The following is a 113314-nucleotide window of genomic DNA, read 5'->3' as shown; positions in this document are numbered from 1 at the left end:
CCTCGACGGGCTTCCCAGCGCGCACGACGTCGACGCACGGCCCCTCGTCGCGCTGGGCCTGATAGACCTCGAGCTCGTTCGTCCGGTGAGACGTCGCGCTCAACACCTCGAGCATGAGCGTCTCGTCCAGGACCAGGAGTCCGGCTGCGTCGGCCGGGACGAAGCGCGCACTGTCCTGCACGAGCTGGGCGAGCAGACCCGTGACGTCGTGGTCCTGCAGCAGGGCCGAGGTCACGGCGGCCAGCGCCTGGGCGGACGTGCGCGGGATCATGTCTCCTCGTTTCCGGGCGTCTCGTGCGAGACGATCCCGTCGGACCGGTCGTCACGGCGAGCGAAGTTCAGGTCGCCGGAGACTACGTCGTCGGCGACCTGGTCGAGCGTCTGTGAACGGGCGAAGGCCGTTGCCCGCAGCAAGGCCAGGGCATCTTCAGGAGCGACCTGGAGCTGAGCGATGACGATGCCGGTGGCTTGATGCACGCGGGCGCGCTCGGGCCAGGTGGGGAACGACAGGGCATTGACCGAGGCGGGGTCCCCCAGGAGTGCGGCACCCACGGCGTCGGCGAGGAACTGCGCGTCCTCGATACCGTGCGCCAACTGCCCGCGGGCCCGGTACAGGGTAAGGACGCCGATGGTCTGTCCCGCCGGGCGCATCGGTATAGCGAACAACGTGACGGGCCCTGTCACGTGCTCGGCGAGCTCGCTGAAGACCGGGAAACGAGCGCTGTCCACCCCGTCGATCACCTCGATCACGGTCCGTCCCTCGCTGTAGGCGACCTGGCCCGGTCCCTCTCCCAAGACCTCCTGCAGATCCTCGAACCGGGCGGAGACTCCGTCGGACGTGCTGACCGTCAGCCGCTCCGGGGTAGTCGACGACAGCGTCAGGGCGCCGCCGTCAGCAGCCAGGATCTCCACGCACGCCCGGCAGAGCCTGACCGCGAGCGGTGCTGTGGCATCGCCGCCCGCGAGCGAGCGGGCCAACAGGCCCAACATCGTCGATCGACCGTCCATCCCACCCGCCCTCCTGTCCTCTAGGTCCAGTCTGCCACCGAGTCGCGCGCGTATGATGGTCCGCTCCTTGACTGCCGTCGCACCCCGCGCGGGCCAACCCGCAGCGAGCCGACGTCGGCGCTCTCCACGCTGGGGGGATGAAGGGGACTTGCCACTCAGAAGACGCTCTGCACTGGAGAAGCGGGGCTCGTGGGTACGGTCGATGGCACGAACGAGTCAGGCAGGCGGCTCACCGGTCCTTGGAACGCCAGGAACTGGCCGGTGCCGCACTGGGTGGCGCGGCAGCTGCATCAGGACGTCCACCTCGCCGAAGGGGACCGATATGCCTGGGAGCTCACGGGCGTGGTCGTGGGCCGCGGGCCGGACTGCGAACCGCTGCTCGTGTCGGTCAGGCCGTTCGCACGCCTGACCGACCAGGTCGTCGACGTGGCTGCCCGCCTCTACCGACAGGCCTTCGTCGTCGGCGACGACGGTACCTGACCGTCAGCCAGGAGACCGTGGATGCCGTCGTGGGTGGTGGCGAGGGTGGGCGGCTCGTCCGCACAAGACGTCCCGCGCACCTGTCACGTTCGCTCTCGCGTCCTGGCTCTCGTCACCACCCCGACGGGTCCTGGGATCAGCCCCCGCTGCCCTGCTGGGGTGAGGTGGCCGAGGTGCCGTGCTGGGTGAGGTCGGCGAGGAACTCGTGGCAGCGCTGGGCGCGCTCGGAGTCCTGTGCCATCACGGACTCGAAGAAGTCCGCGATCTCGTCCTTGCCGGCGTTGCGGGCATCACGCACGTACTGGCCGTAGTCGTGGCCCGCCTTGAGCGAGTGGTACTGCACCGAGATCAGGTCGAACGTGACGTCGTCGAACCCGGTTTCTCCAGTCGCCATGCTTCGTCTCCCTTCAATGATCCGCCGCAGCGGCTTCTCAGTCGTCGAACCCCGTGGGGTCGTCGCCGACCTGCGGCTCGTCCTCGGCACCCTGGCTGCGGGGGTTGAGGCCCTCGGGGGCGGCGTCCTGGTCCTCGAAGTCCTCGAGGTCAGAGGTGCCCTCGTCGGTGCGGGGGTTGAGGCTGTCCGGGTCGACGTCGGGGTCGACCTCGGGGTCGTACGGTTCGGTGCTCATCGCGGCTCCTGTCGTCGCGTGCCCCGCAGAAGCTCGCCGCCTCCTGGACGAGCGGGTGCGGAGCATCTCCGACGCTAGGCGGGTCGGGCGGCACTCGCACGGGATGCGTACCACGGCCGAGGTTCGGGACAGACGCGCTTGCGTCGACCAGCGCTGATCTCGCCCGAGAAGCGACGATGCAGGCCAGGCGCCAACGCGCTGACCTGCATCTTGGGGTGCCCCGGGTGGGATTCGAACCCACACTGGATCGGGTTTGAGCCGAACGCCTCTGCCGGTTGGGCTACCGGGGCACGGGCCGTCAGGGGATCACGAGGAGTCCGCTGCGGTGCGTGGACCATCGAACCACAGAACCGGGACGAAACGAGAATCACACCCCAGGTGCAGGGCGATCGAGGGGTTCTCCCACTACGATGAGGGACGTGAGTGACGACAACGCGCAGCCCGATGCCACGGCACCGCTCGACCTGCCCCCCCTGATCCAGCCCGAACCGAGCGTTGAGCCCGAGGCCCCCGCTGCGCCGTCGGGCGGTCGCCCCGCCCGCCGTGCCGTCGTCGCGGAGGACGAGGCGCTGATCCGCATGGACGTCGTCGAGACGCTCCGCGAGGCGGGCTTCGACGTCGTCGGCGAGGCGGGCGACGGTGAGACCGCGGTCAAGCTCGCGCTGGAGCTCAAGCCCGACGTCGTCGTGATGGACGTCAAGATGCCCGAGCTCGACGGCATCTCGGCGGCCGAGCGGATCGGCAAGGCGCACGTCGCCCCCGTGGTGCTCCTGACGGCGTTCTCGCAGACCGAGCTGGTCGAGCGTGCCCGCGACGCCGGCGCGATGGCGTACGTCGTCAAGCCCTTCAGCCCCGCCGACCTGCTGCCGGCCGTGGAGATCGCGATCTCCCGCTACTCGCAGATCAGCGCGCTCGAGGCCGAGGTCGCGGACCTGGCCGAGCGGTTCGAGACCCGCAAGCGCGTCGACCGCGCCAAGGGCCTCCTCATGACCAAGATGGGCCTCTCCGAGCCCGAGTCCTTCCGCTGGATCCAGAAGACGTCTATGGACCGTCGCCTGACCATGCGAGAGGTCGCGGACGCCGTCATCGAGCAGGTCGGCGGCGCCTGATCCGGTGCGGCACGGCGTGAATCGGGTCGTGAACAGCCTCTTTGTTCGGGACGCTCAAGAAGGCTATCGTCATGGACAGGTGTCCAGGACGACGAGTTCGACGATCCGGACTCCCACGAAGCATCAGTCGATCGATGACCGGGGGCGCTCGTCGGTGGCAGATAGCTCTGCTGCCGCCGGGGTGCTCCGCGGTCGGAGGATCCTACGAGGAGGTTCCACGTGCGTGCAGCAGTAGTGGTCAGGCCTGCGGTCGGCGACGACCTCCCTGGTGTCGCTGCACTCTGTGCCGAGGCGCGCCGCGAGTCCGCGGCCGGCCCTCAGGTCTGCCTCTCGGACGAGTCCAAGCTGGTCCGCCAGCTCCGAGTCCTCCTGTCGGTCCCCGGCGGTACGGCGCTCGTCGCCTTCCACGACGACGTCCCGGTCGGCTTCCTCCTCGCCCGTGTGCTCGACCCGCACCTCTTCAACGACGAGCCGAGCCTGTACATCGAGGCGCTCTACGTGTCGCAGGACGCACGGCGCCGCGGGGTGGGGCACGCACTGCTCACGGCCACCGCCGACCTCGCGGCCGAGCACGGCGCGATCGACGTCTTCTCGGTACCGATCCCGGGCTCCCGGGGCGTGCAGCGCTTCCTCGCGCGGCTCGGCTTCGCGCCAGCCGCCGGGCACCGCGTCGTCTCGACGTCGGTGCTCCAGCGCCGTCTCGCCGCTGACTCGGGAACCCTGCGTCGGGGCGCCCGCAGCCTGGAGGACCTCATCGCGCGCCGCCGCAAGGCGCGGACCGACGGTCAGACGGGTCCCGTCGACCTCCGGGCCTTCCAGGACGACTACCGTCGCGAGGCTGCCGCCGGTCTCGACGTTCCGCTCGTGAGCGAGCCCGCGGTCCGCTGACCCCGATCCACGCGAAGGGCCCGGCTCGTCCTACGAGCCGGGCCCTTCGCCGTCGGGGCGTCGCCGGCGCAGGAGACCCCAGGCCGCTGAGCGTCCGTGAGGTGGCTCAGCGCCCGTCGAGCACCATGCACGTCAGGCGTGCGGTGCACACGCGGCGGTCCTCGTCGTCGACGACGACGATCTCGTAGCTCGCGGTGGTGCGCCCGAGATGGAGCGCGGTCGCGACGCCGTGCACCGCGCCCGAACGCACCCCGCGGTGGTGTGTGGCGTTGATCTCGATACCCACGGCCGCGCGGCCCTCGCCCGCATGGATCTGGGCCGCGATCGAGCCCAGCGTCTCGGCGAGCACGACCGACGCGCCGCCGTGCAGCAGCCCCGCGGGCTGGGTGTTCCCGGTGACCGGCATGCTGCCGGTCACGCGGTGGGGGGCGACGTCGTCGAGCGTGATGCCCATGCGCTCGATGAGGGTGCCCACGGTGCTCGCACGCAGCGCCTCGAGCGCCGCGTCGTCGGGGGAGGTGGTCGGGCTCTCGGCTCCGTACGTGTCAGTCATAGCGGATAGGTTTGCACTCGTGACCACCACTGCGCGACCTCGCCTCCTGCTGATCGACGGACACTCGATGGCCTACCGGGCCTACTTCGCCCTGCCGGTCGAGAAGTTCTCGACGACCACCGGTCAGTCGACGAACGCCGTCTACGGGTTCGTCTCGATGCTGACGAACCTGCTGCGCGACGAGAAGCCGACGCACGTCGCGGTCGCGTTCGACGCGGGGCGCGCGTCGTTCCGCACCGAGGTCCTGCCGACGTACAAGGGCACGCGCGACGCCAGCCCCGAGCCCTTCAAGGGCCAGGTCCCGCTCATCAAGGACATCCTCGAGACGCTCAACATCCCCGTCCTGCAGAAGGAGAACTTCGAGGCGGACGACATCTTCGCGACCCTCGCGACGCAGGCCGCGGCCGTGGGCATGGAGGTCCTGATCTGCTCGGGGGACCGCGACTCGTTCCAGCTCGTCCGGGACGACGTCACGGTGCTCTACCCGAAGGTCGGTGTCTCGACGCTCGCGCGCATGACGCCGGACGCGGTGCTCGACAAGTACGGCGTCCCGCCCGAGCGCTACCCGGACCTCGCGGCCCTGGTGGGGGAGACGAGCGACAACCTGCCGGGCATCCCGGGCGTGGGCCCCAAGACGGCCGCCAAGTGGATCAACGCGTACGACGGCCTGGACGGCGTGCTGGCCTCGGCCGACAAGATCACGGGCAAGGCGGGGGAGAACCTGCGGGCCAATCTCGACCAGGTGCGCCTGAACCGGCAGCTCAACGCCCTGCTGACGGACATGGAGCTCCCGCTCGGCCCGGACGACCTGCTGGCCCAGCCGTGGGACCGCGAGGCCATGCACCGTGTGTTCGACGCCCTGGAGTTCACGGCCCTGCGCGAGCGCTTGTTCGCGCTCGCCCCGGAGGGGGAGGAGGACGTCGAGGAGGGCTTCGACGTCTCGCTCGCGACGCTCGGGCAGGGCGAGCTCGGCGGCTGGCTCACGGCCCGCAAGGAGCGCCCCGTGGGCCTCGTGGTCGCGGGCAAGGCCGCCCCGGTCGGCGGTGACGCGTGGTCGCTCGCGGTGGCGGACGACGGCGCCGCGGCCGTCGCCGTGGACCTCGCCGACGTCGCGGTCGTCGACGAGCAGGCCTTGTCGGCGTGGCTCGCGGACGCCGACGCACCCAAGGTGGTCCACGGCGCCAAGGCGACCTGGCACGAGCTCGCCGCTCGCGGCTTCGACCTGCAGGGGGTCGTGTTCGACACCGAGCTAGCGGCCTACCTGTGCCACCCCGACCAGCGCGGCTACGACCTGGGGGACCTCGCGATCCGGCACCTCAAGCGTGAGCTGCGCGTCGAGGAGGTCGACGAGCCCCAGGGGGCGCTCGACCTGTCGCTCGACGGCTCGGGCGAGGACAAGCGGGACGCCGTGCGGGCCACCGGCGTCCTCGACCTCTCGGAGGTGCTGGTGGGGGAGCTGCGCGACCGGGGCGCGGCCCACCTGCTCAAGGACCTCGAGCTCCCGCTCGTCGACGTGCTCGCCCGCATGGAGGCGCGCGGCATCGCCGCGGACGTCGAGTACCTCACCGAGCTCGAGAAGCACTTCGGCGAGCTCGTGGCGGCCGCCGCCTCCGAGGCCTACGACGTGATCGGCCGCGAGGTGAACCTGGGCTCGCCCAAGCAGCTCCAGGAGGTCCTGTTCGACCAGCTGGGCATGCCCAAGACCAAGAAGATCAAGACCGGCTACACCACGGACGCCGCGGCCCTGGCGGACCTGTTCGCCAAGACCGGCCACCCGTTCCTCGAGCACCTGCTCGCGCACCGCGACGCCACGCGCCTGCGCCAGACGGTCGAGGGCCTGCTCAAGTCGGTCGCACCTGACGGACGCATCCACACGACGTTCCAGCAGACCATCGCGGCGACGGGGCGGCTGAGCTCGACCGACCCGAACCTCCAGAACATCCCCATCCGCACCGAGGCCGGCCGACGGATCCGCCGGGCGTTCGTGGTCGGCGAGGGCTACGAGACGCTGCTGACGGCGGACTACAGCCAGATCGAGATGCGCATCATGGCGCACCTGTCGGGCGACGAAGGGCTCATCGAGGCGTTCCGCTCGGGCGAGGACCTGCACAGCTACGTGGGCTCGCGCGTGTTCGACGTCCCGACGGACCAGGTCACCCCGGCCATGCGCTCCAAGATCAAGGCCATGTCCTACGGCCTGGCGTACGGCCTGTCCTCGTTCGGCCTCTCGCAGCAGCTCAACATCTCCGTCGGGGAGGCAGCGGGCCTCATGGAGGACTACTTCAAGCGTTTCGGCGGCGTGCGCGACTATCTCACGGGAGTCGTCGACGAGGCCAGGGTCACGGGCTACACCGCGACGATCCTGGGTCGTCGGCGCTACCTGCCCGACCTCACGAGCGACAACCGCCAGCGCCGCGACATGGCCGAGCGCATGGCGCTCAACGCCCCCATCCAGGGCAGCGCGGCCGACATCATCAAGGTCGCCATGCTGGGGGTCCAGCGCGCGCTCGACGAGCAGGACCTGCGCTCGCGCCTGCTCCTCCAGGTGCACGACGAGCTCGTGGTCGAGGTCGCCCCGGGAGAGCGGGACGCCGTCGAGGAGCTCCTGCGCCGTGAGATGGGCGCCGCAGCCGACCTCTACGTGCCCCTGGACGTCTCGGTGGGGGCAGGACGCACCTGGCACGACGCGGGCCACTGAGTCGCGGCCAGGTGCCGGGCGGGTGCGCGAGCCCCCGCCCGGCGCCCGGTCGATGCTCATGACCGGGCGAAGCGCGATCCGCCGTACTTCTTGTGGACGGCCTGGCGGCTGACCCCGAGGATCGTCGCGATCGCGGCCCAGGAGATGCCCCGGGAACGTGCGCGCCGGACCACGAGCGTCTCGCGCCGGTCGGCCTCGTGCCGCAGGTCGCGGAGGGCCGCGAGGGCGTGCAGCGGGTCGTCGTCGTCGGCCGCGCGGACGAGCGTCGTCATGTCGGGCTCCTTCATCGGGTGTCCTCCGGTCGGGTGGTACGCGCCACCCTGTCAACATACGTTGACGCCTCCACGAGTGTCAACCCATGGTGACATTCACCGTGCCGGGCGTGAGCAGCGCGCGCCGACGCCCGCCGCGGGCGTCCGCGCCGTCGACCAGGGACGGTCGGCCCGGTGGCCTCAGGACGCCCGGCGCGTCCGGAAGATCGCCGTGCCCGGCAGGTACGCGCCCCGGACCGGCCCCCATCCGCCCCAGACCTCCTGGTTGTCGACGGGCCACTCGGGCTCGACCACGTCCTCGACCACGAGACCGGCGCCCACGACCTCGCGCACATGGTCGCCGAACGTGCGGTGGTACTCGGCGTAGGTCACGCGTCCGGCCGTGTCGGTCTCGACGTAGGGGCGCCGGTCGAAGTACGAGCGGTTCGCCGTGAGCCCGTGCTCGCTCGGGTCGTCGGGGAACGCCCAGCGCGAGGGGTGCGTCACCGAGAACACCCATGCCCCGCCGGGGCGCAGGACGCGAGCGGCCTCCCGGTGGATCGCCGCGGCGTCGGGCACGAAGGGGATGGCGCCGAACGACGTGAACGCGACGTCGAAGCTCCCGTCGGCGAACGGGAGCCTGCGCGCGTCGGCCTGGACGAGCGGCACGGCGACGCCCGTCGCGGCGTTGAGCCGCGCCCCCGTGGCGAGCATGCCGCCCGACACGTCGGTCGCGACCACCTCGACGCCGCGCGACGCGAGCCAGCGCGAGCACTGTGCCGCGCCGGCGCCGACCTCGAGCACGCGGCGGCCGTCGAGGTCGCCCAGCAGGTGCGCCTCGGACTCGCGCAGCCCCTCGGGGCACCAGCAGAAGTCGACCGCGCCGAGGAAGTCCCCGTGCTCGTCGAGGTACTCCTCGGCGTTGGCGTCCCACCACGTGCGGCTCGCGGCCCCACCCTGCTCAGCGGGCACGTCGCGGTACCCGACCGACCCGATCGTCTCATCCGTCATGCATCCATCGTCTCGCGAGGAGGGTCGTTCCGCGGTATCGCCCCAGGTGATCGATAGGGTGGGGGCTGGTCGGTCGAGCGATGGCGCTGGTCCGCCTTCCGACGATCACTCATCACGAGACGAGGTTCGAGTTGCGCATCGGTCTGCTCACAGGTGGCGGGGACTGCCCCGGTTTGAACGCGGCCATCAGGGCCGTCGTCAAGCAGGGGATGGGCGAGTACGGACACACCATCATCGGGTTCCGCAACGGCTGGAAGGGCGTCGTCGACGGCGACATCCTCCCGCTCGGGCGCCAGGACATCCGTAACGTGCTGCCCGTCGGGGGAACGCTCCTGGGGACAGCCCGCTTCCACCCCCACGCCTCCGACGGCGGGATCGACGCGGTCCTCGCGACGGTCGAGGCCGAGCGTCTCGACGCCATGATCTGCATCGGTGGCGACGGCACGCTGCACGCTGCGAGCAAGGTCGCGGACGCGGGTGTCAACATCGTCGCGATCCCCAAGACGATCGACAACGACGTGGAGGGGACCGACCTGTCGATCGGCTTCCACACTGCCGTCAACATCGCGACCGAGGCGATCGACCGCGTCCACACGACCGCGGAGAGCCACAACCGCGTCATGGTCGTCGAGGTGATGGGGCGCCACGCGGGCTGGATCGCCGTGAACGCCGGCATCGCCGGTGGTGCCGAGGTCGTGCTCGCCCCCGAGGACCCGTTCGACATGGACGCCATCGAGAAGTTCCTGCGTCACCGCCACCGTGCGCACGCCAACTTCTCGATCGTGGTCGTCGCGGAGGGAGCCGTGCCGCGCGAGGGCAGCAGCATGAACTTCACGCAGGAGCTCGGCAAGTACGGCGAGATCATCGCGGGGTCGATCGGTGAGCGCGTCTCGGCCGAGATCGCCAGGCGCACCGGGTTCGACACACGCCTGACCGTCCTCGGGCACGTCCAGCGCGGCGGGGAGCCGACCCCCACGGACCGCATCCTCGGCAGCCGGTTCGGCGTGGCCGCGGTCGACGCGATCTCGCGGGGCGAGTCGAAGGTCATGACGGCGCTGCGCGGGGAGAGCGTCGTGCTCGTCCCGCTCGACGAGATCGCCGGCAAGGTCAAGCACGTTCCCGCCGAGCTGCTGCGGGTCGCGCACGCCCTGTCCTGACCCTCGTCGCCGCCTCGGCGGCGGATGTGCGACGGGGGCCCCGGGGGGGCCCCCGCGGGCCGCGCCCGGGCCCGCCCCCCCCCGCGGGGGGGGCCCGCGGGGGGTGGGCGGGGGGCGGGGGGGGGCCCCGGGGGGGCCCCGCCCCGCGTCCATGCTCCAGGCAGGGATCGGCACCGGGGGCGGCGGTCGGGCGGGCTTCGATGCGGCGAGCGGGTGAGAGCGCGTGCACCGGTCCGGCTCCCTTTGACCGCGTCGCCTTTCCGTCGATAAGATGTCTGACGGTGCAGTGCGCCTACCGCCCTACCCCCTGCCTGAGACGTGACGCGTCCGTCGTGTTCGTCGTGGCGGGGCCGTTCCGTGCTCGGAGCGGAGGTCACCGGTGGTGACCACCACAGCAGCATCCCTATCCGAACTACTTCCTGTCCGCATCGGAGCATCGAACTCAATGACCATCTCCACCCCCGCGAAGTCCGCACCTCAGGTTGCCATCAACGACATCGGCACCGAAGAGGACTTCCTTGCCGCCATCGACGCCACCATCAAGTACTTCAATGACGGTGACATCGTCGAAGGCACGATCGTCAAGGTCGACCGTGACGAGGTTCTCCTCGACATCGGCTACAAGACCGAGGGCGTCATCCCCTCCCGCGAGCTGTCCATCAAGCACGACGTGGACCCCGGGGACGTCGTCAAGGTCGGTGACGCAGTCGAGGCCCTCGTCCTCCAGAAGGAGGACAAGGAAGGTCGCCTGATCCTCTCCAAGAAGCGCGCTCAGTACGAGCGTGCCTGGGGCACGATCGAGAAGATCAAGGAAGAGGACGGCGTCGTCACCGGCACCGTCATCGAGGTCGTCAAGGGCGGCCTCATCCTCGACATCGGCCTGCGCGGCTTCCTGCCCGCGTCGCTGGTGGAGATGCGCCGCGTCCGCGACCTCCAGCCGTACGTCGGCAAGGAGATCGAGGCGAAGATCATCGAGCTCGACAAGAACCGCAACAACGTCGTCCTGTCGCGTCGTGCGTGGCTCGAGCAGACGCAGTCCGAGGTTCGCTCGACCTTCCTGCAGACCCTGCAGAAGGGCCAGGTGCGCCCCGGTGTCGTCTCCTCGATCGTCAACTTCGGTGCGTTCGTGGACCTCGGCGGCGTCGACGGTCTGGTGCACGTCTCCGAGCTGTCCTGGAAGCACATCGACCACCCCTCCGAGGTCGTCGAGGTGGGCCAGGAGGTCACGGTCGAGGTCCTGGACGTCGACTTCGACCGCGAGCGCGTCTCCCTGTCGCTGAAGGCGACGCAGGAGGACCCGTGGCAGACCTTCGCCCGTACGCACGCCATCGGTCAGGTCGTGCCGGGCAAGGTCACGAAGCTCGTTCCGTTCGGTGCGTTCGTTCGCGTCGAGGACGGCATCGAGGGTCTCGTGCACATCTCCGAGCTGGCTGTCCGCCACGTCGAGCTGCCCGAGCAGGTCGTCAACGTCGGTGACGAGGTCTTCGTCAAGGTCATCGACATCGACCTCGAGCGTCGCCGCATCTCGCTGTCGCTCAAGCAGGCCAACGAGGGCGTGGACCCGGAGTCGGACGACTTCGACCCCGCGCTGTACGGCATGGCTGCCGAGTACGACGAGCAGGGGAACTACAAGTACCCCGAGGGCTTCGACCCCGAGACCAACGAGTGGCTCGAGGGCTTCGAGTCGCAGCGCGAGACGTGGGAGTCGCAGTACGCGAAGGCTCACGAGCGCTGGGAGGCTCACCGCAAGCAGGTCGCCGAGGCTCTCAAGGCCGACGACGAGGCTGCCACCTCGGGCGAGTCCGCGAGCTCCGCTGCCACCTACTCCTCGACCCCGGTCCAGGAGGAGGCTGCCGGCACGCTGGCTTCCGACGAGGCGCTCGCCGCTCTGCGCGAGAAGCTCACCGGTAACTGATCTCCTCCTGGCCTCACGGCCAGGGTGATGTCATGACGAGGCCCGCCACCTTCGGGTGGCGGGCCTTCGTCGTCCCCGGGACCGGCTCCTACCCGTCGAGGGCAAGGGCGAGGAGTGCCGGGGCTGGCCCCTAGGCTGTGACGATGCAGTGGACCACCGAGAGCACCCGCACCGCCTACGAGAACCCGTGGATCAGGGTGCGGGAGGACCGCGTGACCCGGCCTGACGGTGCGCCGGGCATCTACGGGGTCGTCGAGCTGCGATGGCCCGCGGTCTTCGTCGTGGCCCTCACGGACGCCGACGAGGTGGTGCTCGTGACGCAGCACCGCTACACCACCGACACGCTCTCGATCGAGGTCCCGGCCGGGGCGAGCGACGGTGAGGAGCCCGTCGTCGCGGCCCAGCGGGAGCTCCTCGAGGAGACGGGGCTCCGCGCCCGGGAGTGGACACGGGTCGGTGGTATGGACGCTCTCATCGGAGTCGCAAACGCCCCCGAGCACGTGTTCGTGGCTCGGGGGCTGACGGGGACGCTGAACCGGCGGGGGGCCAGCGGGAGCGATGCGCCGGGCCGCGCGGTGCGGGGGCTGTCGTCGAGCCAGGCCGAGGAGGGCATCTCGCGTGTCGAGGCCGTGCCGTTCGCCGAGGCGTTGGCGATGATCTCGGCCGGGACCATCCGCGACGGGGAGACCATCGCGGCCCTCGCTCTCGCCGGGCTGTGGCTGGGCCGCTTCGCCTGACCAGGAGCGAGTCAGACCGCGACGCTCTCCTCGGCGTCCTGGGGCCCGCGCGCCTCGTCGGACGGGCTCGCCGTGTCGCCCGTCGCGAACTGCGTCCGGTAGAGCTCGGCGTAGAGACCACCGAGCCGCAGGAGGTCGGCGTGGGTGCCTGTCGCCACGACGCGCCCCTGGTCGAGCACGACGATCATGTCGGCCTGGCGGATCGTGGACAGCCGGTGGGCGATGACGAGGGACGTCCGACCGTCGAGAGCGGCGTCCAGCGCGAGCTGGACCGCCGCCTCCGACTCGGAGTCGAGGTGCGCGGTCGCCTCGTCGAGGACGACGAGGGCCGGCGCCTTGAGGAACAGGCGCGCGATCGCGAGCCGCTGACGTTCGCCTCCCGAGAGCCGATAGCCACGGTCGCCGACCACGGTCTCGAGGCCGGCGGGCAGGGACTCGACGAGATCGGCGACGTGCGCCTGGCGTAGCGCCGTCCAGAGCTCGGCGTCCGTGGCGTCCGGCCTCGCGTAGCGCAGGTTGCCGGCGATCGTGTCGTGGAAGAGATGGGCCTCCTGGGAGACGACGCCCACGGTGTCCTGCAGCGAGCGCTGGGTGACCTCGCGCAGGTCGCGCCCGGCGATGCGCACGGCGCCGCCCGTGGGGTCGTACATCCGCGTGACGAGCTGGGAGATCGTGGTCTTGCCCGCACCGGAGGGGCCCACGACCGCGACCATCGCACCAGCGGGGACGTCGAACGAGACGTCCGTCAGGGTGTCGCTGGTCGGGTCCGAGCTCACGGTCGCGACGGCCTCGAGCGAGGCGAGCGAGACGTCGGCGGCGCCGGGATAGCGGAAGGTGACGTGCTCGAGGGCGAGGGTCGCGCCGTGGCGAGCGACGTCGTCGGACAGGTCGCGCGCGTCCGGCGCGTCGGTGACCGACGGCTCGAGGTCGAGGACCTCGAGGACGCGCTCGAAGCTCACGAGCGCGGTCATGACGTCCACCTGGACGTTCGACAGCGCGGTGAGGGGCCCGTAGAGGCGGGCGAGGTAGGCCGTGAGGGCGACGACGACGCCGACCGTGAGCGTGCCGCGGATGGCCATGACGCCGCCGAGCCCGTAGACGATCGCGACGGCGACCGAGGCGACCGTCGTGAGCGCGACGCGGAACACGGTCGCGTACATGGCCGAGGTCACGCCGATGTCGCGCACACGGCCGGCCTGCTCGGCGTACGTCGCCGACTCCTGCTCGGGACGGCCGAAGATCTTGACCAGGTGCGCGCCCGCGACGTTGAAGCGCTCGTTCATCATCTGCGCGGCGTCGGCGTTGAGGGCGTAGCTCTCGCGCGTGATGCCGGCCAGCTTGCGGCCGACCCAGCGTGCGGGGAGCACGAACACGGGGAGCAGGGCGAGCGCGATGAGGGTCAGCTCCCAGGACATCGAGAGCATCGCGGCGAGCACGAACACGACCGTGAGCAGGTTCGAGAAGACGTTGGACAGCGTCGAGGTGAACGCCTGCTGGGCACCCAGGACGTCGCCGTTGAGGCGCTGGACGAGGGCACCCGTGCGCGTCCGGCTGAAGAAGGCGAGCGGCATGCGTTGCACGTGGTCGAAGACCGCGGTGCGCAGGTCGAAGATGAGTCCCTCGCCCACCCGGGCAGAGAACCAGCGCTCGCCGATGCTGAGCAGACCGGACACGAGCGCGATGCCGGCGACGACGAGCGAGATCTCGACGACGACGTCGACACGGCCGGCCGTGATGCCGTTGTCGATGAGCGACTTGAACAGGAGCGGGGTCACGGCGCCTGCCGCGGCGTTGAGGGCGATGAGCACGAGGAACACCGCGAGCTGCGCCTTGTAGGGGCGCGCGAAGGCGAGGATGCGTCGGACCGTGCCGCGGTGGAGCCGCTGCTTGGCCACGGACGAGTCCTGGCGGAAGGTGCGCATGCCGGAGCCGCCACCGAAGGACGAGGGGAAGGACATGGAGCCTCCTGGGGGTCGGAGGGGAGATCGGCGGAGGAGGGGCCTCGACGCCGTTAGTGAGCCTACCTCACCATGAGTTGGTTCACAAGAGGTCGTCGGACGGCTAGTCTCGTGCCTGTGACGACAGACTTCGACGCCGAGAACGCCGAGTTCCTCACCCTGCTGCACGCCGCGATGCGCGCCGTCCGGAGGGAGGCGGGGGAGCGGCTCGAGCGCGCCCGGACCACGCCCGGGCAGTACCGCATGCTGCGGGTGCTCGACCGCTGCGACGGCCCTCAGCGGCCCGGCGCGCTGGCCGGCATCCTCGACGTCGCCCCGCGGTCCGTGACGTCCAAGGTCGACGACGCCGAGGCTGCCGGGCTCGTGCGCAGGCTGCCGGACCCGACCGACCGGCGCGCGACCCTCGTCGAGCTGACCGACGAGGGGCGCGAGACCCTCGCTGCGGTCGCCGCCGAGCGTGAGACGAGCGCGGGCACCCTGCTCTCGCGCCTCGACGCCGACGACCGGCACGAGCTCCTGCGCCTGCTGCGCGTCGTGGCGGGGGAGGCCGGCGCCTCCTCGAGGCGTGCGCACGGGGCATGACTGGCAGGATGGACCCATGTTTCGCGTAGGCCTGACCGGCGGGATCGCAGCAGGAAAGTCCGTGGCCCTCGATCGGTTCGCCGAGCTCGGGGCCTGCGTCATCGACGCCGACGTGCTCGCCCGTGAGGCCGTCGCGCCCGGCACCGTGGGCCTCGAGGAGGTCGTCCAGGCCTTCGGCGACGGCGTCCTCGCACCCGACGGGTCGCTCGACCGTGCACGGCTCGGGACCATCGTGTTCGGCGACGACGAGGCGCGGCGCCGGCTCAACGGGATCGTCCACCCGGAGGTCCGTCGCCTGTCGGCCGAGCGCGAGGCCCTCGTCGCCGCGCGTGACCCGCGCGCCGTCGTCGTGCACGACATCCCGCTGCTCGTCGAGACCGGTCAGGCCGAGTCCTTCCACCTCGTCGCCGTGGTCGTCGCCCCCGAGGGCGTGCGGCTCGAGCGCCTCGTGACCTCGCGTGGCATGCGCGAGGACGAGGCCCGGGCCCGGATCGCCGCGCAGGCCACCGACGCCGAGCGGCTCGCGGTCGCCGACGTCACGCTGGACGGCAGCGGCACGCCCGAGGCGCTGCGTGCCGAGGTGGACGCCCTGTGGGAACGCGTCGTGCGCGAGACCGCGGAGGAGCTCGCATGACCGTCCTGCTCTCGGGCTTCGAGCCGTTCGACGGCGCCGCGACCAACGCCTCCTGGCAGGCCGTGAGCGCGCTGCGTGACGCGTGGGACGGGGCCGAGCCTCTCGTTGCTGTCGAGCTGCCGTGCACGTTCGCGGGAGCGTGGCCCGCCCTGGAGGCCGCGATCGAGGAGCACCGGCCCCGGGTCGTGGTGGCCGTGGGCCTCGCGGGCGGGACGAGCGCGGTCCGCCTCGAGCGGGTCGCGATCAACGTGGTCGACGCGCGCATCCCCGACAACGCGGGATCGGCGCCCGTCGACGTCCCCGTCGTGGAGGGCGGCCCGGCCGCCTACTTCACGACCCTGCCCCTCAAGCCGGCGCTGGTCGCGGTGCGCGAGGCCGGGGTGCCCGTCGCGGTGTCGAGCACCGCCGGGACGTACGTGTGCAACGCGACGTTCTACGACCTCGCGCGCTGGGCCGACGGGCGGGACGACGTGCGTGCGGGATTCGTGCACGTGCCCGCGGTGGGCGGCCCGGGAGGTTCGTCGCCCGACGGCGGGTCCCTGCCGCTCGCGGCTCACGTCCGGGCGTTGCGGGTCGTCGTGGAGACGGCGCTGGCCGACCTCGACCGTCGCCTCGCCCCCGAGGCGGCGCGCGCCGTCTCGGCAGGCGCCGAGCACTGACGGGACGGCGGCCGCGAGCAGGTCCGAGCGGGCACTGGCCACGCCGGGGACGGGGGGGGGGGCCCGCGGGGGGGGCGCCCGGGCGCGCGCCCGGCGGGGCCGCGGGCGGGGCCGGGGGGGGGGGGGGGGGGCCCCCGGGGGCCCCCCCCGGGGGGCCCTCGGCCGTTCGTCAGCGGGACGTCAGCTCGTGGTGCGCTTGCGTCGCGCCAGCAGGACGAGCCAGGTGCCGCCTGCGAGGAGAGCCGCGGCGACCACGACGATCAGCGCGGTCTGCGCGCCGGTGGCGGCGAGGCCGCCTTCCTCCTGGCCGCTCGCCGTCTGAGCGGGCTTCGCGGGCGCAGTGGCGCTCGGGGACGGCTGGGGGTCGGCGACCGGGGTGGCCTCGTCCAGCGGGACCGGAGGCGCGGTGGTGGCGAGAGGAGCCGGAGTCTCCTTCTCCACGGGCGTCTCGGGGGCCGGGGTCTCCTCCTCGGTGCCGGTCTCGGGCTCCTTCTCCTCGCCGCCCGTCCCCGGGTCCTTCGGGGTGGTGGGCTGCTCGCAGCCGAGCGTCGCCGAACCGGTCCACGGGAAGCTGTGGTGCTCGAGGCCGCCGCTGGCTCCCGCCCCGCCGAACGTCAGGTCCCCACCGATGTACAACCGACCGTTGGTGTGGGTCTTCTGTGCGACGTCGGCCTGTGGTGCCAGGATCGAGCCGACGGTCTGGCTGCTGCTCGTCATGGTGAGCTTCGTGGCGTCGGGGAAGTTCCACAGGATGCGGGGGGCCCACTTGCCGAGGGCCGCTCCCGCGTCGATCCGGTCGCTGCCCGCGGCGATGTAGTTCAGCGAGAGGTCCGGCGTCCTGCCCGAGACGTTCACGACGATCGGTGCGGACGCCCCGACGTTCTCGAACGTGACCTCACCGCGCAGGCTCGCCACCTGCTCGGCGGAGACGTCGAAGACCTGTACCGCGGACGAACCGTCGCCGGTCAGGACCTTCCCGGCGAGGCTCCCGGTCGCGGGCTTGCTCGCCAGGTCGGCCGAGACCTTGTCGAGCTCGGCCCCGAGGGCCTTGGCCTGGGGTGCGGGCACGGGCGAGTGCGGGGACTTCTTCCCGCCGTTGAGCTCGAAGGTCCCCTCGATGGCGCCGCCGGCGACGACGTTCCCGCCCTTGTCGAGCCGGTGGGCGACCTCGACACGTCCGGACTTGACGGTCACAGCCCCGGCGGCCAGGACCATGTCGCTGCCGCTCGGCGGCGTGAACTGGGACCCGGCGCCGACCACGCCGAGGTTCATCAGGTCGCCCGTGTCGATGGTCACCGACCCCTGGGAGACGAGGACGCCCTCGGACTCCTTGGCCCCGCCCAGCGCGGTGTAGTCGCCGCCGACGAAGACGGCCACACCCTTGTCGGTGAACAGCGGCGTGTTCGTGAGGCCACCGGTGAAGTCGGGGCAGTCGGTCCCGAGGGCTGTCGCGGGCAGCGGGGTGGTGGCGAGGGCGGGGGCCGCGCCGAGGCCCAGCAGGCCGGTGGTCAGGGCGCCGGCGGCGAGCGCGCCGAGGAGGGTGCGCTGGGGTGTCCTGCGCGTCGAGCTGAGGAACATCGATGTCTCCGGGGTCGAGGCCGAAAGTAAGGTCTACGTACTAATCCACGGCCCAGGATGGCCCGACGTCTGGTTTGTCAGGGGATATCAGGAGATGCGCGAGGATCACCGGCACAGTATTGGGCCCCGTCGCGACACGCCAAATCCCTCGCCGGGTGAAAGTCCCCGTTCAGGTCGCGCCTTCGTCGACCGTGGGCTAGCGGCGGTCGATAGTTCGCTTGTCGGTGGTTCGCCGTACCGTGGAACCATGCGTCCCGTCACCGATCTGCAGCGCACCGTCGCCCCGTTCGAGGTCATCTCCGACTACACGCCGTCAGGTGACCAGCCCACCGCGATCGCCGACCTCTCGCAGAGGCTACGGGCGGGTGAGAAGGACGTGGTGCTGCTCGGGGCGACGGGGACCGGGAAGTCCGCGACGACGGCCTGGCTCATCGAGGAGCTGCAGCGCCCCACGCTGGTCATGGCCCCCAACAAGACCCTCGCGGCCCAGCTGGCCACCGAGTTCCGGGAGCTGCTCCCCAACAACGCGGTCGAGTACTTCGTGTCCTACTACGACTACTACCAGCCCGAGGCGTACATCGCGCAGACGGACACCTACATCGAGAAGGACTCCTCGATCAACGACGAGGTCGAACGCCTCAGGCACTCGGCGACGTCCTCGCTCCTGACGCGGCGCGACGTCGTCGTCGTGGCCTCGGTGTCCTGCATCTACGGCCTCGGCACGCCGCAGGAGTACGTGGACCGCATGGTCCGTCTCGACGTCGGCGACCAGGTCGAGCGCGACGCGATGCTGCGGCAGTTCGTGACCATGCAGTACACCCGCAACGACCTGGCCTTCACGCGAGGTACCTTCCGGGTGCGCGGCGACACCGTGGAGATCATCCCGGTCTACGAGGAGCTCGCGATCCGGATCGAGTTCTTCGGCGACGAGATCGAGGCGATCCACCTGCTGCACCCGCTGACGGGTGACGTGGTCCGTTCGGAGACGAGCGTCAACCTGTTCCCGGCGACGCACTACGTCGCCGGTCCGGAGCGCATGGAACGCGCGATCACCTCGATCGAGTCCGAGCTGGAGCAGCGGCTCGCAGAGCTCGAGCGGCAGAACAAGCTCCTCGAGGCTCAGCGTCTGCGCATGCGGACCACGTACGACATCGAGATGATGCGCCAGATCGGGTCGTGCTCGGGCATCGAGAACTACTCGCGACACATCGACGGCCGAGAGGCCGGCACGGCCCCGCACACGTTGCTGGACTACTTCCCCGAGGACTTCCTCCTCGTGATCGACGAGTCCCACGTCACGGTCCCGCAGATCGGGGCGATGTTCGAGGGCGACATGTCGCGCAAGCGCAACCTGGTCGACCACGGTTTCCGCCTGCCGAGCGCCATGGACAACCGGCCGTTGCGCTGGGAGGAGTTCGTCGAGCGGATCGGGCAGACGGTCTACCTCTCGGCGACCCCGGGCAAGTACGAGCTCTCGATGTCGGACGGTGTGGTCGAGCAGATCATCCGGCCCACGGGCCTGGTCGACCCGGAGATCGTCGTCAAGCCGACGACGGGGCAGATCGACGACCTGCTCCACGAGATCCGCGAGCGGGTCGAGCGCAACGAGCGCGTGCTGGTCACGACCCTGACCAAGAAGATGTCCGAGGACCTCACGGACTACTTCCTGGAGCGCGACGTCCGCGTCCGGTACCTGCACTCCGAGGTCGACACCCTGCGGCGCGTCGAGCTGTTGCGCGAGCTGCGCATGGGCGAGTACGACGTCCTCGTGGGCATCAACCTGCTCCGTGAGGGGCTCGACCTGCCCGAGGTGTCCCTCGTCGCGATCCTCGACGCCGACAAGGAGGGCTTCCTGCGCTCCGGGACGTCCCTCATCCAGACGATCGGGCGTGCCGCCCGCAACGTGTCCGGCCAGGTCCACATGTACGCCGACAAGATCACACCGGCCATGGCACAGGCGATCGAGGAGACCACGCGGCGTCGCGAGAAGCAGGTCGCGTACAACCTGGAGCACGGCGTCGACCCCACGCCGCTGCGCAAGAAGATCGCCGACGTGACGGACATGCTCGCCCGTGAGGACATCGACACGCAGGAGCTCCTCGCCGGCGGCTACCGCCAGCCCGGCAAGGGGCGCGCGCCGGTCCCGGGGGGGCCCAAGGAGGGCGCGACGACGGCCAACCGGCTCGCGGGGGTCGCCGCGGGCGAGCTCGCGGACCTCATCCAGGAGCTCAGCGACCAGATGCACGCGGCGGCGGCCGAGCTCCAGTTCGAGCTCGCCGCGCGGCTGCGTGACGAGATCTCCGGGCTCAAGAAGGAGCTGCGGCAGATGCAGTCGGCCACTGCCTGAGCGCTGGTACGCCCGGGCCGACGTCGTCGGTCCGGTGACGGCGACGGAACGAGGGATGCCATGGCACGCACGGTCCAGATCACGTTCGACGCGGCCGACCCGAAAGGCCTCGGTGCCTTCTGGTGCGTCGCGCTGGGGTACGTCGAGCAGCCCCCGCCGGAGGGGTTCGCCGACTGGGAGTCCGCCATGGCCGCGTGGGGCATGAGCCCGGACCGGTACAACGCGTTCTACGCGGTCGTGGACCCGGACGGCGTGGGGCCACGGATCTTCATCCAGCAGGTCCCGGAGCCGAAGACGGCCAAGAACCGCATGCACATCGACGTGGGCGTCGAGGGTGAGGGGGCCGACCGCGTACGCAACGTCCGGGCGCACACCGAGCGCCTCGTCGCGTTGGGGGCGACGCTGCTCCAGGAGATGGACGAGAACGGCGAGTTCTGGATCGTCCTGCAGGACCCGGAGGGCAACGAGTTCTGCGTCCAGTGAGGGGGGAGCGCGCCACGGGGCTGCCTGCTCCGGGAAGGTTCGGCGGGCCCGGGCGGTTGTGGGAGGCGTGGGAGCTCGCCTCGTGCCATGCCCTATGCTTGCTCAGTTGAAGGGGAGTATTCCCGAAACGGTGATGTCGTCATCACGGCCGGCGCAGTCGTCGGCCCGGTGTCACCGGTCCTGCACGGTCACCTCTCGCGATCGCCTCCGGGCGCATCGGTGACCGCGAGGGCGGAAGAGACCTTCGGTACTCGACGCTACGTACCGGAGGTATGAGTGATGGATGTTCCTGTCTGGATGTGGGTCGCGACGATCGGCATGATCCTCGCGATGCTGGCCTTCGACTTCGTGGGTCACGTCCGCACCCCGCACGCTCCCACCCTCAGGGAAGCCTCGTGGTGGTCCGCCGGCTACGTCGGCATCGCGATCCTCTTCGGCGCCGGGATCTGGGCCTACTTCGGCTCGGTCTACGGCGGGGAGTACTTCGCCGGGTACATCACCGAGAAGAGCCTGTCGGTCGACAACCTCTTCGTGTTCGTCCTCATCATGACGAGCTTCCGGGTGCCCAGGCTGTACCAGCAGAAGGTCCTGCTGATCGGCATCACGATCGCCCTGGTCCTGCGCACGATCTTCATCTTCCTGGGTGCCGCGCTGATCGAGAACTTCAGCTGGGTCTTCTACATCTTCGGCGCCTTCCTCATCTACACCGCGTACACGCAGGTCAAGAGCGCGCGTGAGCACGACGACGAGGAGTACAAGGAGAACGGCGTCCTGCGCCTCACGCGTCGTCTCTTCCCGACGACGGACGCGTACGTCGAGGACAAGATGTTCACGAAGATCGACGGCAAGCGCTACATCACGCCGATGCTCATCGTGATGATCGCCATCGGCAGCGCCGACCTGCTGTTCGCGGTCGACTCGATCCCCGCGATCTTCGGGCTCACGCAGGAGACGTTCCTCGTCTTCGCGGCCAACGCGTTCTCGCTCCTGGGCCTGCGCCAGCTCTACTTCCTGATCGACGGTCTCCTCGACCGGCTCGTGTACCTCGCCTGGGGCCTGGCCGCGATCCTCGGCTTCATCGGGATCAAGCTCCTCATCCACGCGCTGCACAAGAACGAGATCCCGTTCATCAACGGTGGCGAGCACGTCACTGCCATCCCTGAGATCTCGACGGCCGTCTCGCTCAGCTTCATCCTGGTCACGCTCGCCATCACGACGATCGCGAGCCTGGCCAAGGACAAGAGCGACCGTCGTCGCCTGGAGAAGGAAACCTACTGATGCAGCACGAGCTGCCGTTCTGGTTCGAGGCGGCGTCCCTGACGACCCTCGTCGTCCTCCTGCTCGTCGACCTGGTGATCGTGGGCCGCCGCCCGCACGTGCCGTCGATGAAGGAGAGCGGCCTGTGGGTGGCGTTCTACGTCGCCCTGGCACTGGCCTTCGGCGGCCTCGTCGCCCTCGTGGGCGGCAGTGCTCCTGCGGTCGAGTTCTACGCGGGCTGGCTCACCGAGTACAGCCTCTCGGTCGACAACCTCTTCGTGTTCGTGATCATCATGACGAGGTTCGCCGTGCCGCGGGAGCACCAGCAGAAGGTGCTCATGGTGGGGATCATCGTGGCGCTCGTGCTGCGGGGGGCTTTCATCCTCGCGGGGGCCGCGATCATCGCCCAGTTCGTGTGGGTCTTCTACCTCTTCGGGGCGTTCCTGATCTACACCGCGATCAAGCTGGTCGTGGGCGGGGACGAGTCGGAGGAGTACCAGGAGAACCGGCTCATCCGGTCGCTGCGCCGGGTGCTGCCGCTGTCGCCCACGTACGACGGCGGCAGGCTGCGCACCGTGGTCGACGGCAAGCGGCTCTTCACGCCCATGCTGATCGTGTTCCTCGCGATCGGCAGCACGGACCTGCTGTTCGCGTTCGACTCGATCCCGGCGATCTTCGGGCTCACGCACGACCCGTTCATCGTGTTCACGACGAACGTCTTCGCCCTCATGGGGCTGCGTCAGCTCTACTTCCTGCTGGGCGGCCTGCTCGAGCGGCTCGTGTACCTGCCGATCGGCCTCGCCGTGATCCTGGGGTTCATCGGGATCAAGCTGATCCTCGAGGCCCTGCACGAGAACACGTTGCCGTTCATCAACGGCGGACAGCACATCGAGGCCGTCCCGACGGTGCCGATCTGGCTCTCGCTCGTGGTCATCCTGGGTGCGCTCGGGGTCACGACCGTGGCGAGCCTGCTGCGGACGCGTGGTCAGCAGCAGGACGAGTCCCTGCCCGACGACGTCGACGCGGCCTCGTAGGCCCGTCGTGGCGGGCACTGCTCGCCCAGTGACGCGAACGGCCCGTCTCCCTCCGGGGAGACGGGCCGTCGTACGTTCGCGGACGGTGGTGGCGGTCGCCCTCTCGGGGCTCCGGCGAGAGGTCAGGCGCGGTCGGCCCAGGGCCCGATCACAGGTGCCCACGGTCGGACCGTCCGACGCGTGATGACGTTCTCCCGGGCGAACGGGTCGGCGTCGAACGCGCGCGCGACCGCCGCCTCGTCCGGGGCGTCGACGAGCAGGAGGGCGCCGGCCGGGTTCGCCGCGTCCTGGGCGAGGGGCCCGGAGGCGAGCAGCGTGCCCTCGTCGAGCAGGCCGCGCAGGAAGGCGCGGTGCTCGGGGCGGAACTCGTCCAGGACGGCGGGCTTGTCGGCGTAGGTGTAGGTCACGGCGAAGATCGGCATGGCGACATTGAAGCACCATCGCGCGCGGGGCCGGTCGACGGGGTCGTACCTGGTACGGACGCGGCGCTCACCGGCCCTGACGAGGTCTGCGGAGGCAGCGCGGACGACGAGGGCTACCAGCCGCGCTCGCGCCACTCGTCGAGGTGGGGTCGTTCTGCCCCGAGCGTCGTGTCGGCGCCGTGGCCCGGGTACACCCACGTGGCGTCGTCGTACCTGTCGAAGAGCCTGCTCGTGACGTCCGCGTAGAGCAGGGCGAAGCGCTCCGGGTCGTTCGACGTGCTCCCCACGCCGCCCGGGAACAGCGAGTCCCCCGTGAACAGGTGCGCGCGGCCGGGCACCGCGCCCGGGGCGCTCGCGTGCTCGGGCTCTCGGTAGACGAGCGTGACCGACCCGGGGGTGTGACCGCGCAGGGCGACCACCTCGAGCGTGAGGTGGCCGAGGACGATCGTGTCGCCGTCGTGCAGGGGGCGCGAGACGGTGGCGCCGGTCGCCTCGGTGACGGCCTCCGCGTCGGGGGCCCCGGCCGCGAGCTGCGCGCCGGACGCGGCGGCGATCGAGGCGAGCGCCCCGACGTGGTCGAGGTGCCGGTGCGTCGTGACGACGAGGTCGAGGCGGGCGGTCGGGGAGCCCTCTCGGACGAGCTCCAGGAGCCGGTCGGGCTCGGCCGCCGCGTCGACGAGGAGCTGTGCGCCGCTCCTGCGGCACGTCAGGAGGTAGGCGTTGTTCTCGGACGGTCCGACGGCGAGCTTGCGGACCTCGACCTCGTCCAGGACCCGCAGGTCGCTCGGGCCTGCGACCATGACGTCTCCGGTGTATCCCACGCGGATCTCCTCGCTGCGCTGGTTGTCGTCCTCGTGGACGACCGGCCGCCGGTGTGACGAGCCTCTCGTGCCGAGTCTGGCACGCCACGGGAGGGGGTGACGCCGCTGCTCACGGGGACGCCGGGCGTACGCCCGTGGTCATCGGCGGGGTCCTCGGGGCGGTTGCCGGACGACCGGTGGTCGAACAGGTGTGCGAATGTCAGGGGCGAGGCATACGATGCTTCGGTGAGCAACCGCCTTGTCATCGCTGGTGCCCGTGAGCACAACCTTCGCAACGTCGACCTCGACCTGCCGAGGGACCAGCTCATCGTCTTCACAGGCCTCTCCGGGTCCGGAAAGTCCTCCCTCGCGTTCGACACGATCTTCGCCGAGGGGCAGCGCCGCTACGTCGAGTCGCTGTCCGCGTACGCCCGCCAGTTCCTCGGGCAGATGGACAAGCCGGACGTCGACTTCATCGAGGGGCTGTCGCCCGCGGTGTCGATCGACCAGAAGTCGACCAACCGCAACCCGCGGTCGACCGTGGGCACCATCACCGAGGTCTACGACTACCTGCGCCTGCTGTTCGCGCGCGCCGGGACCCAGCACTGCCCGGTCTGTGGCGAGAAGGTCCAGGCGCAGACGCCGCAGCAGATCGTGGACCGCCTCCTCGAGCTGCCCGAGGGGACCCGCTACCAGGTCCTCGCTCCCGTGGTGCGCGGTCGCAAGGGGGAGTACGGCGAGCTCTTCAAGGAGCTGCAGTCCAAGGGGTTCGCGCGCGCCCGCGTCGACGGTGAGGTCGTCCAGCTCACGGATCCTCCCGCGCTCGAGAAGAAGCTCAAGCACGACATCGAGGTCGTGATCGACCGCCTCGTCTCGCGCGAGGGCGTCCAGCGCCGGCTCACGGACTCGGTCGAGACCGCGCTCGGGCTCGCCGGTGGGCTCGTGGTCGTCGAGCTCGTCGACGCGGACGCGGACGACCCGCAGCGCGAACGACGCTTCTCGGAGAAGCGTGCGTGCCCCAACGACCACGAGCTCACGCTCGACGAGATCGAGCCCCGCACCTTCTCGTTCAACGCGCCCTACGGCGCGTGCCCCGAGTGCACGGGCATCGGCTTCCGTCTCGAGGTGGACCCGGACCTCGTCGTCCCGGACGACGAGAAGTCCCTCGCCGAGGGCGCGGTCGCGCCCTGGGCGCAGATCTCCTCGGAGTACTTCACCCGTGTCCTGACGGCCCTGGCCTCGGATCTGGGCTTCTCCATGGACGTGCCGTGGCGCGCGCTGCCTCAGCGCGCCCAGCAGGCCGTGCTGTACGGGCAGAACCACGAGGTGCACGTCCGGTACAAGAACCGTTGGGGGCGCGAGCGCCAGTACTCGACCGGATTCGAGGGAGTCGTGACGTTCCTGGAGCGTCGCCACGGCGAGACCGAGTCGGAGTGGTCCAAGGAGAAGTACGAGGCGTACATGCGCGAGACGCCGTGCCCGGTGTGCCAGGGCACGCGCCTCAAGCCCGAGGTCCTCGCCGTCAAGGTCGGCGACAAGTCGATCGCCGAGGTCTGCCGGCTCCCGCTGCGCGAGGCCGCGGCCTTCCTCGGCTCGCTCGAGCTGGGCACGCGCCAGAAGGCCATCGCGACCGAGGTCCTCAAGGAGATCGACGCGCGCCTCGGCTTCCTGCTCGACGTCGGGCTGGACTACCTCTCGCTCGAGCGTCCGGCCGGGACCCTCTCGGGTGGTGAGGCGCAGCGCATCCGTCTCGCGACGCAGATCGGCTCGGGGCTCGTCGGCGTCCTGTACGTCCTCGACGAGCCGAGCATCGGTCTGCACCAGCGGGACAACCGCCGGCTCATCGACACCCTCACGCGGCTGCGGGACCTCGGGAACACGCTCATCGTCGTCGAGCACGACGAGGACACCATCCGGGCCGCCGACTGGATCGTCGACATCGGCCCCGGCGCCGGCGAGCACGGTGGGCGCGTCATCCACTCGGGCGACTACGCAGGACTCCTGGAGGCCCCCGAGTCCGTCACGGGCGCCTACCTCGCCGGGCGCCGCAGCATCCCGCTGCCCGCCGCCCGCCGCCCCGTCGACAAGGACCGTCGGGTCACGGTCATCGGCGCCCGCGAGCACAACCTCGAGGGCATCGACGTGAGCTTCCCGCTCGGCACCCTGACCGCGGTCACCGGGGTCTCGGGGTCGGGCAAGTCCACGCTGGTCAACTCGATCCTCTACACCGTGCTCGCGAACGAGCTCAACGGCGCGCGCCAGGTCGCGGGTCGGCACCGCCGGATCACGGGGCTCGAGAACCTCGACAAGGTGGTCCACGTCGACCAGGGGCCCATCGGCCGCACCCCGCGGTCCAACCCCGCCACGTACACGGGGGTCTGGGACCACGTCCGCAAGCTCTTCGCCGAGACGAGCGAGGCCAAGGTCCGTGGCTACACACCCGGCCGGTTCTCGTTCAACGTCAAGGGTGGCCGCTGCGAGGCGTGCTCGGGCGACGGCACCATCAAGATCGAGATGAACTTCCTGCCGGACGTCTACGTCCCGTGCGAGGTGTGCCACGGTGCGCGGTACAACCGCGAGACGCTCGAGGTGCACTTCAAGGGAAAGACCGTCGCGGACGTGCTCGACATGCCGATCGAGGAGGCCTCGGAGTTCTTCGCCGCTGTCCCGACGATCTCGCGGCACCTCAAGACGCTCTCCGAGGTCGGCCTCGGCTACGTGCGCCTGGGGCAGCCCGCGCCCACGCTCTCGGGTGGCGAGGCCCAGCGCGTCAAGCTCGCGAGCGAGCTGCAGAAGCGCTCGACGGGGCGGACCATCTACGTGCTGGACGAGCCCACGACGGGGCTGCACTTCGAGGACATCCGCAAGCTCCTCGCAGTGCTCCAGTCGCTCGTCGACAAGGGCAACTCGGTGCTCGTGATCGAGCACAACCTGGACGTCATCAAGAACGCCGACTGGGTCATCGACATGGGTCCGGAAGGTGGGTCCGGCGGTGGTCGGGTCATCGCGGAGGGTACGCCCGAGCAGGTGGCAGCGGTCCCCGCGAGCCACACGGGGCGCTTCCTCGCCGAGGTCCTCACGGGTGACCCCATCCCGGTCGCCCCCTTGCCCAAGAAGTCGTCCGCCGCCAAGGCCGGGACGGGCAAGGCGACGGCGGCGAAGGCCCCGCGCAAGACCTCTGCGCGCAAGTCGTCCACGACGGCGGCGGCCACCGAGGGCGCCTCGTCGGTCACGGCCTCGGCCGCCCTGAAGAAGGCTGCGCCCGCGAGCGACTGAGACCGCCCACCGACCGCCCGGAGGGGCCAGGTCCTGCCGGCGCCCGGATCGCCGGGCGCCGGGGGCGCCTCAGGCCGCGTGCGTGCGCAGCGGCGCGGGTTCGAGGAGCACGGGGAAGTTCACCGAGCGCGCCAGGAAGCAGTGGTCGTGCGCGCGGCGGTGGATCTCGGCCACGGCGGACTCGGTGACCCCGGGCCCGTCGTCGACCACGACGTGCGGGTGCAGCGTGACGTCCGTGAACTGGCCGGCCCCCGCGGACTCGACCCGCATGGTGCCGGTCACCTCGTCCGTGTAGTCGCGCACGACGACCCCCGCGGCCGACGCGAGGTGCAGGAACCACAGCATGTGGCACTGCGACAGGCTCGCGACGAACAGCTCCTCGGGGCTGTACCGGCTCGGGTCGCCGCGGAACGCGGGATCGGCCGAGCCGGGGAGCGTCGGCCGACCGGCGAGGTCGACGTCGTGGTCCCGGCTGTACGCGGTGTAGGTGGTGGTTCCGGTCTGGCCTGCGCCGGTCCAGCGGACGGTCGCGGCGTAGGAGTGAAGGGCGCCCATGCGGTCACCCTAGCGGCGGTCGGGCGTTCGTGTGTGACGGGCGTCACGTGAAGCGCGCCGACGGGGGTCCTGACTGTGGGTGCGCTGTCCTAGGCTGGCGGACATGGCTGATCCGTCCTCGTACCGCCCCGCACCGGGGGAGATCCCCACGTCACCGGGCGTGTACCGCTTCCGCGACGAGCACGGCCGCGTCATCTACGTCGGCAAGGCGAAGAACCTGCGTGCGCGCCTCGGCAGCTACTTCCAGGACCTGTCGAACCTCCACTACCGCACCCAGACGATGGTCACGACGGCCGCGTCGGTCGAGTGGACGGTCGTGGGTACCGAGGTCGAGGCCCTCGCGCTCGAGTACTCGTGGATCAAGGAGTTCGACCCGCGGTTCAACGTCAAGTACCGCGACGACAAGTCCTACCCGTACCTCGCGGTGACCCTGGGGGAGCAGTTCCCGCGCGCGCAGGTCATGCGTGGCGCCAAGCGCCCGGGGACCCGCTACTTCGGTCCCTACGGGCACGCCTGGGCGATCCGCGAGACGCTCGACCTGCTGCTGCGGGTCTTCCCGGTCCGCACGTGCTCGGCGGGCGTCCTCAAGCGGGCCCAGCAGACGGGTCGCCCGTGCCTGCTCGGCTACATCGACAAGTGCTCGGCGCCCTGCGTCGGCCGCATCACGTCCGAGGCCCACCATGCGCTCGCCGAGGACTTCTGCGACTTCATGGCGGGTGACACCGCGAAGTTCATCCGCCGGGTCGAGGCGAAGATGAAGGAGGCGGCAGCGGCCATGGAGTACGAGCAGGCCGCCCGCCTGCGCGACGACATCCTGGCTCTCGAGCGGGCCATGGAGAAGAACGCCGTCGTGCTCGGCGACGCGACCGACGCGGACATCTTCGCGCTCGCGGGTGACGAGCTCGAGGCCGCGGTGCAGGTCTTCCACGTGCGCGGTGGCCGAATCCGTGGGCAGCGTGGCTGGATCGTCGAGAAGGTCGAGGACGTGACCGACGCCGAGCTCGTCGAGCACCTCCTGCAGCAGGTCTACGGCTCGGTCGACGAAGCCCTCGGCGACTCCTCGACCCCGTCGTCGAGCGTCGTCCCCCGGGAGGTCCTCGTCCCGGTCCTGCCGCCCGACACCGAGCAGGTCGTCGCGTGGCTCACGGGCCTGCGGGGCGCCAAGGTCGACGTGCGGGTGCCCCAGCGCGGGGACAAGCGCGAGCTCGCGGCGACCGTGCACAAGAACGCCGAGCACGCCCTCGCGCTGCACCGCACGCGCCGCGCGGGCGACCTGACCACGCGCAGCCAGGCGCTGCGCGAGATCCAGGAGGCGCTGGGCCTCGACACCGCGCCGCTGCGCATCGAGTGCTACGACGTGTCCACCACGCAGGGCACGCACCAGGTCGCGTCCATGGTCGTCTTCGAGGACGGGCTCGCGCGCAAGAGCGAGTACCGCCACTTCGCGATCCGCGGCCCCGAGGGACTGGGCGCGCGGGACGACACCGCGGCCATGCACGAGGTCATCACGCGTCGTTTCAAGCGCTACCTCGCGGACCGCTCCCAGGCCACGGACGTCGAGATGGACCTGGGGGCCGACGACGACACCGCGAGCGACGCGGACGCCGTCGCCGCGGGCTACGTCCCGCGCTCGGGCGAGGTGGGCGCGGACGCCCCTGCGGGTCGCGCCGCCCGCTTCGCCTACCCGCCCAACCTCGTCGTGGTCGACGGCGGGCCGCCCCAGGTCGCCGCGGCGGCCCGGGCGCTCGCTGAGCTCGGGATCGACGACGTCGCGCTCTGCGGGCTCGCGAAGCGGTTGGAGGAGGTCTGGCTGCCGGGGGAGGACTACCCCGTGATCCTGCAGAGAAGCTCCGAGGGGCTGTACCTGCTGCAGCGGGTCCGGGACGAGGCCCACCGGTTCGCGATCTCCTATCACCGCAAGAAGCGCGGCAAGGCCATGACCGTGTCGGTGCTGGACGACGTCCCGGGTCTCGGGCCCGCGCGCAAGAAGGCGCTCCTCACCCATTTCGGCTCGCTCAAGCGGTTGCGTGCGGCGTCTGCGGAAGAGATCGCGACCGTCCCCGGCATGGGAGCTGCGACCGCGGCAGCGGTCGTGGCGGCACTCGGGCCCGCGACGCCGCCACCCGCCCGTGGCGCGGCGCCCGACGACGCCCCGACCGGTTCGCCCGAGGACGCCGCACCCCTGACCGGCGCGTCCGAGGAGGGGGCGCCGGCGTGACGGCTCAGGGCGTGCGTCCGCCCGTGTGGACCGCTCCGCCCGAGGTGCGCGTCGTCGTCGGGCCGGGGGTCTGGGGCCGGACACGCCCGGGACGCGCGCAAGGGTCGTCCGGCCCGGCGCTCCGCGACCGGCTGGCATGCTGGTGACATGAGCACCGAACCCTCCCCGACGACCGTCCCGCAGGGCATCCCCGCGATCGAGGCGACCACGCACGCCCCCGAGCGGTCCGACGCCGAGGTCCTGGTGATCACCGGGATGTCGGGCGCCGGGCGCTCGCGGGCGGCCGCGGTGCTCGAGGACCTGGACTGGTACGTCGTCGACAACATGCCGCCGCGCATGCTCGTTCCCCTCGTCGACATGATGACCCGGGCAGGGTCGAGCGTGCAGCGGATCGCGGCCGTCGTCGACGTGCGCGGAGGCGGCTTCTTCACGGACCTCCTCGACGTCCTCAAGCACCTGCGCGACGCCGGGGTCTTCTACCGGATCCTGTTCCTCGACGCGTCCGACGAGGTCCTCGTGCGCCGCTACGAGCAGGTCCGGCGCCCGCACCCGCTGCAGGGCAACGGGCGGATCCTCGACGGGATCGCCGAGGAGAGGCGGCTGGTCGCGAGCGTCGAGGAGCGGGCCGACGTCGTGATCGACACCTCCGAGCTCAACGTCCACGACCTCGCCCGGGAGGTCCGCGCCGCCGTCGCCCAGGGGACCCCCGACACGCTGCGCATCAACGTGGTCTCCTTCGGGTTCAAGTACGGGATCCCGCTCGACGCGGACCACGTCGTCGACATGCGGTTCCTCGCGAACCCGTACTGGATCACCGAGCTGAGGCACCTCACCGGGCGCGACCAGGCCGTGCGGGACTACGTCCTCGCGCGCCCGGGGGCCCTCGAGTTCGTCGATAGGTACGTCAGTGCGCTCGAGCCCGTCCTGGCCGGATACCTGGCCGAGGAGAAGCGGTACGTGACCATCGCCGTGGGCTGCACGGGCGGCAAGCACCGGTCCGTCGCCATCTCCGAGGTGCTCGCCCAGCGGTTGCGCGCCGTGGGGCAGCGCGTCACGGTGACGGCCCGCGACCTCGGCAAGGAGTAGTCGTGACCCTCGCCAACCCGGCGGTCGTCGCGCTCGGCGGCGGGCACGGCCTGTCCGCGACGCTCTCGGCGCTGCGACTCATGTCCGATCGGATCACGGCCGTCGTGACGGTCGCCGACGACGGCGGGTCCTCCGGGCGCCTGCGCACCGAGCTCGGTGTGCTCCCGCCCGGGGACCTGCGCATGGCGCTCGCGGCCCTGTGCGACGACTCGGAGTGGGGCCGGACGTGGAGCTCGGTCCTGCAGCACCGGTTCTCCTCGAGCGGCGACCTCGACCAGCACGCGGTCGGGAACCTCCTGATCGTCGCGCTGTGGGAGCTGCTCGACGACCCGGTCGCGGGTCTCGACTGGGTCGGCAAGCTCCTGGGCGCCAGGGGGCGGGTCCTGCCCATGGCCGCGGTGCCTCTCGGCATCGAGGTCGACGTGCGGACGGCCGAAGGCCTCTCGACCATCGTCGGGCAGAGCCAGGTCGCGGTGACCCACGAACGCATCGAGCAGCTGCGGCTCGTGCCGCCCGACCCGCCGGCCTGCCCCGAGGCCGTGGACGCCGTCATGGGCGCCGACTGGGTGGTCCTCGGACCGGGCTCCTGGTACTCCTCGGTCATGCCGCACCTGCTCGTCCCCGAGCTCGCGCGAGCCCTGCACGAGACCACGGCGCGGCGCTGCGTCGTCCTCAACCTCTCGAACAGCTCGGGCGAGACCTACGGGCTGACGGCCACGGACCACCTCGAGGCCCTGCACAAGCACGCACCCAGCCTCCGCATCGACGCGGTGCTCGCGGACCCGAGCGCGGTCGACGACGTCGGTCTGCTCGCGGACGAGTCGGCCCGCACGGGCGCCCGGCTGCTGCTGCGCCAGGTGGGGCGGTCGGACGGTACGCCGCGGCACGATGCGCTGCGGCTCGCAGCCGCTCTGCGCGACGTCTTCGACGGGGCCCTGGGAGACGTGGGTACCGCGTCGGGCTGAGGTGTACCGGCCACGACGAACCCGTGCGAGCAGGCCGCTGTCGGCGACCGTCCGGCACCGGTCGACGACAGGGCCCCCAGCGCTCTATGCAGGAGCTCGAGGGGTTGGTCGCGCGGTCGCCGTGGCGCCGTGCCGCGGCGCGTCTCCTGGCAGAAGGCGGTCACGATCGTTGCTCGTTGATGGGAGGATGTCGGCATGGCGTTGACGGCACAGGTGAAGGACGAGCTCGCGCGACTCAAGGTGGACAAGACCTCCTGCCGCAAGGCGGAGGTCTCTGCCATGCTGCGGTTCTCGGGAGGGTTGCACATCATCTCGGGGCGTATCGTGATCGAGGCGGAGCTGGACACGGCGATCGCCGCCCGTCGGCTCCGGCAGACGATCAGCGACGTGTACGGCCACACGAGCGAGCTGATCGTGGTCTCGGCCGGAGGGCTGCGCCGCAGCAGCCGGTACGTCGTGCGGGTCGTCAAGGACGGCGAGTCGCTCGCCCGGCAGACGGGTCTGCTCGACAACCGTGGCCGCCCGGTCCGTGGGCTGCCGCCGCAGGTCGTCTCCGCCGGGGTCGGGGAGGCCGAGGCAGCGTGGCGCGGCGCCTTCCTGGCGCACGGCTCGCTGACCGAGCCCGGACGCTCGTCGGCCCTCGAGGTGACGTGTCCCGGGCCCGAGGCGGCGCTCGCGCTCGTCGGCGCCGCGCGGCGACTGGGGATCGCCGCGAAGGCGCGCGAGGTCCGTGGGGTGGACCGGGTCGTGATCCGGGACGGCGAGGCGATCAGCGCGATGCTGACCCGTCTCGGGGCCCACGAGACCGTGGTCGTCTGGGAGGAGCGGCGCCAGCGCCGCGAGGTGCGCGGGACGGCCAACCGGCTCGCGAACTTCGACGACGCGAACCTGCGCCGGTCGGCCCGTGCCGCGGTGGCTGCCGGGGCCCGCGTCGAGCGCGCGTTCGAGATCCTGGGCCCCGACCTGCCGGACCACCTCCGGGAAGCGGGGGAGCTGCGGCTCGCCCACAAGCAGGCCTCGCTCGAGGAGCTGGGTCAGCTCGCCGAGCCGCCGCTGACGAAGGACGCCGTGGCCGGCCGTATCCGCAGGCTCCTGTCGACCGCCGACAAGCGGGCGGCCGAGCTCGGGATCCCGGACACCGAGGCCGGCCTGAGCCCGGACCTGCTCGACGTCTGACGGTCGGCCTCCCGGGGCGCGTCGTCCGCGGGTGCGGCGGGGCCGCTGCACGGTCACGTGCGGGCCGGAACGCTCCTCGCGCGGTCATGGTCGGCGCGCCGGGTGTGACGTCGGTCTCGGACCCCGGTCACATTCCCACGGTGCGTCCGTGGGCGTCTCAGATCCGCCTCCAGGTCACGGGATGGGGAGCATTGGGTATAGGATCGGGGATGTCAGGTGACAAAGACGTGCTCCTTCACTGAGGTCTTCGGGACCCTGTTGAGTCGCAGCTGTCGCTGTGGCCCTGCGAGATCCCCGGAGTCCACGCCGCAAGGCATCCAGTGGGGGAGTACTTCGCCGTTACCACCTACGTACGCCGTAGTACGTGATCGTTCGGCATCAACCGTGTGCGTCGGAAACACCGGCGCGCCCTGAGGAGGGCATTGTGACCATCCGCGTCGGTATCAACGGCTTCGGTCGTATCGGACGTAACTTCTTCCGCGCCATCATCGCGTCGGGGGCGGACATCGAGATCGTGGGTGTCAACGACCTCACGGACAACAAGACGCTCGCGCACCTGCTGAAGTACGACACCGTCCTGGGTCGTTTCCCGCTGAGCGTCGACTTCGACGAGAACAACATCATCGTCGACGGCAAGGCCATCCGTGCCCTCGAGGAGCGCGACCCCGCGAACCTGCCCTGGGCCGAGCTCGGCGCCGACATCGTCATCGAGTCGACCGGTTTCTTCACCGACGCGACCAAGGCCAAGGCTCACATCGAGGCCGGCGCCAAGAAGGTCATCATCTCCGCCCCGGCGAAGAACGAGGACGGCACCTTCGTCGTCGGCGTGAACCACGAGCAGTACGACCCCGCGACGCAGCACATCATCTCCAACGCGTCGTGCACCACGAACTGCCTCGCCCCGATGGCCAAGGCCCTCAACGACGCGATCGGCATCGAGCGCGGTCTCATGACCACGATCCACGCGTACACGGGTGACCAGAACCTCCAGGACGGCCCCCACAAGGACCTGCGTCGTGCCCGTGCGGCCGCGCAGAACATCGTCCCCACCTCGACCGGTGCGGCCAAGGCCGTCGCTCTCGTGCTCCCCGAGCTCAAGGGCAAGCTCGACGGCTTCGCGATGCGCGTCCCCGTCATCACCGGTTCGGCCACGGACCTCACGTTCACCGCCTCGAAGACCGTCACGGTCGAGGAGGTCAACGCTGCGGTCAAGGCTGCCGCCGAGGGCCCGCTCAAGGGCGTCCTGAAGTACGTCGACGACGACATCGTCTCCTCGGACATCGTCACGGACCCGCACACCTCGATCTTCGACTCGAAGCTCACCAAGGTGAGCGGCGACCTGGTCAAGGTCGTCGCCTGGTACGACAACGAGTGGGGCTACTCCAGCTCGCTCGTCTCGCTCACGCAGTACGTGGGTGCTCGTCTCTGATCTCCGTCCTTCGTGACGTGAGGTGAATTCTGCGTCCGCGTGCGTGGCCGGCCCGGTTGGCCGCCCATGCACGCGGACGCAGTCATGTGTGACGTGACCTGTTTCGACCCTGTTCAGACCAGGAGTGTGCTCATGAAGACCATCGACTCCCTCGGCGACCTGCGCGGCAAGCGCGTGCTCGTCCGCTCGGACTTCAACGTCCCCCTCGACGGGACGACCATCACGGACGACGGCCGCATCCGCGCCGCGCTCCCCACGCTCAAGCGGCTGACCGACGCCGGCGCGAAGGTCGTCGTGACCGCGCACCTCGGGCGTCCCAAGGGTGAGCCCGACGCCAAGTACTCCCTCGCTCCTGTCGCGGCGCGCCTGGGCGAGCTGCTCGGCGCTCCCGTGACGCTCGCGGACGACACCGTCGGTGAGTCCGCCAAGGCCACGGTCGCCGCGCTCGGCGACGGCGAGGTGGCGCTGCTCGAGAACATCCGCTTCGACGCTCGCGAGACCTCGAAGGTCGACGCGGAGCGCGAGTCGCTCGCCGCGGACCTCGCCTCGCTCGCGGACGCGTACGTGTCCGACGGCTTCGGCGTGGTGCACCGCAAGCAGGCGTCGGTCTACGACATCGCCAAGGTGCTGCCGTCCGCGGTCGGCGAGCTGGTCCTCAAGGAGGTCGACTCCCTCAAGAAGGCGACCGAGGACCCCGCGCGCCCCTACGTCGTCGTGCTCGGCGGGTCGAAGGTCTCCGACAAGCTCGGCGTCATCGCCAACCTGCTGACCAAGGCGGACCGCCTGCTCATCGGTGGCGGCATGGTCTTCACGTTCCTCGCCGCCAAGGGCTACTCGGTGGGCAACTCGCTCCTCGAGACGGACCAGATCGACACCGTGAAGGGCTACCTCGCGGACGCCGAGAAGGCCGGCGTCGAGATCGTCCTGCCCACGGACATCCTCGCCGCGGACTCGTTCGCCGCCGACGCTCCCTACGAGGTCGTGCCCGCGGACGCCATCCCCGACGGCAAGATCGGCCTGGACATCGGCCCCGAGTCCGCCAAGCTCTTCGCGAGCAAGATCGTGGACGCCAAGACGGTCGTCTGGAACGGTCCGGCGGGCGTCTTCGAGTTCGAGGCGTTCTCCGGCGGCACCCGTGCCGTCGCGCAGGCCCTGGTCGACGCGACCGCGAACGGCGCGTTCACGATCGTCGGCGGTGGCGACTCCGCGGCGGCCGTGCGCATCCTCGGCTTCGACGAGGCCGGCTTCAGCCACATCTCGACCGGTGGCGGCGCGAGCCTGGAGTTCCTCGAGGGCAAGTCCCTCCCGGGGCTCGCAGTCCTCGAGGCCTGACCCCACCACCGCAGCCTCACGGCTCACAGAAGGTAGACACACCATGACTGATGCACGTACCCCGCTCATCGCGGGCAACTGGAAGATGAACCTGGACCACCAGGAGGCCATCCACACGGTCCAGAAGCTCGCCTGGGCCCTCAAGGACGCCAAGCACGACTTCTCGGCCGTCGAGGTCACCGTCCTGGTCCCGTTCACGGACCTGCGCAGCGTGCAGACGCTGGTCGACGCCGACAAGCTCGAGCTGACGTACGGCGCGCAGGACGTCTCGCAGCACGTCTCGGGCGCCTACACGGGTGAGATCTCGCCCGTGTTCCTGAGCAAGCTGGGCGTGACCTACGTCGCGATCGGCCACTCGGAGCGTCGCCAGTACCACGGTGAGGACGACGCGCTCGTCAACGCCAAGTCGAAGGCCGCCCTCGCGCAGGGCCTGGTCCCGATCATCTGCGTCGGCGAGGCGCTCGACATCCGCAAGGCCGGCGAGCAGGTCTCGTACACGCTCGCGCAGGTCGACGGCGCCCTCAAGGGCCTGTCCGCGGAGGACGCCGCCAAGGTCGTCATCGCGTACGAGCCCGTCTGGGCCATCGGCACCGGCGAGGTCGCCACGCCGCAGGACGCGCAGGAGGTCGCGGGCGCGATCCGTGCCCGTCTCGCCGAGCTGTACTCGGCCGAGGTGGCCGACGCCGTCCGCGTGCTCTACGGCGGTTCGGTCAAGTCCTCGTCGATCGCCGAGCTCATGAAGGAGCAGGACGTCGATGGTGCTCTGGTCGGTGGCGCGAGCCTCGACCCCGAGGAGTTCGCGAAGATCGCGCGCTTCCAGTCGCACCACGGGGCCTGAGTCCCCCTGCTGCCGGGTCGCGCCGCACGGCGCGGCCCGGCAGCGTGGCCACCGCGGGAGCGGTGGCCTTTTCTCGCGGTAGCCCGTCCGGCGTGGCGTCCCGACCGGCAGCATCGACCACCGGGCGGAACGGTTCGTCGGATCGGGCCCGCGTCGCCTACCCTTGTCCTCGGTGCCGTACCTGTGCCTCAGGTCGGTCCAGGACACCCGTTGCGGTCCGCTCTCGACTTCTCGACGTGGACCCAGAGCCAAGGACGTACTCGTGGACGCGCTGCGCATCATCCTCCAGATCCTGCTGGTCATCACCAGCGGCTTCTTGACCCTCCTCGTGCTCATGCACAAGGGCAAGGGCGGCGGCCTCTCCGACATGTTCGGTGGCGGCATCTCGAGCAGCGCCGGCAGCTCCGGCGTGGCCGAGCGCAACCTGAACCGCATCACCATCACGTTCGCGATCACCTGGACCGTCGTGATCATCCTTCTGGGGCTCATCCAGAAGGTCAGCTGACCCGGCGCCGACGCCGTCGGCACAGGGTGTGGAACCGTTCCGCTCCGCGGGCGGTCGGAAGTCAGGGGAGTGAAGTCGTGGCTGGTGGTAGTGCTATCAAGGGGTCGCGCGTCGGTGCCGGCCCGCTGGGAGAGACGGAGCGGGGCGACGTCGCCCCTCGTACCTGGGTCTCCTACTGGTGTGCCAACGGACACGAGACGCGTCCGAGCTTCTCGTCCGAGGTGGAGATCGTCACGCCCGAGACCTGGGACTGCCCGCGCTGCGGGCTGCCCGGGGGACAGGACCCGGCGAACCCGCCGAGCGCGCTGCGCAACGAGCCGTACAAGACGCACCTCGCCTACGTGAAGGAGCGTCGCAGCGACGAGGACGGCGTGGCCCTCCTCGACGAGGCGCTCGCCGCGCTCCGGGCACGCCGCGGCCGCTAGGACGCCCGTGCGGCCGTGAACGGTCCGCACCCTCAGCAAGGCCCTCCGGGGCAGGTACGACAGCACAGCGGGCCCCGTCCGGGAAGGACGGGGCCCGCTGTGCTGTCGGCTGCTTCTGCGGTCGTCGGTCGTGCTGGCAGCGGCTCAGCGGCTCAGCGGCTCAGCGCGTGGTGCTGGCTCGCCGCGACGTCGACGAGCCACAGCGTGCGCTGCGTGCCCAGGGCCCCGGCCGCCGGGGTCGTCGTCACCGGGTCGCCCGCCAGTGCGGAGGCGACCGCGGGGGCCTTCTCCGCTCCGGCGGCCACGACCCAGACCTCCTGGGCCGCCTGGATCGCGGAGAACGTCAGGGAGACGCGCTCGGGCGGCGGCTTGGGGGAGTCGTGCACCCCGGTCGTCGCCCCGTCGGCGTCGAGCGCCGCGTTCCCGGGGAAGAGCGACGCGACGTGCCCGTCCGGACCCATGCCCAGCAGGAGGACGTCGAACGCGAGGTGCGCGCCGCCGTCGGGCGTGAAGCGCGAGAGCTCGTCCGCGTAGAGCGCGGCCGACTCCTCCGGGGTCCCGACGCCGTCGCCCGGCGCAGGCATCACGTGCACGTTCTGCGGTGGCAGGGTCGGCAGGTGGTCGAGGAAGGCCTCGCGTGCCTGCGTCTCGTTGCGCTCGGGGTCGCCCGTCGGCAGGAAGCGCTCGTCGCCCCACCACAGGTGCACGCCGGTCCAGTCGACCGCGTCGCGCACGGGGTGCGCGGCGATCGCCGCGAGCGACCGGATCCCGACGGTGCCGCCAGTGAGGACGACGTGGACGGGCGTGCGGACGGACTGGATGTCGAGGATGCGGGTCAGCAGCCGGGCCGCGACGGCCTCGGCGAGGACGCCTGCGTCGGGGTGCACGACGACGAGGCGCGCCCCGTGCGCGCGAGCGGCGGCCCCTGCCTCGGCCGTCATTCGCCGATCCTCGCGAGACCCTTGGTGAGGACCTCGCCGTAGACCTCGTCGGGGTCGAGGCGGCGCAGCTCCTCGGTCAGGCACTCCTCGAGCTGGCGCAGCGGCAGCGAGATGCGGCGGTCGGGCTGGCCCGGCTGGGTCAGCGTCACGATGCGACCGTCGGGCCGGGACAGCACGATCGCGCCGCCCTTGCGCTCGAGGGTCACCTTCGTGATGCCCGAGACACCGCGGCGGCGGACCAGCTTGACCTGGCACTTGAGCTGCTGGGCGAGCCAGGCCGCGAGGACGTCGACCGAGGGGTGGTGCTCCTCGCCCTCGACCTCGACGGCCGTGACGGACTCGTACGGCGGCTGGTCGAGCGCCGCCGCGATCAGGCCGCGCCAGAGCGTCACGCGGGTCCACGCGAGGTCCGTGTCGCCCGGGTGGTGGCTCCTGCTCAGGCGCTGGAGCGTCTGGAGCGACTTGCCCGCGTTGACGGCGTCCGTGATGCGGCGGTGGGCCATCTGGCCGACCGGGTCCGCCGACGGGTTGTCGGGCGTCTCCCGGGGCCACCAGGCCACGATCGGCGCGTCGGGCAGCAGGAGGGGCATCACGAGGGTGTCGGTGTGCGCGACGAGCGGGCCCGACGGGCGCAGGATGATGACCTCGCTGGCGCCCGCGTCGCCGCCGATGCGGATCTGGGCGTCGAGCCGGGCCGCCGTGCGCTTGTTCGCGGGCGCGACGACCACGACACGGCACGGGTGCTCGCGCGAGGCGCCGTTGGCTGCGGCGACCGCGTCCTCGACGTCGGCCTCCTCGGCCAGGACGACGAGGGTCAGGACACGGCCGAGGGCCACGGCGCCGCCCTCGTCGCGCAGCTTCACGAGGCGCTTGTTGACCGCATTGGTCGTCGTCTCGGGGAGATCGATGATCATGAGGTGAGGCTCCAGTTCGAGGTCCGGCCGGGGATCCGGGACAGGCGGGAGATCGGTGCGGTCGCGGTCACGGTCGCCGCCAGGTGCGACCGTCGCGGGCCATCATCTCGTCGGCCGACCCGGGGCCCCACGTCCCGGAGCGGTAGGCGTCCGGCGTGCCCTTGGACTCCCAGTACGCGGTGATGGGGTCGAGGATCTTCCAGGAGAGCTCGACCTCCTCGTGGCTCGGGAACAGCGGTGGGTCGCCCAGCAGGACGTCGAGGATGAGGCGCTCGTAGGCCTCGGGGGAGGACTCGGTGAACGCGTGCCCGTAGCCGAAGTCCATCGTGACGTCGCGGACCTCCATGGCGGTGCCGGGGACCTTCGCGCCGAAGCGGATCGTGACGCCCTCGTCGGGCTGGACACGGATGACGAGCGCGTTCTTGCCGAGCTCGGACGTCGCGGAGGACTCGAACGGCAGGTGCGGGGCCGACTTGAAGACGACGGCGATCTCCGTCACGCGCCGGCCCAGGCGCTTGCCCGTGCGCAGGTAGAACGGCACCCCGGCCCAGCGGCGGTTGTCGATGTCGACGCGGATCGCGGCGAACGTCTCGGTCGTGGAGTCGGGCGAGATGCCGTCCTCCTCGAGGTACCCGACGACCTCCTCGCCGCCCTGCCACCCGGCCGAGTACTGGCCGCGGGAGGTGTGGCGTCCCAGGTCGCGCGGGAGGCGCACGGCCGAGAGCACCTTGAGCTTCTCGGCCCGCAGCGACTCGGCGTCGAACGACACGGGCTCCTCCATCGCGGTGAGCGCGAGGAGCTGGACGAGGTGGTTCTGGATGACGTCGCGCGCGGCGCCGATCCCGTCGTAGTACCCCGCGCGGCCCCCGATGCCGATGTCCTCGGCCATGGTGATCTGCACGTGGTCGACGTAGTTCGCGTTCCAGATGGGCTCGTAGAGCTGGTTGGCGAACCGCAGCGCCAGCATGTTCTGGACGGTCTCCTTGCCCAGGTAGTGGTCGATGCGGAAGACCGAGTCGGGGTCGAAGACCTTCGAGACCACGTCGTTGAGCTCGCGAGCGCTGTGCAGGTCGTGACCGAACGGCTTCTCGATGACCACGCGCCGCCAGGCGTCCTCGCTCGAGCGCGACAGGCCCGACTGCGAGAGCTGCTCGCAGACCAGCGGGAACGCGCTCGGGGGGACCGACAGGTAGAACGCGTGGTTGCCGCCCGTGCCGCGCTCCTTGTCGAGGCCCTCGACCGTGGCGCGCAGGCGCTCGAACGCCTGCTCGTCGTCGAACTCGCCCTGGACGAACCGGATGCCCTCGGCGAGCTGCTTCCAGGTCGCCTCGCGGAACGGCGTGCGCGCGTACTGCTTGACGGCGTCGTGGACGACCTGGGCGAAGTCCTGGTCCTCCCAGTCGCGCCGGGCGAAGCCCGTGAGCGCGAAGCCGGGCGGGAGGAGCCCGCGGTTGGCGAGGTCGTACACGGCGGGCATGAGCTTCTTGCGGGCGAGGTCGCCCGTGACACCGAAGATGACCAGGCCGCAGGGCCCGGCGATGCGGGGGAGTCGAAGGTCACGCGGGTCGCGCAGCGGGTTGTGCTCTGCGCTGATCTTTGCCGGTCTCAACTGATGTCACCGTTCTCGTCGGCGTGGGCTGGAATGGTCGAAAGGTCCGTCCTGCGGACCGGGATAGAGCCTAGGCGGTGGTCGGGGCGTGCCCGGAGGACGTCCACGACCGTGTCGACCGTCGCGGGCCAGGAGCGAAGGGCGCGGGTCACGACGCGTCGCCGGCCGCGCGGGCCAGGCCGTCGTCGACGGTCGCGAGCAGGTCGGACCAGCTCGCCTCGAACTTCTCGACGCCCTCGTCCTCGAGGCGCTGGGTGACCTCGACGAGCGAGACGCCGAACGACTCGATGGTCTCGAGGACCGAGCGCGAGGCCGTGTACGTGCCCGCGACGGTGTTCCCGAGCACGACGCCGTGGTCGGCGAACGCGTCGAGCGTGGCCTGCGGCATGGTGTTCACGACGCCCGGGGCGACGAGCTCGTCGACGTACATGGTGTCGCGGTAGTCGGGGTTCTTGACGCCCGTCGAGGCCCACAGGGGGCGCTGCGGGTGGGCGCCAGCGGCCTCGAGGGTGCGCCAGCGGTCGGTCTGGACGACCTGCTCGTAGGCCTCGTACGCGAGCCGCGCGTTGGCGATCGCGGCGCGCCCGCGCAGGTCGTGGGCCTCGGGGGTCCCGATCGCGGTCAGGGCCGAGTCGACGGCCGAGTCGACGCGCGAGACGAAGAACGACGCGACCGACGCGATGCGCGTCACGTCGTGCCCGGCGTCGCGCGCCTGCTCGACGCCGGACAGGAAGGCGTCCATGACCTGGCGGTAGCGGGCGAGGGAGAAGATGAGCGTCACGTTGACGCTGATGCCCTGCGCGAGGGTGCGCTCGATCGCGTCGAGCCCTTCGACGGTCGCGGGGATCTTGATGAGGACGTTGGGGCGGTCGACCGTCTGCCACAGCCGGACGGCGGTCGCGACGGTCGCGTCGGCGTCGCGCGCCAGGCGCGGGTCGACCTCGATCGACACACGGCCGTCGACGCCGTCGGTCGCGTCGTACACGGGGCGCAGGACGTCGGCCGCGGCGCGCACGTCGTCCGTCGTGATCCGCTCGACCGCGGCCTCGACGTCGGTCCCGGCGGCGGCGAGCTCGGCGAGCTGCGCGTCGTAGGCGTCGCCCTTCGCCAGGGCGCCCGCGAAGATCGTGGGGTTGGTCGTGACGCCGACGACGGCGCGGGAGGTGGTGAGGTCGGCGAGCCCGCCGCTGCGCAGCCGTTCTCGGGAGAGGTCGTCCAACCAGATGGAGACACCTGCCTCCGACAGCTCGCGGACGGGTGCTGGTGCTGCGCTGTGGTGCACGGTCACGGTTCTCCCTCTCGTCGTCTGGCGTCCGTCCTCACGGACGTCCCAGGAGGGGGCGGGCGAGACCCGCCCCCTCCTGGAATCTACGGATGGTCAGAGCTGGTCGCCAGTGCCACCGACCGAGGGGATCGCCACACCGCCGGGAGCCGCGCCGGTGCGAGCGGACTCGATCGACTCCTTCGCGGCGGCCGCGACGGCCTCGGACGTGATCCCGAACTCGCGGTAGAGGATCTTGTAGTCCGCGGACGCGCCGTAGTGCTCGAGGCACACGGAGCGGCCGGCGTCGCCGACCAGGTCGCGCCAGCCCTGGGCGATGCCCGCCTCGACCGAGACGCGGGCCTTGACGGCGGCCGGGAGCACGCTCTCGCGGTACTCGGGGCCCTGCGCGTCGAACCACTCGCGGCTCGGCAGCGAGACGACGCGCGCCGCGATGCCCTCGGCCGCGAGCTGCTCGCGCGCCTCGACCGCGAGCTGGACCTCGGAGCCCGTGCCGATGAGGATCACGTCGGGCGTGCCCTCGGTGTCGAGCAGCACGTAGCCGCCCTTCGCGGTGCCCGAGGCGTCGGCGAAGCCGTCCGTGCCGCGGGGGAACGTCGGGACGTTCTGGCGGGTCAGGATGAGGCCGGCCGGGCGGTCGGTGTGCTCGAGGATCGTGCGCCAGGCCCACGCGGTCTCGTTGGCGTCCGCGGGGCGGACGACGTCGAGGCCGGGGATGGCGCGCAGCGCGGCGAAGTGCTCGATGGGCTGGTGCGTGGGGCCGTCCTCGCCCAGGCCGATCGAGTCGTGCGTCCAGACGAACGTCGACGGGATCTCCATGAGGGCCGCGAGGCGGACCGCGGGACGCATGTAGTCGGAGAACGTGAGGAACGTCCCACCGTAGGCGCGGGTCCCGCCGTGCAGGACGATGCCGTTGAGGATCGAGCCCATGGCGTGCTCACGGATGCCGAAGTGCAGCGTGCGGCCGTACTCGTGACCGGGGAACTTCTTGGTCGCGTGCTCGGCGGGCACGAACGAGGGCTCGCCGTCCATGGTCGTGTTGTTCGAGCCGGCGAGGTCGGCCGAGCCGCCCCAGAGCTCGGGCAGCGTGTCGGCCAGGGCCGAGAGGACCTTGCCCGAGGCGGCGCGCGTCGCGACGTCCTTGCCGGCCTCGAAGGTCGGCAGGGAGTCGGTCCAGCCGGCCGGCAGCTCGCGGGCCTCGAGGCGCTGCAGGAGCGCGTGCCCCGCGGGGTTGGCGACCTTCCAGGCCTCGAACGCGGTGTCCCAGCGCTCGCGCAGCTCGGCGCCGCGCTCGCCCACGGCACGCGTGTAGGCCAGGACCTCTGCGGGCACGTCGAACGTCTTGTCGGGGTCGAGGCCGAGCTCGATCTTGAGGCCGCGGATCTCGTCGGCGCCCATGGCCGAGCCGTGGATCCCGCCGGTGTTCTGCTTGGTGGGCGAGGGCCAGCCGATGATCGTGCGCAGCGCGATGATCGAGGGCTTGCCGGTCTCGGCCTGCGCGGCGGCCACGGCCGCGGCGAGCTCGTCGACGTTCTCGGCGTAGCCCGTGCCGCCCTGGGTCCAGTCGACCTTCTGGGTGTGCCAGCCGTAGGCCGCGTAGCGCGCGAGGACGTCCTCGGTGAACGCGATGTCGGTGTCGTCCTCGATCGAGATCTTGTTGTCGTCCCAGATCACGATGAGGTTGCCGAGCTGCTGGTGGCCCGCGATCGAGGAGGCCTCGGAGGTCACGCCCTCCTGCAGGTCGCCGTCCGAGGCGATGACGTAGACGTGGTGGTCGAACGGGCTCTCGCCGGGGGCCGTCGACGGGTCGAGCAGGCCGCGCTCGCGGCGGGCCGCCATGGCCATGCCGACCGAGGACGCGAGGCCCTGGCCGAGGGGTCCCGTAGTGATCTCGACGCCGTTGGTGTGCTTGTACTCGGGGTGCCCCGGGGTCTTGGAGCCCCACGTGCGCAGCGCCTCGATGTCCTCGATCTCCAGGCCGTAGCCGGCGAGGAAGAGCTGGAGGTAGATCGTGAGCGACGAGTGGCCCGCGGAGAGCACGAACCGGTCGCGGCCGACCCAGTGCGAGTCGGCGGGGTCGTGGCGCATGACCTTCTGGAAGAGCAGGTACGCGGCGGGGGCGAGGGAGATCGCGGTCCCCGGGTGGCCGTTGCCGACCTTCTCGACGGCGTCCGCCGCGAGGGCCTTGACGGTCTTGACAGCCTGGTCGTCCAGGGGGGACCACTCGAGGGGCTGGTTGGCAGGAACGAACGCGTTCACCGGACCTCTTTCCCGTCCGGAGCCTGGCCCCGGATCATCGTCGGAACAACAAAGATCAACCGATGAACTATTCCGTCGCACGCACCCGGTCGCTCACAGGCGGAGCGGGGGGCCGGGCAGGCGACCGGCCGGTCGCGACGGTGGGTGCCAGGGGTCGGAGCCCTCGGGGTGCCCACCGGGGCACCAGGCCGTCGGTTGCTCCACCCAGCCTATACGTGGACCCCCGGACGGCGCCCTGCCCCGCCCACCACGTGGATTTCGGTCGGATCTCACACTTTTGTACGAGCCGGAGGGCGGCGGCGGCGAAGGGGTCGACGTAACATAGGACGGATGTCCAGCGGGTCGGAGCCGACACGCACCGACTGCCGGACGACGCCCCCCAGCTTTCCTCGCCAGAACGGAACCCCGAAGCGCGTGCACACCACGAGCCAGGCACCGATCGACGAGACGGGTCTTCCGTCTCGTGCTGCCGCGACCGCGCAGGTCGCCGGACAGCCCCGGGTCGCCGCGGACGGCAGCGCCGTCGCGGGGATCCGCAGCACGATCGGCGCGTACATCGCCCTGACGAAGCCTCGCATCATCGAGCTCCTGCTCGTGACGACGCTGCCCACCATGATCCTCGCCCAGGGCGGTTTCCCGGACTTCTGGCTCGTCGTCAAGACGCTCGTCGGGGGCACGCTCGCCGCGGCGTCGGCGAACGTCTTCAACTGCTACATCGACCGCGACATCGACGAGCTCATGAACCGCACCAAGCGGCGTCCGCTCGTCACGGGCGAGATCTCGCCGCGCGCCGCGCTGGTCTTCGCGACGGCGCTGGGCGTGGTCGCGCTCCTGTGGTTCGCGCTGCTCGTCAACGCGCCCTCTGCCTGGCTCACGTTCGCAGCCATCGCGATCTACGTCGTGGGCTACACGATGATCCTCAAGCGCCGCACGCCGCAGAACATCGTGTGGGGCGGCATCGCTGGCTGCATGCCGGTCTTCATCGGCTGGTCCGCGGTCACGGGCTCGCTCAGCTGGTCCGCGGTCGCGCTGTTCCTCGTGATCTTCTTCTGGACGCCGCCGCACTACTGGCCGTTGTCGATCAAGTTCAAGAAGGACTACGCGAACGCGGGCGTCCCGATGCTCCCCGTCGTCGCCGACAACCGCAAGGTCGCCCGCGAGATGATCGGCTACACGGTCGCGATGATCGCCTCGTCGCTCGCCCTGTGGTGGCTCGCGCCCATGACCTGGGTCTACGGCGTGGTCGCGATCGGCCTCGGTGCCTGGTTCCTGGCGCTGTGCGTCATGATGCTGCGCCGGGCCAACGACCCGACCAAGGGCAAGCTCGGAGCCATGAAGGTCTTCCACGCCTCGATCACGTACCTGACCCTCCTGTTCGTCGCGGTCGCGGTCGACGTGTTCCTCCCCTTCTGACGGCCGGCCCGGGACCCACGGGATGATCGTGCGACGAGCAGCCGGTGCGCGATGACGCGCGCCGCCGCGGGGAAGCCCGCGCTCGCCGTCGGGCCTGACGGCGTGGACGGGACCGCGGCCCCGGAGAACCAAGGGCCCGCGCCCCTGCCCGTGGCGCTCGACCGCGCCGTGCGCGAGTACCTCGCGCACCTGACGGTCGAGCGCGGGCTGTCCCAGAACACGGTCGCGGCCTACCGGCGCGACCTCGCCCGGTACGCCGCCTACCTCGCGGCCCGGGGCCGCGCGGAGCCCGCCGACGTGACACCGGCCGACGTCGCGGAGTACGTCACCACGGTCCGCACGGGGTCCGACGGCGCCGCTCTCCTCTCGCCGTCGTCGACGGCCCGCTCGGTGGCCGCGGTGCGAGGCTGGCACCGCTTCTGCGCGCTTGAGGGGCACACCGACTCCGACCCGTCGGCCGAGGTGCGCCCGCCCGCGCAGGGCAAGCGGCTCCCCAAGGCCATCTCGACCGAGGAGGTCGAGGCCATCCTCGAGGCCGCCGGTGCAGGGGAGGGGCCGGGACCGCTGCGGGACCGTGCGCTGCTCGAGCTCGTCTACTCCACGGGTGCCCGCATCTCGGAGGCCGTGAGCCTCGACGTCGACGACCTGGACCTGGGCTCGGGGGCCGTGCGGCTGTTCGGCAAGGGCGCCAAGGAGCGCGTCGTGCCCGTGGGGTCGTTCGCGGTGCGCGCCCTCGACGCGTACCTCGTGCGGGGGCGCCCGGCGCTGTCCGCGACGGGACGCGGGACGCCCGCGGTGTTCCTCAACACGCGCGGCGCGCGCCTGAGCCGCCAGAGCGCGTGGGCGGTCCTGCGCACCGCGGCCGAGCGCGCGGGCCTCGACCACCCCGAACGGATCTCGCCCCACACGCTGCGCCACTCGTTCGCGACGCACCTGCTGGCGGGCGGCGCCGACGTGCGTGTCGTCCAGGAGCTCCTGGGGCACGCGTCGGTCACCACGACGCAGATCTACACGCTCGTGACGCGCGAGACGCTGCGCGAGGTCTACGCGTCGGCCCACCCGAGGGCGCTGGGCTGACCCTCGGCGCGTCGCGCGGGTTCGCGCCACTCCGGCGCGTGCACGCGTCCCGCGCGAGCCCCTGGGGTACCGTGGCGGACGTGAGCAGCCAGGCCCCGAGCGAGATCCAGGACGCCGCCGGACCGTACGACGCACGCGTCGCCACGGCCGCGGGCGCCGCCGACGGTGGTGCGTCCGTCGCACCCGACAACGCCCCCCGGATCGATCCGGTCGGCCGCGAGATCCCCGACTTCCCCGTGCCGGCGCAGCTCGCCACGCACGGGCCGGGGCGCATCATCGCGATGTGCAACCAGAAGGGCGGGGTCGGCAAGACGACCACGACCATCAACCTGGGCGCGACGCTGGCCGAGTACGGGCGCAAGGTCCTGCTCGTCGACTTCGACCCGCAGGGGGCCGCGTCGGTGGGCCTGGGCGTCAACCCGCACGAGCTCGACCGCACGGTCTACAACCTGCTCATGGAGCGCGGTGCGGACATCCGTGAGGTCATCGTCCCCACGGCCGTCGACGGGCTCGACGTGCTGCCCGCGAACATCGACCTGTCCGCGGCCGAGGTCCAGCTCGTGGGCGAGGTCGCGCGCGAGTCGGTCCTCGCCAGGGTCCTGCGCCCCGTGCAGGACGAGTACGACGTGATCCTCGTCGACTGCCAGCCCTCCCTGGGCCTGCTGACCGTCAACGCGCTCACCGCGGCGCACGGGGTCCTCATCCCGCTCGAGTGCGAGTTCTTCGCGCTGCGCGGTGTCGCGCTGCTCGTCGAGACCATCGAGAAGGTCCGCGACCGCCTCAACCCGCGCCTCGAGGTCGACGGGATCCTCGCGACCATGTTCGACTCGCGCACCCTGCACTCGCGCGAGGTCGTGGCCCGCGTGCACGAGGCCTTCGGCGACAAGCTCCTGCACACCGTGATCGGGCGGACCGTGAAGTTCCCCGACGCGTCGGTCGCGGCCGAGCCCATCACGGTCTACGCGCCGTCCCACCCGGGTGCGGTCGCCTACCGTCAGCTCGCCCGCGAGCTGGTCGCCCGTGGCGACGCTGCCTGACACCGCACCGGTGGCCACCCGGGCCGCCGACCCGCAGGACCTGCAGCCCGCCCCACCGTCGACCGACGCGCAGGACGCCACGGCGACACCTCCAGCGGCCCCCGCGACCGACCGGAACGGCAACCCCGCGTTCGAGGTGCACCTCGAGAACTTCTCGGGCCCGTTCGACCTCCTGCTCTCGCTCATCGCGAAGCACAAGCTCGACATCACCGAGATCGCTCTCGCGCAGGTCACCGACGAGTTCATCGCGTACATCCGCACGGCCGAACGCCTCGCGCGCGAGGCCGAGGAGGCCGCACGCGCCGAGGCAGGCCAGCTCCCGCCCGACGGCGGCGCGCCCGTCGCCCGGTCCCGTCGCCCCCGTCCGGGGCGGGACGGGCACCCCGGCTGGGACCTGGGCACCGCGAGCGAGTTCCTGCTCGTGGCCGCGACCCTGCTCGACCTCAAGGCCGCCCGACTGCTGCCCACGGGCGACGTCGAGAGCGCCGAGGACCTCGAGCTCCTCGAGGCCCGCGACCTCCTGTTCGCCCGGCTCCTGCAGTACCGCGCCTACAAGCAGGTCTCCGCGGTCATCGCGGACCGGCTCGCGACCGAGGGACGCCGCTTTCCGCGCATCGTCCAGCTCGAGCCGCACCTCGCGGCCCTGCTGCCCGAGCTCGTGTGGAAGCTCGGCCCCGACCAGCTCGCGGCGCTCGCGGCCAAGGCCATGGAGCCCAAGGCGCCACCGCCGGGCGTGTCCCTGACCCACCTGCACGCACCCGCGGTGAGCGTGCGCGAGCAGGCGGGCATCGTCGTCGGGCTGCTGCGGCGCGAGGGCGCGGCCTCGTTCCGCGTGCTCGTCGCGGACGCGGGCGAGACGCTCGTCGTCGTCGCGCGCTTCCTCGCGCTGCTCGAGCTGTTCCGCGAGGGGCTCGTCGCGTTCGAGCAGGTCGAGGCGCTCGGCGAGCTCACGGTCCGCTGGACGGGCAGCGACGGCGCGGAGGGCGAGGACGGCGGTGCGCTCGCCGCCGTGGGCGGGGAGTTCGACGCCGAGGACGCCGAGGACGCCGAGGACGCTGCTGACGACGCCGAGGACCCAGGTGCCGCCCCCGACGCGGTGGTGGGCGACGAGGCCGACAGCACTGGCGTCACCGGCACCGTCGCCCCGGCGGCGGACGCGCACCCCACGACACGGACGGACCCATGAACGAGGAGAGCATGACCCAGGACACGGTGGACGGCGCCGACCCCGCGGACACCGCCGACGCGCAGGCCGCTGGGGGTCGGGCGACCGAGGACGACGCCCTGCCCACGTTCAGCGCCGAGCACCTTCCCGGCGGGGCGCTCGCCGCGCTCGAGGCGGTCCTCATGGTCGCCGACGAGCCCATCCCCGCGGTCCAGCTCGCGACCGCGCTCGGCCTGCCCCAGCGCGAGGTCGAAGACCTGCTGGGTGAGCTGTCGGCCGAGTACCGCGGCGAGCTGGGCGGGCGCCCCCGCGGTTTCGAGCTGCGCCAGGCGGGCGGCGGGTGGCGCGTGTACTCGGCGCCGGTGTTCGCGGACGTCGTCGGGCGCTTCCTCCTGGAGGGCCAGAGCGCGCGCCTGACGCAGGCCGCTTTGGAGACCCTCGCGGTCGTCGCGTACCGTCAACCGGTCACGCGCGGCCAGATCTCGGCCGTGCGCGGCGTGAACGTGGACGGCGTCGTACGGACGCTGACGACCCGCGGGCTCGTCGCGGAGGTCGGCCAGGATCCCTCGACGGGTGCGGTCCTGTACGGAACCACGGGATACTTCTTGGAGCGCATGGGCTTCTCGTCGCTCGACGAGCTCCCCGCCCTCGCGCCGCACCTGCCGGACGTCGACTCGATCTTCGACGCCGCCGACAGCACACTCGGAGCGTCCGGGGGTGGGAGCGACCGCGCACAGCCGCGGTCGCTGGCCCTGCCCACAGACGCTCGACCCAGCACGAACGACGAAGGAACATCATGAGCAGCGCACGCGAGGGTGGCCGACCGGCCGCCCGAGGACAGCGGTCCGAGAACTCCTCGGGCACCGGTCGACCGGGCAGTGGCCACGCAGGCGGTGGCCGGCCGGCAGGTCAGCGCTCCTCGGCCCCCCGCTCGGGCGCGGGTCGCGGGTGGGCGGGCGACCCGCAGGCGGGCAAGAGCAAGCCGCCGCGTCGCCCCGCTGCCCCCAAGGGCCCGCAGCGCGACGTGCACGTCGCCGACGGCGTGCGCCTCCAGAAGGTCCTCGCGACCGCAGGCCTGGGCTCGCGCCGTGCGTGCGAGGACCTCATCGCCGCGGGCCGCGTCGAGGTCGACGGCGTCGTGGTGCGCGAGCTCGGCGTGCGCGTCGACCCCGAGAAGGCCGTGATCCACGTCGACGGCATGCGGGTCCAGCTCGACCAGTCGCTCGTGACGATCGCGCTCAACAAGCCGCTCGGCGTCGTCTCCACGATGCACGACCCCGAGGGCCGCCCCGCGCTCACGCAGTTCGTCGCGACGCGCCCCGAGCGCCTCTTCCACGTCGGGCGCCTCGACGCCGACAGCGAGGGCCTCCTGCTCCTGACGAACGACGGCGAGCTCGCCAACCGGCTCTCGCACCCCAAGTACGAGGTCTCCAAGACCTACCTCGTGTCGGTCGAGGGCCGCGTCGCGGGCAACGTCGCGAACAAGCTGCTCCACGGCATCGAGCTCGAGGACGGCCCGGCCAAGGTCGACCGCTACCGCGTGGTCGACACGACCCCGCAGGCCAGCATGGTCGAGGTCGTGCTCCACGAGGGCCGCCACCGCATCGTGCGCCGCATGTTCGAGGAGCTCGGCCACCCCGTGACCCGGCTCGTGCGCACCCGCATCGGGTCGATCCACCTGGGCAACCTGCGCCCCGGCGCGACCCGCGTCCTGGGCCGCACCGAGCTCGGCACGCTCATGAGCGAGGTCGGGCTCTAGCAGCCCTCCCGCCCCGGGAGGCGCGTCTTCACGCGCTCCCGGGGCGGCGCTACGCTCGACCCGACCCTCCCGTACGAAGGAGTACCCATGCCCGTCCGGGCCATCCGGGGCGCCACGCAGCTCGACGTCGACGAGCGCGAGCACCTCTTCGACCGCACGCGCGAGCTCGTCCAGGCCGTCCTCGACGCCAACGAGATCGACACCGCGTCGCTCATCTCGATCTTCTTCACCTGCACGCCCGACCTCGTCGCGGACTTCCCGGCCGCCGCGGCCCGCGAGATGGGGCTCGGCGACGTGCCCCTCATGTGCGCGGTCGAGATCGGCGTGCCCGGGGCGCTGCCCCGCGTGGTGCGGCTCATGGCGCACGTCGAGATCGACGTGCCGCGGGCCGACGTCCAGCACGTGTACCTGCACGGAGCGACGTCGCTGCGCAAGGACCTGGCCCAGTGAGCGCGGACGGTACCCGTGCCGAGGGGCGCGGGCTGGTCGTCGCGATCGACGGGCCCTCCGGGTCCGGCAAGTCGAGCGTGTCGCGGGCCGTCGCGCAGCGCCTCGGAACCGCCTACCTGGACACGGGCGCGATGTACCGCGCCGCGACCTGGTGGTGCCTCGAGGAGGGCGTCGACCTCGCCGACCAGGCCGCGGTCGCCGCGGCCGTCGACGTCATGCCGCTCGTCATGGGCATCGACCCGGCCGCGCCGACCGTGCACGTCGACGGCACCGACGTCGGCGAGGCGATCCGGACCACCGAGATCTCCACGGCCGTGAGCGCCGTGGCCACGAACCTCGCGGTCCGCGCCGAGCTGCGCCGCCTGCAGCGCGTCATCATCGCGGCAGAGTCGTCCACGGCGTCGACGTCGTCGACGCCCTCGGAGAGCGCTGACACGAGCTTCTCCGGGGGGCGCGGCATCGTCGCCGAGGGGCGCGACATCACGACCGTCGTCGCGCCCGACGCCGACGTGCGCATCCTGCTCACCGCGAGCGAGGAGGCGCGCCTGGCCCGCCGCTCGCTCGAGGTGCACGGCGCCGCCGACGCGGCCGCGGTCGAGGCCACCAAGGACCAGGTGCTGCGCCGCGACCGCGACGACTCGACCGTCTCGCAGTTCCACGTCGCGGCCGACGGCGTCGTGACGGTCGACTCGTCCGACCTCGACTTCGAGCAGACCGTTCAGGCCGTGCTCGACGTCGTCGAGCACGCCACGGCCACCACCGCCGCGGGGGGCGAGGGGACCGCTCGGTGAGCACCCCGCACGTCCCCTCTCCCACCGGGCCCGCCTGGTCCCGGTGGGTGGGGCGCTTCCTCGCGCGCGTGATCTGGGACACCCACGTGGTCGGGGCCGAGCACGTCCCCGCCACCGGACCCGTCCTGCTCGCCGCCAACCACACGGGCCTCGTCGACGGACCCCTCGTGCTGGGCGTCGCCCCCCGGCCCCTGCACGTCCTCGTCAAGGAGGAGATGTTCGTCGGGCCGATCGGATGGATCCTGCACGCGGCCGGGCAGATCCCCGTCGATCGCCGCGGCGGACGATCGGCCCTCGTGACGGCGCTCGCGGTCCTGCGGCGCGACGGAGGAGTGGGCGTGTTCCCCGAGGGCAACCGCGGGCGCGGCGACGCCACGTCCGCGCGCGCCGGCGTGGCCTGGCTCGCGCTCAACGGCCACGCGCCCGTGGTCCCCGTCGCGGTGCTCGGCACGCGCCGCACCGGCGACGGCGTCAACCGCATCCCCGGGTTCCGTCGCCGCCTGTACGTCGAGTTCGGCACGCCGGTCGTCGTCTCGACGGCCGACGGCGTGCGCGGCAAGGCCGCCCTCGACGCCGCGAACGAGCAGATCCGGGCCGCGCTCGCGACGCTCGTGACCGGCGCCGTGGGCCGCTCGGGCATCGCGCTGCCGGTCGACGGACCCGAGCGCCTCGTCCCCGGAGGACGCCCCGCGCAGTGACGTCGTGCACTCCGGGCGTGTCGCGCACGGTCCTCGTTCGGAGAACTGCCCGGTTGCTGGGAGAATGGTCGCCATGACCACACCCGACCACGCACAGCCCGATGCCCAGGCATCCCTCGACGAGGTGTCGCAGACCCCCGGTGAGACGATCGACCAGGCGAGCGACGTCGTCGGGCAGCCCGAGGACACCACCGAACCACTGCTCGCCGCCGAAGGTGACGAGCAGGACGACGAGAGCCGCGAGCGCGCCCTGCGCGCCGGCCTCGAGGACTACGAGCTCGCCGACGAGGACATGGCGCTCCTGTCCGGCGAGTACGACGAGGACGGGAACCTCGAGCCCGAGGCGCCGCTGCCGGTCCTCGCGATCGTCGGCCGCCCCAACGTGGGCAAGTCGACGCTCGTCAACCGCATCCTCGGCCGCCGCGAGGCCGTGACCGAGGACAAGCCCGGCGTCACGCGCGACCGCGTCTCCTACCCGGCCGAGTGGGCCGGACGCCAGTTCACGCTCGTCGACACGGGCGGCTGGGAGGTCGACGTCGCCGGCATCGAGGCGCGCGTCGCCGAGCAGGCCGAGGTCGCCATCGCGCTCTCGGACGCCGTCGTGTTCGTCGTCGACGCGACGGTGGGCCCCACGGCCACCGACGAGCGCGTCGTGAAGCTGCTCCGCAAGTCCGGCAAGCCCGTCGTGCTGTGCGCCAACAAGGTCGACGGCGCACGCGGCGAGGCCGACGCGACCGAGCTCTGGAGCCTGGGTCTCGGCGAGCCGCACCCCGTCTCCGCCCTGCACGGCCGCGGCACGGGTGACCTGCTCGACGCCGCCATGGAGGCGCTGCCGCTCGTCTCCGAGCATGCCGTCGTCCTGCCGTCCGGCCCCCGCCGCGTCGCGCTCGTCGGCCGCCCCAACGTCGGCAAGTCCTCGCTCCTGAACAAGGTCGCTGGCGCCGACCGCGTCGTCGTCGACTCCGTCGCCGGCACCACGCGCGACCCCGTCGACGAGCTCGTGCTCCTCAAGGGCATCCCGTGGTGGTTCGTCGACACCGCCGGCATCCGCCGCCGCGTGCACCAGACCAAGGGCGCCGACTTCTACGCCTCGCTGCGCACCCAGGCCGCGATCGAGAAGGCCGAGGTCGCCGTCGTGCTCGTCGACGCGTCCGTCCCGCTCACCGAGCAGGACACGCGCGTCATCTCCCAGGTCGTCGACGCCGGGCGCGCCCTCGTCATCGCCTACAACAAGTGGGACCTCATGGACGAGGACCGTCGCCCCTTCCTGGAGCGCGAGATCGAGAAGGACCTCGTCCAGATCCAGTGGGCACCGCGCGTCAACGTCTCGGCCCGCACCGGCTGGCACACCGACCGCCTCGTGCCCGCGCTCGAGCGCTCGCTCGAGTCCTGGGACAAGCGCATCCCCACCGGGCGCCTCAACGCGTTCCTGGGCGAGCTCGTCGCGGCCCACCCGCACCCGCTGCGCGGCGGCAAGCAGCCCCGCATCCTGTTCGCGACCCAGGCGTCCACGCGCCCGCCGCGCTTCGTGATCTTCGCGACCGGCTTCCTCGAGGCCGGCTACCGCCGCTTCATCGAGCGTCGCCTGCGCGAGACCTTCGGCTTCGAGGGCACGCCCATCGAGATCTCGGTGCGCGTGCGCGAGAAGCGCAAGCGCTGACGCACCTCCTGCCGGGGCCCGTGGGGCTCCAGCGGGGCGTGTGAGACGTCGAGAGACCCCACGGGAGGGCCGTGCGTGCCGGAAGGCGCGTGCGGCCCTCCTGGGCGTTTGTGGGGCGCGCTGGGGGAGTGCTGGGACCGGGTGGGGGCTGACGGCGTCCTGGTGGGGCACTGGTGGCGCGCTGGGCATGGCCTCGACATGGCCTGTGACGCAGCCGAGGACTCCCCGGACGCGCGTGACCCGTGCCACTCACCAGCGACGATGCACGGAGCACGCCCAAAGTGGGGTATTGTTTCTCTCGGCCCTGAAGGGCTGGTGAAGCCCTCCGGGGCTCACGGGCTGTGGCGCAGCTTGGTAGCGCACTTGACTGGGGGTCAAGGGGTCGCAGGTTCAAATCCTGTCAGCCCGACAGTAAGCCCAGGTCAGACGGTGTTCGGCACCGACTGGCCTGGGCTTTGTCGTGTCCATAAACTCCCTCCAGTATCCCCACGTCAAGTGGGGCATGCGCACAGCAGCGATCTGCCCCGCGTGTAGGGAGGCTATGACGAAAGCTAGCGATCAGACACGTGCCCTATCACTTCGCCCCTTGATGAGTGTGGCCCAGCTGGCCGGGCACCTCGGGGTCTCGGAACGCACCGTGTATCGGTGGTGTGCCGAGCGGACAGGCCCGACGGCGCTGAGGGTTGGGAGCTCGCTGAGGTTCCGGCCGACCGACGTCGAAGCCTGGCTGGAGACACGCGTCCCGACGGACGATCCGCCTCAAGTACCCGCGAGGTTTGTCCCGACCAGGGCGGGATCCGTCCAGGCCCTTGACGATGCGTTCTCGAGGTCGGCGCGACGACCATCCGAGGGGGATGTCCCCGGCGCGAGGTTGGCGCGCATGGTGCTCTGAACCCCAAGCAGACCGCGAACGGCCGATGGATCGTCGATGCGCGTGGACGTGGCGGGGACGGTCGCACGCGACGTCTCCGGGTCACCGCTGACACTCCGGACGGCGCGGTCGAACTGTGGCGGGCGAAGCACGAGATCTACGGTGGCCACGTCGAGTCCGAGCGGACCGCCGGGTTCCCGTTTCGAGACTGCTGCCCGGCTCTGGGCCTCCGCGAGAATGCTCGAAGCGCGGACCGATGGTGGACGAGTGCGTGTGCAGTCCGTCGAGGAGGACATGCGCACCCTCAAAGCGGACATCGTGCCCGCCATAGGCGCCCTGAATTGCCCACCCGCCGTTCCGCGAGAGGGCAACTTCATGCGGATCGACCAATCTTCACTCGCTGAGCTCCCTCGTTGCCTGAAGCCAGCAATGCCGCCAGGCTGATCCCTGGCGAGCGTGAACTCGGGTGCCGCGCCACACCAACGCCTCCATAGGGTCCTGGTGTCGACGTCGTCAGCGCCCTAGCGCTGAGGCGCAAGTCGGCAAGTTCCTGTGTGTGTCGGTGGACTCCAATGGTCTTGCGAGCCGAGAGCACCGGGGAGCACCGCGGGCGTACCCAACTGGAGGGTGAGTTGTACAGTCGCTAGTTTGTCGGGGGCACCACGGGCCCATTAGGTTGATCTCTCAAGTTGCGCAGGATGAAAGGGACGCGGTGACGAACGGCTCGGAGCCGACCGGCGACCAGGTGAGCGGTCCGGGGGACGGCCCACCTGCGACATATGGCAGTCAGTCGCCCACGGGAGCGCCGCTAGCCACTGTGCCGAGTGGCGGCGAACCCGACTCTTCGGCATTCACTTCTGATCCCGACCCCAGGCAGGGCGACGAGGCGCAGGACGTAGGCAGCGCTGGCATGGCAGCGCTGCCCCTACAGTCGCTGGCGCCGAGATTCGACGAGGAGCAACACGAGACCTATCTGCGGCGGCTCGAGGAGGCAATAAGGGACCCGAGAAACCTCAACATTGCTTTGACAGGTCGCTACGGGGCTGGCAAGTCCAGCGTCCTGGACATGTTCGAGGCGAACCACCGTAGGACGACGCAACGCCTGGCCATCTCGACCCTCGCCCCGGGCGAGGAAGGTGAGAGCACGACCAACCGCATCCAGAAGGAAGTCGTCAAGCAGTTGGTCTACGGCGCCTCGCAGAAGGTCGGGAAGAACTCCCGGTTCGCAAAGATCGCCGTCTTGTCGAAGCCACGCGCGTTCGCGCAGGCTGCCGTGCTCGTCCTGGGTGTTGGCGCGTTGCTATACCTGTTCGGGTGGCTCCCGGACATCAAGTGGACAGGCCCCGACGAGTCCGCGTGGGCGCGGTGGGCGGCGTGGGCCGGGGCAGCCGCACTGGCGACAGGGGTGGTCGGCTCGCTGCGACTCGTGACCTACGGCCGGTTCCTTTCGGACGTGTCTGCGGCCGGCGCCGGGTTGACGCTGTCGGAGAAGGCAGAGTCGTTTTTCGACAAGTACCTCGACGAGATTGTCCACTATTTCGACCAGGAGTCGAGGGACATCGTCATCTTTGAGGATCTGGACCGGTTCGAGGACCCGCACATCTTCGAGGCCCTGCGTGAGCTGAACGTCTTGCTCAACGAGACCCCGAAGAGGCGGCGCAAGAGGCGCGGGAGTCTCCCCGGACGTACCGTGACGGCGATCTTGGAGTTCTTCTCCACGGGGCTGTCCGAGAGGGTCGCTGCGAGGTTGTCGTACCGGTGGGCCACCCGACTCCTCGGCCGGGGAGTTCCCTTGCGGTTCGTCTATGCGGTCAGAGACAGCGTCTTTGGCAAGATCGACGCCGCCACGGCCGGCACCGCCACCAGAGAGGCCGCGTCCCGCAAGTCCGCCGCCCCGACAAGTGGTGCAGCCAGTGAGAGCGACGCGCAGTCGGCCGCATCGCCGCCGGAAACCCCCTCGCCGGCGATCGCCCGCCCGATGGATGCTGCCGCGACTGAGACGCTACGGGCGAACCGGACCAAGTTCTTCGACATCGTCATCCCGCTTGTACCGTTCATCTCGCACCGCAACGCCCGTGACCTGCTCATTCGACTGCTGGTCGAGCGGGGCATCGAAGGCGTCGAACCGCGGCTGGTGAACACCATCGCGCGACACTGCACCGACATGCGGCTCATGCGCAACATGTGCAACGAGTACCTGGTCTTTGCCGAGCGGCTCCTTGATTCAAAGGCGCCGAAGACGCCGGCACCGGGCGTGAACCCGAGTCGACTGTTCGCACTGGTGGCCTACAAGAACTTCCACCTCGAAGACTTCGAGAACATCACCCGCCGAGACAGCGACCTCGACCGACTCTACGAGATCTACCGGCGGATGGTCCGCGAGAACATCGCCACTCGCGACGACCGGAAGCGCATCCTGCTCGCCGAGCCAGAGCGTGTCCGCACTCGTACGGAAACCGCCAGCATGCTGGGTGCCCGTCTCATCACTCTCGCTGGACCTATGCGTAGCGCCGCTGGGTACTCCCGGGGCAGTATCTCGTTCCGAGTCGGCACTAGGTCGTTCGAGTCGGGTGACGCGGCAAAGTACGAGTTCTGGGCGGAGGTAGCCCAGCGACGGACGCTCAAGGTTCTCGTTGCGGAGAATGTGGTCGGAGAGCTCGACAGCAACTCGCTAGTGGTGTTCGCGCCCGAAGGGCTCGACGCGAGCCGATGGGACGAATACGACGAGAGTTCCGTCCAGTCTGAGCTTGCCAGCATCGAGGCCGACATCGAGAGACTTCGGCGCGCGGACTTCGCCGACCTCAACGACATGACGCAGTTCATGCTGATTCCGAAGTCCCCCGAATCTGTGGACTACCCGAACCCTCCGGGACCCGCGGACTCCCCGAAGCCCTCGGATTCTCCGGCCCCCACCGCGGGCGCGCCGTCCGCGCTGCTGAAGACGTTTGCTCAACTGCTAGAAGCGACGCTGCAGTCCGATCTCGCCTGTGACCTCGTCCGACGCCGCTACATCGACCGGAACTTCACCTTGTACGCAGCACAGTTCTATGGCCACTTCATCGGCGTCGAGGTCGCGAACTTCATGGTGCAGCACGTACAGACCAACACGATGGACGTCGCCTACGACCTGGGCAAGGCCGGCTACGTCGCCAACCTCCTCACCGAGGCAAATGACGCCGGCGAGGAGCTCCTGGACGCGGTCAGCGCGTACAACATCGACATTGTCAACTACCTCCTGATCAACGACCACGCCGGTGCTGCCGTCGTCGTCAAGCACCTCGTCGCGTCGGGGCCAGACAACGACGCGCGCATCTTCCTGGCCGCGTACTTCACCTCGAGTAAGTCCGAACGCACCCGACTCGCTGCACTTCTGGCCGGGCACGGATGGCGCGAGGTGTTCAACTACCTCGCTGGCGACGACGATGTGCCGATGAACGCTCGTCCGACTCTGATTAGCGTCGCCATTGCCGCGTTCGATTCTCGAGCGATCTACGACTTCGACGAAGATGCCCGCATGTTCATCGCGGCGCATTACGGCGCAATGCCCGCGTTCGGTCCGATGGCCGAAGATGAAGAGTTCAAAGAGACCACCGATGACGCTGCCCTGGCGGTCGGCAATGCGAGCGTCCCAGGGCGGGTCGTGGCGGTTCTCGAGCGGGCGCAGGTCGTCATCTCGGACCTCGCCAAGGTGAGCGACCTCCGCGTCCGCGCCCTCATCGTCGACGCGCGCCGGTACACGCTCACTGCCGACAACCTGCGTACTGCGCTGGGCCACCCCGGGATGATCTCGCTGGACCGGGCTCAAGATAACGGCACCGTCTACGCCCACTGCCTAGAACAGATCTCGGCGTATCTGGCCGCAGTTGGATCTGACTCCGCCACTGACTACGCCGTCAAAAGCCCGGAAGTCCTCGTCACGGTCCTGCGCGACCTCACCGCCGACTGGGACGAGGTTCAGATGGCGGACCCTCTTGAGGGGGGCATCGCCGAGCTCCTCGCCCACACGTCCCCCGACGCATGCCTGACGGAACTGCGTTTAGCTCCGCGGTCCACCTGGTCCGCGGTCGCAGCCGCCGGACTGTTTCGTGCGTCGCTGGCAAACGTCGAAGAATACCGCGCCCACGCCGACGGGGCCGTCGACCCGTATCTCGCATCCCTCCTCAAACGCGCTGGCAACTTGCACGTCGACACGGCAGCCGAAGTCACGGGCCCCGACGGAAACGAGTACGACCGCGTAGCGGCGGCGGTAGCCATCCTCAACGCGCAAGCCGGGCTGACGAACGAGGAGTGCCTCCAGCTCGCAGAGAGCCTCAATGCCCCGCTGCCACTATCGGCCGATGACATCACTTGGGACAAAGGAGATCTCTTCGCGCTGCTGATCGAGCGCGAGCTCATCGACGACAACGCGCCGACCTTCGACCGGATCAGGATCGGAGGGTGGGCAGCCCTTGGGCCGGCAATCGCAGCCTCGGGCAGCATCGCCAAGTTCATCACCCCCGCGCTCGTCGAGGGAATGGTCGGTGCCCTGCTCACCGATCGCTCCGCCACAGCGAAGGTCGGCCACCTCGTCGTTGAGGACATCGACCAGTACGTCCCTGACGACGACTGGCCGGCCCTCAAGGCTGCCGCCACCTACGCCGACACACACGCTGTCTCGTTCACACCAGCCACAGTGGCGCGCATCGCACGGGTGCAGGCTCATAGCGATGGGACTGGTGTGACGTTGATGCTGCGGCTGCTTTGCGCGACCACGCCTGGCCCGACTGTGGACGACATCGTCGAGGTGTTCACCCATCTGGGCGCGCCATACAACCTGATCTCCCAGTCTGGAGCGAAGTTCAAACTCGATCGCGAGGACGTTCACGACCGGCTGCTGAGAGTACTTAGGACGAGCGGGCGCATCACCCGAGGCACCTCGCACGAGACGGCGCAGAGTCGCTCGCAGTACACCGTCACTGTCAACTAGCCTCGTGCAGCTGCAGGTTGGGGCTCGCGATACAGGCGAAATCCATGGCATGGTCGCCAGGTGTGACCCGGGCGGAGGTCGGTTCCCCTTCGCCCCCCGACCGGCGAGGAGGTGGCGAGGACGCGGATCAACCCGAGTGGCATCTCCTATCCTGAGAACGGATGGTTCGTCGATCCGGCAGCCGTGGCCACGTGGGATGACGTGTCTGTGGACGCCAGCCTGGTCGACGCCGCCCCAGGGACCTTGACGTCCTTTGCGCGGGGGCCGTTGCTCTACACAAGCAAGAGGTCCGGCGCCGAAGCCAATCAGAGTTACCAATCGTACCTTTCGCCTCAACTAGCGCTAGCTCCGGCCCAGATCTCGACGGTGCGGTCTGGAGGTCACGGTGATGACGATCAGAGGTGGAGTCCCGCGTCGCGACGTTGGGGTGCACGGTCCCCTGAGCCCCCAGTGACGCCTAATGGGCGGTGGATCGTCGACGCACGCGGACATGGCAGCAGCGGACGGTAGCGAAACCCTCGGGTCGCGTTTTTTCGAAGCCTAGGGTTGTCGGACTCTAGTTCTGCGACATGCTCCGACAGGGCGTCGCGGCCGCAGTGGTGGTGCCCGACGCACGTGGCGGTCTCAACCCAACGACGCTTCACACGGTGAGTGATTTCCGGAAGTCTGCCTGGGGTCGCGCCTCGTCGCGCCATGGCTTCGGGCATCGCCGATCGCTCGCGGAGAATGGAGCCATGGAACGACGGATCGACTAATCGCGCGAGCGGCAGATGTTGTGCGGGATTTGCCGGTACCAGTGGGCGGTGGACCTGGACCTGCCCCAGCTATGTGCGGGCCGTCGTGTTCGCGCGGAACATCCGCGTTACGCGCATGGCACTGCCTCCCGGAGCCGAGCCGGCGCCGTCCGGCGGGGCCCAGGACTTCCTGATCACACGCGCCGAGGTCATCGAGCAATCGCAAGTGCTGCTCGAACGCAACCTCGCCTGGGAGGATCCTCGCTACCTCGTCGCCGTCGCGCCGGTCCAACCCGTGCCCGAGCACCCGGAGCCGCCGCAGCCTGATCCCGTACAACCCGAGCCGAGCGTCGGTCGCGGCCGTGTAGCGCAGATGCGCAGGATCATTGCCGCCGACGCGACCCCACTAGTCGCGCGGGCGATGGCGCAACCCGACGAGATCGCAGCGGTCGGTGGTGTGCGCGATCCCGCTCTGCTGAGGGATGCCTTCGTCGCGGCGCCCCTCGACGCCGCCCTCGCCCCAACCGTGGTCGCCGAACCGGCGGACCCGGGAACCGTCGTGGCGGAGCCGGTGCTCGAGGCAGATGCCGGAGTGCGGGCGGGGGTCTCACGCCGATGGTTCGGACGTGCCATGCGCCGTGGCGACGAGCTGCCGCAACTGCAGCTGAGTCCGCACGTGCGCGACGCGCTGATGACGGAAGCGAGCGCGGCGCCGGACTTCCGCATGCAGTTCGATCCTTCGCTCATCATGCCCGTGGCGCCTGCGCCGGTCGACCAGGGTCACCACAACCAGCCCTGACGGACAGATCGTGCTGCTGGCGCTCATCTGCAAGCCGCTCGGGCGCAGCCCCGACCCGGACCCGCAGTATGGCTGGCCGTGAGCGCGAGTAGGCGGATCGTCCGCACAACAGTTCAGCAGACCCCGAGTGCGGGAGCACTCGGACATGTTCGTCATAGGGAGCAATGGTCTCGGCAGCCCTGTCAGGTGCACCCAGGAAGTCGTGTAGGGGGCTGCCGCTAGCGTGAGCGCACGAGCCACGAAGATCAAGGAGACCGCCCGATGTCGTCCGATCAGTTCCCGTTCCCTGTTGCGATCTCGCGGCTCAGCAAGGGTGAGACCTCGCGCGAGCCGCAGAACGTGCGCGCGATTAACTGGCTGCTCGATCAGCCCGGCGGTCCCGTCGTCGTCGTGACGCCGCGCAGGCAGTTCGACGGCGACAGCCTGAAGCGGCTTCTGACGCAGCCAGGCGTGCTCCACCTGACCTGGCGCGGATTCGCCACCGGCTCCCTCGACGGGCGGCGGGTGGCCTACGCCTGGCCGGATCGTAAGCACCTACACGACCTGTGGGGCGTCGAAGCAGACGCACTCACCGTCATCGAGTGGAACGAAGAGGAGACGGCTGAGTGGGTCGGTGACGCAAACCCTGTCCAGCTCCTGCAGGGCCGCACGGTCCAGGAAACGTCAGCGGCCCAGATGATGGACACCCCGGTGCCGCTCCCGAACGGCGTGGAGGGCATCCTCGAGTACGTCGCGGGCATGGCCGCTGGCTACTCCACGGGGCTGAAGTGGAACGAGGAAGACAAGCTCATGGCTGACATGATGAACCGACCCGAGCGCTGGGTGCCGATCACGGTCGAGCAGGTGCGGGCCAAGTGCCGCGCGCTGGGCATGCGCCCCAACGACATCGACACCATCGCTGGGTTCCTCCAGCGTCGCAAGGATGGGCGCCGCTTCATCGTGCGGAGCTCGTACCGCACTTTCCGGTTCAACTGAGCCGCATGGGGATTCGACTGGAGAAGCTGAGCGCCCGCCTCGTTGTGGCGCGACTTTGATCGGCGCTGGCAGTGATCCGTCCCGGTGTGACCAGGTGCCCGCGGCGGTGGCGAGATTTTGCCGGAAAGGTCTCCACGAACCTACCCTGCGGCGTCGTACGAGGTCACGTTCTGACGGGTCATCGGCACTAGTCAGAAAACGAGTACCGATAAACATGCAGGTCAGGGTTCGATTCGGGGGAGTGGGCAGGCTCTGAAGAGTTATCGGCCATCGGACAAGGGGTCGCAGGTTCAAATCCTGTCAGCCCGACAGAAGCGAGAGGCTCGGAATCGTTGAGATTCCGGGCCTCTCGTCGTATCCGGACCTGGGCGAAGTACACGCTACGCACACGGGTGAAAGTGACGCTGCGCATGGGCGACAGAGCCCGCGCCTCGGGGGTTCGGTCCGGCCGGAGTCGTGGCCGACGACGGAGCGCACGATCACTGCCGTTTCAGCAGTCAGGGAACGATGAGCGGTTCGGTCGCCACCACCTCGTCACTGTGAGGTCCTCAGTGCTCACCTGCGGCCGGGTCAAGCGCCGTGCTTGCCGATGATCACGGTCATCGCCGAGGCGGACGACGGGGAAGTCTCGGAGGGCTCGGAGTCAGGGGCGCCCCCGGAGCAGGCGCGCGAGCGAGCCCGCTCGCCGTCGGGCGGGCTCAGCGTGTCGTCTCGGTCAAGGTGTCGGCGAGCGCGGTGAGGGCGCCGGGGACGAGCGAGTAGTACGCCCAGCGTCCGCGTTGCTCACGGGTGAGGAGGCCGGCGTCGACGAGGATCTTGAGGTGGTGGCTGACGGTCGGCTGGGAGAGGCCGACGGGTTCGGTGAGGTCGCACACGCAGGCTTCGCCGCCGTCGTGGGAGGCGACGATCGAGAGCAGCTGGACCCGGGTGGGGTCGGCCAGGGCCTTGAAGGTGCGCGCGAGGTCGCGCGCGGTCTGAGGGTCGGCGGCCTGGCGGACCAGCGGTGCGCAGCAGGGGGTATCGCTGGTGCCGGCTGGCGCGAGGGGCAGGTCCGTCGTCGTGGTCATGGACTCCATCTTGCCATGTATCGAAGTTTATGGATACGTTGTCGACACGGCGTTCATTGATGGTTGTCGATGCGAGGAGTGGTGATGGGCGAGGTCGTGCGTGCGGAACTTCCGGTCGTGGTGATCGGTGGGGGACCGGTGGGGCTGGCCGCGGCCGCCCACCTGCTGGAGCGGGGCCTGGAGCCGGTGGTGCTCGAGGCGGGCGACGGACCGGGAGCGGCGGTGGCATCGTGGGGGCACGTGCGGTTGTTCTCGCCGTGGCGCTACGACATCGACGACGCCGCACGCCGCTTGCTCGAGCCCACCGGATGGAGGGTCCCTGACCTGGACCAGCTGCCCACGGGCGGCGAGCTCGTGGACCAGTACCTGGCGCCGCTGGCCGCGACCGAGCAGATCGCGTCCCGGTTGCGGACCAGGACGCGGGTGCTGGCAGTGGCTCGCGACGGCGCGGACAGGACTCGGTCCTTGGGCCGGGAGCGGCGCGCGTACCGGGTGCGGACCCTGAGGGCGGACGGGCAGGTCGAGGACGTGCTGGCGCGCGCGGTGATCGACGCGTCCGGGACGTTCACGACGTCCAACCCGCTGGGGACCAGCGGTCTGCCCGCTCTCGGTGAGGCGCAGGCGCAGGCCTTCGTCACCGGCCCGTTGCCCGACGTCCTGGGAACGGCCCGCGAGCGGTTCGCCGGCCGGCACACGCTCGTCGTCGGGATGGGGCACTCGGCAGCGAACACGCTGCTGTCCCTGGTCGAGCTCGGGGAGTCCGCGCCGGGAACGACGGTGACCTGGGCGATCCGCGGCGGTTCTGCGCGGCGCCTGTTCGGCGGCGGGGCCGACGACGAGCTGCCCGCGCGCGGGCTGCTGGGCACCCGCCTGCAGGCCGCCGTCGAGGCGGGCCGGTTGACGTTGGTGAGGTGGACCTCGATCGAGCAGCTCGTGCCCGGCCAGGACACGGTGCGGGTCCTGGGCCGTTCGCGCGAGGAGGTGCTGGACCTGCAGGTCAACGCGATCGTGAACGCGACCGGGTTCCGCCCGGACCTGGACATGCTGCGTGAGGTGCGCCTCGACCTGGACCCGGTGGTCGAGTCCCCGCGCCGCCTGGCCGAGCTCATCGACCCGAACTTCCACTCCTGCGGCACGGTGCCCCCGCACGGGGAGACGCTGCTCCAGCACCCCGACGACGGGTTCTACCTCGCCGGGATGAAGTCCTACGGCCGGGCCCCGACATTCCTGCTCGCCACCGGGTACGAGCAGGTCCGCTCGATCGCCGCCGCCCTGGCGGGCGACCGGGCCGCGGCGGACCTGGTCCAGCTGAACCTGCCCGCCACCGGTGTGTGCTCGACCGATCTGGCACTGGAGGCCGAGGACGAGACGGGCGGCTCGTGCTGCGGCGCCTCGCCTGCGGAGCCGCAGCTGGTCACCCTCGGCGTCGGCGCCCCGGCCGGGTCCGGGTTCGCGACCGGCGTGGTGCACGGGCGCTCCGGGGACGAGCCGACGTCGTCGAGCACCTGCGGGTGAGCCTGCAGCTGCGCGCAGCGAGCGCCGCCGACGCGGCGGGGCTCGCTCGCAGTTGTGCCCACTACGTGATCACCTCCACCGCGACGTTCGTCCGTGCACAGTGTCGAGGAGACGATCACCCTCGACCCGGCCGTCACCGGCCGGGGTTCGGCACCCGGCGCCTGGCCGAGGTCCTCGATCACGCCCAGGCCGCTGGGGCGTGGGAGGTCGTGACGGCCCCGACCATCGAGTGAGTGCATGACGAAGGGCCGGACGCGCGCGCGTCCGGCCCTTCGGTGAGCCCGGGGTCAGGCGGTGGCGGGGATCTCGACGGGCTCGACGCCGAGTTCGGTGAGCAGGGTCAGGATGCGGGTGTGGATCTCGTCGCGGATGGGGCGCACGGACTCGATACCCTGCCCGGCGGGGTCTTCGAGCTTCCAGTCCTCGTAGCGCTTGCCGGGGAAGATGGGGCACACGTCGCCGCAGCCCATGGTGATCACGACGTCGGAGGCCTGGACGGCTTCGGTGGTCAGGACCTTGGGGGTCTGGGTGCGGATGTCGATCCCGGCTTCGAGCATGGCTTCGACGGCGACGGGGTTGATCTGGTCGGCGGGCACGGACCCGGCCGAGCGGACCTCCACGGCCCCGCCGGACAGGGCGCGCAGGAACCCGGCGGCCATCTGGGAGCGGCCGGCGTTGTGGACGCAGACGAACAGGGCGGACGGCTTGTCGGCGGGGGTGTTCTGGGTGGTCATGAGGTTCTCCGGGAGGGCGTGTGGTCAGGCGGGCAGGGTGAGGTCGGGCAGGAGGTCGGTGAGCAGGGCACGGACCCGGGTGTCGAGCTCGTCGCGGATCGCGGCGACCCCGGTGGGGGAGGCTAGGGCGGGGTCTCCGACGAGCCAGTCCTCGTAGCGCTTGCCGGGCAGGACCGGGCACACGTCGCCGCAGCCCATGGTGATCACGACGTCGGCCGCGCGGACCGCGTCGTCGGTCAACGGCTTGGGGAACGCGTCGTGGGCGGTGTCCAGGTCGTCGAGGGCTGCGCGGACCCCGGCGTGGATCTCGGCGGCGGGGGTGGAGCCGGCCGAGCGGACGGTGACGCGGTCACCGGCGTAGTGGCGCACGAGGGCCGCGGCGAGCTGGGAGCGGCCGGCGTTCGCGACGCACACGAACAGCACCTGAGGCTGGCCTGTCGGCTCGCGGGTGATGTCGGCCAGTCGTTGGCGGGCGAAGCGCTCGGTGAGGGTGACCAGGTGGGCGGAGACCTTCGCCGAACGTGCCAGGTCGGTGTAGGACTCGCGCACGACGCGTTGGACGACGTCGAACCGCACGCCGGGGAACGTGGTCGCGAGCTCGGTGGCCAGGTGATCCAGGGCCGGGTCGACGTCCTTGAGCCCGCCAAGGACTTCCTGGGTCACCGATGCCTCGAGCGCGGCCGGGGCGAAGGAGTCCAGCAGGGTGGTCACGGCCGCCTTGTAGCCGGGGGTGATGCGGTACCAGACCCACGTGCCGCGCCGCTCGGAGGCCAGGACCCCGACGTCGCGCAGCACCTTGAGGTGGTGGGAGACGGTCGGCTGGGACACGTCGGTCAGGGCCGCCAGGTCGCACACGCATGCCTCGCCGGCCGGGGCGGTGGCGATGAAGGACAGCATGCGCAGTCGCAGCGGCTCGGCCAGGGCCTTGAGCGCGGTCGCGACGACCGTGGCGATGTCGGCGCCGATGGCGTGGGACTCGATCTGGGGGCCGCAGTCCGGGTCGCGCACCGTCAAGGGCAGGGGAGCGGTGGTCATGGGGTCACCTTCTCGGGTTCGGCCACCGGTGCGGTGGCGTAGGGGTCGACGGCGAACCAGCGGCGGGCGGTCCACAAGGAGACGTAGACCAGGCCCACCAGGACCGGGACCTCGATCAGTGGCCCGACGACACCGGCCAGGGCCTGACCGGAGGCGGCACCGAACGTCGCGATCGCCACCGCGATCGCGAGCTCGAAGTTGTTCCCGGCCGCGGTGAAGGCCAGGGTCGTGGACTTCGCGTACCCCAGGTGCAGGACCTTGCCGGTGACGATGCCCACGCCCCACATCACGGCGAAGTACACCAGCAGCGGCAAGGCGATGCGGGCGACGTCGAGCGGGTTGGAGGTCACGGCCTCGCCCTGCAGGGCGAAGAGCAGCACGATCGTGAACAGCAGCCCGTACAAGGCCCAGGGGCCGATCACGGGCAGGAACGTGTCCTCGTACCAGGCCCGGCCCTTGGTGCGCTCACCGATCAGTCGCGATGCGAACCCGGCCATGAGCGGGATTCCGAGGAAGACCAGGACGTTGAGCGCGATCTGCCCCATGGAGATGTCGAGCCCGGCGGTGTCCAGGCCCAGCCAACCGGGCAGGAGCGTGAGGTAGAAGTAGCCCAGCAGCGAGAACGCGAGGACCTGGAAGACGGAGTTGATCGCGATCAGGACCGCCGCGGCCTCTCGGTCCCCGCAGGCCAGGTCGTTCCAGATGACGACCATCGCGATGCACCGGGCCAGGCCCACGATGATCAGGCCGGTGCGGAACTCGGGAAGGTCCGGCAGGAAGGTCCACGCCAGGGCGAACATCAGCGCGGGGCCCACGAGCCAGTTCAGGACCAGGGACGAGACCAGGAGCTTCTTGTCCCCGGTGACGGAGGCGACCTTGTCGTAGCGGACCTTGGCCAGGACCGGGTACATCATCACGAGCAGGCCGATCGCGATCGGCACCGAGATGCCTCCGACCTCCATCGAGGCCAGCACGTCCGACAAGACCGGGACGAACCGGCCCAGCAGCAGGCCGGCGACCATCGCGAGACCGATCCACGCGGGCAGCCACCGGTCGAGCGTCGACAGGCGCCCGGCACTCAGACTGCTCGTGGACGTGGGCTTCTGCACGGCTTGCATCGACATATCTCTATATTGACATGTATCGATATAGATCGCCAAGGCTCCGTCGAGATCGGACCCGGCAGGCTGTGTGCTTCGGGATCCGCCGGCGAACGTCGGCCGCTGGCGTGAGGATCTAGGTGCAGTAGTGCGGGGCTTCGCCGCACACGACCCCTTGGACGATGTCGGCGAAGCCTGCGACCAGTGTGACGACGGCGACGACCTCGAGCACCATCGCCACCAGGAGCACGATCGCGCCGACGACGATCAGCGCGATCGTGCCCCCGCTCATCGTCCGCGGCCGCGCGGGGCGCGCGACCACGGCCTCCGAGTGCTCGGTCCAACGGTTCCCGTCGAACCAGCGCACCCGCCGCTGATCCTGAGGGTCGGGATACCAACCCGGCTGGTACGTCATGCGTCTCCTCCTCGCCACCACGTCGTGGAGCGGCTCACGATCGTTCGTCGGTCGCGACGTTGCCGGCGCCCCGCCGTCGGGCTCGACGCCTGTCCATGATCGCCGAGACCGTGACGGCCACGAAGACGACGAGGGTCCACAGGGCGAGCATCTGGGCCTCGCCGACCGTGTCCGGCGCCTTGCCCGAGCCCGGCGAGACCAGGACCGCCGGGACGACGAGACCGAACACGACGACGCAGGCGAAGAACGCCACGACGCACGCTCACCCGAGGAACTCCGCCACCCGGTACAGGCGCTCCCGGTGCGGCGAGCGCAGCGTCAGGGCGACGGAACCGATTGTCCCGACCAGGCAGAGTCCGAGGAGGAAGAGCACCGCGAAGTTGCCCGACACGATCTCGTCCCCGCCCCGCCAGACGACGAGAGCACCGAGGCCCACGCAGATCGCGGTCATCAGCAGGCCTGCTCGGCGCGTCTGCGCCACGGGGGCGAGCGGTCGGCGACCGTCCGCGCGTCCGCGTCTCGTTCCCCGTCGGGGCGATCGTCCGTTCACCCGCACACGGTACCGCCCGCTCCGGGAGCAGCCCGCGCCGCCGCCCCGTCGCCCCGCCCCACCGCGCCGTCGCCCTGCCGCCCAGCAGTCAGCCAGTCCTCAGCCCGTCGTCAGCGCGCGAGCAGCCTCCCACTCCCGGAACCCTGCCGCGATCTGCGGCGCGTGCGTGTGGTGGAGGTAGTGCTCGCCGGGTACGGGCACCACGGTGCCGTCCTCGACGCTCGCGGCCTGCTCCTCGTGCAGCGCCAGCCAGTCCGGGTTGGTCGCGTTGTCGGCCTCGACGAACAGCAGCAGCGGCAGGTCCGCCGGGAACGTCGTGCCGAGCGCGCGCTCGAAGTTCACGGCGATGTGCGACATCTCGTCGAGGTACGTGGGTCGCAGGGAGTTCCGGTGGGCGAGCATCGTCATCTGCTCGCGCGCGTGGTCGGAGTACACGGAGCCGTCGAGCCCGTCGCCGCCCAGGGCGGTGAGGACGCGGGCCAGGCCGAGGTTCCTGGCCGCGGACATGAGGCCCGTGGGGAACTCCGTGTCCATGTGCGGCTGGCCGGGGACGCTCGTGTCGATCCCGACGAACGCCGTCACCTCGTCGGGGTAGCGCGAGGCGTACTCGATGCCGTAGATCCCGGCGATCGAGTGCCCCATGAGGACGTAGCGGTCGACGCCGAGCTCCTGGAGCGCCTCGTGGACCTCGGCCACGACGTTCTGCGTGGTCCGCTCGACGTCGGTGCCGTCGCTCAGGCCGTAGCCGAAGGGTTCGACGACGACGACACGGTGATCCTGGGCGAGGTCCGCGACGAGCGGCTCGAAGTCGAGGACGGGCGAGGCGGTCCCGAACCCCGGCAGCAGGACCACGTCCACGGGGCCGCTCCCGCTGACGCGGACGTTCATCTGCCGTCCGTCGACCGTCACGGTCTGGCCGTAGGTCTCGATCAGGTCGCTCTCCCTGCTGGTCGCGACCGCGTTCACGACGCTCGTCGTGCCCAGGCCGAGCACCAGCACGGCCCCGACGGCCGCCACGGCCACGAGGGCTCTCTTCGCAGGCTTCTTCACGCGTTCCTCTCCACGGAGCACCCGGTGCGCTCCGCCGTCGGTCCAGCATCGTGGCCCGGCTGACAACGCGCGTCAGCCCGGCGTGGACACCTGCGTACCGCGATCGCGGTACGCGCACGTCACCTTCCTGGGCGATCCGCCGCCGTGGGCGGGCCGGGATACTGGGGGAGTGACGTCACCCCGTGCTGCCGCGGCAGCGGTTCCCCTCAGCGACGTCGTCGCGATCGTCGTCGTCGTCCTCTTCGGCGTCCTGCCGTTCCCCGACGAGCTGTTCCGGACGCGGGGGCTGCTCGTCGTCGTCGCGCTCCTGCCCGTCGTGGTGATCCCGTGGCGGCGTCGCCGACCGCTCGTCGCCCTCGGGGTGAGCCTCGCGTGCACGGTCGTCGTGGCGCTCGCCGGCACGCTGTCCCCGAGCGCCCTCGTCGCGGTCGTGATCACCGCGTTCGCGGTCACCGACCGGACGCGCCGCACGGTCGGCATCGCGTGCGTGGGCTCAGCCGCCCTCGTCGTCTTCCTCGTGGCCGCCGTCCCGCTCGACGGCGAGCTCTTCGACTCGCGCGCGATGCAGTTCGTGACGTTCGTCGTCCTCGCCGGAGCCCTGGGCGACGCGACCAGGTCGCGGCGTGAGGCGCTCGCGGCCGTCACGGAGCGCGCCGAACGCGCGGAGCAGGACCGCGACGAGGAGGCCCGGCGGCGCGTGGTCGAGGAACGGGTGCGCATCGCCCGCGACCTGCACGACGTCGTCGCGCACCAGATCTCTGTGATCAGCCTCAGCGCGGGCGTGGCGTCGTCGTCGCTCGAGACCCGGCCCGACCGTGCGCGCGAGGCGCTCACGACGATCCGCAGCGCCTCGCGCACGGTCCTCGCGGACATCGGCGGGCTCATGGCCCTCCTGCGTGCGGAGGGAGACGGCGAACGGCAGGACCTCCACCCGCAGGCCGGGCTCGACCAGCTCGACGCCCTGGTCGCACGGTTCGCCGACGTGGGCCTGCACGTCGACCTGCGGCGTGCCCCGGGCGCCGTCGCCCTCTCGCCGGCGAGCGACCACGTCGCCTACCTCGCCCTGCAGGAGGGGCTCACGAACGCCCACAAGCACGGCGCGGGCGACCGGGCCGTCGTGGAGCTCCGTCACCGCGACGGCGTGCTCGCCCTGACCGTGACGAGCCCCCTGCGCGCGGTGGACGCCGCGGTCCCCACCAGCGGGCACGGGCTGCGCGGCCTGCGGGAGCGGGTCGCGTCCGTGCGGGGACGGGTCGAGACGTCGCGCGCTGACGGCGAGTTCCGGCTCGACATCGCGGTTCCCGCCGAGCGGGCCGCGGTCACCGCAGCGAGCGGGTCGCGACGATGATCACCGTGCTCGTCGTCGACGACCAACCGCTGGTGCGTCAGGCCGTGCGCGACATCCTCACCGACAGCGGCGGGATCCTCGTCGTCGGCGAGGCGTCGAACGGCCGGGAGGCCGTCCGGGCCGCCGCGGCGTCGGCCCCCGACGTCGTCCTGATGGACATCCGGATGCCCGAGCTCGACGGGATCGCGACCACCGAGCAGATCTGCGCCGGCCCGGCGGGCAGCACGACACGGGTGCTCGTCCTGACGACCTTCGAGGAGGACGAGTACGTCGTCGCGGCCCTGCGCGCGGGCGCGAGCGGGTTCATCGGGAAGGGCGCCGAGCCCGAGGACATCGTGCGCGCGGTGCACACGATCCACCTGGGCGAGGCGCTGCTGTCGTCGGCCGCGACGCAGGCGCTCGTCCAGCGCTTCGTGCACCGGCAGACGCCGCGAGCGGACGCGTGGGAGGGCGATGGGCTCGATCGCCTCACCGAGCGCGAACGCGAGGTGTTCCTCCTCGTCGCCCGCGGGCTGACGAACCAGGAGATCGCGACCGAGCTCGTGATCTCGACCCACACCGCCAAGACGCACGTCAACCGCATCATGGCGAAGGTCCACGCGCGCGACCGCGCGCACCTGGTGATCCTCGCCTACGAGTCGGGTCTCGTCACCGCGCGGTCGTAGGCCCGACGGCGTCGCGCGGGTCGTGCGTCCATGCCCGGCCCGCGGGAGGGCGACGACCTGGGGCGGCGGTACGTCCACGTCGCGAGCTAGGGCCGCGTCTCGCCGCCCGGGAACCCCGTCCAGCGCAGCTCGTCCGGCAGGTGGCTCAGGTCGTTGAACACCACGAGCGTCGGTGGCAGGCCGGGACGGAGCTCGATCACCGTCAGCGCCGTGTTCGCGCTGTTCAGGCCGAGCCACCGCTCGGGCGGCGCGCTGAGCGCGTGGCGCACGAGCCAGGCGACGGGGTAGTCGTGCGTGATCAGTACCTCGTGGACGTCGGTACTGCCCGCACCCGGCTCCGGCGGGGTCGCGAAGCGCGCGACCAGCGCGTCGGCGGTCCGGCGACCCCCAGCGGCCTCGGCCTCGTCCCAGCCGTCGAAGAAACCCGCCCAGGTAGCCGGCGTCTCGGAGCGCGCGGGCACGTACGGCACGTGGTCGACGAGCTCGGCCGCCTCCGCGACCCTCGCGCCCGGCAGGTGTCGCGCGACGACGGCGGCGCTCGCGGCCGCCCGAGGGAGCGGCGAGTGCCAGACGGCGGTCACGTGCACTCGTGCGAGACGCTCGCCCAGCAGGTCCGACTGTCGGCGCCCGACGTCGGTCAGCTCTCCGAAGGCGTCGGCCGCGCCATGCCGAGCGAGGTAGAGGTGTCGGACGCTCATCGGGTGTCTCCTGGTGTCGAGGGGCGGTCGCCGTCCCGGGGCGGTGCCGACAGTGTGCGTGGGTCAGCGACCGACCCGGCCTCGCCGTCGACGGTCACCAGGCTGCCGTCGACGATCAGCCCGGTGGCCCCTGTGACCCCCAGGACGGCGGGGATGCGGCGCTCGCGGGCCACGATCGCCGCGTGGGACAGCACCCCTCCCGTCTCGGTGACGACGCCCGCGGCGATGCGCAGCAGGGGAGTCCAGGCGGGGTCGGTGAAAGGGCAGACCAGGACGTCGCCGGGGCGCACGCGTGAGAAGTCGGCCGGTCCGCGGACGATCCTGGCCGGCCCGGTCGCGACGCCGGTGCTGCCCGCGGTCCCGCGCAGCAGGCTCCCGTCGCCGAGCCGTGGTGCGCTTCCCGTGACGTCCGTCGAAGGGGCCGGGAGCGGCGCCGTGATCGGGCGGGCCTGCACGATCCAGAGCATGCCGTCCGCGAGCGCCCACTCGACGTCCTGCGGCCCGCCGAGGAGGTTCGCTGCACGCCACCCCAGGCGGGCGAGGCGGAAGACGGTCGTGTCGTCGAGCGTGGGCCGTCGCCGGTCGCCCGGGGGCACGTCGCGCGTGACCAGGCGGGTGCCGTCCCGGTCGAGCCGGGTCTGCTTGTCGGCGACGACCCGTGAGGCCACGCGAACGGCCCTGCGGCCGAGGGTCCCGTGCGCCACGACGCGGTAGGTGTCGGGCGTGACCGTGCCGCCCACGACCGAGGGGCCGAGGCCCCAGGACGCCTCGACCACGGTCGGGTCGTCCGGATCGTCGGGCGCGAACATGACGCCGGAGACCTCGGCGTCGACCAGGCGTTGCACGAGCACGGCCATGGCGGGCTCGCCCGAGGCTGCCCCGTCGCCGCCGTCGGCGTCGAGCCCCGCCCGGTAGTCGACCGCCCGGGGCGAGTGCAGCGAGGCCCAGCAGGCGCGGACGGCGTGCGCGACGTCGTCGGGCGCCTGGACCGCGAGGACGCTCTCGTGCTGCCCGGCCGCCGAGGCCTGGGCCGTGTCCTCGCCCGCGGCCGAGGACCGGACCGCGACGGGCGGCGAGCCGAGGGTGCGCAGGGCGGGGGCCAGTGCGTCGCGCAGCACGTCGTCGGGGACTGCCGCCCGGTGGACGTCGAACGGCACCACGAAGCCGTCGGGGACGGGTAGACCTGCCCGCAGGAGCGCGCCGAGCGCCGTGGCCTTGCCGCCGCACGTCGCGCGCGCGGCCTCTTCCAGTGGAACGAGCACCCGAACCCCTTCAACAGATCGTTGACAACATTTCGTTGATTGTGCAGGATCGTCGCATGCCACGCAACGACGACACCGCTCCCGATGCGCAGGAGGCTCCGACCGCGCGGGCTGCCCGCGCCGCGCGGGCCGACCACGCCCAGGCTCGCCGCGAGCAGGGCGCCCGCATCCACCTGCTCGCCCGGGGTGCGGACGCGCTCGCGCCGAGGCCGTGGCAACCCGCGTCCGTGCCGCCGTCGGCCGTGGACCTCGCACGGTTCGCCCTCTGGCGGTCCGCCGACCTGCCGCCCGAGCACCTCCTCGACGCCCTCGCGCTGCTGCCCGCCGCGCGCGCCGAGGTCGACGGCCTCGAGAGCGGCCTGCTGTTCACGGCCCGCAGCGCAGGCCTGACCTGGGCCCAGATCGCCGACGCGATGGGTTTCAACTCCCCGCAGGCGTGCCAGCAGCACTTCCACCGTCTCTCGGCACGGCAGGAGGGACGCTCATGACCCAGGACTCCCCGATCGACCTGCTCGTCCTGCACGCGGTCCGCGTCTGCGGATACGCCGACTCTGCGACGCTCGCCCGCCGCTTCGACCTCGACCCGGCCGAGACCGACGAGCTGCTCGGCGACTTCGAGGCGTACGGGTGGGTGCAACGGTCCGCGTTCGCGGACCTGAGCGGCTGGTCGCTGACCGAGGCGGGACGGGGCGAGGACGAGCGTCGGCTCGCCGCCGAGCTCGCCGCCACGGGCCGGGCCGACGACGTCCGCGACGCCTACCGCGAGTTCCTGCCGCTCAACGCGCGTCTCCAACGGGCGTGCACCGACTGGCAGCTGCGGCCCGCGCCAGGAGCGCGACTGGCCCCCAACGACCACGCCGACCCCGCCTGGGACGCCGACGTCCTCGACGAGCTCGCCGCGATCGGTGACGCCCTGGCCCCGCTCGCGCACCGGCTCGGCGACGTCCTCGCCCGGTTCGGCGGGTACCACGACCGCTACTCCACGGCCCTGCGCCGGGCCCGCGCAGGGGAGGGCGGCTGGGTCGACGGCACCGACGTCGACTCGTGCCACCGCGTGTGGTTCGAGCTGCACGAGGACCTCGTCGCGACGCTCGGGCTCGACCGCGGGGCCGCGCACTGAGCGTCGGGACGTCCCGCACGGCCACGGGCGTCGAGGGGGGAGCGTGACGGCGATCACGACCCCTCGACCTGCGAGCGCACGGCACCCGGGCCACGATGGAAGGAGCGCAAGGCGCTGATGGACCGAGCACCGAGGAGGAATACATGGCTGTCCGCAAGGAGCTGCCGGAGTACACCGTCCCGTCGCTGACCCTGAAGGACGGGGGGAAGATCGCCGCGATCCTGCAGAAGCGTCTGCACGCGCTCAACGACCTGGCGCTGACCCTCAAGCACATCCACTGGAACGTCGTGGGGCCGCACTTCATCGCCGTCCACGAGATGATCGACCCGCAGGTCGATGCCGTCCGTGCCATGGTCGACGCCACGGCCGAGCGCATCGCCACCCTCGGCGTCCCGCCGCGCGGCACGCCGGGCGCGATCGTCGCCGAGCGGACCTGGGAGGACTACAGCCTGGGCCGCGCGTCGACCATCGCCCACCTGGGTGCGCTCGACGAGGTCTACCAGGGAGTCATCGCCGACCACCGCAAGGCGGCCGCCGACACCGAGGAGCTCGACACCGTGACCAACGACCTCCTGGTCGGTCACTTGCACGAGCTCGAGCTCTTCCACTGGTTCGTCCGTGCGCACCTCGAGTCCTCCGGTGGCGAGCTCTCGACCTCGGGGGCGACGACCGAGACCGGCGCGGCCCGCAAGGCGGAGTCCGCAGCCAAGAAGGAAGCCTGACCGACCCCTGCCGAGCCCCTCTCCCCGCGCGGGGAGAGGGGCTCGGTGCTGTCCGCATCGCAGGCGCTCGCGGGCTCAGGCCGACAGCGGCGCGTTCCCGGAGGTGAGGATCACGAGCTGCTGGGTCGCGCGGGTCATCGCGACGTAGCGGTCGACCGCGCCCGCGATGCTGTCGTCGCCCTCGCCGAACGACGCGGGGTCGACCAGGACCACGAGGTCGAACTCGAGCCCTTTCGCGAGCACCGGGGTCAGGGACCGCACGCGCTCGGTCGCCCGGAACGTGGGGTCCCCGACCACGCACGCGACGCCCTGGTGCTCCGCGAGCCAGGTCTCGAGGACGGTCCCCAGGTCCCCGGGGGCGCCGTGCAGGACCGGGGCGTGGCCGCTGCGGACCGACGTCGGCACGTTGGCGTCCGGAAGCGCGGCCCGGATGACCGGCTCGGCCTCGGCCATGACCTCCTGCGGCGTCCGGTAGTTGATGGTGAGCGACGCCACGTCGACGTGCGACAGGCCCACGCGTTCGAGCCGCTCGCGCCAGGACTCGGTGAACCCGTGCCGTGCCTGCGCGCGGTCGCCGACGACCGTGAGGCTGCGCGACGGGCAGCGCAGCAGCAGCATCTGCCACTCGGCGTCCGTGAGCTCCTGCGCCTCGTCCACCACGACGTGCGCGAACGGCCCCGCGAGCCTGTCGGGTGCCACGCCCGGCAGGGACGCGCCGTCGACCAGGGCGTCGCGCAGGTCCTGGCCGCGCAGCATCGACATGACCCGCAGCTCCGAGTCGTCGGTCTCGACGAGGTGGTCGACGACGTTGCTCATCTCCTCGCGCTCCGCCGCGACCTGCGCCGCGTGCTGCCGACGGCGACGCGACGCCTCGGGGTCGCCGAGCCGCTGCCGCGCCGCGTCCAGGAGGGGTAGGTCCGAGACCGTCCAGGCCTGCGGCTCGTCGCGCTGCAACGTCCGGACCTCGTCCGGCGTGAGCCAGGGCGCGCACATCCTCAGGTAGGCGGGCACGTCCCACAGGTCCCCGACGAGGTCGGTCGGTTCGAGGAGCGGCCAGGCCTTGTTGAGGGTCTTCGCCAGGTCGCGGTGGGTCACCAGGGAGCGGCGCACGAGGTCGAGCGGCAGCTCGTCGTCGTCCTGCGCGTCACCGAGCCTGTCCATCAGGATCTCGATCAGCGCCTCCCAGACCACGTCGCGTGCCTCGTTGTGGGGCGTGCCGGGGTCGGGGGCTTCGAACGCCTCGGCCCAGTCGTCGGCGCTGAGCCAGAGGTCGAGCCACGGGGTCTCGACGGTCGTGCCCGTCCGGGGAGGACGTTCGTACAGGCGCACCGCGGGCTCGATCGCCCCGACCATCCGGGCCGAGGCCTTGAGGCGGGCCACGGCCGGCTCTGCCTCGACGGTGGCCTTCGCCCCCTCGGGGACGAGGTCCCGCAGGGTGCACGTCTGCACCCCCTCCTCGCCCAGGCTCGGCAGGACGTCCTCGACGTAGTCCAGGTACGGCTGGTGCGGCCCGACGACGAGCACCCCTCCCCGGTGCTGACCGACGTGCGGGTCCGCGTACAGCAGGTAGGCCGCGCGGTGCAGGGCCGCCACGGTCTTGCCCGTTCCCGGCCCGCCGTCGACCACGAGGGCGCCGTCCGAACCCGCGCGGATGATGGCGTCCTGGTCAGCCTGGATGGTGCCCAGCACGTCGCGCATCCGCGGGGTCCGCTCGGCTCCCAGGCTCGCGATGAAGGCAGACTGGTCGTCGAGGCTCACGTGGGACGCGAGGCCCGCGGCCGTGCCGTCGGTCGTGAAGACCTCGTCCCAGTAGTCGCTGATACGGCCCTGCGTCCAACGGTACCGGCGGCGGCTCGCGAGCCCCAGGGGGTGGGCGCTCGTGGCGCTGAAGAACGGTGCGGCGGTGGGGGAGCGCCAGTCGACCAGGAGGCGCCGCCCGGCGCGGTCGGTGAGGCCCAGGCGCCCGACGTACACGGGCTCGGAGCCGTCCGCGGCGACCATGCGGCCCAGGCACAGGTCCACGCCGTAGCGGCGCAGCGTCCTGAGCCGGGACGAGAGGCGGTGGATCTCCTGGTCGCGCTCCAGGGCGAGCGTCCCGCTGCCGCCGGGGGACCTGCGGGCCGCGTCGAGGCGCGCGGAGACGTCCGCGACCGTCTCGTCGAGGGTGGCGGCGATGGCCGCGAGGTGCTGCTCGTCGCGGTCGACGAGGGCCGGGTCGGCCTTGGGGGAGAGGCGGGGTGGGAGGGCGAACACGCTCGTGCTCGAGGGGGTCATGGCTGTGGCTCGTTCCGTCGTTCTGGCCTCGGGCCGACCATCCTGCGCCACCACGGGGGCCTTGCCGCAAGCCCCCCGGTGCGCTATAGATTGAGAGTGGCGGGAGGTCCGAGGACCTGCCCGCCACTCTCGTGCTCCGTGAGCGTTCACCCGGAGCGCTCACCCGGAGCGCTCACCTGTCGCGCGGTCGGTCAGCCGCCCACGTACGCCGCGAGGTGCTCGCCCGTGAGGGTCGAGCGGTCCGCGACGAGGTCCGCGGGGGTGCCCTCGAAGACGACGCGCCCGCCGTCGTGCCCGGCGCCCGGACCGAGGTCGATGATCCAGTCCGCGTGCGCCATGACGGCCTGGTGGTGCTCGATCACGATGACCGACCGGCCCGCCTCGACGAGCCGGTCGAGGAGCCCGAGAAGCTGTTCGACGTCGGCCAGGTGCAGGCCCGTGGTCGGCTCGTCGAGGACGTAGACGTCGCCCTTGGCGCCCATCTGCGTCGCGAGCTTGATGCGCTGGCGCTCGCCGCCGGACAGCGTCGTGAGGGGCTGTCCCAGGCTCAGGTACCCGAGCCCGACGTCGACGAGCCGGCTCAGGATCGAGTGGGCCGCGGGGATGCGTCCGTCGCCCTCGGCGAAGAACCTCTCCGCGTCCGTCACCGACATCGCGAGCACCTCGGCGATGTCGCGCCCGCCGAGCGTGTACTCGAGCACGCTCGCCTGGAACCGCTTGCCGCCGCACTCCTCGCACGTGGTCTCGACCGTGGCCATGACGCCGAGGTCGGTGTAGATGACGCCCGCACCGTTGCAGACCGGGCACGCGCCCTCGGAGTTGGCGCTGAACAGCGCGGGCTTGACCCCGTTGGCCTTGGCGAACGCCTTGCGGATCGGGTCGAGCAGGCCCGTGTAGGTCGCGGGGTTGCTGCGCCGGGAGCCGCGGATCGCGCTCTGGTCGATCACGACGACGCCCTCGCGCCCCGCGACCGACCCGTGGACGAGCGAGCTCTTGCCCGACCCGGCCACGCCCGTCACGACGCACAGCACGCCGAGCGGCACGTCGACGTCGACGCCGCGGAGGTTGTGCTCGGTCGCGCCGCGGATCTCGAGCTGCCCGCTCGGTGGGCGCACGGTCTCCTTGAGCGTCGCGCGGTCGTCGAGGTGACGGCCCGTGGTGGTGTCGGAGGCCCGGAGGCCGTCGAGCGTGCCCTGGAAGACGATCTCGCCGCCCGCCGTGCCCGCGCCCGGGCCCAGGTCGACGACGTGGTCCGCGATCGCGATGGCCTCGGGCTTGTGCTCGACGACGAGGACCGTGTTGCCCTTGTCCCGCAGCTGGAGCAGCAGGGAGTTCATGCGCTCGATGTCGTGCGGGTGCAGACCGATGGTCGGCTCGTCGAAGACGTACGTGACGTCGGTGAGCGAGGAGCCGAGGTGGCGGATCATCTTGGTGCGCTGGGCCTCGCCGCCGGAGAGGGTCCCGGACGGTCGGTCGAGCGAGAGGTACCCCAGCCCGATCTCGGCGAACGAGTCGAGCAGGTGCTGCAGGCCCTTGAGCAGCGGGGCCATCGACGGCTCGTCGAGCCCGCGGACCCACTCCGCGAGGTCGGTGATCTGCATCTGGCACGCGTCGGCGATGCTGGTGCCCGCGATCTTCGACGACCGCGCCTCAGGGCTCAGGCGCGTCCCGTGGCACTCGGGGCACGTCTGGAACGTCACGGCCTTCTCGACGAACGCCCGGATGTGGGGCTGCATCGCGTCGACGTCCTTGGACAGGAAGGACTTCTGGATCTTGGGGATCAGGCCCTCGAACGTGACGTTGATGCCGTCGACCTTGATCTTGGTCGGTTCCTTGTAGAGCAGGTCGTGCAGCTCGCGCTGGGTGAACGTGCTGATCGGCTTGGTCGCGTCGAAGAACCCGGAGCCCCGGTAGATGCGCCCGTACCATCCGTCCATCGAGTAGCCGGGGATCGTGAGCGCGCCCTCGTCGAGGGACAGGCTGTCGTCGTAGAGCGCGGTCAGGTCGAAGTCGTTGACGTTGCCCATGCCCTCGCAGCGCGGGCACATGCCGCCGAGCTGGTGGAACGTCGCCTTCTCGGCCTGCGTCTTACCGCCCCGCTCGATCGTGATCGCGCCGCTGCCGGACACCGAGGGCACGTTGAACGAGTACGCCTGCGGCGAGCCGATCTGCGGCTGCCCGAGGCGGCTGAACAGGATGCGCAGCATCGCGTTCGCGTCGGTGACGGTCCCGACCGTCGAGCGGGGGTTGGCCCCCATGCGCTCCTGGTCGACGATGATGGCCGTCGTCAGCCCTTCGAGGTGGTCGACCTCGGGCCGCGAGAGCGAGGGCATGAAGCCCTGCAGGAACGCGCTGTACGTCTCGTTGATCATGCGCTGCGACTCGGCCGCGATCGTGCCGAACACCAGGGAGCTCTTGCCCGAGCCCGAGACCCCGGTGAAGACCGTGAGCCGGCGCTTGGGGATCTCGACGCTGACGTCCTTGAGGTTGTTCTCGCGCGCGCCCTGCACGCGGATCATGTCGTGGCTGTCGGCAAGGGGCAGTGCGGACGACTCGTCCGTCCTCGTGACCGTGCTCATGGTCTCTCCATCTGTCGGGTCGGCAGGCACGCGAGAGCCTGCGGCCGGGCATGTCGTCTCTCGTCCGTCCCAGCCTAGGGCCCGGCACTGACGGGGAACGGGACGGACGGCCACGGGTCCGTCCCGGTCACGCAGCACGGTTCAGCCCGACGGCGCCACGTCCGCGGGAGCGTCGGCGGGCCCGGGCTCGGGCTCGGCCTGAGGGAGGCCGACGACGGCCCGCCGCGTGGGCCACCAGAACGCCCGCCCTTCGAGCGCGGCGAGCGCGGGCACGAGCAGCGGCGCCATGAGGAAAGCGGCGGCGACGATCCCGACCGCGACGCCGAAACCGAGCTGCGCGAGGTTCGCGATTCCCGTGAGCATGAGCGAGGCGAACGTGCAGGCCAGGATGATCCCGGCCGCGGCCGCGGTGGGTGCGTCCTGGGTGATCGCGACGCGCGCGGCCTCGCGCGAGGTCGCACCCGCGCGGTACTCCTCGTGCATGCGCGCGGCGACGAGGATGTTGTAGTCGGTGCCGATCGCGACGACGAACAGGTACAGCACGATGGGGATCGAGAAGTCGATGCCGGCGTACCCGAGCGCGTGCAGGTAGAGCAGGACGACCGCGCCGAGGGTCGCGGTGAACGTGAGCGCGACGCACACGAGCAGGTTGACGGCGCCGAGCAGGGCGGTCAGGAGGAGTCCGAGGATGACGACGATGATGACGGCGGCGATCGGGAAGACGCGGCCGGTGTCGGCGCGGAGCTGGTCACGCACGTCGACGAACGCCGACGTCTGCCCACCGACGTAGACCTGCGCGCCGGGGACCGACCCGTGCGCGGCGTCGCGCAGCGGGCCCTCGACCGTGGCCATCGCGGCGTCGGAGTACGGGTCGTCGGCGAGCACGACGGTGACGAGGGCGGCCGTGCCGTCGGTCGTGGCCGTGGGCGGTGCGACCGACGTGACGCCCGGGACCGCGGCGAGGTTCGTCGCGAGCGTCGTCAGCGCCGTGGGGTCGAGGGGAGCGGTCCCCACGACGTAGACCTGCGTGGGGCTCAGCGCGCCGGCGGGGAAGGACGCGTCGAGCGTCGTGTAGGCCTGGCGCGAGGCCGTGTCCGCGGGGAGCTCGTCGAGCGTGTCGTACGTCGCCTGGTACCCCGAGGCGAACAGCGTGAGGACCACGAGCACGGCCCCGACGGCGAGCGCCGGGACGACGGGTCGGCGGGCCGTGAACGACCCGAGGGCCGCGAACGGGCTGCGCCGGGCGTCGCGGCCCGGGCCGAGGGGCCAGAAGAGCGCCCGGCCGAGGACCACGAAGAGCGCCGGGACGAGCGTCAGCGCCGTCACGAGCATGGCCGCGACGGCCACGATCAGCCCCGGCGCGAGGGTGCTCAGCGACTCGAGCTGCGCGAACAGCAGCGCCGCGAAGGCGCCGATCACGGTGAGCGCCGAGGAGGCGACGACCCGGCCCACGACCCCCACCGACGCCTCGAGCGCCTCGTGGTGGCTCTCGCCCCGGCGCAGGTGCTCGCGGTAGCGGAACAGGACGAACACGATGTAGTCGGTGCCGACCCCGAACAGGACCACCACGAGGATCGGCTGGAGCGTGTCGCTGACCTGGAAGTCGAGCAGGTCCGCGAGCCACGCGGTCAGGCCCGTGACGACCGAGAGCACCACACCGATCACGACGATCGGGATCACCGCGATCACGGGGCTGCGGAACACGAGGCCGAGCAGGACCACGATGAGCAGCACGGTAGCGATCGTGATGGTCCGCTCGGCCGCGGCGTAGGCCGTGGTGGTGTCGACCTGGATCGCGGCGTTGCCCGTGAGCGCGCCGGTCAGGTCGGTGCCCTGCAGGGCCGCGTCGGTCGCGGCGCGCAGCGCGGGCACGGCGTCGTCGACCGCCTCGTCGCCTGGCTGGCCGTCGAACGCGACCGACAGGGCGGCGGTCCGGCCGTCCTGCGAGAGGGACTGCGGGGTCTCCTGCACCGCGACGACCCCGGGGATCGCCTCCCCCTCGAGCGTCGTCGCGAGTCCGGCGACGGCGGTCTGGTCGTCCGCGGTGAGCGCCGCGCCGTCGGACCGGACGACGACCAGGCTGCCCGCGGCCCCCGACTGCGCGGGGAAGCTCTCGTCGCCTGCGTCCTGCGCCTCGACCGACTCGAACGACGCAGGCAGGAACGACTGCTGGTTGCCCGTCGTGTAGTCGTCCAGGTTCGGCGAGAAGACGACGACCGCGGCCGCGAGGAGCACCCAGACGCCGATCACACGCCACGGGTGAGCGATCACCGTCCGAGCGATGCTGCCGAACATGGGTGCGCCTTCCCTGGCGGTTCCCGGGTCCACGACCACTCCAGCGTGGCACCGGCGCCCGGGGGCGACAACCGGGAGCCCGGTGCAGCATCACCACCCGCCGGGTCGCGCCCGTCAGGCGCTCGCGGTCTCGTCGAGGAGGGCCGCGCGGATCGCCTCGACCCCGACCTGCACCTCGGCGAAGCTCGTCGACAGGGGCGAGAGCCCGAGCCGCAGGCCGTCGGGCCGGCGGAAGTCGGGGACGACCCCCTGCGCCCACAGGCGAGGGACCACGCGTTCGAACGCGGCGTGGTCGATCGTCACGTGGCTGCCGCGCCGCGCCGGGTCGCGGGGCGAGGCGACCCGCACCCCGAGCGGCACGAGGAGCTCGTCCACGAGGTCGAGCGCGAACCCGGTGAGCCGGACCGACTTGTCCCGCACGGCATCGGCCCCGGCGACGTTCCGCGCCTCGTCGAGCAGGTCCAGCATGTCCTGCATCGCGAGCATCCCGACGACCGCGGGCGTCCCGCTGAGGAATCGCCGCACCCCCGTGTGGGGTGCGTACTCGGGCCCCATCTCGAACGGCGCGTCGCTGCCCATCCAGCCCTGGATCGGCTGGGTCAGCGCCGCCTGGAGGTCCGCGCGCACGTACCCGAACGCGGGCGACCCGGGTCCGCCGTTGAGGTACTTGTAGGTGCAGCCTGCCGCGAGGTCCACGTCCCAGGCGTCGAGCGTGACGGGCACGGCCCCCGCGGAGTGGCACAGGTCCCACAGCACGAGCGCCCCGGCGTCGTGGGCGACGCGCGTGATCGGTTCGGCGTCGGCGAGGTACCCGGACCGGTAGGCGACGTGGCTGAGCACCACGAGCGCGGTCTCCGGCCCGACGGCGTCCGCGACCTGGTCCGTGGTCACGCCCGCGTCGGGGTCCGGGGAGAGCCAGCGCAGCGTCGCGCCCCGTTCGGCTGCGATGCCCTGGAGGACGAACCGGTCCGTGGGGAAGTTCCCGGTGTCGACCACGATCTCGGTGCGCCCCGGGCGGGCGTCGAGCGCCGCGCGCACGAGCTTGTAGAGGATCACGGTGGTCGAGTCGCCCACGAACGTCTGGCCCGGTGCCGCGCCGAGCGCTGTCTCCCCGATCCGGTCGCCGATCGCGAGCGGCAGCTCGTACCAGGACTCGTCCCAACCGCGGATGAGGCGCGAGGCCCACTGCTCGGTCGCGAAGCGCGCGAGCCGTTCGACGCTCGCGCGCGTGGGCCGCCCGAGAGAGTTGCCGTCGAGGTAGGCGACGACGTCGGCCGAGGGCACGAACTCCTCGCGGAAGCGGGTCAGCGGGTCGGCCGCGTCGAGCGCTGCGGCGCGCTCGGCAGGACCGGCCGCAGGCGCCCCCGACGGGCGGACGGGAGGGGTGGTGCTGGTCACGGGCGGCCTCCTGGGGGACGGTCTGGGCTGGTCGGGGCTGGTCACGGTGGGTGCCGGTGCGGGGTCCAGCAGGTCGTGGGGCGTGAGCACGCCCGCCCGCGCGAGCCACGCGGCGACCTGCGCGGGCGGTGTGCCCGGTTCCGGGCGGTCCCCGGGCAGGAGCGTGAGTGCGACCGTCGCCGGACCCGACGTCAGGGCGCGGAGCACACCGTCCAGGGTCAGCCCGGCGTCGAGCAGCGCCGCCAGCTCGCGCTCGTCGACCCCGACCGGCAGCGGACCGTTGCCCTGGTCGGTCCCGTAGACGGCCGCCCCACCCATGGCGACGAACCGCGTCAGGTTGTCGAGGGCCAGCGCGTACGGTTCCGTCGGGGTGCCCCAGCCATGGACGTCGAGCGTGCTGACCCAGGCCTGGGAGCGCGCCGCCGCCCGCACCAGGTCGTCCGGCAGCCGCTCGCTGAACGGGCAGTGCGCGAGCCGGTCCACGCCCTCCACGAGCGCCCGCTCGACCTGGCCCACGCCCTCGGTGTGCGCGACCACGGCCCTGCCGCGCTCGTGCGCCCGCCCCACGAGCGCGCGGAGGGTCGCGTCGTCGGGCACGGGACCCGCGCCCGTGTGCAGGGCGACCTTGACGAAGCTCGCCCCGGCCTCGACCTGCCGGTCGACCGCGGCCACGGCCTGCTCGGGGTCGGCGACCACCTCGACCGATCCTGGCGAGGCCCACGACCGGTCCGACGGGTAGCCGCCGGGAGCGGTGAGGAAGGCCCCGGCGAAGCGGACCTCGGGCAGGGCGTCGGCACGGCCGGACCGCGCGGCGAGCGCCGCCAGCACCGCAGGGTCGCCGCCCAGGTCGTCGACCGCGGCGAGGCCGCCCCGGAGCAGTGCCCCGGCGTCGACCAGCGCCAGGTGGACGTGGGCGTCGCGGAAGCCGGGCATCAGGACGCCCGCGAGGTGGCGGGTCGGGGCGGGGTCGGTGCCCACGCGCGAGCGGAACCCGCCCCGGGTGGCGACGACCGCCGTCGGGCCCGTCCATCCTGTGCCCCGCTCCCAGCGGGCGTCGACCGTGAAGGTGACCGCAGCGCGCCCGTCCGGTCCAGCGCTCACGGCCGGCCGATCTCGGTGCGCACCGCGAACAGCTCGGGGAAGAACGTCAGGTCGAGGGCCTTCTCGAGGAAGCCCACGCCGCTCGACCCGCCCGTGCCGCGCTTGGTCCCGATGATGCGCAGCACGGTCTTCATGTGGCGAAAGCGCCAGAGCTGGAAGTTGTCCTCGAGGTCGACGAGCTCCTCGCAGCTCTCGTAGGCGAGCCAGTTGCCCTCGGGGTCGTCGTAGATCGCACGGAAGGTCTCGACCAAGTCCTCGTCGAGCGTGTAGCCCTGCGTGACGTCGCGCTCGAGCACGCGGGCGGGCACGTCGTGGCCGTGCCGAGCGAGGTAGCGCAGGAACTCGTCGTAGACGCTCGGCTCGTGCAGCAGGCGCTCGAGCTCGGCGCGCGCCGCGGGCTCGGCGTCGAACACCGACAGCATGCGTGCGTTCTTGTTGCCCAGCAGGAACTCGACCGCGCGGTACTGCCACGACTGGAAGCCCGACGCGTGACCGAGGAACCCGCGGAACTGGGCGTACTCGCTCGGCGTGAGCGTCGCCAGGACGGACCACTGCTCCGTCAGCGTGCGCTGGACGTGCTTGACCCGCGCGATGCGCTTGAGCGCGGACTGGAGGTCGTCGGCCGCGATGAGGGCCCGCGCCGAGACCAGCTCGTGCAGGACGAGCTTGAGCCACAGCTCGGTCGTCTGGTGCTGCACGATGAAGAGCATCTCGTCGTGGTGTGCGGGCTCGCTGACCGGGGCCTGCGCGTCCAGCAGCGTGTCGAGGTGCAGGTACGAGCCGTACGTCATCTGCTCGCGCAGGTCGGTCACGATGTCGGGCTCGAGGGGGCGCTCGCTGCCCGGTGACGGCGTTGTCATCCCCCGAGAGTAGGTGCCGTGGGCGACGGGTGCCACGAGTCCCGTGCCGGACGGCACGTGCCCGGGGGTACGGTCGCCGGGTGGACACGACGACCGGGCGGACCAGCAGCACGCTCCTCGACGACCTTGCGCGGGACCCGGCGTCCCGCGAGGAGGTGCTGGGCCGGTTGCGCGGGGTCACGGCCCGGCCTGGGCAGGACCGGTTCGTCTCGTCGGCCGCCGAGATCGTGGCTCTTGCCGAGGCAGACCCGGAGCGTCACCTCCTGGTCGTCTCACGAGGCGGAGAGGTCGCGGCGTTGGGAGTGCTGCATCCCGGCGGCGCGCCCGGCGAGGTCGTCGCGCTGCTCGACGGGCCTGCGACCGGCGACGTCGTCCTCTTCCGCGGGTTCCTCGTGGACCGGGCGCACCAGGGGCAGGGGGTCGGCACGGCCGTGGCCGCCGCGCTGCCGGCGCTCGCGGCCCGCCTCGCCGAGCGTCTGGGACGCGAGCCGTTCGAGGTCGTCGTGCTGACCGTCAACGAGGAGAACGCCGCCGGGTTGCGTGCCTACGCGCGCGGCGGGTTCGTGGACCGCGGGCGCTACCTCGGGGGTGACGCCGGGCCGCAGCGCGTCATGGCGCACGCGCTGTAGCGGCGCGCACCCCGGGGCGCCCGGGGTGCGCGGGAAGTCGACGGGCCATGCCGGTCGTCGGGTCCAGGGCGTGCCGAGCAGGCGGTTGTCGTCGGGTGAACATGCGGCTGTCGTCGAGATCCGGCAGGACCCGAGCGGCGACCGGATGCTCGGCACCTCTGGTAGACCTGGAGGCAGCAGGTGTGGGACGTGCGTCCTACAGTGCAGGCATGCGCACGCGGGACCCCGACCGGGCACCCGAGCACGACCGGGGAGGCGCCATGACACGAGCAGTGGTGACGGGTATCGGCGCGGTGACACCGCTGTCGTCGACGGCCCCGGGGACGTGGGACGCCCTCGTACGCGGGGACCAGGGCGTCCGGGCGATCACGGACGAGTGGGCACACGACCTGCCCGTACGGATCGCAGCGCGCGTCGACGACGCGTTCGCCGAAGCGCTCGGCGTACGCCTGCTGCGCCGCACCGACCGCGCGGAGCAGCTCGCGCTCGTCGCGGGCCGCGAGGCCTGGGCCGACGCCGGGAGCCCCGACGTCGACCCCACCCGCCTGGCCGTGGTGGTCGGCTCCGCGAACGGCGGCATCGCGACGACCCTCGCCCAGAGCCGTCTCTTCGACGCCCACGGCCACCGCCAGGTCTCCCCGCACGCCGTGACCATGCTCATGGCCAACGGCCCCGCGGCCTGGCTGTCGATCGACCTGGGCGCACGGGCCGGCGCCCGGGCCCCGGTCAGCGCGTGCGCCGCGGGCAGCGAGGCCATCGCCACGGGACGCGAGATGATCCTCGCCGGGACCGCCGACGTCGTCGTGTGCGGGGGAGTCGAGGCAGGGGTCCAGGCGTTCTCCCTCGCGGCCTTCGCCCAGGCGCGGGCCATGTCGACGCGCAACGACGAGCCCGAGCGCGCCTCGCGCCCGTTCGACGCCGCGCGGGACGGGTTCGTCATGGGCGAGGGGTCCGCGATCCTCGTCCTGGAGAACGAGGAGCACGCCCGGGCGCGCGGCGCCCGCGTCGTGGGCGTGGTCTCGGGGGCCGCGCTGACCTCGGACGCCTACGACATCGTGGGCGGCGACCCCCAGAACCAGGCGCGCACCGTGACGCTCGCGCTGCGCTCCGCCGGGCTGTCGCCCGGCGACCTGGGGCTCGTCCACGCCCACGCGACCTCGACCCCCGTGGGCGACCGCAACGAGGCCGACGCGCTGCGCTCGGCCCTGCCCGACCCGCCGCCCGTGACCTCGACCAAGGGCGCGACCGGGCACCTGCTCGGGGCCTCGGGATCGCTCGGCGTCGTCGTCGCGCTGCTCGCGCTGCGCGACGGCGTGGTGCCGCCCACGCTCAACGTCGACGACCTGGACCCCGCGATCGACCTCGACGTGGTGCGCGGGACCTCCCGCGCGACGACGGCGCGGCACGCGCTGGTCGACGCGTTCGGCTTCGGCGGGCACAGCGTGAGCGTCGTGCTCTCGCGCGACTGAGGACACCGGGCAGCCGACGAGCCCGCACCGAGCGGGGCGCTCGGCGCGGACCCGGGGCGGGATCAGCCCCGGCGCGCCTTCCGCGTCGTGCCGCGACGCGGCTGCGGCCGCTGCCCGCCGACCCGCGCGGGGACAGCGTGTCCGGTGGGCTCGCCGGCCTCGGCCGTCGCAGGACGGGACGCCCGCGCCACGTCCTGGTCGCCCGACGGCACGAGGCGACCGGTCACGAGCTGCTGCCCGAGCCCCCACACCGACGACGTCGCCCAGTACAGGACCACGCCCACGGGGAAGCCCACGGCCACGACCGCGGAGACCGCGGGCAGCACGAACGCGAACGTGCCCTGCTGCCGGGCCAGGGGGCTCGTGGGGTCGACCGGGTTGGCGCGCGCGCTCAGCCGCTGGGTCAGGACCTGCGCGGCGTACATCACGACGATCAGCACGGCGGGCACCAGGACGCCGACCAGGCCACCGGCCGCAGCGCCGCCCGTGAACGCCCCGGCCAGCGTCCCCGACAAAGGGGCGCCGAGGAGCGTCGCGGCGTCCGCCTCGCGGACCAGGTCACCGGTCAGCGCCCCGACGGGCACCTGGCGGCCGATCCCCGAGAGAACCGAGTACAGCGCGAACAGGACCGGCGCCTGCACGAGCATCGGCAGGCAGCCCGCGAGCGGGTTGGCACCTGTGCGTGCCATGAGCTCCTGCTGCTCGCGGCGGGCCGCGTCCCGGCTCGCCGGGTCGCTCTTGCCCCGGTACTTCTCCTGGATCCGGCGGATCTCGGGCGAGGCCAGGCGCATCGCCCGCATCCCCCTGACCTGCACGACGACGAGCGGGACGAGCACGAGCCTGACGATCACGACCAGGCCGACGATCGAGAGGCTCCACGCGGCACCCCCGGCAGGGTCGAGGCCGAGCGCGGTCAGCGCCGAGTGGAGACGGACGAGGATCCAGGCGACCACCAGCTGGATCGGGTGGACGAGCGTGGACAGGGCATGGGTGAGGGCATCGACGACGGGCACGGTGGACTCCTGCGGGTGGAGGGGAGGGGGAGCGTGGAGCTCCCGCGCCAGCTCCGCAGGGACCGGTAGGACCCCCGGGCCGACGACGGCTCGGGGGAGTGCTGGAGGTTCAGGCGGTGCGCGGGAGCGGGCTCGCTCCCGGCGCTCGCGGCTGGGGCCGTCCGGGGGTCGTGGGGCTGTGCTGGCGCACGGGTGCCGGCAGCGGCACGGGCTCGGGACCGACGGGCACCGCGAGCAGCAGCAGGACCGCGACCGCGACGCACGCGAGCGCGACGCCGAGCGCCCCGGCGGTGGCGGCGAGCGTCGCGGCACCGAGCAGGGAGAGCACGCCGCCCAGGGACGACGAACCGAACGACTGCCCGACGGCGAGCGCCAGCACCGCCAGGAGCGGCACCAGGGCCACGGCACGGGCCGAGGACGTCGAGGTCAGCCGGTCGTAGCGCTCGCGCAGCGAGGTGGCGCCCCGCACGACATGCTGTGTCCGCACGATCCCCACCTCCTGCGCTCCTGTCGTCGGTCCTTCGTCCAGCCCAGGGTAGCGCCACGCCCGGGGTGCGCGGGGCCCGCTCGACGCCCGCGTGCTGCCCGCGGGGCCCCCGGGGTCGAGGCACAGGGGAGAATGGCCCCGTGGACCCGGACCCGATCGCCCGCCTGCTCGCCTCGCCGCCCGATCTCCCGGTCCGCCATCACCTGGCCGAGCTCACCGACGCCGTCCGCGACCGGGGCGTCGCCGTGCTCCAGGCACCTCCCGGCACGGGCAAGACGACCCTCGTCCCGCCGGCGCTCGCGGCTGCACGGCCTGCGGGGCGTGTCATCGTGACCCAGCCGCGCCGGATCGCGGCCCGGGCTGCGGCGCGCCGCCTCGCGCACCTGCTCGGTGAGCCCGTCGGACGCACGGTGGGCTTCTCGGTGCGCGGCGAGTCCCGGACGGGGCCCGAGACACGCATCGAGATCGTCACGACCGGCGTCCTGCTGCGCCGCCTCCAGCGCGACCCGGAGCTGGCCGGGGTCGGCGTCGTCGTGCTCGACGAGGTCCACGAGCGTCACCTCGACGCCGACCTGACCCTCGCGCTGCTGGTCGACGTCCGGACCGCCCTGCGTCCAGACCTGGCCCTCGTCGCGATGTCCGCGACGATCGAGGCCGAGCGCACCGCGAGCCTCCTGGGCGACGAGACCCCTGCCCCGGTCGTGGTCGCGGACGGCAGCCTGTTCCCCGTCGAGGAGGTGTGGGCGCCGTCGCCCGGGCCGCGGCTCGACGAGCGTGGCGTGCCACGCGCGTTCCTCGACCACGTCGCGGCGACCGCACGCCGGGCGCTGGCCGAGCAGGCCGGCGACGTGCTGGTCTTCGTGCCCGGCGCGGGCGAGGTCGACGGCGTCGCTCGCCGCCTGGCCGGCGTGGAGGCAGACGTCCGCCCCCTGCACGGGCGGCTGCCCACGCGCGAGCAGGACCTGGCCCTGACGCCCGGGCCGCGCCGCAGGGTCGTGGTCTCCACGGCCGTCGCCGAGTCCTCGCTCACCGTGCCCGGGGTGCGGGTGGTCGTCGACGCGGGCCTGTCCCGGGAGCCGCGCACCGACCACCGGCGCGGCCTCGCGGGTCTCGTGACGGTCCGCGTGAGCCGTGCGGCGGCCGAGCAGCGCGTCGGGCGCGCGGGACGCGAGGGGCCGGGGGCGGTGTACCGCTGCTGGTCGCCGGGCGAGCACGCCCAGCTCGTCGCGCACCCGACGCCCGAGATCCTCACTGCCGACCTCGTCGCGTTCGCGCTCGAGCTCGCGTGCTGGGGGAGCCCGGACGGAACGGGGCTCGCGCTCCTCGACTCCCCGCCCGCGGCCGCGATGACGGTCGCGCACGCGACGCTCGAGGCGCTCGGCGCGGTCCACCCGGACGGCACGGTCACCCCGCGGGGACGCGAGATCGCCCGCGTCCCGGCCGACCCCCGGCTCGCGCGCGCCCTCCTGGACGCGGGCGACGTCGTCGGGCCGCGGCTCGCTGCCGAGGTGGTCGCCCTCCTGTCCGACGACGTGCGCGCGCCCGGGGCGGACCTCGTCGCGGCCCTGCGGGACGCCCGGCGGGGTGGTCCGGCGAGCGGGTCGTGGCGCGCGCAGGCCGAGCGGCTCCAGGGGCTCGTCGCCGCGCCAGGGCGGAGCCGCCGGGAGGACCTGAGCCTGGACCTCGCGGTCGGGCTCGTCGTCGCGCTCGCGCACCCGGACCGGGTCGCGCGGAGGCGGCCGAACGGGACCACGTACCTCATGACGTCGGGCACGGGGGCCGCGCTGCCGCCGGGCTCCCCGCTCGCGGGCTACGACTGGCTCGCCGTCGCGGACGCCGACCGCGGCGCCGGCAGGCGTGACGCGACGATCCGGTCGGCCGCACCCGTCGACGAGGACCTCGCGTACGAGGCCGCGTCCTCAGCCCTGCGCGAGGACGAGACCGTCACGTGGTCGGACGGGCGCATCCAGGCGCGGCGCACGACGCGGCTCGGCGCGATCGAGATCGCCTCGCAGAAGGTCGCCGACCCGCCCCCCGACCAGGTCGTGGCGGCGCTACGGACCGGGCTCGAGCGCGAGGGCCTCGACGTCCTGCCCTGGCGCGAGCCCGCGCGCGAGCTGCGGCACCGCCTTGCGTTCCTGCACCGGGCCCTGGGCGACCCGTGGCCCGACGTGTCCGACGAGGCCCTGCTCACGGGCCTCGACGCGTGGCTCGGGCCCGACCTCGCCAAGGTCCGCAAGGCTGCCGACCTCCAGCGCCTCGACGTGACCAACGCCCTGCGGCGCCTGCTGCCGTGGCCCGCCGCAGGCAGGCTCGACGAGCTCGCCCCCGTGCGCGTCGACCTGCCCGGGGGCCGCAGCGCCCGCCTCGACTACACCGGGGACCAGCCCGTGCTCGCCGTCAAGGTCCAGGACGCGTTCGGGTGGCGTGCCACGCCCCGGGTCGCCGACGGACGCGTGCCCGTGCTGCTGCACCTGCTGTCCCCGGCCAGGCGGCCTGCGGCGATCACCGCGGACCTCGAGTCGTTCTGGGGCACGGGGTACGCGCAGGTGCGCGCCGAGCTGCGCCGCCGCTACCCCAAGCACGACTGGCCCGAGGACCCCACGGCCTGACGTCGACCCGTGCGGGCCGACGTGCCCGGAGTAGGCTGAGAACGCGCCTGCCCGAGGAGGGGACCATGTCCAGTCCCAGCGGACCCAGACCCGTCGGCAACGTGCTCTGGCTCGCGCTCGGCGCGTTCGTCCTCGCGGCCGTGCTGATCGCGACCGGCGCCCCCGTCCTGCCGTTCCTGCTCCTCGTGCTGGCCGTGATGTGGGGCACGGTCGGCCTGACGCGCTACCTGCGTGCGCGGCACGGCTCCCCACCCGGCCACGTCCCGCCCGGCCGGGCACAGCCCCGCTGACCCTCTCCGCCGACACCCGCCGACACCCGCCGACACCTAGGAGTGCACCGTGGCGCTGCTGACCTGCACCGGCATCATGTCCCTCGACGGCTACGTCGCCGACGCCTCGGGCTCGTTCGAGTGGAGCGCCCCCGACGAGGAGGTGCACACGTTCGTCGACGACCTCGAACGTTCCGTCGGGACGTTCCTCCTGGGACGCCGGGTCTACGAGGTCATGCGCGTCTGGGACGACCCCGCCATGCTCGACGACGAGTCGCCCGCCGTCCGTGACTACGCGCGCATCTGGCGCGACGTGGACAAGGTCGTGTACTCGACCACGCTCGACGACCCGGGCGTCCCGCGCACGCGCGTCGAGCGGACCTTCGACCCTGCCGCCGCCCGCACCCTCGTCGACCGCGCCGAGCGGGAGGTCGGCATCGCCGGCCCGACCCTGGCGGCGCAGGCGCTCGCGGCGGGGATCGTCGACGAGCTGCGCGCCTTCGTGCACCCCGTGCTCGTGGGCGGCGGGACGTCCTTCTACCCCGCGGGCGCCCGGCTCGACCTCGAGCTCCTCGACGAGCGCCGCTTCACGGGCGGCGTGGTCTACACGAGATACCGCGTGGCGCGCTGAGCCGTCGCCCTGCGCCCGGGCCACGCCCGGACACGGCCGCGCCGTGGGCCTCGTCACGTCGCGCGACTCCACCGGGCCGCTCCTGCGTCGCCCTGAGAAGGTGGGGCCATGCGCGCACACTCCGAGCCCCGGACCGAGCGACCCCACGACCTGGAGGACCTGCAGCACCGCATCGCGAGCATGGACACCCAGGAGGTCGTCGACGAGCTCGGGCGCCTGGGCGACCAGCGGCGCGCGGTCGCGTTCCGCCTGCTGCCCAAGGGGCGCGCGGTCGAGGTCTTCGAGGACCTCGACCCGGCGATCCAGGCGGAGCTCGTCGAGGCGTTGCGGTCCGAGGCGACCGCGGAGATCTTCGCGGCCCTCGACCCGGACGACCGGGCGTCGCTGCTCGACGAGCTGCCCGCGGGCGTCGCGGCCCGGCTCCTGGGCGGTCTGGGTCCCGACGAGCGGGCCCTGACGACCGCGCTGCTCGGATATCCCGAGGACAGCGCGGGCCGGCGCATGTCGCCCCGGGTGGCCTCGGTGCGGCGTGGCACGACCGTCGCGGGGGCCCTCGACGCGCTGCGCCGGGCGGGTGACGACGTCGAGACGATCTACACCGTGCCGGTCCTCGGTGCCGGGCGGGTCGTCGAGGGGGTGGTGTCGCTGCGCCGGCTGCTGGTGAGCGACCCGGACACCCTGGTCGAGGACGTCATGTCCCCGGCGGTGACGGTCGAGGCGACGGACGACCAGGAGCATGCGGCCAACGTCGTGCGCGACGGCGGGTACGTCGCGGTGCCCGTGGTCGACCACGAGCGCCGCCTCCTGGGCGTCCTGACGGTCGACGACGCGATGCGCATCCTCGAGGCCGAGGACGACGAGGACTCGGCTCGCGTGGGTGGCTCGGAGCCGCTGCGCCGCCCGTACCTGACCGTCTCGGTCCTGGGGCTGGTGCGGGCGCGCGTGGTCTGGCTCCTGCTGCTGATCGTCGCGGCGAGCCTCACGGTCGGGGTGCAGAGCTACTTCGAGGCCGAGCTCGACGCGGTCGTGGCGCTCGCGCTGTTCATCCCGCTGCTCATCGGCACGGGCGGGAACGCGGGGTCGCAGGCCGCGACGACCGTGGTCCGCGCCCTGGCGGTGGGCGACATCCGCCGCGGAGACCTGCTGCGCGTCGTGGGGCGCGAGATGCTCACGGGGCTCCTGCTCGGGACGGTGCTCGCCGCGGTCGGCTTCGGTCCGGCGGCGTGGGTCGCGGGTGTGTCGATCGCGCAGGTGCTCGCGATCACGGTCGTGGGCGTGTGCGTGCTCGCGACGACGGTCGGGTCGAGCATCCCGATCCTGGCGCGCCGCGTGGGCATCGACCCGGCGATCGTCGCGGCGCCGTTCATCTCGACGTTCGTCGACACCCTGGGGCTGGTCATCTACTTCTCGGTCGCGAAGGTGGTCCTGGGCATCTGAGAAGCGCTCGGGCCGTGCGACCGCACGGGCGGGCGCTCAGTCCTGCGGGGGCCGCGCGCCGCGGACCTGCGCGGAGCGGCGGCGCGCACCGACGACGCTCAGGGACATCGCGGCCAGGACGGCGAGGGACGCGATCACCCAGCCGTAGGCCGGGACCTCGGGCGTCGTGCCCGCACCCGGCGGGGTCGGGCTCCCGGAGGGCGTCGCCGGGCCCGACGGCGTCGCGCCCGTCTCCTGCGCGGCCGCGACCCGCGTGTCGGTCGCGTCACCCGTCCCGTCCGCCGGGTCGGCCCCTGTCTCGGTCCCGGCACTCTCGGCGCCGGTGGCGTCGGGAGCCGCAGGCGAGGGCGCAGAGGCGGGCGGCGGGTCGAGTGCGAGCGCCGCCGTCGTCGCCGGCCCCACGACGCCGTCCGTGGCCAGACCTCGTGCGCCCTGGAACGCGAGGACCGCGGCGGCGGTCGCGGGGCCGTACGCGCCGTCGCCGGCGACGTCCTGGCCGTGGAGGCGCAGGCGTTCCTGGAGGGTCAGGACCTCGGGGCCCGACGCGCCGGGCACGAGGCCGACGGGGGAGCGCGGGCGGTCTGCCGCCGACCTGCCCGTCTTGTCCGTCTCGCCCGCCGTGTCCGAGGCGCCCGGCGGTCGGGTCGACCGGTCGGGGCCCGCCTCGGCGGGAGCCTGCGCAGGAGGAGGCGGGGCCGCGCCGGGGTAGGCCGCGAACACCTCGGCGACGTACGCGCCCCCGGCGGCGTCGGTCGCGTACCCGACGCCGAGCGACGTGAACGCCGAGGACAGGACGTTGGCCCGGTGCCCCGAGGACCCCATGAGGCTCGCGTGCAGCCCGGACGGCGACGGGTCGCTCGACCAGGCGACGTTCTCGCCCCAGGTGGACCACCCGCCCGGGATCTGCGCGCCGGTCGACGGGTTGTGGCTCATCGAGCCGTTCGCCGCCATCCGCTCGGCCCACGCCTGGGCGACGCCCGCGAGCCCGGCGTCGTGCGCCAGGGGCGCGAGACCCGCGGACGAGCGCGCGCCGTTCACGAGACCCGCCACGTCCCCGGCCCCCGAGGCGCGAGCCGGGGCGCTCGTGCCCAGGCCCACCGGCACCGTCAGGACGACGGTCGTGAGCGCGACGAGGAACGTGGTCAACCGGCGTGCGCGCACGGGACCTCCCGGGTGGTCGGGCAAGGACGGGTCGGGTCCACTGTGCCGTCACCCGGCTGATCGTGCGCGCGGACGGCGCCTCGACCGTCTCCGGTGCGGTGCCCGGCCAGGCCCTCAGCCCCGCGGCTCCGGAGCGACCCGGGTCGCCTTCCACTCCCGGTACTGCTCGCGCAGGCACACGGCGCACGGCCGGTACCCGGCGGCGACCGCGGTCTCCTCGTCGGCGAAGAACACGCGGTGGGCCACGTAGCCCCCACGGGCGATCGCCCGTGCGGCGCCGGGACAGTCGAGCCGGCCGTAGACCCGGGAACGCCGGTGCCCGCCGAGCGTCCCGGGAACGGGGCTGAGGGTCGGCACACGGTCGGGCCCGAGCAGTCGGTAGAGCTTCGGTCTCGCGCTCATGAGGTGCTCCCGGGGTGCAGGCAGGTCGGGCGGGGGTGCTCCGTAGACGCCCGCGCCCCGAGCGACGTGAGGTGGAAGGCGAACGGGAGCGGCGCCGTCGGGCAGGACGGACCTTCCTGATGCCGACCGCAGCGCGCGCGGATACGTTCGCCCGTGAGGCGCGCACGGCGCCCACGGGCGAGAGGCGGGCACATGCCGACGAGCACCAGGGCCACCACGGCACGGCGACCGTGGTTCGTGTTCGCGTCCCTGCAGGGGTACCGCGGGGCATGGCTGCGGGGCGACGTGGTCGCGGGCCTGACCGTGTGGGCCGTCCTGGTGCCCGAGTCGCTCGCCTACGCGACCATCGCGGGCGTCTCACCCGTCGTGGGCCTGTACGCCGCGGTGCCCTCGCTGATCCTGTACGCGGCGTTCGGCAGCTCGCGCCACCTGGTCGTGGGGCCCATGTCCGCGACCGCGGCCCTGTCCGCGAGCGTGGTCGCGGCGTTCCGGCCCGGCGACGACGCGGCGTTCGTCGCACTGACCACGGCCGTGGCGCTCGTGACCGGCGTCCTGTGCCTCGTCGCGGGCATCGCACGCCTCGGGTTCCTGGCCTCGTTCATCTCCGAGCCCGTGCTCAAGGGGTTCATCGTGGGCCTCGCGCTCACGATCGTCATCGGGCAGGTGCCGGCCCTGCTGGGCGTCGACAAGGGCGAGGGGAACTTCTTCGAGAAGCTGTGGGCGATCCTCACCGAGCTCGGCACCGCGCACCCCCTGACCGTGGTCCTGGGCCTGGGGTCCCTCGCAGCCGTCCTTGCGATCAAGCGCTGGCTGCCCAAGGTGCCCGGCTCGCTCGTCGTGGTCGGGATCGGGATCGCCCTGGTCCTGCTGCTCGGCCTCGACGACGACGGCGTCGACATCGTCGGCCCCATCCAGGCGGGCCTGCCCGCGCTCGGCCTGCCGACCGGCGTCGACTGGAACACCTACACCGACCTCGTCGGGCCCGCGGCGGGCGTCATGCTCGTGGGCTTCGCCGAGGCCCTGGGCGCCGCCAAGACGTACGCCTCGCGCGAGGGCTACGACATCGACGCCAACCGCGAGCTCGTCGGGATGGGCGCCGCGAACCTCGGCTCGGGCCTCGCGTCCGGCATGGTCGTCAACGGCAGCCTGTCCAAGACCGCGGTCAACGGCGGTGCCGGGGCCAAGAGCCAGGTCTCGGGCCTCGTCGCGGCCGCCCTGACGCTCCTGACCCTGCTGTTCCTCACGCCCGTGTTCGAGTCCCTGCCCGAGGCCACGCTCGCGGCCGTCGTCATCGCGGCCGTGATCGAGCTCGTCGACGTCAAGGCCCTGCGCCGCCTGTACCGCCTCGCGACGCCGCGCTCCAAGGCCCTGTACGGGGGAGCGGCCCGGCACGACTTCTGGGCGGCGCTCGCGGCCATGGTCGGCGTCCTGGTGTTCGACACCCTGCCCGGACTCGTGCTCGGGATCGTGCTCTCGCTGTTCCTGCTCCTCGGTCGAGCCTCGCGCCCCCACGTCGCCGTGCTCGTGCGCAGCTCGCACGGTGTGTGGGTCGACAGGGCGCGGCGCATCGCCACGGGCAAGGACGGGGGCACCAGCGTCGAGGGTGCGCTCGTGGTGCGCGTCGAGTCGGGCCTGTTCTTCGCCAACGCGGACACCGTGCGTGCGGCCGTGCGCCGCCTGGCCGCGGACACCTCGCCGCGCGTCGTGGTCCTCGACGCCGAGACCGTGCCGTTCCTGGACGTCGAGGCCGCCGAGATGCTCGTGACCCTGGCCCGCGACCTCGACCGGGTCGGTGCCCGCCTGGCCCTGGCCCGGGACGTCGGCCAGGTGCGGGACGTGCTGCGCGGCGCCGTCGGGCCGGACGAGTTGCCACCCACCTACCCCGACGTCGACTCCGCGCTGAGCGACCTCCTGCCCGCCGCGGCGGGGGACGCGGGCGGGGCCCCGGCGGCCGCGCCGCCCGCCTGACGCCCGCCTGCCCGACGCCGCCGCTCGCCTCGCGGCGGCCCGCCGCCCTTCGCGCGCGGTCGGCAGGGCGTGGCACTACGGTCGGGTTGACCGGTCCCGCGAGCAGTCACGAGACCTGGAGCGCGACGCCGGGACGGCGGCGCACGACGAGAGGAAGTGCCGTGGGCCCAGCCGTCGGTCAGTCCCTGCCCATCGCGGTGGGTGTCCTCATCAGCCCCATGCCCATCGTGGCGGTCGTGCTGATGCTCGTCAGCAGGAAGGCGAAGGCCAACGGCTTCTCGTTCCTGCTGGGGTGGATCGTGGGGATCGCGGCCCTCGGGTCGGTCGTGCTGCTCGTGGCCGGTGCGGCCACGCCCGACGCGGCCGGGCCGCCCGCGTGGGCGAGCGTCGTCAAGATCGTCCTGGGCGTCCTGCTGCTGCTCCTCGCGTTCAGCCAGTGGCGTGGACGCCCGCGCGAGGCCGTGAGCCCGCAGACGCCGAGGTGGATGAGCGCGATCGACGCGTTCACGCCCGTCAAGGCGTTCGGCCTCGCTGTCCTGCTCGGGGCGGTCAACCCCAAGAACCTGCTGCTCGTCGTCTCGGGGGCCGCGGCCATCGCCGCCGCGACCTCCCAGACGTCCGAGCAGCTCGGGGCGCTCGCGGTGTTCGTCGTGGTCGCGAGCCTCGGGGTCGCCGCCCCCGTCGTGATCTACCTGGCGATGGGGTCCCGGGCCGCGACGATGCTCGACGGCCTCAAGACCTGGATGATCCAGAACAACGCCGTCATCATGGCCGTGCTGCTCCTGGTGCTCGGGGCCAAGATGATCGGGGACGGGATCACGGCGCTGTGAGCGACGAGGTGGACGCACCGAGCCTGTCCGCGCGACCCGCGCGTGATCTCCCCGAAAAACCCTTGCCCCGGCCCGGGGGCGGGCCGCTACTGTGGTGCACGTCCGGTCAGGAGGCCGGTCGCCGGTCGGGCCAGCCCGCACGGCGTTCGCTCCTGACCCGTTCTCGTGAGGTGCCGCTCCGGCGGCCCGCACGAGCTGACGCACACGAGACCGCGCCACAGTGGTAGCGCGGCGAGCCAGGCACATGAACCTGGCCACGACGGGGACCCGTGGTGTGCGTGGAGGTTCCAAGTCGCCCGGACTGCAGTCGGGCGGCACCCCTGGAGAGGCATGTGCCAAGGACGGCGACGGGGCGCACCAGCGCCTCGTGGGGCGGGTTCGATTCCCGCCCTCTCCGCAGACGACGTGGGTGGCCCGCGGCGCCGAGGATCTCGGTACCGGGGGTCGCAGACAGGGAGTCGGTCGATGAGCGAGGTCCTCATCTACAACCTGGGCGGTGGGCAGGTCCTGGGGCGTGTCTCGCTCGGGCACGCGATCCGCATGCTGCACCGCCGGGTCGCGGCCGTGCGCGAGGCGGTCGAGGGGGAGACCTTCGGCCCCTACCAACGCCCCCTCTCGGTCGAGCTGGTCCGTTATGTCCACTCCCGCTGGGTCTACGAGCGCACGGGCCGCGTGCCGTACTCGCGCGCCGCGCTGATGCGCCGCGACAAGTTCCGCTGCGGCTACTGCGGGGCACCTGCGACGACCATGGACCACGTGGTGCCTCGGTGCCAGGGCGGGACCACGACCTGGCTCAACGCCGTGGCGGCGTGCGAGCCGTGCAACAGCGCCAAGGCTGGTCGGACCCCCCAGGAGGCGGGCATGAGGTTGCGCTCGCGGCCGTTCGAGCCCGTGCTCGCCGACGTCTACCCGTACGGCAAGCGCTGAGCCTCAGGGCTGCGGAGAGTTCTCGACCCTGATGGTCCCGTCGTCGTCCAGGACCAGTCGGTGCGGGTCGCCGTCCGCGAGGACCAGGGCGTGCTCGAGCGCGAGCCGTGGCACGTCCAGGGCCCAGTCCGGCAGGTAGCGGTGCGTGCGCAGCGCGTCGAGGATCGGGCCGGGCGGGATGCGGCGGGACGTCAGGTCGGACACGACTCCAGGATCCCACGTCGCTCGCAGCGGGCTGCGCCGTCGTGCCCCTCGCGCTCGCCGCGCCCCCGGCCGCCGCCCTGGCTGGGGTGTGCGCGGCGTGGGTCGCGATCGGCGCGGGCTGGTCCTCGGTCGAGACACCCGGGCGCCTCGTACGGCGCGTGGTGGACCGACGTGACCTCCACCTGGCCTTCGCCGCGCAGTTCTCGCTGTCGCACGCGTGCTGGTTGGTCGCCTGCCCGCTCGCAGGGCGGCTCGGCACGTGCGGTCTGGCGCGCGCCGCGACGACGCCGGCCGTCGTCGCGGTGGCCGCGACCGTGCTCGCCCGCGTGCTGTGGCCGGCGTCCGCCGACGGGGCGGGGCAGCTGCCGCGCGCGGATCCCGGACGAACGGGCACGAGGGTGGGACCATGAAGGGGATGTCCACCACGCAGCGCGACCCGCGCCCCGTCGCGCCCCCCGAGGTCGACCTCGACCGAGCGGTCGAGGTGCTTCGCCTGCTCGCCGACCGCACTCGCCTCGCGGTGCTGCACATGCTGACCGGGACGGAGATGTCGGTGACCGCGATCGCCGAGTCCCTCGACCGTCCCGTCCCCGCGATCTCGCAGCACCTCGCCAAGCTGCGTGCCGGACGCCTCGTGACGTCGCGGCGTGCGGGCACGAGCGTCTACTACGCCCCCGCGACCAAGCACGTCGAGGCGCTCGTCACGAACGTCCTCCACCACACCGAGCACACGCTCTACCCGCTGCCCCCGCACCACGCCCGCGAGGACTGAGGCCCGGTCCCCGCCGGTGCTCGCCCCACGGACGAGGGTTGGTCCCGTGCGCGGGGCGGACTAAGGTGGGGCTCCTAGGAGTCAGGAAGCGGCCCCTCGACACGCACGTGCTGAGAGCGAGCCATCATGCCCACCGACCCGTCCCCTCGTAGGCGTCGCCGCGACCCGCTCGCCGAGGCGTTGAGCCTCGGGCGAGCCCACCCCACCGGCCAGTACCGGGTCGACCTGCGCACCGGTGAGTGGTGGTGGTCCGAGGAGGTCTACCTGCTGCACGGCCTGGCGCCCGACTCGGTCGTCCCGAGCGCGGGCCTGCTGGCCCAGCACAAGCACCCCGACGACCGCGACACGGTCCTGCGCGACCTCGCGCTGCTGCGCACCACGGGGCGCCCCTTCAGCACCAGCCACCGCATCGTGGACGCGCGCGGCCGGACCAAGACCGTCACGGTCACCGGCCAGGCGCGCCGCGACGCGTCGGGCGCCGTGGTCGAGGTGATCGGCATGATGATCGACACGTCCGCCGCGCACGAGGACGCGTTGCGCCGCGAGGTCACCCGACAGGTCGCGGTCGGGCTCCAGGACCGCGCCGTCGTCGACCAGGCCAAGGGGGTCATCATGGCCTCGCACGGCCTGGACCCCGACGGCGCGCTCGACCTGCTCGTCGTGCACGCGAGCGAGAGCAGCCGACGCCTGCCCGACGTGGCACGGGAGCTGATCGACTCGATCGCGGCCGGCGGCGGGCTGGGCGGTCGTGCCAAGGACCGCGTCGACGCGTGCCTGGCAGCCCTCGAGCCCGGCAGCGTGAGCCGTCCCGGCGGGGCACAGCTCTTCCGGCGCAAGGGAGCCGTCACGGGCTGAGGACGGTGCCCTGCAGGGGCGGTCGGCCGACCCGTGGGCCGTGGCGGGCGCACCGACCGGTGGCTGCCCGCCGCGCCGGGCGGCCTACGTCGTCGGGAACCGGCGCGTCTCGACGACCTCGCGGGCGAGGTCGTAGAGCTTGACGTTCGAGTCCTGCGAGACGCGGCTCAGGACCGAGAACGCGCGCTGCGCGGAGAGCTGGTAGCGCTCCATGAGGATGCCCTGGGCCTGGCCGATCACGGTGCGGGTCTGCACGGCGCTCGTGAGCTGCTCCTCGGTGCGCGCGGCGGTCAGGGCCGCGGCGGCGACCGCGGCGAACGTCGAGACGATCGACAGCGCCGTGGCGGGGAACGCCCCCGTGGAGCGTGAGTACAGGTTCAGGGCGCCGTGCGAGGTCTCGCTCGTGAAGAGCTGCACGCACAGCATCGAGCGGACCCCGAGCTCCTCCTGCACCTGGTCGGCCCACCGCTGCCAGCGCGGCTCGGCCGCGAGATCGTTGGTGCGCACCAGGTCGGTCTCGCGGATCGCGTCGAGGCACGGCCCCTCGTTCAGCGCGTACTGGAGCTCGTCCCCGCGCCGGGCGAGGTCGTGCGACGCGGCGGGGGTCTCGATGTGCCCCTTGCGGGTCACGAGCGAGATCCCCGCCGCGTCGCACCCCTCGACCATCGCGACCGCGAGCTCCACGGTGCGGTCGAGCGTCTCCTGGAGGCTGGGCTCCTCGGCGAGCGTCCGCGCGGCCGACGCGATCGAGGACTCGATGGCGGTGGCCGGGGTCGCCCCCGTGCCGTACTCGGCGCTCAGGGGGACGTCGAGGGTGTCGTCCTTCGTCTGCTGCAGATCCTGCGTCATCGGGCGGTCCCGTCCGTGCTCGGAGGTGGACGGTCGGCGGCGCACGACCGCGCCGTTCCTCCACCTGTCGAGGACAACGCTACGCGGTCCGTGGACGACGACGGTGCGCGCCGGGATCACGCGTGCGCCGCGTCCTCGGTGTCGCGGGCACCGACCGAGACCTGCCCGCGCTCGATCGCGGTGACGAGGTCGGAGAGCCGGACGATGCCCACGAGGTCCGGCCCGACCATGACGGGCAGCCGCAGCAGGGCGTGGCGCTCCATGATCCGCACGGCCTCCCTGGCCGGGTCCTGGGGGCTGAGCACCACGAGGTCCTCGGTGCAGAGGTCGCCTACGGGGTGCTCGGGCGAGGCGTGGGCAGCCACGGCCCGCACGATGCTGCGGTCCGTGAGGATGCCCATCACGTCGCCGTCGTCGAGCACGACCGCCTCGCCGGAGTCGTCGTCGATCATGGTGCGTGCGGTCTGCGCGACGGTCGCGGTGCGCTCGACCGTGCAGAACGCCGTGGACATGAGCTGTGCGATGGTCGTCGGCATCGTCGCCTCCGGGATCACTGCCAAGGACGTCGGGCCGCTCCTCGACCCGGTTCTCACCCTAGCCCCGGACCGGGCGCGCCGGGCGGCAGGGCCCGTGAGGACCGTGCCGCCCAGGGGGCCAGGGCGCGTCGGGCATGGCGTCAGAACACGGGCTTGCCACCCGTGACGCCGAGCACGGTCGCCGAGACGTAGCTCGCGTCGGCGGGCGAGGCGAGGAAGACGAAGGCCGGTGCGACCTCGGCGGGCTGCCCGGCGCGCCCCAGCGGCGTGTCGGCCCCGAACTGCTCGATCTTCTCCGGCGGCTGCGTCGCGGGCTGCAACGGTGTCCAGATCGGTCCCGGCGCCACGGCGTTGACCCGGATGCCCCGCTCACCGACCTCGGCCGCGAGGTTGACCGTGAAGTTGTTGATCGCGGCCTTGGTCGACGCGTAGTCCAGGAGCGAGGTGGACGGCTGGTACGCCTGGATCGAGGACACGTTGATGATCGACGCGCCCTCGCCCAGGTGCTCGAGCGCGGCCTGCGTGACCCAGAACAGCGCGTACAGGTTGGTCCTGAGCACCCGGTCGAGGTCCTCGCTCGTCACGTCGGCGATCGAGGACCGCCGCGCCATCTGGAAGCCCGCGTTGTTCACGAGCACGTCCAGGCCGCCGAGCTGCTCGACGGCGTCGGCGACGGTCGCGCGGCACGCGCCCTCCTCGCGCAGGTCCCCGGGCAGCAGGACGGCGGTGCGGCCCGCCTCACGCACCCAGCGCGCGGTCTCCTCGGCGTCGACCTGCTCCTCGGGCAGGTAGCCGATCGCGACGTCGGCCCCCTCCCGGGCGAACGCGATCGCGACGGCGCGCCCGATGCCCGAGTCGCCGCCGGTGATCAGGGTCCGCAGGCCCGTGAGCCTGCCCGTACCCCGGTAGGACGACTCACCGTGGTCGGGCAGCGGGTCCATGGAGGACGTCAGGCCCGGGGGCTCCTGCTGCTGGGCGGGGAAGGCGGGGGTCTGGTCGGGCACGGGATCCTCCTTCAGGTCGCCGCACGCGTGCACGCCGGTCGGCGGCCGCTGCGGGCGAGGTGTACTCGGGTCCCGTCCACGCTAGGTCGGCGCTCGCGGACTCGCAGCGCGGGCGGCCGGGCGGCCGGGCGGCCGGTTCGCCGCGCGGCCCCGGTGGCAGGATGGGCACCTGCCGGGCGCGACGGCGCGCCCGAGGATCGAGGTGGCCACGATGACCCAGGACGAGCGCACGGCCGAGGGCGCTGACCGGCGCCGCGCCCCCGAAGGAGCCCACGACGTCGACGTGCTCGTGGTCGGGTCCGGGTTCGGTGGGTCCGTCGCGGCCCTGCGCCTGACCGAGAAGGGCTACCGCGTCGCGGTCCTGGAAGCGGGCCGACGCTTCGCGGACGAGGACTTCGCCGCGACGTCGTGGCACCTGCGCGACTTCCTGTGGGCCCCGCGCCTCGGCTGCCTCGGGATCCAGCGCGTCCACCGCCTGCGCGACGTCCTGGTCCTCGCGGGGGCGGGCGTGGGCGGAGGATCCCTCGTGTACGCCAACACCCTGTACGAGCCCCTCGACGCGTTCTACAGCGACCCTGCATGGGGTCACCTGACCGACTGGAAGGCCGAGCTCGCCCCCTACTACGACCAGGCGCGGCGCATGCTGGGCGTCGTCACGTACGCGGGACGCACCCCCGCCGACGAGGCCATGTCCCAGGTCGCCCGCGAGATGGGCGTCGCGCACACCGTCACACCCGCCCCCGTGGGCGTGCTGTTCGGGGAACCCGGCGTCCGCGTGCCCGACCCGTTCTTCGGCGGCGCCGGCCCCGAGCGACGCGGCTGCCTCGAGTGCGGGCAGTGCATGACCGGGTGCCGCCACGGCGCCAAGAACACCCTCGTCAAGAACTACCTCCACCTCGCCGAGCGCGGTGGGGCCAGGATCCACCCCCTGACGACCGTCACCCGCATCGCGCCGTCGCCCGGCGGCGGCTACGAGGTCACCTCCCGGCGCACCGACCGCCCGTACGCCCGGCGCACCCGGTGGACCGCCCAGCACGTCGTCCTCGCCGCAGGCGCCCACGGCACGCAGCAGCTCCTGCACGCCCAGCGCGACGCCGGGACCCTCCCCGACCTCTCGCCCCGCCTCGGCATGCTCACTCGCACCAACTCCGAGGCGCTCCTGGGCGCGACCGCCGACCGGCCACGCCCCTCGGGACCACCCGTGCCCGACTACACGCGCGGCGTCGCCATCACCTCCTCCTTCCACCCTGACGCCCACACGCACGTCGAACCCGTGCGCTACGGCCACGGGTCCAACGCCATGGCACTCCTGCAGACCGTCCTCGTCACGCCCCGCGGCGCTCGCGGCCTGCGCCAGGGCAGCACGGAGCCCGACGGCGCCGCTCACCCCGGTCCGTCGCCCTCGCCCGCCGGATGGTTGCGGGAGCTGTGGGCCCAGCGGCGTCGGCTGCCGGCCATGCTCGACCTGCGGGGCTGGTCCGAGCGCACCGTGATCGCCCTGGTCATGCAGAGTCACGACAACTCGCTGACGACGTACACGCGCCGCTCCTGGACGGGCCGTCGTCGCATGACCTCCCGGCAGGGGCACGGGGCCCCGAACCCCGGGTGGATCCCCGCCGCGCACGAGACGGCCCGGCGGCTGGCCCGGGTCATGGGTGGGGCGCCCGGCGGGAGCATCGGGGAACCCTTCGGCATGCCCCTCACGGCGCACTTCCTGGGCGGGTGCGCGATCGGCGCCTCACCGGAGACCGGGGTGGTCGACGCCTACCAACGGGTGTTCGGGCACCCGGGGCTGCACGTCCTGGACGGTTCGGCCGTGAGCGCGAACCTGGGCGTCAACCCGTCGCTGACGATCACGGCACAGGCCGAGCGGGCGGTGGCGCTGTGGCCCCACCGTGGCGAGGACGACCCCAGGCCACCGCTCGGGAGCGCCTACCGGCGGGTGACCCCGGTCGCGCCTCGCTCCCCGCTCGTCCCGGCGGACGCCCCCGCCGCGCTGCGCCTTCCCGTGGTCCGGGTGACGCACGGCGGCACGCCCTGACGTGAGGTCGGCGCGGGGGAGAGGTGCCCTCGGTCCACGGGCGGGCGCGATGTCGAACACGTGTTCGAGTGAATGTGCTCGATGTGCCGACCTGTGTCGAACTGATGTTCGACTCGACCGGGCTGTGCCGACGATCAGCGTCGAACGCCTGTTCGACACCGGCGAGGGGCTCTCAGGAGCGGGTCGCACCGTCGAGCTCGACGTCCACGACCACCGCCCGGTGGTCCGACAACCCCGTGTCGACCGCCCGCCCCGGCGCCAGCGGACGCACCCCGCCGTCCGCCAGGACGTGATCGATCTGCAGCGTCGGGTGAGAGACCGGGTAGGACCGTGCGACGGCCAGCGGGGTCCACCCCGTGATGGTCGCAGGGACCTCCGAGCGCAGGTTCAGGTCCCCCAGCAGGACGAGCGGCCGCGGAGCCCCCGCCAGACCCCTCACGAGCCGGTCGAGCTGGTGCTCGCCCCACCCGTCGAGAAAGCTCAGATGGGTCGCCGCCACCGTCAAGGAGCCCTGTGGTGTCTGCACGACCGCCGCCACAGCCGTGCGCGGCTCGTCGAGCCGCCACCGACGCGCCCGCTGGTCGGAGGCCCGGGGCAGAGGCCGCCACCACGGGCGGCGCGGCAGGGGCAGCACCCTCCACTCGAGCACGGGGAACCTCGACAGCAGGGCCACGCCGTACTGCGACCGACCGCGCGCCGACCGCTGGTCCAACGTAGGAGCGAACCGGTGGTCGACCGCCCCCATCGCCTCCGCCGCGACCCGTGCCAGGTCCGCCCGTCCCGACCGGCGCTGGTTGCGGTCCACCTCCTGCAACGCCAGGACGTCCGCGTCGAGCTCCGCCACGGCACGGGCGAAACGGTCCACGTCGACCAGGTCGTCCACCGTGGACCGGCCGTGCAGGATGTTGAAGGTCACGAGTCGCATCGCACCGATTGTCCCCCCGCTCGCGCCACCGCGCTCGCCGTCGGGCACGAGCACCAGCCTCCCGGCGGCAACCCCACCCCGCGAGGCCTAGGCTCACGCCATGGCCAAGTACTTGGACGTCCACCCCGTCGACCCCCAGCCCCGCGCGATCGACCAGATCGTCACGCTCCTGCGCGACGACGCCCTCATCGCCTACCCCACGGACTCCTGCTACGCCCTCGGCGCCCGCATCGACTCCCACAGCGCCACCCAACGCATCCGCGACATCCGCCACCTCGGCGACAAGCACCACTTCACGCTCGTGTGCGCCGACTTCGCCCAGCTCGGCCAGCTCGTCAAGATCGACAACGCCGCGTTCCGCGCCATCAAGGCCTCCACACCCGGCAGCTACACCTTCATCCTGCCCGCGACCGCCGAGGTGCCCCGACGCCTCGCCCACCCCAAGAAGAAGACCGTCGGAGTCCGCATCCCCGACCACACGGTCACCCAGGCCATCCTGCGCGCCCTCGGCGAACCTCTGCTGTCCAGCACCCTCCTCCTGCCCGGAGAGGACGAACCCATGACCCAGGGCTGGGAGATCAAGGAAGCCCTCGACCACCAGGTCGACGCCGTCGTCGACTCCGGCAACTGCGGCACCGAACCCACCACCGTCGTCGACTTCTCCTCCGGCGCCGCCGAGATCGTCCGCGTCGGCGCAGGAGACCCCTCCCGCTTCGAGTGACCACCCGCGTGAGCGACGCCCCACCGCCCACCCGGCGCGACCAGCCCCACCAGCCCTAGCATCGACACCATGAGCAGCCAGGGCCTCACCCACTCCCAGCGCAAGATGGCAGACGCCGGCGTCCACCCCACCGCGATCGACGTCTTCAGCCGCTTCTACGAGCTCCTCGACGGCGGCGCCACCGGCACCGTCCCCGAGGCAGACGTCGCCCCCCTCACCGACGTCACACACCGCCACGACCTCGACATCAGCCCCGACGACGCCGCCACCGCCCTCTCCCGCACCGCACTCGTCAAGCTCAACGGCGGCCTCGGTACCTCCATGGGCATGGACCGTGCCAAGTCGCTCCTCACTGTCCGCGACACCAACGACGGACCCCTCACCTTCCTCGACATCATCGCCGGACAGGTCCGCGCCGCCCGTGCCGCCACCGGCGCACGCCTCCCGCTGCTCTTCATGAACAGCTTCCGCACCCGCGACGACACGCTCGCGGCGCTCGCGGCCTACCCGGACCTCGCGGTCGACGGCCTGCCGCTCGACTTCCTGCAGAACCGCGAGCCCAAGCTGCGGGCGGACGACCTCGAGCCGGTCGAATGGCCCGCGGACCCTGACCTGGAGTGGTGCCCGCCCGGTCACGGGGACCTGTACACGGCGCTGGTGACGTCGGGGGCGCTCCAGCAGCTCCTGGACGCGGGCTACCTGTACGCGAGCGTCTCCAACTCGGACAACCTCGGCGCAGCCCCGGACGCGGCCATGGCCGGCTGGTTCGCGGCCTCGGGCGCCCCGTTCGCGGCCGAGGTGGCCCGCAGGACGCCCGCTGACCGCAAGGGCGGTCACCTCGTGGTGCGACGCTCGGACGGCCGCCTGGTCCTGCGCGAGACCGCGCAGACGCCCGAGGAGGACCTCGCCGCGGCCGGGGACATCGAGCGTCACCGGTACTTCAACACGAACAACCTGTGGCTCGACCTGCGCGCGCTGGCCGCCGAGCTCGACCGCACCGGGGGAGTCCTCGAGCTTCCCCTGATCCGCAACCCCAAGACGGTCGACCCCACCGACCCGTCCTCGACACCCGTGATCCAGGTCGAGTCGGCGATGGGCGCCGCGATCGAGGTCTTCGAGGGCTCGACCGTCATCGAGGTCGACCGCAGCCGCTTCCTGCCCGTCAAGGCGACGAGCGACCTGCTGCTGCTGCGTTCTGACGTGTACGAGCTCGGCGACGACTTCACGCTCACGGCCCGGGTCGACGCGCCGCTGATCGACCTCGACGCCGCGCACTACAAGCTCGTCGGCGACTTCGACGCGCGGTTCGGTCAGGGCGCACCGTCGTTGCGTGCCGCTCGGGGGCTCACCGTGCGGGGGGACTGGACGTTCGGTCGCGGCGTCGTCGCCGAGGGGGACGCGGTCCTGGAGGACGCCGGTGGGCCGTCGACCGTCCCGGACGGGGCGCACGTCGGCCCCGAGGGGATCGGGACCCGCTGACGGGACGCGGCGAGGTGCTCCCGGAGCCTCCCGCCCGAGGGCGCGGCGCGGCGGTGCCCCCTGGGGGCCCATGAGACCGTTGACGGCCCGTGAGAGGCGCGTGGCGTCGTCGGGCGCAATCCTGCCGCCCGACGGCGCCACGCGGCCCAGGAGGGGCCTTTGCCGTGCGCTCGGGGCCGCTCAGGCGGGGACGTCGACGACCCGGCTGTCGCCGAGGGCGGGGGAGATCGTCCCGCTCGACGCCGACGCGAGGTCTGCGTCGAGCTCGACGAGACGTCCCGGCGGGACCAGGAGCCGGAACCTGGCCGCGGCCGCGTAGTCGGCGCCCTCGAGCACTGCGCCGTGGGTCTGGCACCACTCGTGGAGGGTGTTCCCGATCCGGCCGGCCTCCGCGTGCGGGACCTCGACCGTGACCTCGACCATGACCTCGCGGCGCAGCACGGGCGCGAGGTCGAGGGTCTCGCTCACGGCGTTCGAGTAGGCGCGGACGAGCCCGCCCGCCCCGAGCAGCACCCCGCCGAAGTAGCGCGTGACGACCGCGACCAGGTCGGTCACGTGGCGGTGGCGCAGGACCTCGAGCATGGGGATGCCGGCCGTGCCCGAGGGCTCGCCGTCGTCGCTCGAGCGCTGCTGGTCGGCGTGCGTGCCGACGACGAGCGCCGTGCAGTGGTGCCGCGCGTCCCAGTGCTCCTTGCGGATCCGTGCGATCACGGACTCCGCTTCGGCGACCGACTCGACGGGGTGCAGGAGCGTGAGGAAGCGGGACTTCTTGACCACGAGCTCGTGCTCGACAGGGCGGGCGATCGTCGACGGGAGCGGCACGCTCCGGGGGGAGTGCTGGAGGGAGGCCATCGACGCCCAGCCTAGCCAACGGGCGGGACGTGCTGGTCTCGAGCGGGATGGCGTCGAGGGCGGCACGCCGTTCACGACGATTGAAAATAGTGTGCCAAGCGGATAGGTTTCCGCCATGGCCACCGACCCTTCCGACTCACCGCTCAACGCCTCGACGGACAAGGGACGCCCGGACGCCGACCCCGCCCAGCCGCTCGCGCCGCGCTACCCGCGCCCACCCGTCACGCGCGACGAGGCCGAGTGGGTCTGGCGTGAGCTGTCGGTCGGCGCCATGTACGCGTCGACCAAGCCGGAGATGGTACGCCTGGCGGTCATCGTCGGCCTGACCCGCGCGACGGGGGCCAGGTACTCGGACCTGCTGCGCTGCACCGTCGACTCGCTCGACCTGGGGCCCACTGGCGCCCAGGCGGGGGAGGGGAGCGTCGTCGTGCAGCACGGCAAGCACCGCACCGTGCGCGTGCACCGCCTCGAACCGGGTGCGGTCATGGTCCTGCGTCGCTGGATGGAGGTCCGGGAGGAGCTGTGCTCCGAGCTGGAGGGGTCGGTGCCGCGCGCCCTGCTCCTGACGGTCCACCACACGCACGACAACGGCATCACCGTCGCGAGCGGGCTGCCCATCACGAAGCAGGGCCTGGTGCTGTCCTGGCGGCGGTTCGTGCAGCGCACCAACGCGCGGTACGGCGGGGTGCGGCCGCCGCTGCCGACGCGCTTCGAGCAGGTCCGTCGGGCGTGGCACGCGGAGGCCGCCGACGGTCCGGCCGAGCAGGTCGAGCAGGAGTAGCCTCGGGGCCGCCCGACGGTGGAGGTCACTCCTCGCGTGGATCGTCCGCGGGGGAGGGGGCGGCCTTCCCGTCGAGCTCCTGGAACACCGTGACGTGGAGGCCGGCCGGAGCGTCGAGGCGTGCGTTGAGCGAGTCCCACGGGGTGCGGACGGGCGGCGCCACGAGCGACGCCCCCGCGTCGACCAGGTCGGCCGTGACGGCCGCTGCGTCGGTCACCTCGAACGCGACGCGCAACCGGGGAGCGACCTGCCGGCCTACCTCGACGTCGTCGATCATGCGTTTCTGCGCGGGGTTGGCGATCTCGAGCGTGGCGCGCCCGGCATCGAGGATCGCGACCCGCGAGTCGCCGTCGCCGGTGTACGCCTCGAGCTGGGGGAGGCCCAGGGCGTCACGGTAGAAGGCGAGGGCTGCCTCGTAGTCCTGCGCCTCGACGACCAGGCGCAGCTGTAGGACGGGGCGGGCGGGGGTGTCGGCCATCCGGCCACGGTAGGTCAGAGGCTCGGATGCTGCGCGCCGATCCCCTTCGCCTCCCTTCTGGACAAAATAGTGTGCCAAGCGTCCCGACGACGCGACTCACCCACACATTCGGCTCACCAAAAAAGCCCTGACGAGCCGGGGCGGGCCTCGCGGGCCCTCCGCACGACGACGGCCCCCTTGCTCCAGCCGGGGGAGCAGGGGGCCGTCGCGCCGTGTCGCGAGGTCGTCTCAGCGCCACCAGGTCCGCGGGACGGCGAGGACGACGAGCCCGATCAGCGCGACAGCGGCCACGACGACGAAGAGCCCGTTCCTGTCCAGGGTCGAGGCCGCGAAGCCGACGAGCGCCAGCCCTTGGCACGCGAGCTGGATCACGGCTGCGCGGCGCAGCTCCGGGACGAGCACCGCGCGCTCGACGCGGCCCTTCCGCGGTACGCGCGCAGCCCACCAGGAGGAACGCAGCACGAGGTGGGCGAGCGGGAGGAGCAGGAAGACGACCGGGTCGAACGACGTGTCGGCCCCGAGCGTCGCGAGGGCGCCGCCGAACAGCACCGCGTGCGGCACCGGGGTGTGCGGGCGCGCCACGACGACGGCGGCCAGGACCAGGGCGACGGCCACGCTCCCCAGCAGCGACGGGACCAGCTGGACCACGGCGAGGACGCCGAACACGAACGTCGCCCCGATCAGCACCGCACGCAGGACGTCGCCCGAGACGGTCGGGCCGGTGCTCACCTCGGTCGCCGGCGGTCCCGCTGGTTTCTCGGGCGGGGCGGTGGGGTGCACGCTCATCGGGTCGTCCCTC

The 113314-nt window shown here is 72.1% G+C and carries 105 protein-coding genes and 3 tRNA genes (2 of these 108 running past the window's edge); 62 read left to right on the top strand and 46 right to left on the bottom strand.

The annotated features are described in order from the left end of the window. On the bottom strand, nucleotides 1–271 hold the 5' end (the start) of the coding sequence (locus tag WFH32_RS10910; RefSeq protein ID WP_336707400.1) for a GAF and ANTAR domain-containing protein. The gene continues 431 nt to the left of window position 1, outside the view; 271 of the gene's 702 nt are visible here — the first part of the coding sequence; its start codon is at nucleotides 269–271; its stop codon lies beyond the left edge, outside the window. Then, the gene (locus tag WFH32_RS10905) at nucleotides 268–1008 is read right to left on the bottom strand and encodes a GAF and ANTAR domain-containing protein (protein ID WP_336707399.1); all 741 of its coding nucleotides are present in this window, start codon (nucleotides 1006–1008) and stop codon (nucleotides 268–270) included. Before WFH32_RS10905 ends, WFH32_RS10910 begins: the two co-directional genes overlap by 4 nt. A gap of 261 nt (nucleotides 1009–1269) precedes the next feature. On the opposite strand from WFH32_RS10905, the gene WFH32_RS10900 reads away from it, so the two are divergent. After that, nucleotides 1270–1488: a DUF6098 family protein gene (locus tag WFH32_RS10900; RefSeq protein WP_336707398.1), complete on the top strand. Its 219-nt coding sequence runs from the start codon at nucleotides 1270–1272 to the stop codon at nucleotides 1486–1488. Nucleotides 1489–1624: 136 nt separating this feature from the next. Here the strand turns inward: WFH32_RS10900 and WFH32_RS10895 are convergent, their stop codons facing one another. From WFH32_RS10895 to WFH32_RS10885, 3 genes are all read right to left on the bottom strand, one after another. Beyond that, the gene (locus WFH32_RS10895) at nucleotides 1625–1882 is read right to left on the bottom strand and encodes an acyl carrier protein (protein WP_336706192.1); all 258 of its coding nucleotides are present in this window, start codon (nucleotides 1880–1882) and stop codon (nucleotides 1625–1627) included. A 37-nt stretch (nucleotides 1883–1919) separates the two neighbouring features. Continuing rightward, on the bottom strand, nucleotides 1920–2117 hold the full coding sequence (locus WFH32_RS10890; protein ID WP_336707397.1) for a hypothetical protein: 198 nt from the start codon (nucleotides 2115–2117) through the stop codon (nucleotides 1920–1922). Nucleotides 2118–2333: 216 nt separating this feature from the next. Continuing rightward, nucleotides 2334–2407, bottom strand: a tRNA-Leu gene (locus WFH32_RS10885). Between the two features lie 120 nt (nucleotides 2408–2527). Here WFH32_RS10885 and WFH32_RS10880 point away from each other — a divergent pair. Further along, a complete protein-coding gene (locus tag WFH32_RS10880) occupies nucleotides 2528–3226 on the top strand; it encodes an ANTAR domain-containing response regulator (RefSeq protein WP_138824538.1) in 699 nt (232 codons plus the stop codon). Nucleotides 3227–3445: 219 nt separating this feature from the next. Further along, nucleotides 3446–4114, top strand: a complete 669-nt coding sequence (locus WFH32_RS10875) for a GNAT family N-acetyltransferase (protein ID WP_191796823.1) — start codon at nucleotides 3446–3448, stop codon at nucleotides 4112–4114. Nucleotides 4115–4220: 106 nt separating this feature from the next. On the opposite strand, the gene WFH32_RS10870 is transcribed toward WFH32_RS10875, so the two are convergent. Next, the gene (locus WFH32_RS10870) at nucleotides 4221–4667 is read right to left on the bottom strand and encodes a hotdog fold thioesterase (RefSeq protein ID WP_336707396.1); all 447 of its coding nucleotides are present in this window, start codon (nucleotides 4665–4667) and stop codon (nucleotides 4221–4223) included. Between the two features lie 67 nt (nucleotides 4668–4734). On the opposite strand from WFH32_RS10870, the gene polA reads away from it, so the two are divergent. Then, on the top strand, nucleotides 4735–7365 hold the full coding sequence (gene polA / locus WFH32_RS10865; RefSeq protein WP_442946330.1) for a DNA polymerase I: 2631 nt from the start codon (nucleotides 4735–4737) through the stop codon (nucleotides 7363–7365). A 56-nt stretch (nucleotides 7366–7421) separates the two neighbouring features. Here polA and WFH32_RS10860 read toward each other — a convergent pair whose 3' ends face one another. Both WFH32_RS10860 and WFH32_RS10855 read right to left on the bottom strand, forming a co-directional pair. Continuing rightward, a complete protein-coding gene (locus tag WFH32_RS10860) occupies nucleotides 7422–7637 on the bottom strand; it encodes a hypothetical protein (RefSeq protein ID WP_336707394.1) in 216 nt (71 codons plus the stop codon). A gap of 180 nt (nucleotides 7638–7817) precedes the next feature. Beyond that, nucleotides 7818–8627: a class I SAM-dependent methyltransferase gene (locus WFH32_RS10855; protein ID WP_191796827.1), complete on the bottom strand. Its 810-nt coding sequence runs from the start codon at nucleotides 8625–8627 to the stop codon at nucleotides 7818–7820. Nucleotides 8628–8758: 131 nt separating this feature from the next. On the opposite strand from WFH32_RS10855, the gene WFH32_RS10850 reads away from it, so the two are divergent. The 3 genes from WFH32_RS10850 (at nucleotide 8759) to WFH32_RS10840 (ending at nucleotide 12436) form a co-directional block, all read left to right on the top strand. After that, complete coding sequence (locus WFH32_RS10850) at nucleotides 8759–9784, top strand: 6-phosphofructokinase (protein ID WP_191796828.1); 1026 nt, start codon at nucleotides 8759–8761, stop codon at nucleotides 9782–9784. Nucleotides 9785–10229: 445 nt separating this feature from the next. Further along, nucleotides 10230–11699 carry a 30S ribosomal protein S1 gene (gene rpsA / locus WFH32_RS10845; RefSeq protein WP_138824533.1) on the top strand — a complete coding sequence of 490 codons (1470 nt, stop codon included), beginning with the start codon at nucleotides 10230–10232 and terminating at the stop codon, nucleotides 11697–11699. Nucleotides 11700–11842: 143 nt separating this feature from the next. Continuing rightward, nucleotides 11843–12436 (top strand): NUDIX hydrolase, encoded by a 594-nt coding sequence (locus WFH32_RS10840; protein WP_336707391.1) that lies wholly within the window; start codon nucleotides 11843–11845, stop codon nucleotides 12434–12436. An 11-nt stretch (nucleotides 12437–12447) separates the two neighbouring features. Here WFH32_RS10840 and WFH32_RS10835 read toward each other — a convergent pair whose 3' ends face one another. Further along, a complete protein-coding gene (locus WFH32_RS10835) occupies nucleotides 12448–14394 on the bottom strand; it encodes an ABC transporter ATP-binding protein (RefSeq protein ID WP_336707390.1) in 1947 nt (648 codons plus the stop codon). 117 nt (nucleotides 14395–14511) lie between these two features. Here WFH32_RS10835 and WFH32_RS10830 point away from each other — a divergent pair, with 117 nt between their 5' ends. Genes WFH32_RS10830 through WFH32_RS10820 form a run of 3 tightly spaced genes read left to right on the top strand, consistent with a single transcriptional unit; the run spans nucleotide 14512 to nucleotide 16269 of the window. Further along, nucleotides 14512–14976: a MarR family winged helix-turn-helix transcriptional regulator gene (locus WFH32_RS10830; RefSeq protein ID WP_336707388.1), complete on the top strand. Its 465-nt coding sequence runs from the start codon at nucleotides 14512–14514 to the stop codon at nucleotides 14974–14976. A gap of 16 nt (nucleotides 14977–14992) precedes the next feature. Beyond that, the gene (gene coaE, locus WFH32_RS10825) at nucleotides 14993–15610 is read left to right on the top strand and encodes a dephospho-CoA kinase (protein WP_191796831.1); all 618 of its coding nucleotides are present in this window, start codon (nucleotides 14993–14995) and stop codon (nucleotides 15608–15610) included. Then, nucleotides 15607–16269, top strand: a complete 663-nt coding sequence (locus WFH32_RS10820) for a pyroglutamyl-peptidase I (RefSeq protein ID WP_191796832.1) — start codon at nucleotides 15607–15609, stop codon at nucleotides 16267–16269. The genes coaE and WFH32_RS10820 overlap by 4 nt, the downstream gene beginning before the upstream one ends. Before the next feature lie 180 nt (nucleotides 16270–16449). On the opposite strand, the gene WFH32_RS10815 is transcribed toward WFH32_RS10820, so the two are convergent. Next, entirely contained in the window at nucleotides 16450–17847 is a 1398-nt protein-coding gene (locus WFH32_RS10815; protein ID WP_336707386.1) for a choice-of-anchor A family protein, read from the bottom strand. Nucleotides 17848–18094: 247 nt separating this feature from the next. Between WFH32_RS10815 and uvrB the strand changes: the two genes are divergently transcribed. The 4 genes from uvrB to WFH32_RS10795 all read left to right on the top strand — a co-directional run bounded on the left by uvrB (nucleotide 18095) and on the right by WFH32_RS10795 (nucleotide 22968). After that, nucleotides 18095–20194 carry an excinuclease ABC subunit UvrB gene (gene uvrB / locus WFH32_RS10810; protein ID WP_191796834.1) on the top strand — a complete coding sequence of 700 codons (2100 nt, stop codon included), beginning with the start codon at nucleotides 18095–18097 and terminating at the stop codon, nucleotides 20192–20194. 60 nt (nucleotides 20195–20254) lie between these two features. Beyond that, a complete protein-coding gene (locus WFH32_RS10805) occupies nucleotides 20255–20677 on the top strand; it encodes a VOC family protein (protein WP_191796835.1) in 423 nt (140 codons plus the stop codon). 279 nt (nucleotides 20678–20956) lie between these two features. After that, on the top strand, nucleotides 20957–21955 hold the full coding sequence (locus tag WFH32_RS10800) for a TerC family protein (RefSeq protein ID WP_191796836.1): 999 nt from the start codon (nucleotides 20957–20959) through the stop codon (nucleotides 21953–21955). Next, nucleotides 21955–22968, top strand: coding sequence for a TerC family protein (locus tag WFH32_RS10795; RefSeq protein WP_191796837.1), 1014 nt, complete (start codon nucleotides 21955–21957; stop codon nucleotides 22966–22968). The genes WFH32_RS10800 and WFH32_RS10795 overlap by 1 nt, the downstream gene beginning before the upstream one ends. Before the next feature lie 122 nt (nucleotides 22969–23090). Here the strand turns inward: WFH32_RS10795 and WFH32_RS10790 are convergent, their stop codons facing one another. Continuing rightward, nucleotides 23091–23390, bottom strand: a complete 300-nt coding sequence (locus tag WFH32_RS10790; RefSeq protein ID WP_191796838.1) for a YciI family protein — start codon at nucleotides 23388–23390, stop codon at nucleotides 23091–23093. Nucleotides 23391–23503: 113 nt separating this feature from the next. After that, on the bottom strand, nucleotides 23504–24190 hold the full coding sequence (locus WFH32_RS10785; RefSeq protein WP_191796856.1) for an MBL fold metallo-hydrolase: 687 nt from the start codon (nucleotides 24188–24190) through the stop codon (nucleotides 23504–23506). A 246-nt stretch (nucleotides 24191–24436) separates the two neighbouring features. Between WFH32_RS10785 and uvrA the strand changes: the two genes are divergently transcribed. Beyond that, complete coding sequence (gene uvrA / locus WFH32_RS10780; RefSeq protein ID WP_191796839.1) at nucleotides 24437–27466, top strand: excinuclease ABC subunit UvrA; 3030 nt, start codon at nucleotides 24437–24439, stop codon at nucleotides 27464–27466. Between the two features lie 69 nt (nucleotides 27467–27535). On the opposite strand, the gene WFH32_RS10775 is transcribed toward uvrA, so the two are convergent. Beyond that, nucleotides 27536–28021, bottom strand: a complete 486-nt coding sequence (locus WFH32_RS10775) for an OsmC family protein (protein ID WP_191796840.1) — start codon at nucleotides 28019–28021, stop codon at nucleotides 27536–27538. Between the two features lie 103 nt (nucleotides 28022–28124). Here WFH32_RS10775 and uvrC point away from each other — a divergent pair, with 103 nt between their 5' ends. The 9 genes from uvrC to WFH32_RS10730 all read left to right on the top strand — a co-directional run bounded on the left by uvrC (nucleotide 28125) and on the right by WFH32_RS10730 (nucleotide 37995). Continuing rightward, nucleotides 28125–30239, top strand: coding sequence for an excinuclease ABC subunit UvrC (uvrC, locus tag WFH32_RS10770; RefSeq protein WP_336707382.1), 2115 nt, complete (start codon nucleotides 28125–28127; stop codon nucleotides 30237–30239). Between the two features lie 147 nt (nucleotides 30240–30386). Further along, on the top strand, nucleotides 30387–31325 hold the full coding sequence (rapZ, locus tag WFH32_RS10765; protein WP_191796842.1) for an RNase adapter RapZ: 939 nt from the start codon (nucleotides 30387–30389) through the stop codon (nucleotides 31323–31325). Between the two features lie 2 nt (nucleotides 31326–31327). Then, a complete protein-coding gene (locus WFH32_RS10760) occupies nucleotides 31328–32290 on the top strand; it encodes a gluconeogenesis factor YvcK family protein (RefSeq protein WP_318244183.1) in 963 nt (320 codons plus the stop codon). A gap of 195 nt (nucleotides 32291–32485) precedes the next feature. Further along, nucleotides 32486–33466: a DNA-binding protein WhiA gene (gene whiA / locus WFH32_RS10755; protein WP_030152462.1), complete on the top strand. Its 981-nt coding sequence runs from the start codon at nucleotides 32486–32488 to the stop codon at nucleotides 33464–33466. A 424-nt stretch (nucleotides 33467–33890) separates the two neighbouring features. Further along, entirely contained in the window at nucleotides 33891–34895 is a 1005-nt protein-coding gene (gene gap, locus WFH32_RS10750) for a type I glyceraldehyde-3-phosphate dehydrogenase (RefSeq protein WP_030152463.1), read from the top strand. Nucleotides 34896–35027: 132 nt separating this feature from the next. Further along, nucleotides 35028–36227 (top strand): phosphoglycerate kinase, encoded by a 1200-nt coding sequence (locus WFH32_RS10745; protein WP_191796843.1) that lies wholly within the window; start codon nucleotides 35028–35030, stop codon nucleotides 36225–36227. Nucleotides 36228–36270: 43 nt separating this feature from the next. Beyond that, entirely contained in the window at nucleotides 36271–37065 is a 795-nt protein-coding gene (gene tpiA, locus WFH32_RS10740; RefSeq protein ID WP_191796844.1) for a triose-phosphate isomerase, read from the top strand. A 262-nt stretch (nucleotides 37066–37327) separates the two neighbouring features. Beyond that, nucleotides 37328–37570, top strand: coding sequence for a preprotein translocase subunit SecG (gene secG, locus WFH32_RS10735; RefSeq protein WP_056651589.1), 243 nt, complete (start codon nucleotides 37328–37330; stop codon nucleotides 37568–37570). Between the two features lie 77 nt (nucleotides 37571–37647). Beyond that, on the top strand, nucleotides 37648–37995 hold the full coding sequence (locus tag WFH32_RS10730) for an RNA polymerase-binding protein RbpA (RefSeq protein WP_036572236.1): 348 nt from the start codon (nucleotides 37648–37650) through the stop codon (nucleotides 37993–37995). A 152-nt stretch (nucleotides 37996–38147) separates the two neighbouring features. Here WFH32_RS10730 and pgl read toward each other — a convergent pair whose 3' ends face one another. The 5 genes from pgl to tkt all read right to left on the bottom strand — a co-directional run bounded on the left by pgl (nucleotide 38148) and on the right by tkt (nucleotide 45000). Continuing rightward, nucleotides 38148–38936, bottom strand: coding sequence for a 6-phosphogluconolactonase (gene pgl, locus WFH32_RS10725; protein WP_336707378.1), 789 nt, complete (start codon nucleotides 38934–38936; stop codon nucleotides 38148–38150). Then, complete coding sequence (opcA, locus tag WFH32_RS10720) at nucleotides 38933–39850, bottom strand: glucose-6-phosphate dehydrogenase assembly protein OpcA (RefSeq protein WP_336707376.1); 918 nt, start codon at nucleotides 39848–39850, stop codon at nucleotides 38933–38935. Before opcA ends, pgl begins: the two co-directional genes overlap by 4 nt. Before the next feature lie 67 nt (nucleotides 39851–39917). Further along, the gene (gene zwf / locus WFH32_RS10715) at nucleotides 39918–41459 is read right to left on the bottom strand and encodes a glucose-6-phosphate dehydrogenase (protein ID WP_336707374.1); all 1542 of its coding nucleotides are present in this window, start codon (nucleotides 41457–41459) and stop codon (nucleotides 39918–39920) included. A 148-nt stretch (nucleotides 41460–41607) separates the two neighbouring features. After that, a complete protein-coding gene (gene tal / locus WFH32_RS10710) occupies nucleotides 41608–42747 on the bottom strand; it encodes a transaldolase (RefSeq protein WP_336707373.1) in 1140 nt (379 codons plus the stop codon). Nucleotides 42748–42837: 90 nt separating this feature from the next. Further along, the gene (tkt, locus tag WFH32_RS10705) at nucleotides 42838–45000 is read right to left on the bottom strand and encodes a transketolase (protein WP_336707372.1); all 2163 of its coding nucleotides are present in this window, start codon (nucleotides 44998–45000) and stop codon (nucleotides 42838–42840) included. Nucleotides 45001–45414: 414 nt separating this feature from the next. Between tkt and WFH32_RS10700 the strand changes: the two genes are divergently transcribed. The 15 genes from WFH32_RS10700 (at nucleotide 45415) to WFH32_RS10635 (ending at nucleotide 63395) form a co-directional block, all read left to right on the top strand. Then, nucleotides 45415–46413 (top strand): heme o synthase, encoded by a 999-nt coding sequence (locus WFH32_RS10700; protein WP_318244185.1) that lies wholly within the window; start codon nucleotides 45415–45417, stop codon nucleotides 46411–46413. Nucleotides 46414–46464: 51 nt separating this feature from the next. Then, complete coding sequence (gene xerD / locus WFH32_RS10695; protein ID WP_336707370.1) at nucleotides 46465–47490, top strand: site-specific tyrosine recombinase XerD; 1026 nt, start codon at nucleotides 46465–46467, stop codon at nucleotides 47488–47490. A gap of 200 nt (nucleotides 47491–47690) precedes the next feature. Further along, nucleotides 47691–48527 (top strand): ParA family protein, encoded by an 837-nt coding sequence (locus tag WFH32_RS10690; protein WP_246857926.1) that lies wholly within the window; start codon nucleotides 47691–47693, stop codon nucleotides 48525–48527. Next, nucleotides 48511–49713, top strand: coding sequence for a segregation and condensation protein A (locus tag WFH32_RS10685; RefSeq protein ID WP_442946327.1), 1203 nt, complete (start codon nucleotides 48511–48513; stop codon nucleotides 49711–49713). Before WFH32_RS10690 ends, WFH32_RS10685 begins: the two co-directional genes overlap by 17 nt. A gap of 11 nt (nucleotides 49714–49724) precedes the next feature. Further along, nucleotides 49725–50492, top strand: a complete 768-nt coding sequence (gene scpB, locus WFH32_RS10680; RefSeq protein WP_336707368.1) for an SMC-Scp complex subunit ScpB — start codon at nucleotides 49725–49727, stop codon at nucleotides 50490–50492. Further along, nucleotides 50489–51451: a pseudouridine synthase gene (locus tag WFH32_RS10675; RefSeq protein WP_138824506.1), complete on the top strand. Its 963-nt coding sequence runs from the start codon at nucleotides 50489–50491 to the stop codon at nucleotides 51449–51451. The genes scpB and WFH32_RS10675 overlap by 4 nt, the downstream gene beginning before the upstream one ends. A gap of 87 nt (nucleotides 51452–51538) precedes the next feature. Next, nucleotides 51539–51901: a chorismate mutase gene (gene aroH / locus WFH32_RS10670; protein WP_191796853.1), complete on the top strand. Its 363-nt coding sequence runs from the start codon at nucleotides 51539–51541 to the stop codon at nucleotides 51899–51901. Further along, nucleotides 51898–52692, top strand: coding sequence for a (d)CMP kinase (locus WFH32_RS10665; protein WP_336707366.1), 795 nt, complete (start codon nucleotides 51898–51900; stop codon nucleotides 52690–52692). Before aroH ends, WFH32_RS10665 begins: the two co-directional genes overlap by 4 nt. Further along, nucleotides 52689–53390 (top strand): lysophospholipid acyltransferase family protein, encoded by a 702-nt coding sequence (locus WFH32_RS10660; RefSeq protein ID WP_336707364.1) that lies wholly within the window; start codon nucleotides 52689–52691, stop codon nucleotides 53388–53390. The genes WFH32_RS10665 and WFH32_RS10660 overlap by 4 nt, the downstream gene beginning before the upstream one ends. 73 nt (nucleotides 53391–53463) lie before the next feature. Continuing rightward, nucleotides 53464–55050: a ribosome biogenesis GTPase Der gene (der, locus tag WFH32_RS10655; protein WP_191796942.1), complete on the top strand. Its 1587-nt coding sequence runs from the start codon at nucleotides 53464–53466 to the stop codon at nucleotides 55048–55050. A gap of 335 nt (nucleotides 55051–55385) precedes the next feature. Then, nucleotides 55386–55459 (top strand) — tRNA-Pro (locus WFH32_RS10650). A gap of 93 nt (nucleotides 55460–55552) precedes the next feature. Continuing rightward, the gene (locus WFH32_RS19305) at nucleotides 55553–55942 is read left to right on the top strand and encodes a helix-turn-helix domain-containing protein (RefSeq protein WP_442946329.1); all 390 of its coding nucleotides are present in this window, start codon (nucleotides 55553–55555) and stop codon (nucleotides 55940–55942) included. Nucleotides 55943–56831: 889 nt separating this feature from the next. After that, nucleotides 56832–60887 (top strand): YobI family P-loop NTPase, encoded by a 4056-nt coding sequence (locus WFH32_RS10645; RefSeq protein WP_336707362.1) that lies wholly within the window; start codon nucleotides 56832–56834, stop codon nucleotides 60885–60887. A 693-nt stretch (nucleotides 60888–61580) separates the two neighbouring features. Continuing rightward, nucleotides 61581–62420 carry a hypothetical protein gene (locus WFH32_RS10640; protein ID WP_336707360.1) on the top strand — a complete coding sequence of 280 codons (840 nt, stop codon included), beginning with the start codon at nucleotides 61581–61583 and terminating at the stop codon, nucleotides 62418–62420. 261 nt (nucleotides 62421–62681) lie between these two features. Next, nucleotides 62682–63395 carry a hypothetical protein gene (locus tag WFH32_RS10635; protein ID WP_336707359.1) on the top strand — a complete coding sequence of 238 codons (714 nt, stop codon included), beginning with the start codon at nucleotides 62682–62684 and terminating at the stop codon, nucleotides 63393–63395. 698 nt (nucleotides 63396–64093) lie between these two features. On the opposite strand, the gene WFH32_RS10630 is transcribed toward WFH32_RS10635, so the two are convergent. After that, nucleotides 64094–64462: an ArsR/SmtB family transcription factor gene (locus tag WFH32_RS10630; RefSeq protein WP_336707358.1), complete on the bottom strand. Its 369-nt coding sequence runs from the start codon at nucleotides 64460–64462 to the stop codon at nucleotides 64094–64096. Nucleotides 64463–64546: 84 nt separating this feature from the next. Between WFH32_RS10630 and WFH32_RS10625 the strand changes: the two genes are divergently transcribed. After that, nucleotides 64547–65977, top strand: a complete 1431-nt coding sequence (locus WFH32_RS10625) for an FAD-dependent oxidoreductase (protein ID WP_336707357.1) — start codon at nucleotides 64547–64549, stop codon at nucleotides 65975–65977. A gap of 287 nt (nucleotides 65978–66264) precedes the next feature. Here WFH32_RS10625 and WFH32_RS10620 read toward each other — a convergent pair whose 3' ends face one another. The 7 genes from WFH32_RS10620 to WFH32_RS10590 form a co-directional block, all read right to left on the bottom strand. Continuing rightward, nucleotides 66265–66711: an arsenate reductase ArsC gene (locus WFH32_RS10620; RefSeq protein WP_191796937.1), complete on the bottom strand. Its 447-nt coding sequence runs from the start codon at nucleotides 66709–66711 to the stop codon at nucleotides 66265–66267. Between the two features lie 24 nt (nucleotides 66712–66735). After that, the gene (locus WFH32_RS10615) at nucleotides 66736–67746 is read right to left on the bottom strand and encodes a metalloregulator ArsR/SmtB family transcription factor (protein WP_336707355.1); all 1011 of its coding nucleotides are present in this window, start codon (nucleotides 67744–67746) and stop codon (nucleotides 66736–66738) included. Next, nucleotides 67743–68864 carry an ACR3 family arsenite efflux transporter gene (arsB, locus tag WFH32_RS10610; RefSeq protein WP_336707353.1) on the bottom strand — a complete coding sequence of 374 codons (1122 nt, stop codon included), beginning with the start codon at nucleotides 68862–68864 and terminating at the stop codon, nucleotides 67743–67745. The genes WFH32_RS10615 and arsB overlap by 4 nt, the downstream gene beginning before the upstream one ends. Before the next feature lie 118 nt (nucleotides 68865–68982). Further along, nucleotides 68983–69261 (bottom strand): DUF2510 domain-containing protein, encoded by a 279-nt coding sequence (locus WFH32_RS10605; RefSeq protein WP_336707351.1) that lies wholly within the window; start codon nucleotides 69259–69261, stop codon nucleotides 68983–68985. Nucleotides 69262–69295: 34 nt separating this feature from the next. Continuing rightward, nucleotides 69296–69514 carry a hypothetical protein gene (locus WFH32_RS10600; protein WP_336707349.1) on the bottom strand — a complete coding sequence of 73 codons (219 nt, stop codon included), beginning with the start codon at nucleotides 69512–69514 and terminating at the stop codon, nucleotides 69296–69298. 9 nt (nucleotides 69515–69523) lie between these two features. Then, complete coding sequence (locus WFH32_RS10595) at nucleotides 69524–69712, bottom strand: hypothetical protein (protein WP_336707347.1); 189 nt, start codon at nucleotides 69710–69712, stop codon at nucleotides 69524–69526. 198 nt (nucleotides 69713–69910) lie between these two features. Beyond that, nucleotides 69911–70861 carry an alpha/beta fold hydrolase gene (locus WFH32_RS10590; RefSeq protein ID WP_336707345.1) on the bottom strand — a complete coding sequence of 317 codons (951 nt, stop codon included), beginning with the start codon at nucleotides 70859–70861 and terminating at the stop codon, nucleotides 69911–69913. A gap of 169 nt (nucleotides 70862–71030) precedes the next feature. Between WFH32_RS10590 and WFH32_RS10585 the strand changes: the two genes are divergently transcribed. Continuing rightward, a complete protein-coding gene (locus WFH32_RS10585) occupies nucleotides 71031–72209 on the top strand; it encodes a sensor histidine kinase (protein ID WP_336707343.1) in 1179 nt (392 codons plus the stop codon). Further along, nucleotides 72206–72874 (top strand): response regulator transcription factor, encoded by a 669-nt coding sequence (locus WFH32_RS10580; RefSeq protein ID WP_336707342.1) that lies wholly within the window; start codon nucleotides 72206–72208, stop codon nucleotides 72872–72874. The genes WFH32_RS10585 and WFH32_RS10580 overlap by 4 nt, the downstream gene beginning before the upstream one ends. Before the next feature lie 86 nt (nucleotides 72875–72960). On the opposite strand, the gene WFH32_RS10575 is transcribed toward WFH32_RS10580, so the two are convergent. After that, complete coding sequence (locus tag WFH32_RS10575; RefSeq protein WP_336707340.1) at nucleotides 72961–73572, bottom strand: histidine phosphatase family protein; 612 nt, start codon at nucleotides 73570–73572, stop codon at nucleotides 72961–72963. After that, nucleotides 73569–74834, bottom strand: a complete 1266-nt coding sequence (locus tag WFH32_RS10570; protein WP_336707338.1) for a PEP/pyruvate-binding domain-containing protein — start codon at nucleotides 74832–74834, stop codon at nucleotides 73569–73571. The genes WFH32_RS10575 and WFH32_RS10570 overlap by 4 nt, the downstream gene beginning before the upstream one ends. Before the next feature lie 56 nt (nucleotides 74835–74890). On the opposite strand from WFH32_RS10570, the gene WFH32_RS10565 reads away from it, so the two are divergent. From WFH32_RS10565 to WFH32_RS10555, 3 genes are all read left to right on the top strand, one after another. After that, nucleotides 74891–75322: a DNA-binding protein gene (locus WFH32_RS10565; protein WP_336707337.1), complete on the top strand. Its 432-nt coding sequence runs from the start codon at nucleotides 74891–74893 to the stop codon at nucleotides 75320–75322. Beyond that, nucleotides 75319–75954: a transcriptional regulator gene (locus WFH32_RS10560; RefSeq protein ID WP_336707335.1), complete on the top strand. Its 636-nt coding sequence runs from the start codon at nucleotides 75319–75321 to the stop codon at nucleotides 75952–75954. Before WFH32_RS10565 ends, WFH32_RS10560 begins: the two co-directional genes overlap by 4 nt. Nucleotides 75955–76097: 143 nt before the next feature. Then, nucleotides 76098–76676, top strand: coding sequence for a Dps family protein (locus tag WFH32_RS10555; RefSeq protein WP_138824486.1), 579 nt, complete (start codon nucleotides 76098–76100; stop codon nucleotides 76674–76676). 75 nt (nucleotides 76677–76751) lie between these two features. Here the strand turns inward: WFH32_RS10555 and helR are convergent, their stop codons facing one another. The 5 genes from helR to kynA all read right to left on the bottom strand — a co-directional run bounded on the left by helR (nucleotide 76752) and on the right by kynA (nucleotide 87183). Further along, entirely contained in the window at nucleotides 76752–78950 is a 2199-nt protein-coding gene (gene helR, locus WFH32_RS10550) for an RNA polymerase recycling motor ATPase HelR (RefSeq protein ID WP_336707333.1), read from the bottom strand. Nucleotides 78951–79141: 191 nt separating this feature from the next. Beyond that, entirely contained in the window at nucleotides 79142–81529 is a 2388-nt protein-coding gene (locus WFH32_RS10545) for an excinuclease ABC subunit UvrA (RefSeq protein WP_336707332.1), read from the bottom strand. A 141-nt stretch (nucleotides 81530–81670) separates the two neighbouring features. Then, complete coding sequence (locus tag WFH32_RS10540; RefSeq protein ID WP_336707330.1) at nucleotides 81671–83824, bottom strand: MMPL family transporter; 2154 nt, start codon at nucleotides 83822–83824, stop codon at nucleotides 81671–81673. A gap of 114 nt (nucleotides 83825–83938) precedes the next feature. Continuing rightward, nucleotides 83939–85222, bottom strand: a complete 1284-nt coding sequence (locus tag WFH32_RS10535; protein ID WP_442946328.1) for a kynureninase — start codon at nucleotides 85220–85222, stop codon at nucleotides 83939–83941. A gap of 1097 nt (nucleotides 85223–86319) precedes the next feature. Next, entirely contained in the window at nucleotides 86320–87183 is an 864-nt protein-coding gene (gene kynA, locus WFH32_RS10530; protein ID WP_191796921.1) for a tryptophan 2,3-dioxygenase, read from the bottom strand. 80 nt (nucleotides 87184–87263) lie between these two features. On the opposite strand from kynA, the gene WFH32_RS10525 reads away from it, so the two are divergent. Together WFH32_RS10525 and WFH32_RS10520 are read left to right on the top strand one after the other, a co-directional pair. Next, nucleotides 87264–87812: a GNAT family N-acetyltransferase gene (locus WFH32_RS10525; protein ID WP_318244192.1), complete on the top strand. Its 549-nt coding sequence runs from the start codon at nucleotides 87264–87266 to the stop codon at nucleotides 87810–87812. Nucleotides 87813–88021: 209 nt separating this feature from the next. Further along, nucleotides 88022–89281 carry a beta-ketoacyl-[acyl-carrier-protein] synthase family protein gene (locus tag WFH32_RS10520; protein WP_225228287.1) on the top strand — a complete coding sequence of 420 codons (1260 nt, stop codon included), beginning with the start codon at nucleotides 88022–88024 and terminating at the stop codon, nucleotides 89279–89281. A 62-nt stretch (nucleotides 89282–89343) separates the two neighbouring features. Here WFH32_RS10520 and yidC read toward each other — a convergent pair whose 3' ends face one another. Next, nucleotides 89344–90294, bottom strand: a complete 951-nt coding sequence (yidC, locus tag WFH32_RS10515; protein WP_336707326.1) for a membrane protein insertase YidC — start codon at nucleotides 90292–90294, stop codon at nucleotides 89344–89346. A gap of 109 nt (nucleotides 90295–90403) precedes the next feature. After that, nucleotides 90404–90781: a hypothetical protein gene (locus tag WFH32_RS10510; RefSeq protein ID WP_191796919.1), complete on the bottom strand. Its 378-nt coding sequence runs from the start codon at nucleotides 90779–90781 to the stop codon at nucleotides 90404–90406. A gap of 140 nt (nucleotides 90782–90921) precedes the next feature. Here WFH32_RS10510 and hrpB point away from each other — a divergent pair, with 140 nt between their 5' ends. From hrpB to mgtE, 4 genes are all read left to right on the top strand, one after another. Next, nucleotides 90922–93393 (top strand): ATP-dependent helicase HrpB, encoded by a 2472-nt coding sequence (gene hrpB, locus WFH32_RS10505; protein ID WP_336707324.1) that lies wholly within the window; start codon nucleotides 90922–90924, stop codon nucleotides 93391–93393. Nucleotides 93394–93458: 65 nt separating this feature from the next. After that, nucleotides 93459–93683, top strand: coding sequence for a hypothetical protein (locus WFH32_RS10500; protein WP_191796918.1), 225 nt, complete (start codon nucleotides 93459–93461; stop codon nucleotides 93681–93683). Between the two features lie 49 nt (nucleotides 93684–93732). Further along, nucleotides 93733–94293: a dihydrofolate reductase family protein gene (locus WFH32_RS10495; RefSeq protein WP_191796917.1), complete on the top strand. Its 561-nt coding sequence runs from the start codon at nucleotides 93733–93735 to the stop codon at nucleotides 94291–94293. A 108-nt stretch (nucleotides 94294–94401) separates the two neighbouring features. Continuing rightward, a complete protein-coding gene (gene mgtE, locus WFH32_RS10490; protein WP_336707322.1) occupies nucleotides 94402–95730 on the top strand; it encodes a magnesium transporter in 1329 nt (442 codons plus the stop codon). A gap of 36 nt (nucleotides 95731–95766) precedes the next feature. Here the strand turns inward: mgtE and WFH32_RS10485 are convergent, their stop codons facing one another. Together WFH32_RS10485 and WFH32_RS10480 are read right to left on the bottom strand one after the other, a co-directional pair. Beyond that, nucleotides 95767–96891, bottom strand: coding sequence for a CAP domain-containing protein (locus WFH32_RS10485; protein WP_336707321.1), 1125 nt, complete (start codon nucleotides 96889–96891; stop codon nucleotides 95767–95769). 114 nt (nucleotides 96892–97005) lie between these two features. Next, complete coding sequence (locus WFH32_RS10480) at nucleotides 97006–97293, bottom strand: Ada metal-binding domain-containing protein (protein WP_191796914.1); 288 nt, start codon at nucleotides 97291–97293, stop codon at nucleotides 97006–97008. 192 nt (nucleotides 97294–97485) lie between these two features. Here WFH32_RS10480 and WFH32_RS10475 point away from each other — a divergent pair, with 192 nt between their 5' ends. The 4 genes from WFH32_RS10475 (at nucleotide 97486) to WFH32_RS10460 (ending at nucleotide 101018) form a co-directional block, all read left to right on the top strand. Beyond that, nucleotides 97486–99261: a SulP family inorganic anion transporter gene (locus WFH32_RS10475; protein ID WP_191796913.1), complete on the top strand. Its 1776-nt coding sequence runs from the start codon at nucleotides 97486–97488 to the stop codon at nucleotides 99259–99261. A gap of 161 nt (nucleotides 99262–99422) precedes the next feature. Then, nucleotides 99423–100091, top strand: a complete 669-nt coding sequence (locus tag WFH32_RS10470) for a GAP family protein (protein ID WP_336707319.1) — start codon at nucleotides 99423–99425, stop codon at nucleotides 100089–100091. Between the two features lie 298 nt (nucleotides 100092–100389). Next, nucleotides 100390–100488: transfer RNA gene (locus WFH32_RS10465), tRNA-OTHER, on the top strand. Nucleotides 100489–100556: 68 nt separating this feature from the next. Next, entirely contained in the window at nucleotides 100557–101018 is a 462-nt protein-coding gene (locus WFH32_RS10460; RefSeq protein ID WP_138824454.1) for an HNH endonuclease, read from the top strand. A gap of 3 nt (nucleotides 101019–101021) precedes the next feature. Here the strand turns inward: WFH32_RS10460 and WFH32_RS10455 are convergent, their stop codons facing one another. Further along, nucleotides 101022–101222, bottom strand: a complete 201-nt coding sequence (locus WFH32_RS10455; RefSeq protein ID WP_191796911.1) for a hypothetical protein — start codon at nucleotides 101220–101222, stop codon at nucleotides 101022–101024. 41 nt (nucleotides 101223–101263) lie between these two features. Between WFH32_RS10455 and WFH32_RS10450 the strand changes: the two genes are divergently transcribed. From WFH32_RS10450 to WFH32_RS10440, 3 genes are all read left to right on the top strand, one after another. After that, nucleotides 101264–101632, top strand: coding sequence for a hypothetical protein (locus tag WFH32_RS10450; RefSeq protein WP_336707318.1), 369 nt, complete (start codon nucleotides 101264–101266; stop codon nucleotides 101630–101632). A 5-nt stretch (nucleotides 101633–101637) separates the two neighbouring features. After that, a complete protein-coding gene (locus WFH32_RS10445) occupies nucleotides 101638–101994 on the top strand; it encodes an ArsR/SmtB family transcription factor (RefSeq protein WP_336707316.1) in 357 nt (118 codons plus the stop codon). A gap of 126 nt (nucleotides 101995–102120) precedes the next feature. Then, complete coding sequence (locus WFH32_RS10440; RefSeq protein ID WP_191796908.1) at nucleotides 102121–102849, top strand: PAS and ANTAR domain-containing protein; 729 nt, start codon at nucleotides 102121–102123, stop codon at nucleotides 102847–102849. An 84-nt stretch (nucleotides 102850–102933) separates the two neighbouring features. Here the strand turns inward: WFH32_RS10440 and WFH32_RS10435 are convergent, their stop codons facing one another. From WFH32_RS10435 to WFH32_RS10425, 3 genes are all read right to left on the bottom strand, one after another. Continuing rightward, nucleotides 102934–103698, bottom strand: a complete 765-nt coding sequence (locus WFH32_RS10435) for a GAF and ANTAR domain-containing protein (RefSeq protein WP_336707315.1) — start codon at nucleotides 103696–103698, stop codon at nucleotides 102934–102936. A gap of 116 nt (nucleotides 103699–103814) precedes the next feature. Continuing rightward, a complete protein-coding gene (locus WFH32_RS10430; protein WP_336707313.1) occupies nucleotides 103815–104234 on the bottom strand; it encodes a CBS domain-containing protein in 420 nt (139 codons plus the stop codon). A gap of 140 nt (nucleotides 104235–104374) precedes the next feature. Beyond that, on the bottom strand, nucleotides 104375–105175 hold the full coding sequence (locus tag WFH32_RS10425; protein ID WP_191796900.1) for an SDR family oxidoreductase: 801 nt from the start codon (nucleotides 105173–105175) through the stop codon (nucleotides 104375–104377). Between the two features lie 274 nt (nucleotides 105176–105449). Between WFH32_RS10425 and WFH32_RS10420 the strand changes: the two genes are divergently transcribed. Further along, complete coding sequence (locus WFH32_RS10420; protein WP_336707311.1) at nucleotides 105450–107279, top strand: GMC family oxidoreductase; 1830 nt, start codon at nucleotides 105450–105452, stop codon at nucleotides 107277–107279. A 172-nt stretch (nucleotides 107280–107451) separates the two neighbouring features. Here the strand turns inward: WFH32_RS10420 and WFH32_RS10415 are convergent, their stop codons facing one another. Further along, nucleotides 107452–108204, bottom strand: coding sequence for an endonuclease/exonuclease/phosphatase family protein (locus WFH32_RS10415; RefSeq protein WP_336707309.1), 753 nt, complete (start codon nucleotides 108202–108204; stop codon nucleotides 107452–107454). Nucleotides 108205–108304: 100 nt separating this feature from the next. Here WFH32_RS10415 and WFH32_RS10410 point away from each other — a divergent pair, with 100 nt between their 5' ends. Further along, nucleotides 108305–108925 (top strand): L-threonylcarbamoyladenylate synthase, encoded by a 621-nt coding sequence (locus WFH32_RS10410; RefSeq protein WP_336707307.1) that lies wholly within the window; start codon nucleotides 108305–108307, stop codon nucleotides 108923–108925. A 69-nt stretch (nucleotides 108926–108994) separates the two neighbouring features. After that, on the top strand, nucleotides 108995–110404 hold the full coding sequence (locus tag WFH32_RS10405) for a UTP--glucose-1-phosphate uridylyltransferase (RefSeq protein ID WP_191796865.1): 1410 nt from the start codon (nucleotides 108995–108997) through the stop codon (nucleotides 110402–110404). Between the two features lie 180 nt (nucleotides 110405–110584). Here WFH32_RS10405 and WFH32_RS10400 read toward each other — a convergent pair whose 3' ends face one another. Then, nucleotides 110585–111256 (bottom strand): YigZ family protein, encoded by a 672-nt coding sequence (locus WFH32_RS10400; protein WP_336707305.1) that lies wholly within the window; start codon nucleotides 111254–111256, stop codon nucleotides 110585–110587. Between the two features lie 115 nt (nucleotides 111257–111371). On the opposite strand from WFH32_RS10400, the gene WFH32_RS10395 reads away from it, so the two are divergent. Then, nucleotides 111372–112037 (top strand): tyrosine-type recombinase/integrase, encoded by a 666-nt coding sequence (locus tag WFH32_RS10395; RefSeq protein ID WP_336707304.1) that lies wholly within the window; start codon nucleotides 111372–111374, stop codon nucleotides 112035–112037. Nucleotides 112038–112062: 25 nt separating this feature from the next. Here the strand turns inward: WFH32_RS10395 and WFH32_RS10390 are convergent, their stop codons facing one another. From WFH32_RS10390 to WFH32_RS10380, 3 genes are all read right to left on the bottom strand, one after another. Continuing rightward, the gene (locus WFH32_RS10390) at nucleotides 112063–112515 is read right to left on the bottom strand and encodes a VOC family protein (protein ID WP_336707303.1); all 453 of its coding nucleotides are present in this window, start codon (nucleotides 112513–112515) and stop codon (nucleotides 112063–112065) included. Between the two features lie 228 nt (nucleotides 112516–112743). Further along, complete coding sequence (locus tag WFH32_RS10385; protein WP_336707301.1) at nucleotides 112744–113301, bottom strand: hypothetical protein; 558 nt, start codon at nucleotides 113299–113301, stop codon at nucleotides 112744–112746. Beyond that, nucleotides 113298–113314, bottom strand: partial view of a DUF58 domain-containing protein gene (locus WFH32_RS10380; protein WP_191796869.1) — the 3' portion only. Its footprint extends 1321 nt past the window's final position; only the last 17 of its 1338 coding nucleotides appear in the window; its start codon lies off the right edge, out of view — the gene reads right to left on this strand; its stop codon occupies nucleotides 113298–113300. Before WFH32_RS10380 ends, WFH32_RS10385 begins: the two co-directional genes overlap by 4 nt.

The organism is Oerskovia sp. USHLN155, assembly GCF_037145535.1.
In the GTDB taxonomy this organism is placed as follows: domain Bacteria; phylum Actinomycetota; class Actinomycetes; order Actinomycetales; family Cellulomonadaceae; genus Oerskovia; species Oerskovia rustica.
This window is presented reverse-complemented; position numbering and strand designations above follow the sequence as displayed.

Excerpts from the sequence above, each read along its gene's own strand:
- WFH32_RS10905 (WP_336707399.1), bottom strand. The coding sequence starts at position 1,008 with ATGGACGGTCGATCGACGATGTTGGGCCTGTTGGCCCGCTCGCTCGCG.
- WFH32_RS10895 (WP_336706192.1), bottom strand. The coding sequence starts at position 1,882 with ATGGCGACTGGAGAAACCGGGTTCGACGACGTCACGTTCGACCTGATC.
- WFH32_RS10890 (WP_336707397.1), bottom strand. The coding sequence starts at position 2,117 with ATGAGCACCGAACCGTACGACCCCGAGGTCGACCCCGACGTCGACCCG.
- WFH32_RS10880 (WP_138824538.1), top strand. The coding sequence starts at position 2,528 with ATGAGGGACGTGAGTGACGACAACGCGCAGCCCGATGCCACGGCACCG.
- WFH32_RS10870 (WP_336707396.1), bottom strand. The coding sequence starts at position 4,667 with ATGACTGACACGTACGGAGCCGAGAGCCCGACCACCTCCCCCGACGAC.
- polA (WP_442946330.1), top strand. The coding sequence starts at position 4,735 with ATGGCCTACCGGGCCTACTTCGCCCTGCCGGTCGAGAAGTTCTCGACG.
- WFH32_RS10860 (WP_336707394.1), bottom strand. The coding sequence starts at position 7,637 with ATGACGACGCTCGTCCGCGCGGCCGACGACGACGACCCGCTGCACGCC.
- WFH32_RS10855 (WP_191796827.1), bottom strand. The coding sequence starts at position 8,627 with ATGACGGATGAGACGATCGGGTCGGTCGGGTACCGCGACGTGCCCGCT.
- rpsA (WP_138824533.1), top strand. The coding sequence starts at position 10,230 with ATGACCATCTCCACCCCCGCGAAGTCCGCACCTCAGGTTGCCATCAAC.
- WFH32_RS10840 (WP_336707391.1), top strand. The coding sequence starts at position 11,843 with ATGCAGTGGACCACCGAGAGCACCCGCACCGCCTACGAGAACCCGTGG.
- WFH32_RS10835 (WP_336707390.1), bottom strand. The coding sequence starts at position 14,394 with ATGTCCTTCCCCTCGTCCTTCGGTGGCGGCTCCGGCATGCGCACCTTC.
- coaE (WP_191796831.1), top strand. The coding sequence starts at position 14,993 with ATGTTTCGCGTAGGCCTGACCGGCGGGATCGCAGCAGGAAAGTCCGTG.
- WFH32_RS10820 (WP_191796832.1), top strand. The coding sequence starts at position 15,607 with ATGACCGTCCTGCTCTCGGGCTTCGAGCCGTTCGACGGCGCCGCGACC.
- WFH32_RS10815 (WP_336707386.1), bottom strand. The coding sequence starts at position 17,847 with ATGTTCCTCAGCTCGACGCGCAGGACACCCCAGCGCACCCTCCTCGGC.
- uvrB (WP_191796834.1), top strand. The coding sequence starts at position 18,095 with ATGCGTCCCGTCACCGATCTGCAGCGCACCGTCGCCCCGTTCGAGGTC.
- WFH32_RS10805 (WP_191796835.1), top strand. The coding sequence starts at position 20,255 with ATGGCACGCACGGTCCAGATCACGTTCGACGCGGCCGACCCGAAAGGC.
- WFH32_RS10800 (WP_191796836.1), top strand. The coding sequence starts at position 20,957 with ATGGATGTTCCTGTCTGGATGTGGGTCGCGACGATCGGCATGATCCTC.
- WFH32_RS10795 (WP_191796837.1), top strand. The coding sequence starts at position 21,955 with ATGCAGCACGAGCTGCCGTTCTGGTTCGAGGCGGCGTCCCTGACGACC.
- WFH32_RS10790 (WP_191796838.1), bottom strand. The coding sequence starts at position 23,390 with ATGCCGATCTTCGCCGTGACCTACACCTACGCCGACAAGCCCGCCGTC.
- WFH32_RS10785 (WP_191796856.1), bottom strand. The coding sequence starts at position 24,190 with ATGGTCGCAGGCCCGAGCGACCTGCGGGTCCTGGACGAGGTCGAGGTC.
- WFH32_RS10775 (WP_191796840.1), bottom strand. The coding sequence starts at position 28,021 with ATGGGCGCCCTTCACTCCTACGCCGCGACCGTCCGCTGGACCGGCGCA.
- uvrC (WP_336707382.1), top strand. The coding sequence starts at position 28,125 with ATGGCTGATCCGTCCTCGTACCGCCCCGCACCGGGGGAGATCCCCACG.
- rapZ (WP_191796842.1), top strand. The coding sequence starts at position 30,387 with ATGAGCACCGAACCCTCCCCGACGACCGTCCCGCAGGGCATCCCCGCG.
- whiA (WP_030152462.1), top strand. The coding sequence starts at position 32,486 with ATGGCGTTGACGGCACAGGTGAAGGACGAGCTCGCGCGACTCAAGGTG.
- WFH32_RS10745 (WP_191796843.1), top strand. The coding sequence starts at position 35,028 with ATGAAGACCATCGACTCCCTCGGCGACCTGCGCGGCAAGCGCGTGCTC.
- tpiA (WP_191796844.1), top strand. The coding sequence starts at position 36,271 with ATGACTGATGCACGTACCCCGCTCATCGCGGGCAACTGGAAGATGAAC.
- pgl (WP_336707378.1), bottom strand. The coding sequence starts at position 38,936 with ATGACGGCCGAGGCAGGGGCCGCCGCTCGCGCGCACGGGGCGCGCCTC.
- opcA (WP_336707376.1), bottom strand. The coding sequence starts at position 39,850 with ATGATCATCGATCTCCCCGAGACGACGACCAATGCGGTCAACAAGCGC.
- xerD (WP_336707370.1), top strand. The coding sequence starts at position 46,465 with ATGACGCGCGCCGCCGCGGGGAAGCCCGCGCTCGCCGTCGGGCCTGAC.
- scpB (WP_336707368.1), top strand. The coding sequence starts at position 49,725 with ATGACCCAGGACACGGTGGACGGCGCCGACCCCGCGGACACCGCCGAC.
- WFH32_RS10675 (WP_138824506.1), top strand. The coding sequence starts at position 50,489 with ATGAGCAGCGCACGCGAGGGTGGCCGACCGGCCGCCCGAGGACAGCGG.
- aroH (WP_191796853.1), top strand. The coding sequence starts at position 51,539 with ATGCCCGTCCGGGCCATCCGGGGCGCCACGCAGCTCGACGTCGACGAG.
- der (WP_191796942.1), top strand. The coding sequence starts at position 53,464 with ATGACCACACCCGACCACGCACAGCCCGATGCCCAGGCATCCCTCGAC.
- WFH32_RS19305 (WP_442946329.1), top strand. The coding sequence starts at position 55,553 with ATGCGCACAGCAGCGATCTGCCCCGCGTGTAGGGAGGCTATGACGAAA.
- WFH32_RS10645 (WP_336707362.1), top strand. The coding sequence starts at position 56,832 with ATGGCAGCGCTGCCCCTACAGTCGCTGGCGCCGAGATTCGACGAGGAG.
- WFH32_RS10640 (WP_336707360.1), top strand. The coding sequence starts at position 61,581 with ATGGCTTCGGGCATCGCCGATCGCTCGCGGAGAATGGAGCCATGGAAC.
- WFH32_RS10635 (WP_336707359.1), top strand. The coding sequence starts at position 62,682 with ATGTCGTCCGATCAGTTCCCGTTCCCTGTTGCGATCTCGCGGCTCAGC.
- WFH32_RS10630 (WP_336707358.1), bottom strand. The coding sequence starts at position 64,462 with ATGACCACGACGACGGACCTGCCCCTCGCGCCAGCCGGCACCAGCGAT.
- WFH32_RS10625 (WP_336707357.1), top strand. The coding sequence starts at position 64,547 with ATGGGCGAGGTCGTGCGTGCGGAACTTCCGGTCGTGGTGATCGGTGGG.
- WFH32_RS10620 (WP_191796937.1), bottom strand. The coding sequence starts at position 66,711 with ATGACCACCCAGAACACCCCCGCCGACAAGCCGTCCGCCCTGTTCGTC.
- WFH32_RS10615 (WP_336707355.1), bottom strand. The coding sequence starts at position 67,746 with ATGACCACCGCTCCCCTGCCCTTGACGGTGCGCGACCCGGACTGCGGC.
- arsB (WP_336707353.1), bottom strand. The coding sequence starts at position 68,864 with ATGCAAGCCGTGCAGAAGCCCACGTCCACGAGCAGTCTGAGTGCCGGG.
- WFH32_RS10605 (WP_336707351.1), bottom strand. The coding sequence starts at position 69,261 with ATGACGTACCAGCCGGGTTGGTATCCCGACCCTCAGGATCAGCGGCGG.
- WFH32_RS10595 (WP_336707347.1), bottom strand. The coding sequence starts at position 69,712 with ATGACCGCGATCTGCGTGGGCCTCGGTGCTCTCGTCGTCTGGCGGGGC.
- WFH32_RS10580 (WP_336707342.1), top strand. The coding sequence starts at position 72,206 with ATGATCACCGTGCTCGTCGTCGACGACCAACCGCTGGTGCGTCAGGCC.
- WFH32_RS10575 (WP_336707340.1), bottom strand. The coding sequence starts at position 73,572 with ATGAGCGTCCGACACCTCTACCTCGCTCGGCATGGCGCGGCCGACGCC.
- WFH32_RS10565 (WP_336707337.1), top strand. The coding sequence starts at position 74,891 with ATGCCACGCAACGACGACACCGCTCCCGATGCGCAGGAGGCTCCGACC.
- WFH32_RS10560 (WP_336707335.1), top strand. The coding sequence starts at position 75,319 with ATGACCCAGGACTCCCCGATCGACCTGCTCGTCCTGCACGCGGTCCGC.
- WFH32_RS10555 (WP_138824486.1), top strand. The coding sequence starts at position 76,098 with ATGGCTGTCCGCAAGGAGCTGCCGGAGTACACCGTCCCGTCGCTGACC.
- helR (WP_336707333.1), bottom strand. The coding sequence starts at position 78,950 with ATGACCCCCTCGAGCACGAGCGTGTTCGCCCTCCCACCCCGCCTCTCC.
- WFH32_RS10545 (WP_336707332.1), bottom strand. The coding sequence starts at position 81,529 with ATGAGCACGGTCACGAGGACGGACGAGTCGTCCGCACTGCCCCTTGCC.
- WFH32_RS10540 (WP_336707330.1), bottom strand. The coding sequence starts at position 83,824 with ATGTTCGGCAGCATCGCTCGGACGGTGATCGCTCACCCGTGGCGTGTG.
- kynA (WP_191796921.1), bottom strand. The coding sequence starts at position 87,183 with ATGACAACGCCGTCACCGGGCAGCGAGCGCCCCCTCGAGCCCGACATC.
- WFH32_RS10520 (WP_225228287.1), top strand. The coding sequence starts at position 88,022 with ATGCGCACGCGGGACCCCGACCGGGCACCCGAGCACGACCGGGGAGGC.
- WFH32_RS10500 (WP_191796918.1), top strand. The coding sequence starts at position 93,459 with ATGTCCAGTCCCAGCGGACCCAGACCCGTCGGCAACGTGCTCTGGCTC.
- mgtE (WP_336707322.1), top strand. The coding sequence starts at position 94,402 with ATGCGCGCACACTCCGAGCCCCGGACCGAGCGACCCCACGACCTGGAG.
- WFH32_RS10480 (WP_191796914.1), bottom strand. The coding sequence starts at position 97,293 with ATGAGCGCGAGACCGAAGCTCTACCGACTGCTCGGGCCCGACCGTGTG.
- WFH32_RS10475 (WP_191796913.1), top strand. The coding sequence starts at position 97,486 with ATGCCGACGAGCACCAGGGCCACCACGGCACGGCGACCGTGGTTCGTG.
- WFH32_RS10460 (WP_138824454.1), top strand. The coding sequence starts at position 100,557 with ATGAGCGAGGTCCTCATCTACAACCTGGGCGGTGGGCAGGTCCTGGGG.
- WFH32_RS10445 (WP_336707316.1), top strand. The coding sequence starts at position 101,638 with ATGTCCACCACGCAGCGCGACCCGCGCCCCGTCGCGCCCCCCGAGGTC.
- WFH32_RS10440 (WP_191796908.1), top strand. The coding sequence starts at position 102,121 with ATGCCCACCGACCCGTCCCCTCGTAGGCGTCGCCGCGACCCGCTCGCC.
- WFH32_RS10435 (WP_336707315.1), bottom strand. The coding sequence starts at position 103,698 with ATGACGCAGGATCTGCAGCAGACGAAGGACGACACCCTCGACGTCCCC.
- WFH32_RS10430 (WP_336707313.1), bottom strand. The coding sequence starts at position 104,234 with ATGCCGACGACCATCGCACAGCTCATGTCCACGGCGTTCTGCACGGTC.
- WFH32_RS10425 (WP_191796900.1), bottom strand. The coding sequence starts at position 105,175 with ATGGACCCGCTGCCCGACCACGGTGAGTCGTCCTACCGGGGTACGGGC.
- WFH32_RS10420 (WP_336707311.1), top strand. The coding sequence starts at position 105,450 with ATGACCCAGGACGAGCGCACGGCCGAGGGCGCTGACCGGCGCCGCGCC.
- WFH32_RS10415 (WP_336707309.1), bottom strand. The coding sequence starts at position 108,204 with ATGCGACTCGTGACCTTCAACATCCTGCACGGCCGGTCCACGGTGGAC.
- WFH32_RS10410 (WP_336707307.1), top strand. The coding sequence starts at position 108,305 with ATGGCCAAGTACTTGGACGTCCACCCCGTCGACCCCCAGCCCCGCGCG.
- WFH32_RS10405 (WP_191796865.1), top strand. The coding sequence starts at position 108,995 with ATGAGCAGCCAGGGCCTCACCCACTCCCAGCGCAAGATGGCAGACGCC.
- WFH32_RS10400 (WP_336707305.1), bottom strand. The coding sequence starts at position 111,256 with ATGGCCTCCCTCCAGCACTCCCCCCGGAGCGTGCCGCTCCCGTCGACG.
- WFH32_RS10395 (WP_336707304.1), top strand. The coding sequence starts at position 111,372 with ATGGCCACCGACCCTTCCGACTCACCGCTCAACGCCTCGACGGACAAG.
- WFH32_RS10390 (WP_336707303.1), bottom strand. The coding sequence starts at position 112,515 with ATGGCCGACACCCCCGCCCGCCCCGTCCTACAGCTGCGCCTGGTCGTC.
- WFH32_RS10385 (WP_336707301.1), bottom strand. The coding sequence starts at position 113,301 with ATGAGCGTGCACCCCACCGCCCCGCCCGAGAAACCAGCGGGACCGCCG.